Annotated in this window: 100 protein-coding genes and 12 pseudogenes (1 of these 112 cut by a window edge); 52 read left to right on the forward strand and 60 right to left on the reverse strand. The window is 68.4% G+C overall.

Translation table 11 applies throughout. The annotated features are described in order from the left end of the window. On the forward strand, positions 1-744 hold a 744-nt coding region (locus OG972_RS00005; RefSeq protein WP_266977640.1), incomplete at its 5' end, for a helicase associated domain-containing protein. 35 nt (positions 745-779) lie between these two features. On the opposite strand, the gene OG972_RS00010 is transcribed toward OG972_RS00005, so the two are convergent. Beyond that, positions 780-905, reverse strand: a complete 126-nt coding sequence (locus OG972_RS00010; RefSeq protein WP_266977641.1) for a hypothetical protein — start codon at positions 903-905, stop codon at positions 780-782. Between the two features lie 39 nt (positions 906-944). Here OG972_RS00010 and OG972_RS00015 point away from each other — a divergent pair, with 39 nt between their 5' ends. Beyond that, the gene (locus OG972_RS00015) at positions 945-1238 is read left to right on the forward strand and encodes a Tn3 family transposase (RefSeq protein ID WP_266977642.1); all 294 of its coding nucleotides are present in this window, start codon (positions 945-947) and stop codon (positions 1236-1238) included. A 128-nt stretch (positions 1239-1366) separates the two neighbouring features. Here the strand turns inward: OG972_RS00015 and OG972_RS00020 are convergent, their stop codons facing one another. Continuing rightward, a complete protein-coding gene (locus tag OG972_RS00020) occupies positions 1367-1930 on the reverse strand; it encodes a dihydrofolate reductase family protein (RefSeq protein ID WP_266977643.1) in 564 nt (187 codons plus the stop codon). Positions 1931-2315: 385 nt separating this feature from the next. On the opposite strand from OG972_RS00020, the gene OG972_RS00025 reads away from it, so the two are divergent. Then, on the forward strand, positions 2316-2771 hold the full coding sequence (locus tag OG972_RS00025; RefSeq protein WP_266990180.1) for a transposase family protein: 456 nt from the start codon (positions 2316-2318) through the stop codon (positions 2769-2771). Between the two features lie 19 nt (positions 2772-2790). Here the strand turns inward: OG972_RS00025 and OG972_RS00030 are convergent, their stop codons facing one another. Beyond that, entirely contained in the window at positions 2791-3822 is a 1032-nt protein-coding gene (locus OG972_RS00030; protein ID WP_266977644.1) for a hypothetical protein, read from the reverse strand. A 108-nt stretch (positions 3823-3930) separates the two neighbouring features. Between OG972_RS00030 and OG972_RS00035 the strand changes: the two genes are divergently transcribed. Next, complete coding sequence (locus OG972_RS00035; protein WP_266977645.1) at positions 3931-5184, forward strand: ISL3 family transposase; 1254 nt, start codon at positions 3931-3933, stop codon at positions 5182-5184. A gap of 66 nt (positions 5185-5250) precedes the next feature. Here the strand turns inward: OG972_RS00035 and OG972_RS00040 are convergent, their stop codons facing one another. Then, positions 5251-5988, reverse strand: coding sequence for a phosphotransferase family protein (locus OG972_RS00040; protein WP_266977646.1), 738 nt, complete (start codon positions 5986-5988; stop codon positions 5251-5253). Between the two features lie 245 nt (positions 5989-6233). Between OG972_RS00040 and OG972_RS00045 the strand changes: the two genes are divergently transcribed. Next, positions 6234-6497, forward strand: coding sequence for a hypothetical protein (locus tag OG972_RS00045; protein ID WP_266977647.1), 264 nt, complete (start codon positions 6234-6236; stop codon positions 6495-6497). Between the two features lie 98 nt (positions 6498-6595). Here the strand turns inward: OG972_RS00045 and OG972_RS00050 are convergent, their stop codons facing one another. From OG972_RS00050 to OG972_RS00075, 6 genes and pseudogenes are all read right to left on the reverse strand, one after another. After that, positions 6596-9358 (reverse strand): protein kinase, encoded by a 2763-nt coding sequence (locus tag OG972_RS00050; RefSeq protein ID WP_266977648.1) that lies wholly within the window; start codon positions 9356-9358, stop codon positions 6596-6598. Positions 9359-9471: 113 nt separating this feature from the next. After that, complete coding sequence (locus OG972_RS00055) at positions 9472-10197, reverse strand: hypothetical protein (protein WP_266977649.1); 726 nt, start codon at positions 10195-10197, stop codon at positions 9472-9474. Between the two features lie 322 nt (positions 10198-10519). Next, positions 10520-11242: a hypothetical protein gene (locus tag OG972_RS00060; protein ID WP_266977650.1), complete on the reverse strand. Its 723-nt coding sequence runs from the start codon at positions 11240-11242 to the stop codon at positions 10520-10522. 253 nt (positions 11243-11495) lie between these two features. Then, positions 11496-12300 (reverse strand): annotated as a pseudogene (locus OG972_RS00065) (IS256 family transposase); the annotation flags it as partial. An 11-nt stretch (positions 12301-12311) separates the two neighbouring features. After that, complete coding sequence (locus OG972_RS00070; protein WP_266977651.1) at positions 12312-13526, reverse strand: IS110 family transposase; 1215 nt, start codon at positions 13524-13526, stop codon at positions 12312-12314. 218 nt (positions 13527-13744) lie between these two features. Further along, positions 13745-14239, reverse strand: a pseudogene (locus OG972_RS00075) (transposase); the annotation flags it as partial. A gap of 499 nt (positions 14240-14738) precedes the next feature. Between OG972_RS00075 and OG972_RS00080 the strand changes: the two are divergent. The 5 genes from OG972_RS00080 to OG972_RS00100 all read left to right on the forward strand — a co-directional run bounded on the left by OG972_RS00080 (position 14739) and on the right by OG972_RS00100 (position 20624). Continuing rightward, on the forward strand, positions 14739-16004 hold the full coding sequence (locus OG972_RS00080) for a molybdopterin-dependent oxidoreductase (protein ID WP_266990182.1): 1266 nt from the start codon (positions 14739-14741) through the stop codon (positions 16002-16004). A 2-nt stretch (positions 16005-16006) separates the two neighbouring features. After that, on the forward strand, positions 16007-16510 hold the full coding sequence (locus OG972_RS00085) for a hypothetical protein (RefSeq protein WP_266990184.1): 504 nt from the start codon (positions 16007-16009) through the stop codon (positions 16508-16510). Further along, positions 16507-17181 (forward strand): bifunctional 2-polyprenyl-6-hydroxyphenol methylase/3-demethylubiquinol 3-O-methyltransferase UbiG, encoded by a 675-nt coding sequence (locus tag OG972_RS00090; protein ID WP_266977652.1) that lies wholly within the window; start codon positions 16507-16509, stop codon positions 17179-17181. The genes OG972_RS00085 and OG972_RS00090 overlap by 4 nt, the downstream gene beginning before the upstream one ends. A gap of 207 nt (positions 17182-17388) precedes the next feature. Continuing rightward, positions 17389-19287, forward strand: a complete 1899-nt coding sequence (locus OG972_RS00095; RefSeq protein ID WP_266977653.1) for a glycoside hydrolase family 15 protein — start codon at positions 17389-17391, stop codon at positions 19285-19287. Between the two features lie 125 nt (positions 19288-19412). Continuing rightward, positions 19413-20624, forward strand: a complete 1212-nt coding sequence (locus OG972_RS00100; RefSeq protein ID WP_266977654.1) for an IS4 family transposase — start codon at positions 19413-19415, stop codon at positions 20622-20624. A gap of 397 nt (positions 20625-21021) precedes the next feature. Here OG972_RS00100 and OG972_RS00105 read toward each other — a convergent pair whose 3' ends face one another. After that, the gene (locus OG972_RS00105) at positions 21022-21774 is read right to left on the reverse strand and encodes an IS6 family transposase (protein ID WP_266977655.1); all 753 of its coding nucleotides are present in this window, start codon (positions 21772-21774) and stop codon (positions 21022-21024) included. Positions 21775-22187: 413 nt separating this feature from the next. Here OG972_RS00105 and OG972_RS00110 point away from each other — a divergent pair, with 413 nt between their 5' ends. After that, entirely contained in the window at positions 22188-22820 is a 633-nt protein-coding gene (locus OG972_RS00110) for an SMI1/KNR4 family protein (RefSeq protein ID WP_266977656.1), read from the forward strand. A gap of 617 nt (positions 22821-23437) precedes the next feature. On the opposite strand, the gene OG972_RS00115 is transcribed toward OG972_RS00110, so the two are convergent. Next, positions 23438-24394, reverse strand: a complete 957-nt coding sequence (locus tag OG972_RS00115) for a C40 family peptidase (RefSeq protein WP_266977657.1) — start codon at positions 24392-24394, stop codon at positions 23438-23440. A 417-nt stretch (positions 24395-24811) separates the two neighbouring features. Between OG972_RS00115 and OG972_RS00120 the strand changes: the two genes are divergently transcribed. Then, a complete protein-coding gene (locus OG972_RS00120) occupies positions 24812-25459 on the forward strand; it encodes a hypothetical protein (protein ID WP_266977658.1) in 648 nt (215 codons plus the stop codon). A gap of 340 nt (positions 25460-25799) precedes the next feature. Here the strand turns inward: OG972_RS00120 and OG972_RS00125 are convergent, their stop codons facing one another. The 3 genes from OG972_RS00125 to OG972_RS00135 form a co-directional block, all read right to left on the reverse strand. Next, positions 25800-26183 carry a hypothetical protein gene (locus OG972_RS00125; protein ID WP_266977659.1) on the reverse strand — a complete coding sequence of 128 codons (384 nt, stop codon included), beginning with the start codon at positions 26181-26183 and terminating at the stop codon, positions 25800-25802. A 67-nt stretch (positions 26184-26250) separates the two neighbouring features. Then, the gene (locus OG972_RS00130) at positions 26251-26640 is read right to left on the reverse strand and encodes a hypothetical protein (protein ID WP_266977660.1); all 390 of its coding nucleotides are present in this window, start codon (positions 26638-26640) and stop codon (positions 26251-26253) included. After that, the gene (locus OG972_RS00135; RefSeq protein ID WP_266977661.1) at positions 26637-27014 is read right to left on the reverse strand and encodes a hypothetical protein; all 378 of its coding nucleotides are present in this window, start codon (positions 27012-27014) and stop codon (positions 26637-26639) included. The genes OG972_RS00130 and OG972_RS00135 overlap by 4 nt, the downstream gene beginning before the upstream one ends. Before the next feature lie 289 nt (positions 27015-27303). On the opposite strand from OG972_RS00135, the gene OG972_RS00140 reads away from it, so the two are divergent. Beyond that, positions 27304-27753, forward strand: coding sequence for a hypothetical protein (locus OG972_RS00140; protein WP_266977662.1), 450 nt, complete (start codon positions 27304-27306; stop codon positions 27751-27753). A 189-nt stretch (positions 27754-27942) separates the two neighbouring features. On the opposite strand, the gene OG972_RS00145 is transcribed toward OG972_RS00140, so the two are convergent. The 3 genes from OG972_RS00145 to OG972_RS00155 form a co-directional block, all read right to left on the reverse strand. Next, on the reverse strand, positions 27943-28236 hold the full coding sequence (locus tag OG972_RS00145) for a MazG nucleotide pyrophosphohydrolase domain-containing protein (RefSeq protein WP_266977663.1): 294 nt from the start codon (positions 28234-28236) through the stop codon (positions 27943-27945). Positions 28237-28290: 54 nt separating this feature from the next. Next, complete coding sequence (locus OG972_RS00150; protein ID WP_266977664.1) at positions 28291-30195, reverse strand: SMI1/KNR4 family protein; 1905 nt, start codon at positions 30193-30195, stop codon at positions 28291-28293. A 74-nt stretch (positions 30196-30269) separates the two neighbouring features. Continuing rightward, positions 30270-30464, reverse strand: a complete 195-nt coding sequence (locus OG972_RS00155; protein WP_266977665.1) for a hypothetical protein — start codon at positions 30462-30464, stop codon at positions 30270-30272. 491 nt (positions 30465-30955) lie between these two features. Here OG972_RS00155 and OG972_RS00160 point away from each other — a divergent pair, with 491 nt between their 5' ends. Beyond that, complete coding sequence (locus OG972_RS00160) at positions 30956-31126, forward strand: hypothetical protein (RefSeq protein WP_266977666.1); 171 nt, start codon at positions 30956-30958, stop codon at positions 31124-31126. A gap of 244 nt (positions 31127-31370) precedes the next feature. Here the strand turns inward: OG972_RS00160 and OG972_RS00165 are convergent, their stop codons facing one another. The 4 genes from OG972_RS00165 to OG972_RS00180 form a co-directional block, all read right to left on the reverse strand. After that, complete coding sequence (locus tag OG972_RS00165) at positions 31371-32951, reverse strand: CYTH and CHAD domain-containing protein (protein WP_266977667.1); 1581 nt, start codon at positions 32949-32951, stop codon at positions 31371-31373. 138 nt (positions 32952-33089) lie between these two features. Continuing rightward, on the reverse strand, positions 33090-34451 hold the full coding sequence (locus OG972_RS00170; protein ID WP_266977668.1) for a M1 family metallopeptidase: 1362 nt from the start codon (positions 34449-34451) through the stop codon (positions 33090-33092). Continuing rightward, entirely contained in the window at positions 34451-38290 is a 3840-nt protein-coding gene (locus OG972_RS00175; protein WP_266990187.1) for a Pls/PosA family non-ribosomal peptide synthetase, read from the reverse strand. The genes OG972_RS00170 and OG972_RS00175 overlap by 1 nt, the downstream gene beginning before the upstream one ends. A gap of 98 nt (positions 38291-38388) precedes the next feature. Continuing rightward, a complete protein-coding gene (locus OG972_RS00180) occupies positions 38389-38715 on the reverse strand; it encodes a hypothetical protein (RefSeq protein ID WP_266977669.1) in 327 nt (108 codons plus the stop codon). A 389-nt stretch (positions 38716-39104) separates the two neighbouring features. Here OG972_RS00180 and OG972_RS00185 point away from each other — a divergent pair, with 389 nt between their 5' ends. The 3 genes from OG972_RS00185 (at position 39105) to OG972_RS00195 (ending at position 42840) form a co-directional block, all read left to right on the forward strand. Next, on the forward strand, positions 39105-40433 hold the full coding sequence (locus tag OG972_RS00185) for a PQQ-binding-like beta-propeller repeat protein (protein WP_266977670.1): 1329 nt from the start codon (positions 39105-39107) through the stop codon (positions 40431-40433). A 408-nt stretch (positions 40434-40841) separates the two neighbouring features. Further along, a complete protein-coding gene (locus OG972_RS00190) occupies positions 40842-41984 on the forward strand; it encodes an IS701 family transposase (RefSeq protein ID WP_266990190.1) in 1143 nt (380 codons plus the stop codon). 169 nt (positions 41985-42153) lie between these two features. After that, the gene (locus OG972_RS00195; protein ID WP_266977671.1) at positions 42154-42840 is read left to right on the forward strand and encodes a hypothetical protein; all 687 of its coding nucleotides are present in this window, start codon (positions 42154-42156) and stop codon (positions 42838-42840) included. A gap of 130 nt (positions 42841-42970) precedes the next feature. Here the strand turns inward: OG972_RS00195 and OG972_RS00200 are convergent, their stop codons facing one another. The 3 genes from OG972_RS00200 to OG972_RS00210 form a co-directional block, all read right to left on the reverse strand. Then, the gene (locus tag OG972_RS00200; RefSeq protein WP_266977672.1) at positions 42971-43756 is read right to left on the reverse strand and encodes a hypothetical protein; all 786 of its coding nucleotides are present in this window, start codon (positions 43754-43756) and stop codon (positions 42971-42973) included. Then, positions 43753-44583 carry a hypothetical protein gene (locus tag OG972_RS00205; protein WP_266977673.1) on the reverse strand — a complete coding sequence of 277 codons (831 nt, stop codon included), beginning with the start codon at positions 44581-44583 and terminating at the stop codon, positions 43753-43755. Before OG972_RS00205 ends, OG972_RS00200 begins: the two co-directional genes overlap by 4 nt. A gap of 161 nt (positions 44584-44744) precedes the next feature. Continuing rightward, the gene (locus OG972_RS00210) at positions 44745-44951 is read right to left on the reverse strand and encodes a hypothetical protein (RefSeq protein WP_266977674.1); all 207 of its coding nucleotides are present in this window, start codon (positions 44949-44951) and stop codon (positions 44745-44747) included. Positions 44952-45106: 155 nt separating this feature from the next. Here OG972_RS00210 and OG972_RS00215 point away from each other — a divergent pair. Then, positions 45107-45324 (forward strand): annotated as a pseudogene (locus OG972_RS00215) (SARP family transcriptional regulator); the annotation flags it as partial. A gap of 271 nt (positions 45325-45595) precedes the next feature. On the opposite strand, the gene OG972_RS00220 reads toward OG972_RS00215, so the two are convergent. Together OG972_RS00220 and OG972_RS00225 are read right to left on the reverse strand one after the other, a co-directional pair. Further along, positions 45596-46507: a hypothetical protein gene (locus tag OG972_RS00220; RefSeq protein ID WP_266977675.1), complete on the reverse strand. Its 912-nt coding sequence runs from the start codon at positions 46505-46507 to the stop codon at positions 45596-45598. Between the two features lie 610 nt (positions 46508-47117). After that, complete coding sequence (locus OG972_RS00225) at positions 47118-48362, reverse strand: IS110 family transposase (protein WP_266977676.1); 1245 nt, start codon at positions 48360-48362, stop codon at positions 47118-47120. A 433-nt stretch (positions 48363-48795) separates the two neighbouring features. Here OG972_RS00225 and OG972_RS00230 point away from each other — a divergent pair, with 433 nt between their 5' ends. After that, entirely contained in the window at positions 48796-50454 is a 1659-nt protein-coding gene (locus tag OG972_RS00230; RefSeq protein ID WP_266977677.1) for an IS1182 family transposase, read from the forward strand. Between the two features lie 217 nt (positions 50455-50671). Further along, a pseudogene (locus tag OG972_RS00235) lies at positions 50672-51155 on the forward strand (site-specific integrase); the annotation flags it as partial. Between the two features lie 311 nt (positions 51156-51466). On the opposite strand, the gene OG972_RS00240 reads toward OG972_RS00235, so the two are convergent. After that, positions 51467-52678: a Gfo/Idh/MocA family protein gene (locus OG972_RS00240; RefSeq protein WP_266977678.1), complete on the reverse strand. Its 1212-nt coding sequence runs from the start codon at positions 52676-52678 to the stop codon at positions 51467-51469. Between the two features lie 175 nt (positions 52679-52853). Here OG972_RS00240 and OG972_RS00245 point away from each other — a divergent pair, with 175 nt between their 5' ends. After that, positions 52854-53645 carry a helix-turn-helix domain-containing protein gene (locus tag OG972_RS00245; protein ID WP_266977679.1) on the forward strand — a complete coding sequence of 264 codons (792 nt, stop codon included), beginning with the start codon at positions 52854-52856 and terminating at the stop codon, positions 53643-53645. A gap of 151 nt (positions 53646-53796) precedes the next feature. On the opposite strand, the gene OG972_RS00250 is transcribed toward OG972_RS00245, so the two are convergent. Beyond that, entirely contained in the window at positions 53797-53919 is a 123-nt protein-coding gene (locus tag OG972_RS00250; RefSeq protein WP_266977680.1) for a hypothetical protein, read from the reverse strand. Positions 53920-54006: 87 nt separating this feature from the next. On the opposite strand from OG972_RS00250, the gene OG972_RS00255 reads away from it, so the two are divergent. The 4 genes and pseudogenes from OG972_RS00255 to OG972_RS00270 all read left to right on the forward strand — a co-directional run. Further along, complete coding sequence (locus tag OG972_RS00255; protein ID WP_266977681.1) at positions 54007-55173, forward strand: IS630 family transposase; 1167 nt, start codon at positions 54007-54009, stop codon at positions 55171-55173. Positions 55174-55588: 415 nt separating this feature from the next. Continuing rightward, positions 55589-56167: pseudogene (locus OG972_RS00260) on the forward strand (IS5 family transposase); the annotation flags it as partial. A gap of 112 nt (positions 56168-56279) precedes the next feature. Continuing rightward, positions 56280-57557, forward strand: coding sequence for an ISL3 family transposase (locus OG972_RS00265; RefSeq protein WP_266977682.1), 1278 nt, complete (start codon positions 56280-56282; stop codon positions 57555-57557). A 28-nt stretch (positions 57558-57585) separates the two neighbouring features. Further along, a pseudogene (locus OG972_RS00270) lies at positions 57586-57849 on the forward strand (IS5/IS1182 family transposase); the annotation flags it as partial. Between the two features lie 37 nt (positions 57850-57886). Here the strand turns inward: OG972_RS00270 and OG972_RS00275 are convergent. Then, the gene (locus OG972_RS00275; RefSeq protein WP_266977683.1) at positions 57887-59353 is read right to left on the reverse strand and encodes an MmgE/PrpD family protein; all 1467 of its coding nucleotides are present in this window, start codon (positions 59351-59353) and stop codon (positions 57887-57889) included. Between the two features lie 475 nt (positions 59354-59828). On the opposite strand from OG972_RS00275, the gene OG972_RS49500 reads away from it, so the two are divergent. Beyond that, positions 59829-60317 (forward strand): DUF6233 domain-containing protein, encoded by a 489-nt coding sequence (locus tag OG972_RS49500; protein ID WP_353961652.1) that lies wholly within the window; start codon positions 59829-59831, stop codon positions 60315-60317. 193 nt (positions 60318-60510) lie between these two features. Here OG972_RS49500 and OG972_RS00280 read toward each other — a convergent pair whose 3' ends face one another. The 3 genes and pseudogenes from OG972_RS00280 to mobF form a co-directional block, all read right to left on the reverse strand. Then, positions 60511-61857, reverse strand: coding sequence for an endonuclease domain-containing protein (locus OG972_RS00280; protein ID WP_266977684.1), 1347 nt, complete (start codon positions 61855-61857; stop codon positions 60511-60513). A gap of 490 nt (positions 61858-62347) precedes the next feature. Continuing rightward, complete coding sequence (locus OG972_RS00285; RefSeq protein WP_266977685.1) at positions 62348-62755, reverse strand: hypothetical protein; 408 nt, start codon at positions 62753-62755, stop codon at positions 62348-62350. A 428-nt stretch (positions 62756-63183) separates the two neighbouring features. Continuing rightward, positions 63184-64704, reverse strand: a pseudogene (mobF, locus tag OG972_RS00290) (MobF family relaxase); the annotation flags it as partial. Positions 64705-64916: 212 nt separating this feature from the next. On the opposite strand from mobF, the gene OG972_RS00295 reads away from it, so the two are divergent. The 5 genes from OG972_RS00295 to OG972_RS00315 all read left to right on the forward strand — a co-directional run bounded on the left by OG972_RS00295 (position 64917) and on the right by OG972_RS00315 (position 69654). Continuing rightward, positions 64917-65762 (forward strand): polysaccharide deacetylase family protein, encoded by an 846-nt coding sequence (locus tag OG972_RS00295; RefSeq protein WP_266977687.1) that lies wholly within the window; start codon positions 64917-64919, stop codon positions 65760-65762. A 282-nt stretch (positions 65763-66044) separates the two neighbouring features. Next, positions 66045-67130 (forward strand): integrase core domain-containing protein, encoded by a 1086-nt coding sequence (locus OG972_RS00300; RefSeq protein WP_266977688.1) that lies wholly within the window; start codon positions 66045-66047, stop codon positions 67128-67130. A 56-nt stretch (positions 67131-67186) separates the two neighbouring features. Further along, on the forward strand, positions 67187-68017 hold the full coding sequence (locus tag OG972_RS00305) for a helicase associated domain-containing protein (RefSeq protein WP_266990192.1): 831 nt from the start codon (positions 67187-67189) through the stop codon (positions 68015-68017). Between the two features lie 120 nt (positions 68018-68137). Next, positions 68138-69370, forward strand: coding sequence for a PP2C family protein-serine/threonine phosphatase (locus tag OG972_RS00310; RefSeq protein WP_266990194.1), 1233 nt, complete (start codon positions 68138-68140; stop codon positions 69368-69370). Positions 69371-69516: 146 nt separating this feature from the next. Continuing rightward, complete coding sequence (locus tag OG972_RS00315; RefSeq protein ID WP_266977689.1) at positions 69517-69654, forward strand: hypothetical protein; 138 nt, start codon at positions 69517-69519, stop codon at positions 69652-69654. Between the two features lie 367 nt (positions 69655-70021). Here the strand turns inward: OG972_RS00315 and OG972_RS00320 are convergent, their stop codons facing one another. Together OG972_RS00320 and OG972_RS00325 are read right to left on the reverse strand one after the other, a co-directional pair. Continuing rightward, entirely contained in the window at positions 70022-70240 is a 219-nt protein-coding gene (locus OG972_RS00320; protein ID WP_266977690.1) for a hypothetical protein, read from the reverse strand. A gap of 316 nt (positions 70241-70556) precedes the next feature. Further along, positions 70557-71498 (reverse strand): YcxB family protein, encoded by a 942-nt coding sequence (locus OG972_RS00325; RefSeq protein ID WP_266977691.1) that lies wholly within the window; start codon positions 71496-71498, stop codon positions 70557-70559. A gap of 1373 nt (positions 71499-72871) precedes the next feature. Here OG972_RS00325 and OG972_RS00330 point away from each other — a divergent pair. After that, positions 72872-73745 (forward strand): annotated as a pseudogene (locus OG972_RS00330) (helicase associated domain-containing protein); the annotation flags it as partial. 33 nt (positions 73746-73778) lie between these two features. Here the strand turns inward: OG972_RS00330 and OG972_RS00335 are convergent. Then, entirely contained in the window at positions 73779-74903 is a 1125-nt protein-coding gene (locus OG972_RS00335) for a PP2C family protein-serine/threonine phosphatase (RefSeq protein WP_266977692.1), read from the reverse strand. A gap of 374 nt (positions 74904-75277) precedes the next feature. Between OG972_RS00335 and OG972_RS00340 the strand changes: the two genes are divergently transcribed. Next, on the forward strand, positions 75278-75496 hold the full coding sequence (locus OG972_RS00340; protein WP_266977693.1) for a hypothetical protein: 219 nt from the start codon (positions 75278-75280) through the stop codon (positions 75494-75496). A gap of 541 nt (positions 75497-76037) precedes the next feature. Next, positions 76038-76505 (forward strand): SAM-dependent methyltransferase, encoded by a 468-nt coding sequence (locus OG972_RS00345; RefSeq protein WP_266977694.1) that lies wholly within the window; start codon positions 76038-76040, stop codon positions 76503-76505. 344 nt (positions 76506-76849) lie between these two features. Here the strand turns inward: OG972_RS00345 and OG972_RS49170 are convergent, their stop codons facing one another. Genes OG972_RS49170 through OG972_RS00360 form a run of 3 tightly spaced genes read right to left on the reverse strand, consistent with a single transcriptional unit; the run spans position 76850 to position 78236 of the window. Further along, positions 76850-77335, reverse strand: a complete 486-nt coding sequence (locus OG972_RS49170; RefSeq protein ID WP_323135829.1) for a hypothetical protein — start codon at positions 77333-77335, stop codon at positions 76850-76852. Further along, on the reverse strand, positions 77320-77562 hold the full coding sequence (locus OG972_RS00355) for a hypothetical protein (RefSeq protein ID WP_266977695.1): 243 nt from the start codon (positions 77560-77562) through the stop codon (positions 77320-77322). The genes OG972_RS49170 and OG972_RS00355 overlap by 16 nt, the downstream gene beginning before the upstream one ends. Then, positions 77562-78236: a TetR/AcrR family transcriptional regulator gene (locus tag OG972_RS00360; protein ID WP_266977696.1), complete on the reverse strand. Its 675-nt coding sequence runs from the start codon at positions 78234-78236 to the stop codon at positions 77562-77564. The genes OG972_RS00355 and OG972_RS00360 overlap by 1 nt, the downstream gene beginning before the upstream one ends. A gap of 121 nt (positions 78237-78357) precedes the next feature. On the opposite strand from OG972_RS00360, the gene OG972_RS00365 reads away from it, so the two are divergent. After that, positions 78358-78879: a hypothetical protein gene (locus OG972_RS00365; protein WP_266977697.1), complete on the forward strand. Its 522-nt coding sequence runs from the start codon at positions 78358-78360 to the stop codon at positions 78877-78879. Positions 78880-79025: 146 nt separating this feature from the next. On the opposite strand, the gene OG972_RS00370 is transcribed toward OG972_RS00365, so the two are convergent. Continuing rightward, the gene (locus OG972_RS00370) at positions 79026-79157 is read right to left on the reverse strand and encodes a hypothetical protein (protein ID WP_266977698.1); all 132 of its coding nucleotides are present in this window, start codon (positions 79155-79157) and stop codon (positions 79026-79028) included. Between the two features lie 402 nt (positions 79158-79559). Between OG972_RS00370 and OG972_RS00375 the strand changes: the two genes are divergently transcribed. Beyond that, positions 79560-80417: an NAD(P)H-binding protein gene (locus tag OG972_RS00375; RefSeq protein ID WP_266977699.1), complete on the forward strand. Its 858-nt coding sequence runs from the start codon at positions 79560-79562 to the stop codon at positions 80415-80417. Between the two features lie 703 nt (positions 80418-81120). Here the strand turns inward: OG972_RS00375 and OG972_RS00380 are convergent. Then, positions 81121-81666 carry a PP2C family protein-serine/threonine phosphatase gene (locus OG972_RS00380; protein ID WP_266990196.1) on the reverse strand — a complete coding sequence of 182 codons (546 nt, stop codon included), beginning with the start codon at positions 81664-81666 and terminating at the stop codon, positions 81121-81123. Positions 81667-81674: 8 nt separating this feature from the next. Here OG972_RS00380 and OG972_RS00385 point away from each other — a divergent pair. Both OG972_RS00385 and OG972_RS00390 read left to right on the forward strand, forming a co-directional pair. Further along, positions 81675-83159, forward strand: a pseudogene (locus OG972_RS00385) (RHS repeat-associated core domain-containing protein); the annotation flags it as partial. An 89-nt stretch (positions 83160-83248) separates the two neighbouring features. Further along, positions 83249-83755, forward strand: a complete 507-nt coding sequence (locus tag OG972_RS00390; RefSeq protein WP_266977700.1) for a hypothetical protein — start codon at positions 83249-83251, stop codon at positions 83753-83755. On the opposite strand, the gene OG972_RS00395 is transcribed toward OG972_RS00390, so the two are convergent. From OG972_RS00395 to OG972_RS00415, 5 genes are all read right to left on the reverse strand, one after another. Continuing rightward, positions 83752-84966, reverse strand: coding sequence for an IS3 family transposase (locus tag OG972_RS00395; RefSeq protein ID WP_323135830.1), 1215 nt, complete (start codon positions 84964-84966; stop codon positions 83752-83754). The genes OG972_RS00390 and OG972_RS00395 overlap by 4 nt on opposite strands. Beyond that, on the reverse strand, positions 84954-85244 hold the full coding sequence (locus OG972_RS00400; protein ID WP_266977701.1) for a transposase: 291 nt from the start codon (positions 85242-85244) through the stop codon (positions 84954-84956). The genes OG972_RS00395 and OG972_RS00400 overlap by 13 nt, the downstream gene beginning before the upstream one ends. Positions 85245-85324: 80 nt before the next feature. Next, positions 85325-86233 (reverse strand): haloalkane dehalogenase, encoded by a 909-nt coding sequence (locus OG972_RS00405; RefSeq protein ID WP_266990199.1) that lies wholly within the window; start codon positions 86231-86233, stop codon positions 85325-85327. Continuing rightward, entirely contained in the window at positions 86230-86634 is a 405-nt protein-coding gene (locus tag OG972_RS00410; RefSeq protein ID WP_266977702.1) for a pyridoxamine 5'-phosphate oxidase family protein, read from the reverse strand. The genes OG972_RS00405 and OG972_RS00410 overlap by 4 nt, the downstream gene beginning before the upstream one ends. After that, entirely contained in the window at positions 86631-87323 is a 693-nt protein-coding gene (locus tag OG972_RS00415) for an NAD(P)-dependent oxidoreductase (RefSeq protein WP_266977703.1), read from the reverse strand. Before OG972_RS00415 ends, OG972_RS00410 begins: the two co-directional genes overlap by 4 nt. A gap of 76 nt (positions 87324-87399) precedes the next feature. Here OG972_RS00415 and OG972_RS00420 point away from each other — a divergent pair, with 76 nt between their 5' ends. The 3 genes from OG972_RS00420 to OG972_RS00430 all read left to right on the forward strand — a co-directional run bounded on the left by OG972_RS00420 (position 87400) and on the right by OG972_RS00430 (position 89908). Beyond that, a complete protein-coding gene (locus OG972_RS00420; protein ID WP_266977704.1) occupies positions 87400-88056 on the forward strand; it encodes a TetR/AcrR family transcriptional regulator in 657 nt (218 codons plus the stop codon). A gap of 228 nt (positions 88057-88284) precedes the next feature. Then, a complete protein-coding gene (locus tag OG972_RS00425; RefSeq protein WP_266977705.1) occupies positions 88285-88905 on the forward strand; it encodes a hypothetical protein in 621 nt (206 codons plus the stop codon). A gap of 112 nt (positions 88906-89017) precedes the next feature. Beyond that, on the forward strand, positions 89018-89908 hold the full coding sequence (locus tag OG972_RS00430; protein WP_266977706.1) for a TIGR03620 family F420-dependent LLM class oxidoreductase: 891 nt from the start codon (positions 89018-89020) through the stop codon (positions 89906-89908). A gap of 306 nt (positions 89909-90214) precedes the next feature. Here the strand turns inward: OG972_RS00430 and OG972_RS00435 are convergent. Together OG972_RS00435 and OG972_RS00440 are read right to left on the reverse strand one after the other, a co-directional pair. Beyond that, positions 90215-90811, reverse strand: a pseudogene (locus OG972_RS00435) (IS6 family transposase); the annotation flags it as partial. Between the two features lie 103 nt (positions 90812-90914). After that, positions 90915-92111: an RNA-guided endonuclease TnpB family protein gene (locus OG972_RS00440; protein WP_266977707.1), complete on the reverse strand. Its 1197-nt coding sequence runs from the start codon at positions 92109-92111 to the stop codon at positions 90915-90917. Between the two features lie 277 nt (positions 92112-92388). Here OG972_RS00440 and OG972_RS00445 point away from each other — a divergent pair, with 277 nt between their 5' ends. After that, positions 92389-92808, forward strand: a complete 420-nt coding sequence (locus OG972_RS00445; RefSeq protein WP_266977708.1) for a hypothetical protein — start codon at positions 92389-92391, stop codon at positions 92806-92808. Positions 92809-93021: 213 nt separating this feature from the next. Further along, positions 93022-93450 (forward strand): DDE-type integrase/transposase/recombinase, encoded by a 429-nt coding sequence (locus OG972_RS00450; RefSeq protein ID WP_266990200.1) that lies wholly within the window; start codon positions 93022-93024, stop codon positions 93448-93450. Positions 93451-93523: 73 nt separating this feature from the next. Here OG972_RS00450 and OG972_RS00455 read toward each other — a convergent pair. Both OG972_RS00455 and OG972_RS00460 read right to left on the reverse strand, forming a co-directional pair. After that, positions 93524-93829 (reverse strand): annotated as a pseudogene (locus OG972_RS00455) (recombinase family protein); the annotation flags it as partial. 229 nt (positions 93830-94058) lie between these two features. After that, complete coding sequence (locus OG972_RS00460) at positions 94059-94505, reverse strand: DUF1772 domain-containing protein (RefSeq protein ID WP_266977709.1); 447 nt, start codon at positions 94503-94505, stop codon at positions 94059-94061. A 73-nt stretch (positions 94506-94578) separates the two neighbouring features. Between OG972_RS00460 and OG972_RS00465 the strand changes: the two genes are divergently transcribed. Beyond that, complete coding sequence (locus OG972_RS00465) at positions 94579-95172, forward strand: TetR/AcrR family transcriptional regulator (RefSeq protein WP_266977710.1); 594 nt, start codon at positions 94579-94581, stop codon at positions 95170-95172. A gap of 148 nt (positions 95173-95320) precedes the next feature. On the opposite strand, the pseudogene OG972_RS49505 reads toward OG972_RS00465, so the two are convergent. Next, a pseudogene (locus OG972_RS49505) lies at positions 95321-96706 on the reverse strand (Tn3 family transposase); the annotation flags it as partial. A 321-nt stretch (positions 96707-97027) separates the two neighbouring features. Between OG972_RS49505 and OG972_RS00485 the strand changes: the two are divergent. Further along, positions 97028-97795 carry an SDR family NAD(P)-dependent oxidoreductase gene (locus OG972_RS00485; RefSeq protein WP_266977714.1) on the forward strand — a complete coding sequence of 256 codons (768 nt, stop codon included), beginning with the start codon at positions 97028-97030 and terminating at the stop codon, positions 97793-97795. 188 nt (positions 97796-97983) lie between these two features. Here OG972_RS00485 and OG972_RS00490 read toward each other — a convergent pair whose 3' ends face one another. Then, a complete protein-coding gene (locus OG972_RS00490; protein ID WP_266977715.1) occupies positions 97984-99180 on the reverse strand; it encodes an RNA-guided endonuclease TnpB family protein in 1197 nt (398 codons plus the stop codon). A 151-nt stretch (positions 99181-99331) separates the two neighbouring features. On the opposite strand from OG972_RS00490, the gene OG972_RS00495 reads away from it, so the two are divergent. Then, the gene (locus OG972_RS00495) at positions 99332-100789 is read left to right on the forward strand and encodes an NAD(P)/FAD-dependent oxidoreductase (protein WP_266977716.1); all 1458 of its coding nucleotides are present in this window, start codon (positions 99332-99334) and stop codon (positions 100787-100789) included. Positions 100790-100966: 177 nt separating this feature from the next. Here the strand turns inward: OG972_RS00495 and OG972_RS00500 are convergent, their stop codons facing one another. Continuing rightward, complete coding sequence (locus tag OG972_RS00500; RefSeq protein ID WP_266977717.1) at positions 100967-102313, reverse strand: endonuclease domain-containing protein; 1347 nt, start codon at positions 102311-102313, stop codon at positions 100967-100969. A 40-nt stretch (positions 102314-102353) separates the two neighbouring features. On the opposite strand from OG972_RS00500, the gene OG972_RS00505 reads away from it, so the two are divergent. After that, positions 102354-103064 carry an SMI1/KNR4 family protein gene (locus tag OG972_RS00505; RefSeq protein WP_266977718.1) on the forward strand — a complete coding sequence of 237 codons (711 nt, stop codon included), beginning with the start codon at positions 102354-102356 and terminating at the stop codon, positions 103062-103064. A 129-nt stretch (positions 103065-103193) separates the two neighbouring features. Here OG972_RS00505 and OG972_RS00510 read toward each other — a convergent pair whose 3' ends face one another. The 5 genes from OG972_RS00510 to OG972_RS00530 all read right to left on the reverse strand — a co-directional run bounded on the left by OG972_RS00510 (position 103194) and on the right by OG972_RS00530 (position 108506). Then, a complete protein-coding gene (locus tag OG972_RS00510; RefSeq protein ID WP_266977719.1) occupies positions 103194-104447 on the reverse strand; it encodes a hypothetical protein in 1254 nt (417 codons plus the stop codon). A gap of 143 nt (positions 104448-104590) precedes the next feature. Further along, positions 104591-105547: a C40 family peptidase gene (locus OG972_RS00515; RefSeq protein ID WP_266977720.1), complete on the reverse strand. Its 957-nt coding sequence runs from the start codon at positions 105545-105547 to the stop codon at positions 104591-104593. 986 nt (positions 105548-106533) lie between these two features. Beyond that, positions 106534-107085, reverse strand: a complete 552-nt coding sequence (locus OG972_RS00520; protein WP_266977721.1) for a 2'-5' RNA ligase family protein — start codon at positions 107083-107085, stop codon at positions 106534-106536. A 235-nt stretch (positions 107086-107320) separates the two neighbouring features. After that, entirely contained in the window at positions 107321-107815 is a 495-nt protein-coding gene (locus tag OG972_RS00525) for a transposase (RefSeq protein WP_266977722.1), read from the reverse strand. A gap of 103 nt (positions 107816-107918) precedes the next feature. Continuing rightward, positions 107919-108506 (reverse strand): hypothetical protein, encoded by a 588-nt coding sequence (locus OG972_RS00530; protein WP_266977723.1) that lies wholly within the window; start codon positions 108504-108506, stop codon positions 107919-107921. A gap of 460 nt (positions 108507-108966) precedes the next feature. Here OG972_RS00530 and OG972_RS00535 point away from each other — a divergent pair, with 460 nt between their 5' ends. The 5 genes from OG972_RS00535 (at position 108967) to OG972_RS00555 (ending at position 111160) form a co-directional block, all read left to right on the forward strand. Then, positions 108967-109614 carry a hypothetical protein gene (locus OG972_RS00535; RefSeq protein WP_266977658.1) on the forward strand — a complete coding sequence of 216 codons (648 nt, stop codon included), beginning with the start codon at positions 108967-108969 and terminating at the stop codon, positions 109612-109614. A gap of 58 nt (positions 109615-109672) precedes the next feature. After that, positions 109673-109804 carry a hypothetical protein gene (locus tag OG972_RS00540; RefSeq protein WP_266977724.1) on the forward strand — a complete coding sequence of 44 codons (132 nt, stop codon included), beginning with the start codon at positions 109673-109675 and terminating at the stop codon, positions 109802-109804. Between the two features lie 180 nt (positions 109805-109984). Next, positions 109985-110278: a hypothetical protein gene (locus OG972_RS00545; protein ID WP_266977725.1), complete on the forward strand. Its 294-nt coding sequence runs from the start codon at positions 109985-109987 to the stop codon at positions 110276-110278. Positions 110279-110354: 76 nt separating this feature from the next. Beyond that, entirely contained in the window at positions 110355-110477 is a 123-nt protein-coding gene (locus tag OG972_RS00550) for a PmrA (RefSeq protein WP_266977726.1), read from the forward strand. A 167-nt stretch (positions 110478-110644) separates the two neighbouring features. After that, complete coding sequence (locus tag OG972_RS00555) at positions 110645-111160, forward strand: hypothetical protein (RefSeq protein WP_266977727.1); 516 nt, start codon at positions 110645-110647, stop codon at positions 111158-111160. A 60-nt stretch (positions 111161-111220) separates the two neighbouring features. Here the strand turns inward: OG972_RS00555 and OG972_RS00560 are convergent, their stop codons facing one another. After that, positions 111221-111529 (reverse strand): hypothetical protein, encoded by a 309-nt coding sequence (locus OG972_RS00560; protein ID WP_266977728.1) that lies wholly within the window; start codon positions 111527-111529, stop codon positions 111221-111223. Between the two features lie 304 nt (positions 111530-111833). Continuing rightward, positions 111834-113272, reverse strand: partial view of an IS200/IS605 family accessory protein TnpB-related protein gene (locus OG972_RS00565; RefSeq protein ID WP_266977729.1) — the 3' portion only. The gene runs 202 nt beyond the window's last position; the window shows 1439 of its 1641 coding nt (coding positions 203-1641); the start codon falls outside the window, past its right edge; the stop codon is at positions 111834-111836.

Here is a 113272-nt window from a genome sequence, read left to right on the forward strand (position 1 = left end):
GCCGAAGAGCTGGAAGAGCTCGGCATGATCTGGGACACCGCCGACACACAGTTCGCCGAAAACCTCGCCGCCGCCCGCACCTACTACACAGAAGCCCGCACCTTGGCCGCGCCCCGCCACGCGGTCGCCCTGGACAGGCCGGTGGGGCAATGGCTCACCAACCTCCGACGACCCGACGGGCTCGGCAAGGACCCGGAACGGGCGCAGCGGCGGGCCGAGCAACTCGCCGCCATCGACCCGGACTGGAACACCGGGGCACTGGGCTGGACCGTCGACTGGCAACGCCACTGGGTTGGCCTGGGCGCGCTCCTGGAGGCCGGTGCGAGCCTGGACGAGATCGTGCCCGGGGTGACGCATCGTGGCGACGACATCGGACGCTGGCTCACCCGGCAAACCCGCGACTGGGCGCAGCTCAACGAGGAACAGCAACGCCGACTCACAGGACACAGCGTGAAACCGGCTGCACGACCCCAGAAAGCCCCAGCGCGAACCAGTGCAAAGACAGGGGCAGGAAAGGGCGCAGCACGCGGTACAGCAGCCTTCCAACGAGGCGTAGCAGCCCTCGCTCAGTACATCCAACGCGAGGAGAAGACCATCGTCGGAAGAGCCCACGTCGAAGAACTCCCCGACGGCACGACGGTGCGACTGGGTGTGTTTCTGAGCAACCAGAAAACCCGCCGCCATCGACTCACCGACGCCCAGCTCGCAGCCCTCGCCGAACTCGGATACCACTGGGCGCAGTAACAACTGCTGCACCGCGCGCGGCTTCACCAGCCCGGTCAGGCCCATACCCGGTGTTCGTCCGTGAAGTACGGCCACGGCTGCGAGCCGACTGTGCCCTTGCATAGCAGTTGGTCCATGCCCCTCGCCCAGGTCTGCAGGTCGGTCAGTTCCAGCAGAATCATCGGGACCTTCAGCGGGAGATCGAGGAGGGCCTGAACGTGATGGAGTCCTCCAACGGCGCGAACTCCGTGATCGCCTACGGCAAGGACGGGGAGATCGCCTCGAACCGGCGCGACGAGCAGGAGATGTTCGTCCTGTGCCTGCGCATCCTGCAATCGGCCCTGGTCTTCGTGAACACCCTGATGCTCCAGGACATCCTCGGCGAACCGGAGTGGGCGGACCTCCTCACGCCCGCGGACCGGCGCGGCCTGACCCCGTTGTTCTGGTCCCACGTCCGGCCCTACGGCGAGGTGAAACTCAACATGACCAGCAGACTCCCGCTCAGCACGAGCTGACCGGTGTCCGGTTGGGGATCCCTTACATACACGGCCTGTGATCCGGCAGGGGTATCACGATCGCCTCGGAACACAGCGCCGCGAGATCCTTGGGCGCCCGAAGCCCGCGCCGATCCGCCGTCGAGCGCTCAGCGCTTGGTCTCGTACCTGGTCAGGACCACGCCGTCGGGAAACGTCCGGGTCTCCACTAGGGTCAGGTTCACCCAGTTGTCCAGGGCTGTGAAGAACGGCGTGCCGCCGCCCACCAGGACCGGATGGGTGACGATCGCGTACTCGTCGATCAGCCCGGCCCGCATGGCCGCCGCGGCGAGTGTGGCACCGCCGATGTCCATGGGGCCGCCGTCGTCGGCCTTGAGCCTGGTGATCTCGGTAACCGCGTCGCCGGTGACCAGACGGGTGTTCCAGTCGACCGTGCTGGTCGTAGAGGAGAACACCACCTTCGGCATGTCCCGCCAGCGGCCGGCGTACTCGATCACCGCCGGTGTGGCACCCGGCTGCTTGTCGGCGGTCGGCCAGTGGGAGCTCATCGTCTCCCACAGCTTGCGCCCGTACAGCGCCAGGCCCGTCGCGTCCACCCGGTCGGACCACCACTGGAACAGCTCGTCGCTCGGCACGCTCCAGCCGAGGTCGTCGCCGGGCGCGGCGATGTAGCCGTCCAGGCTCATGTTCATGGCAAAGGTCAGTTTCCGCATGGCGTCAGCCTCCCGTGAGTCGGTGTTCGGCGTACAGACCAGCACGGCGCGGAAAAATCATCGGTCAGGCCACACTGCCGCAGTAAATACCGGATTTACTGCGGCGGAGCCCCTACCGTGATCATCGCGCGATCTGCGTGGCGCAGAGGGCGGGCAGGGCGGCGCGGGGCCGCGACCGGTCCCCCGTTCCGGTCGCGGCCCCGCCGCCTCGGGTGCCAAGGTCGGTCACGAGCCGCAGCAGCCGCCCGCCGGGGCCTCACAGTTCGGGTCCGTGGAAGAGATGGTGCTCCGGTTGGAAGAGCTGCTGTTCTCGTCGGTCTAGGACATCGCGGTGCTGTCGGTCGACGTGAGCAATGAGGCGATACGAATAGAGGCCCAGTGCACGATGGCCGGAGCCGACTGCGCTGGGTGCGGGGACTGGTCGGAGCGGGTTCACAGCTCCTATCTGCGGTTTCCCGCTGACGTGCCCAGTGCGGGCAAGCGGGTTCGGCTGTGCCTGCGGGTCCGCCGGTTCGTCTGCGAGAACGCGTTGTGCGAACGGCGGACCTTCGTCGAGCAGATAGCCGGGCTGACCCGACGACACGGCAGGTGGACCGAGCGGCTGCGGTCGACATTGGCCGCGGTCGGCCTCGCGCTCGCCGGTCGGGCCGGCGCCCGCATGGCCAGTGTCTTCGGAGTGGCTTTGTTCACGGGTTTGGGCAGCGGTTGCTCAGCGCTTTGGAAGGCACCCAGACAGTGCCACTGTTCGATGTTCACGAGAGACGACAGCACTCGGCCGCCAGCCACAGCTGCTCCACTCGATCGCCCGAGCCCAGGAGAACGGACTCCCTCAAGTGCATGAGTGGTTATGGCCGAGTGATCTACTGGATGCTCCAGCGGTGCGGGTGGCAGGGATCTTCGGGGCAGGCGAAGATGTTGAGTTCGCCCCAGCGGCCCACGGTGACCTCGGTCGGCTTGGCGTACAGGTGTGTGGGCAAGTCCTTTTCTTCGAGCGGCTTCCAGCTGCCGCTGCCGCCGTCCCATTCCGAGCTGTCGATGGTCAGCAGCAGGTGCATCGGTGTGGCGCAGGCCAGGCAGTTCATGGGGGACGGGTCCGTGGTGTGCCAGGAGGCGAAACCGCCCACGCGCCAGCCGGGTGGGATGGACAGGTCGTACTGGTAGCCCACTGGTGCGGCCGCGTCTTCGTCCTCCGACTGCTCGGCCTCCTCCTCCAGGGCCTCTTCCCAGGCATCGATCCGTGCGCACAGGTCCTCCGGGAGGAGGCCGGCGAACGGGTAGGTGGCCACCTGCTCCGGATGCAGCACGCACGGCTCGGGTACGTAACCCTCGAAGCCGACGACCTGCGGCTGTGGCGGTGAAGTCTGCACCTCGGTGACCTCCCACGACCGGCGCCAGCGCAGGTCGAGCAGCATGCCGTAACGGGTCGGCCCGTGTGCGTCAAAGGGGCACCAGAACACCTGGAGTAGATCGCAGTCGTCCGGTCCGGCCGGCAGATCGGGGATGTCCCTCCGGTGCAGCTGCGCCACGCCGATGAGCGGCAGTGGATCGGTCGCAGCATTTTCTTGAATGCGATGTTTCTGGTCCAGCTCCTCCAGTAGCTGCCGTTCCTCGTTTGTGGGGCCCGGGTTCGATTCACGGAGCCATGCGGAAGCCAGGATCTGCCGCCGCCGGTGGATGTCCGCCGGGCGTCGGCCCCGTGCACGGCTGTGAGGCTCGGTGCACACCGGCCAGGGTTCGTCCACCGGCCACAGCAGCGGGCCGCCCACGGAACTGGCCGCCACATCAGGTCCGCCCGGGCGCGGATGGAGCCGGGTGGTAGTGCCCCGATGGGTAGCCAGCTCCGGGAAAAGCGCCTCGACATCGAGCGGGCGCGGCGGTGTGGTCCTCGACATGCACGTGACCCTAGACAGTCGCCGGCCGCCATGATTCGGCGCCCCCGAAGGCGCCCACCTCTACCAGCGCTGTCGGAACCCGTGAGCATTTCGATTCCCACGTAGGTGTTGGCTGCCTCCCACACCGGTGCACAACTGCTGTCCGGTCTCGCGAACGGAGCCATCGGAGTGTCCGTCAGCCGCAGCACTGTGCTCCGACTGGTCAAGGCCCTGCCCGATCCCGAACCACCAGTGCCGCGAGTGGTCGGCGTCGACGAGTACGCGACGCGCAAGGGCCGCATCTACGGGACCGTGCTGGTCGACGTCGAAACCCGGCGGCCGGTGGACCTGCTGCCCGACCGGGAAGCATCCAGCCTGGCCGCCTGGCTGGCCGAACGCCCCGGCATTGAGGTCGTCTGCCGCGACCGCGCACCGTTCTTCGCGGAAGGAGCCACCGCCGGGGCGCCCCAGGCCGTACAGGTCGCAGACAGATGGCAGTTGTGGCACAACCTGAGCGAGGCCACCGAGCGGTGCGTCGCCCAGCACCGCGGCTGCCTTGGAATCCTGGCTCGTGAGCCACCCGAGTCCGCTGCTGCGGCTGCACCGCCCAAGGAGATGACCGGATCACCATGGCCAACAGGGCACCGGTTCGCCGACCGCATTCGGGACAGGCACGCCACCGTCCACACCCTGCTGAAGGCAGGACACAGCCGACGCTCGATCGGCCGCCAGCTCCACATGACCCACCGCACCGTCAAGCGCCTGGCCGACGCCGCAGCCCCCGAAGATCTCTTCCAGGGGCAGTGGCAAAACCGCCCCACCGTCCTCGATGAGTACAAGCCGTACCTGGATGACCGCTGGAACCAGGGATGCGCCAATGCGTGGGCATTGTGGGAAGAGATTGTCCCGTTCGGCTACAAGGGCAGCTACCAGCGAGTTCGCGCCTACCTGCGGGAGAAGCGCCTATCACCTGGAAAGGTCTCCGCCCGGCCACCGACCCCTCGCACGGTCTCCGGGTGGATTCTGCGGCACCCCGAAAGCCTCACAGAGAGCGAACAGATGCGGCTCAAGGCCGTGCTGGCCCACTGCCCGGAGCTGGACGCCCTCAACGGGCACGTCCGTTCCTTCGCCCGAATGCTCACCGAGCGCGGGGGCGAACGGCTACCGGAGTGGCTCGATGCCGTCCGCAAGGACGACCTGCCCACCATCCACACCCTCGCCGCAGGCATCGACCGCGACCGTGACGCCGTCATCGCCGGCCTCACCCTGCCCTGGAACTCCGGTGTCGTCGAAGGACACGTCAACCGGATCAAGATGCTCAAGCGCCAGATGTTCGGCCGCGCTGGCTTCCAACTTCTCCGCAAACGAGTTCTGCTGTCGTAACGAGAGCGGCAGCCCGTACTCAGCCATATCCAGCTCTTGTTTGTGAGATGACCGGCACCCAGTTGGTCAGCGCAAGGCACGATCCAAATTGACCCGGTGATCGGAGACCCACTGATACGCCTCCTGAACCTCTGTCACTGCCCCAGCGTCACGGAGACGGATCATCGCGAGGTCTCCAGAGTCCGCAGCAGCCTCAATACCGCGCCAGCACCTGTCCTGCCACCACAAGATCACAGAGACGAGATCACGACGGTCCACGAGCTCGTAACTGTCAGCGATCAACCGCAACCGTCGCGCGGCTTCGGAGGCGTCTCCGACACTCGGCCCGAGTCCGAGGTACTGCCAACAAACGTGGGCGACATCATGGATGCGCGCGCCGGGGGCAGCCAGATCCCAGTCGATAAAGGCCACCGGGCGCAAGGCGCCGCCGACAGGTCGATAGACCGTGTTCTTGGGCGCGAGGTCGTTATGACATACGACCTCATGTGATCCGGCCAGTGCGGTGCCTGCCGTCAGGTCGTGGAACTCCCGCACAAGCTGCGTGACCCGCAGCAGACTCTCGTCGGAGTACACGGCCAGCGGCTGCTGCGGTTCCCAGGCCACATGCCCATCGAGGTAGGTGAGGACCTCGCGGCCCTCCTCGTCGATTCCGCGGTAGCGCGGCGCGCCGGGCCAGCCGCAGGCCTCAAACATCTTCAGCAGGTCGCCGATGAACCCCGTACGGGCCGACGCGGGCCGGCGCACCGTGGCGCCGACACGCACCACATGATTGATAAAGCCACCAGGCAAGGACGACTCAGGCATCCCCCTACTGTGCACGATCTTGACCTCGAACTCTCAACACATTCCCCGCTACTCAACGTGCACGCGTCACGGAATGTGTGCCAGAACCACGACTCGCGAACAAAGCCAGCCGTCCGAACTCCACCGTGCTGGGTTCAGTGAAGGCGCCGTTCGCGGTGAACCTCACCGGTATCGCCGGGAACCGGCCGACCCATCTTCCAGCCTGGTATCGCATATCCTCCGCCGCGTCCCACAGCACCGTATGGATGGTTGCTCAAGCGTCCAGTTTCGACGAGGACGGCCGGCCGGTCATGCGCGCCGATCCGGAGATCGTCACCGCGGCGGTTCTGGCCGTGCTGGGTGCGTTCGAGGACTTCGTCCAGACCCTGGGCACGTACCACGGCAAGGATCCGCAGCAGGCGCTGCTGACCATCCGCCGGCGGACCCTCGCAGTTCTCAAGCGTCAACGCAGGTGGCGCAAGCAGGCCGAGGAAGACGCGCGCCTCCTCCTCGACGACGACCACGCTTAACCCGCTCTGACAGGCTGTGCTGCACCCGCGCGCTCCACGGCGCTCCGGCAGGACGGGCACCCGTGCGGACACGTCCGCGGGCGTGGCACGGGTCTATATCACCCCTGGGTAGCGGCGTGGATGGCGCTGCGGATGGCGATGTCGGCATGGCGGTCCTCCGCGAGCTCATGCAGGTGGCGGGCGCCGGCTGGTTGGTCGCGCAGTGCGGCGGCGACGACCGTCGCGGCGTGCCCGGTCAGCGTGCGCATCCACGCCCTGATGTCGTTTTGCGGGTTCCACTGGTCCCAGCGGCCGTCCCAGTCACACATGCCTTGGACGGCCATGTCGAGCAGCTTCCACTGGTTCTTGCGGGCGGCGAGGCGGGCAACATCGAGCAGCCACCGGATGGTCCGGTCCGACTCTTCCGGGCGGGGCCAGTCCCCGCGGTCGCCTGGCGCGTGCGCGGTCAGGGCCCGTACCACGGCGGCCGTCTGGTCGACGTTGGAGAGCAGGGTGGTGCGGACCTTGAGGTGCGTGACGACGTCCAGGTAGAGCTCGTAGTTGTCCGGCTGGTCGGCGGCGAGGGTGAGCAGCTGGACAGCCGCGTTGGTGTTGTCGTTGTTGGCGTCTTCCAGCAGACGGCGGGCGCGGATGATGGGCAGCTCGCTGCGGGAGCCGGTTTCGCGTGCGACGAGGTCGAGGAAGGCGGCGATGTCCTGGGGCCGGTGTGCGGGGTCGTGCTGGGTGACCTGGCGTACGACGCCGTACCAGGGTCCGTGCCGGGGCAGCAGCGGCACGTTGGCCTGGGGCCAGGTCCCGGTGAGGATCCAGCCGATGAGCTGGCCGATGCTGTAGATGTCGCTGGCAGCAGTCGCTTCATGCCCGTTGACGGACAGCTCCGGGGCGGCGAATCCCTCGGTGCCGATGGCGGCATTGGTCAGGACACCGGCGGCGCTGGTCTGCCCGCGGGGGCGACGCGCGATCCCCCAGTCCGCCACGGTCCAGCGGCCTTCCAGCAGCAGGATGTTGGCCGGCTTGATGTCCCGGTGGATCCAGCCGACCTGGTGCGCTGGGGACAGGGCCGTGGCTACGGCGTCCAGCAGGATGCGCAGCTCGCCGGGGGCCTGCAGCTGGGTCCGCCTGCCCTCGACGGTTGCTTCGGCCAGCGGCATGATGAACCATTTGTAGGCGGGGCAGAAGTCGAGGACCGGCATGACGTGCGGGTTGTCCCCCAGGTTCTGGGCCACCTCCACCTCGCGGCGCATGCGGCGCCCGTCCCGGGAGCCTTGGCCGTTGCGTCTCTTGAACGCCACGACGGTGCCCGAGGGCCTGTGTACGGCCCGGAAGACCTCGGCCTGACCTTCCTTGGCCAAGGGCAGCCGCTCAAGCTTGTAGTCGCGCCGCTCGCCCCGTGCCGACAGGCGCACCAGGTCGTAGTTCTGGGCAGCTGAGTGGGCGAGATCCGAGCGTGCCTCCGGCTCCGGGCCGGGCTGGCGGGGTGTATTGATCTGCATCAGGATCGGTCGGGCATGCGCCGGGTTGTTGTCGGGCAGCGAGGCGAGCAGGTAGGCCGGGCCGGCGCCGGGCCTCTGTGCGAGGCCGAAGACCTGACCGAGCCGGACCTCTGCGACCGGTTCGCTGGCCCGGCTGAGAACGTCGGTGCGGTGCACGCCCACGCGGTTCCCGCTCCCGTCGGGCGATGCACTCAGCACCCCGTTCGTGCCTGCGCGCAGCGCGTGGGCCGGGAAAGAAACGGGGGTGGGGATCCAGTCCTCGCGCCGCCCGGCGCCCGTGGTGCGGCCCAGGTCAACGACCGCGCTGTGCCCCGGGGCGGCGAGGAAGAACCGGCGCCCCTCCAGCCAGGTCGCTGAGCACACAGAGGCCTCGAAGGTGATCGGGTAGCGCAACTGGTCCCCGGCCCGGTCACCGACGCGCGTCAGCGCGAGGCTGCCCTGGCCGGCGCCGAAGGTGACGCCCGAGCCGGAGAGCACCCATGCCTCGTGCCGAGGGCCGGGCAGCAGACTCGAGCCCGGCTCGAAACCGCCCGCGACAGCGCTCAGCTGCCCCTGATGCCAGCGCACCACCGCGGAGCCGCACATCACGAGCACGGCACCGTCCTCGCCTATCAGCGGCGTGCCGTGACAGCCGGGCAGGGCCAAGTGCCAGCGGGCACCGCCACGGGCAAGGTCGGTCTCCAGCAGTCCGTCGGGGCAGGTGATCAGGGCCGTGCGGTCGTCGAGCAGCGCCAGCCCCGTCGGGCGGGCCTCCTGTGCCTGCCCGACAAGCAGCACCTCGGCTGCCGCCCCTGCCCACGTCTGCGTCTCTACGGCGAGAGGGAATGCCAGCCGCACGGCCGGAGTCATCGCCCACGTCTCCGCGGCGAGTTCGCCTACGGCCAGCAGCTCGGTCAGCGGCACGCACACCTGCCGCCGTCGGAAGGTGTCGCGGAGCAGTTCGGCCAGTGGACGCAGGCCACAGACAGCGGCGTCCAGGTGTGACAGGTCCAGGATGACGCCAAGAGGCTCTACGGAACCGACCAGTTGCGTGTCGGCAGGCTCCATACCGTCGGCCAGGCGAAGCAGCACCCAGCGGCTGTCGCTCTGGTGAACGTAGCTAGCGATGTCGGCTGCTCTCAGAAACATCTCCAGCCACTGCAGGTCCGCGTTTGGAGGAGCAAAGTTGATCAGGTACTCGCGCCCTTCGAAGTCGAGCGAGACCCCCCATTCGCCGCCGAGATTGACCCGCGCGGCGGCGCCCCCGCCTGGGGGGCACAGCAGTTCGGTCACGATGGTGGCCAACTGTGCGGACTGCTCCTGAAGGGAGAGGGTGTCGTCCTCGCGCCACTGGCCGTACTTCACCAGCACGTTTCGTATGCCTTCCACGGCCCCACTCCCCTGCGCCCGTACGCGGGTGCGCCGACTGATGTGTTCTGTGTTCTCATCGCCCGGGCTGGCGGGAGCGCGGGGGCTTCCGGGCCCGCTGCCCGGTCTGCGTCCTACGGGCGGTGGTGGGCGCGCCAGGTGCGGCACAGTGCGCTGAACTCCTGCTGCCGTTCGGCCAGAAGGTCGTGGGGCCGTTGCAGGTGGCAGTCCAGGATATGTACGCCGTCGGCGAAGGGCTCGAATCCGATGCGCGCCCAGACGCCCGCGAGCTTGGCGGCGGCCTGGCTGCGCTGTTCCTTGGTGAGTTCGCGGCCGTCGGCCGAGCCGGGCTCGCAGGCGACCGCGACACAGTCCTGCGACAGGCGGCGGATGGCCGCGCCCGCCAGGACCGGGCCCAGGCCGAGACCGCGCCACGCGGGTTCCAGGACAACTCGGTCCATGATCAGCAGGTCACCGACCGGGTGGGCAAGTGTCTCTTCAAAGGTGGTGTCCCACTCCCTCGTGCCGACGTTCAGCACCGTCCCGCCGATGTGGGCGACGTCTCCGGTGTAGGAGTCCATCGCCTCGAAGGGATCGTCGGGGCCGTACATCCGCACCCGTACAAAGGACATCCGGCCCACTGAGACATCCTGCACCGCGTCCAGCGCATCCTGATCCATGTCGTTGTACGCAGCCGTGTCCTCGGCCAGGATGCCCGCATCGATCCGGGCGGTCACCGTCCAGACCTCTAGCGTCTCCTCGAACTCGAACGGCTGGATCGGGTGTTCGTGGTGGTAGGCGAGGCTGACGAGCGACGGATCGGCAGGCAGCAGGGAAAGATCGGGAAGCACGGTGGTCACCGTGCCACCGTAGTGCCCACGGGCCTCCGCCCGCCGGGGAACAGTTTCGCTCTTGTCCCATCTGAGATCGACCCGGCAGCCGCCCTTGACCCTGGGCTTCTCCCGGCGCGTGAGGTCGCGGTCTGCTGCGCCTGCACGCCGCGTCATTCGGCCTCGCCTGGCGGGTCAGATGCGCCAGGAGCGAAGGCGGTCACCGGCCGTGAGCCAGCCTCCAGCCCACGGAGCGTCGGTGGCCTTCAGCGCGCGACCGGCGAGCAGACCACCCAGGAACCGGACGATCACAGCGGTACCTTCATCCGGCGGGACTCTTCCGCCTCGCGGACTACGCGTAGTGGGCAGCTCCGGCATAGGACATTCCCAGCGCTGCGGTGAGCTGCTTGATGTCGAGTTCGGCAGCGAGGGTGAGCAGCCGTGTCGAGCGCAGGATGCGGGGCAGCAGGCCGACCGGTGTGAGGCTGTCGCGGATGTGCGCGGCGCCCGCTGGCCCGTGGGTGGTTCTGGTCAGGCGGGTGACCAGGACGTGCGGGTTGTCCGTGCCCAGTGAGGCGCGGTGGGCGAGGCAGCCCTTCAATGCCTTCCATGTCGCCCCGTCGAGTACGAGGTCGACGGAGCGTCCCGGGAAACGCACAGCGTGGCGGGCAGGGGTGAGGTGGTCGAGGGTGAGGAGGCGCAGCTCGGTGGTGGTCGCTGCGTGGAGGAGTGCGGCCAACCCGATGAACGCCTCGTGCGGGTGCATCTCGCCGGGCCCGTTCCAGCGGTGGTAGAGCGTGCGCTGCTCGTCCAGGGTGAGCGTGGCGCCCCTGAAGCCGCGTGGCTGCGGGGCATCGAGGGGCGCGGCCGGGTTGTGCAGAACGGCTCCGGTGCGCTGGGCGTGGGCGAAGAACTGGTGCAGGCCTGCCAGCCAGGAGGCTCTGCGGGCCGCGTTGCTGGCGAGGAACGCCTCCAGGTCCGCCGTGGTCAGGGACGCCCACGTCTGATGGCCTCGGCCTGTGGCGTGCAGGGAGAGGTCCCGGACGGTGTCCAGGCGGATCTCGATGGTCTTCAACTGGTTCGGGCGCAGGCCCAGAGCAGCGGCGCGCTCGCGCTGGGCCAGCAGCGTCTGCGCGAAGCCGCGGACGGCTGGGCGCAGCGGGGCCGGTACGGCTTCGATGCGGCGTTCCTGGCGGGCGGCGGCTGTCGTTTCCTCGACTGCCTTGGGGGCGTCGTGGAGGTGGTGGGCGTGGAAGAAGTCGGTGAGAGGCCGGACGAGCCGGGGATGGGTCTGTAAAGTTAACGGTGGTTCTGGAGTTGTTAGTGGGTCAGCGTCGAGCGGCGGAGAGTCGTCCGTCGAAGGTGATCTCGAAGGCGTTGAGTGCGGCCTTCCATCGCTGTGACCAGCGTTTGCGGCCCTGGCCGGTGGGGTCCAGGCTCATGACGGCCATGTAGACGCATTTGATCGCTGCTGCTCGTTTGGGAAGTGTCCGCGGGCTCGGACGGCCTTGCGGATGCGCGCGTTGACCGACTCGATGGCGTTCGTCGTGCATACAACTCGCCTTATTTCTGTGTCGAATTGGAGGAAAGGCACGAACTCGGCCCAGGCGTTCTCCCACAACCACACGATCGCTGGATACTTCCCGCCCCAGGCGTCACTGAACTCCAGGAAACGTTCCGTGGCGGCGTCCTCGGTCGGGGCCGTGTAGACGGGCTTGAGCGCCTTCGAGATCTTGTCCCAGTCCTGCCGGGCCGCGTAGCGAAACGACGCCCGCAGCAGGTGAACCACACAAGTCTGCGTGATCGCCTGGGGCCAGACCGTCCCGATCGCGTCGGGCAGGCCCTTAAGTCCGTCACAGACGACCATGCAGACGTCTTCGGTGCCGCGATTCTTGATCTCGGTGAGGACTTGGAGCCAGTACTTGGCGCCCTCGCCACCGTCGCCGGCCCAGAGCCCGAGGATCTCGCGGGTGCCCTCGACAGTGACCGCCAAGGCCACATAGATCGGCCTGTTGGCCACCTGGCCGTCCCGCAGCTTCACGTGCACACAGTCGATGAACAAGACGGGGTAAACCGCCCCGAGTCGAGCGGACGGTTCTGCCATTCGTTCATGCCGTCGATCACCTTGATGCTCCTATCGTTGGTCAAGCGGCAGCGAGCCACTCGCGGTAGGTGCTGGCGAAGGCGTCATCGCGGCGAAGGCCCCGCTCGATGTTGGAGATGACGGCGGGCCAGACCCCGAAGTGGTTCGCGGCGGCGGTGAGCGTGATGTTCTTGGCCTGGCGGGCTGGCCTGAGGTCCGCGATCTCGGGGACCTCGACCGTCGTGGTCAGGAGACGGAAGACCTCACGTGCGATCGCGCGCTTGAGGAGCCGGAGGATCTCCTTCTTCGTCCGTCCGGCGTCGGTCTGTCGGGCAACGTAGTCACGGGTGCGCTGATCTCGGCGCATACGGACGAGTGCGATCCGGTGGAGGGCCGCGTTGGCCGCGCGGTCCCCGCCGCGGGAGAGCCGGTGCCGGTTGGTCTTGCCGCTGGAGGCCGGAACCGGGGCGACGCCGCACAAGGCGGCGAAGGACGCCTCCGTGCGCAAGCGGGCGGGATTGTCACCGGCCGTGATCAACAGCTGTGTCGCGGTGTCGGGCCCGATGCCGTAGGCGGCGCGCAGGCCAGGGTTGAGCCGCGTGACCAGGACGTCCAACTCCGAGGTCAGAGCCATGTGTTCGGCGGTCAGGCTCTGGACGCGCCGCGCGAGCGTGCGCAGAGCGGTCAGGACCGGAGCGTGGATGGGATCGCTGCCGATGCGGAGCCGGACCAGGGCGGCGACGCGCATGTCGCCCCGCAGCACCTCGTACTTCGCGCGGATCCCGTCGGGTGCGCAGATCAGGATGTGTCCGATCTGGTTCAGTGCCGCGGTACGGGCCTTGATCGCGGATCGTGCCACGTTGTGCAGTGCCCGGATCCCGGTGACGGTATCGCCCTTGGGGGCGCTGGTGGCCCGGCCGGACACGACCGCCCGAGCGGCGGCGTAGGCGTCGATGGGATCGGACTTGCCGATCCTGCGGCGCTCGGCCTTGTCCGGCCGGTTGACCTCGATCACGGTCAGGCCGGCCTCGCGGGCCGCTCGCGTGAACCCCGAGCCGTAGGAGGATGTGCCTTCCACCCCGACGGAGACGACAGTGCCATGAGCGGCCATGAACGCGATAGCAGCCGTGTATCCAGCGGCCGTTGTGGGGAACTCAGCGTCGGCGAGCTGCCCGCCGCGGTCAGTCACCACGGCGACGTGGATGGTGTCGGCGTGGGAGTCCACTCCGCCGATCACCACGTGTTCGACGACGGCTTCGGTGTCCGTTCCTGTCATGCTGGAGATGCCTTCCTGACCGGAGATGGCTCCGGCCGGGCGGGGCAGACAGGACAGTGATGGGGCCTTTAGCCAGGCTCCTATAAGGTCATGATCCACCCGGCCGGGGCCTCGGGAACGGGCCCCGGCAGCCGGACAGACCAAGGCGAAGACAGCCCAGCAGGACGTCAGTCAGTGATCGAGTCACGACCACCGGGGACCCGGATACCACTATCACTGTCCGTGATCACGAAGATGGTCGTCTTGGAGACTTCGGCTCCATAGACCTCGGCCAGGTGGGCGGAGATCTCCCCGTGAGTCAGGCCCCGGGCCGACAGGGACAGCACCATCTCGTCGACGCCGGTCAGCCGGCGCTGTCGTTTCCGCACGATCTGCGGCTCGAAGCTTCCTTCCCGGTCCCGGGGCACCTCGATCTCGACCGGCCCGACCTCGGTTACCACTGTCTTGGCCCGGGTGCCGTTGCGGGTGTTCCCGGTACCGGCCCTCTCGTGCTTCTCGTGGCCGAGATGATCAGTGATCTCGCCTTCGAGAGCGGACTCAAGGATCTTCTTCGTCAGCTGCTGCAGCAACCCGCCTTGGCCTGTGAGGTTGATCCCGTCGGCCTTGGCTCGGTCCACCAGCTGGCCGATCAACTGGTCATCCAGCACGGCCGGATCCAGCCCGGCCGGCTGTGCTTCTTCCACGGCCTCGGCCGAGACGATCACGTCTGTCATCGGGTGTCACTTCCTGTTCGAAGATCCACCGTTGACCGTGCAGACCCTCCAAGGTTGAAGATCGCCGATCTCTTGCTCTCTGGTGACGTGTCACGTCCTCGGAAGAGTGCGATGGCGTGGCGTACTCCGGCGGTGGCGTCGGGTGGGCTGCATGACCCGGGGCACGGGGGCCTGGGGGACTGCCTGAAGCAGTTGTTCGACCGTTCGGCTGGTGAAAGACACCCGCATGCACCTCAGGCCCGGTCAGCCGGCCTGGCCTGTGTCAGCTTGTGAATGTCTGTCTGTCAGGCATGGGACCGCCCCGTCGTAGGGGCCGCTCAGCGACTGGAGGAGAGGGCCGATGGAAAGTGGCGGACGGCCGTCGGGGCCGGCACCCTCCGGTGGGCCGCAACGTCGGGGATCGGACGGAGAGCGCACGCGGGCGTGGCGTGAGCGCATGGAGGCTGCTCTGGCGGCTACCACCGTGCGTACCCGGGCGACAGCGCGACGCATCGGCCAGATGCCCCCGCCACCGGGTCCGTTCCGTCCCGGGTTCTGGCGTAGTCCGATCCGCGGGCCCTGGCTGACCTCGGTGTTCGGCCTGGTGCTGCTGATCGGCATCCCGCTGCTGTTCGTTACCGGACTGCTCTCCTACGCCTCCTACAACCCCGGGCTGAGCCCCCTCAATGACAAGACTCCCGACAAGGGCGTGCTGGGCTTCTATCTGTTCAGCTGGCCCACGCACCCGTACTGGCTGTACCGGCTGCTCCAGGGCGTGCACGTGACGCTGGGTGTGGTCCTGGTGCCGGTGCTGCTGGCCAAGTTGTGGTCGGTAATCCCGAAGCTGTTCGAATGGCTGCCAGTGCGCTCCGTCGCCCATGGACTGGAGCGGCTCTCCTTGCTGATGCTGGTCGGCGGGGTCATCTTCGAGTTCGTCACCGGCATCCTCAACATCCAGCTCTACTACGTCTTCCCGGGCTCGTTCTACCGCCTGCACTTCTACGGCGCCTGGGTGTTCATCGCCGCCTTCGTCGTCCACGTGGGCCTCAAACTCGCCCGGATGACACGTGCCCTGCGCTCTCGCAGTCTGAGCGCCGAACTGCGCACCGACCTCGCCCACACCCTGCCCGAACCCCCCGACCCCGACGGCCTGGTGGCAGCCGCCCCCACCCCGCCGACGATGAGCCGCCGCGGCGCGGTGGGCATGGTGGGAGCGGGATCGCTACTCCTCCTCGCCGTGACCGCCGGACAGAGCATCGGCGGCCGGCTGCGCGGCACGGCGCTCCTCGCACCGCACAACCGCGATCCGGGCAGGAGCCCGAACGGCTTCCAGATCAACAAGACGGCGGCGGCCGTCGGTGTCACTCCCGCGCTCGTCGGACCGGACTGGCGGCTGGAGGTGCACGGACGCGGAGCGCCACTGGTCTTCACCCGCGAGCAGCTCCTGGCCATGCCGCAGCATGCCGCCGCACTGCCGATCGCCTGTGTGGAGGGATGGTCCACCGACGACCAGCACTGGAGCGGCCTACGGCTGGCCGACCTCGCCGCCATGACCGGCATGTCCGGCGCCGGAAGCGTCCTGGTCGAATCCATCCAACCACCCGGCCCGTTCACCAGAGTGGTGCTGCGGGGCAACCAAATCCACGACCTCCGAGCGCTGCTCGCCCTCCGCGTCAACGGCGCACATCTCTCGCTCGACCACGGATACCCGGCCCGCATCATCGTCCCGGCCAACCCCGGTGTGAACAACACCAAGTGGGTCCACCGGCTCACCTTCAGGGCGTGACCATGGCACGATTCGTCCGCTGGTACGGCTCCGGCCCCCTGCACCTTCTCGTCCTCATCGCCTCGTTCGCCCTCACCGGCTACGCCATGGTGCGCCTGTTCGCCGTCCGGCCGCTGGAGGTGGCGATCTGGTTCGTCGGCGCGGCGATCCTCCACGACCTGATCCTGCTGCCCCTGTACTCGCTCGCCGATCTGTCCGCCCATTCCGTCCTGCGGCACCGTTCGGACGGCATACCGCACGAGCCGTGGATCAACTACCTGCGCGTCCCCGCCTTCCTGGCCGGTCTGCTCCTACTGGTCTGGTTCCCCCTCATCTTCCGACTGGCGGTCCCCTACCCCGGTTACACCGGGTTGTCCTACGACGTCTACCTCGGCCGATGGCTGGCGATCACCGGCGTGCTCTTCGCCGCCTCCGCAGTGGCCTTCACGATGAGGCTTCGCCGCGTCCGGCGGGCCGCCCGCGCCGACGAGGAACGCCCACCGCCCGACCCCGACGGCCCCCCGTGACGACCGAGGAGAACCGACCCGCACGCCGGGACCCCTACGCACTGGCCCTGCGGACCGGCGGCGGGCCGGTGTACCTACGGCTGACGGACGGACGGTGGACCTGGTTGCCGGTGCACCGCTGGTACGCACAACCCACCAGGGCCGACGAAACCCTGCTGGAGCGCTGCGCCAGCCCCGTCCTGGACGTCGGCTGCGGACCGGGCCGGCTGTGCAGTGCACTCCTGCACCAGGGCATCTTCGCCGTCGGTATCGACGTTGCCCCGCGGGCGGTCGCCCGCACCATCGCTCTCGGTGGGACGGCACTGTGCCGGTCGGTGTTCGCCCCCCTTCCTGGTGAGGGAGCCTGGCAGACCCTCCTGCTGGCCGACGGGAACATCGGTATCGGCGGCGACCCCCGGGCCCTGCTCCGACGGTGTACACAGCTCATCGCACCGACGGGTGTCCTGCTCGTCGAGGTCGAGCCGATCGACGTTGCGGAGCGCTGTACCGCATGGGTGGAAGACACCCATGGCCATCGGGGTCCGCCGTTTCCCTGGGCACGTCTCGGCGCTCCAGCGCTCCGCCGCATCGCGCCAGAACTCGGCCTCGGCGTCACCGACGAGTGGCAGGGCGATCACCGGAGCTTCCTTGCACTGAGCCCTCAGTGCACTGCCCGGGGGCGTCCCAACTGATGGGGGATCGGCGATCCGGTTGCGAGGACATCGGCCGGGCTCCGGTGACGACCGACCAGGTGGCCTCGCCGGATCGTGGCACTCCGCCATGACAACAACGGCGGTGGGAGGTCCGGCCCGCCGATGGTGCCGCTTGAGTGAGGTCAGTTCGCTGCGCAGGGAGGCTGTGATGGATCACCGACCGGCACGTGATGTGGGCCTGTCCCGATGGCGGCGGCTCAGACCGTCCTGGCCGAGTCCGGGGCAGACGGGCTGCGGTCGGTGAGCGCGCGACCGATCGGTGACCATGCCCTGCTGTCCGACTGCCGCTCGGCCGCCCTGGTCACCTCCGAGGGCTCGGTGGACTGGCTGTGCCTTCCCCGCTTCGACAGCCCGGCGATCTTCGCCCGGCTCCTCGACGAGGATGCCGGCCACTGGTCCATCCGTCCCGCCGGACCCGCCGACGTCAGCCGCCGCTACGTCGAGGAGACCCTCGTTCTGGAGACGACCTTCCGCGCAACTGGAGGCACGGCAGTTGTACGCGACGCGCTCGCCCTGGGACGGCGCGAGCGCGGACACGCACTCGGCGAGGCTTCCCCCGGAATTCTGCTGCGTCAGGTCACCTGCACCGAAGGACAGGTGACCCTCGACATCGTCTATGCGCCACGCCCGGAGTTCGGGCTGATCCACCCGCTCCTCTCACCGGTCCGGGGCGGGCTCGCCGCGTACGGGGGCGCCCACGTGCTCCTGTTGTCCAGCCCCGTCGACCTGACCGTGAGCGGTTCCACCGCGCACGGCCGGTTCACACTGCGGGCATCGGACCGCCTCGGCTTCGCATTGCATGTTGGGCCGGCGTGGGAAAGCGAGCCGGTGCGCTGGCGGGCGGGGCGTATCCGGCGGCGCCTGAACGACACCGCCGAAGGCTGGCGCTCGTGGTCCCGGCTCCACCGCGGCTACGTCGGCCCCTGGCAGGACGAGGTGGCACACAGCGGACGCGTGCTGCGGGCACTGACCTTCGCCCCCACGGGAGCCATCGTCGCCGCGGCCACCACCTCACTGCCCGAACGCCCCGGCGGCACACGCAACTGGGACTACCGCTACACCTGGGTCCGCGACGCGAGCTTCACCCTCCAAGCACTCTCCACCGCCGCCTGCGAGAAGGAGAAGGACAAGTTCTTCGGCTTCCTCGCCCGCGCCGCGGCAACCCAGCTCCACCGCGGCGTGAACCTGCAGATCATGTACGGCATCGGTGGTGAACGCGACCTCAGCGAGCGGCTGCTGCCCCACCTGGCCGGCTGGCGCGACAGCACCCCCGTGCGAACCGGCAACGACGCCTGGCGCCAACGCCAGCTCGACGTCTACGGCGAACTTCTTGACGCCGCCCACGAGACCCTCCCACCCGGAGAGCACCTGGACCCACCCACCCGCGCCCTCCTGGTCCAGGCAGCCGACACGGCCGCCCGTCGCTGGACCGAGCCCGACCAGGGCATCTGGGAGAGACGCGGACCGAGTAGACACTTCCTGCACTCGAAACTGATGTGCTGGGTCGCCCTGGACCGCGCCATCGCCATGGCCCCCGCCCTCCGGGCCGACGAACGCGTCCCCCATTGGCGGCATGAGCGGGACAACATCCGTCAAGCCATCGAAGAGCGCGGCTGGAACCCCCGTTCGAGTACCTTCACCCAGGTGTTCGACAGTGACGAGCTGGACGCCTCGGCGCTGATGCTGCCCATCGTCGGCTTCCTGTCTCCGCACGACCCCCGCGTCCAGTCCACCGTGCTGGCCGTCGCCACCCACCTCACCGACCGCAACGGCCTGGTCCGCCGCTACCTCGGCGACGAGATCGAGGAAGCGGAAGGAGCCTTCCTGCTGTGCACCTTCTGGCTCGCCCACGCTCTCGCCCTGACCGGTCATGTCGTCCGTGCACGGCAGGTGTTCCAGACCGCCCTCGCACACGCCAACGATGTCGGCCTGCTCGCCGAGGAGACCGACCCGGCCACGGGAGAGGCCCTCGGCAACTTCCCTCAAGCCTTCAGCCACATCGGACTCATCAACGCCGCCCGCGCCATCCGCGATGCCGGACAGCAACCCGCACCGCAAGGAACCGAACACTGGTCCCCTGCATGAATCGACGACTGCCGCGTGTACGCCGTCAGGGGGGCGGACCAGCGCGGATGACTCATCCTGCGCGCCCGTCTCCCTAGCTAGCCCCAATACCGTTCAGTTAAGTGCTTCTGGGTTATTGTGGGTGGATGCCGCGTTCTGGTTGGGTGAAGCCGTCTTCTGATGTCCGCTTGTCGGATTTGGTGTCTGTGGGGTTGCTGACGCGGGTGTTTCCCGCGGATGTGGTTGACGCGGTGATCGAGGAGGCGGGGCGTACTGAGCGGCGTCACCGGTCCTTGCCCGCGCGGGTGATGGCGTACTTCTCGATGGGGATGGCGCTGTATTCGGATGGCTCCTACGAGGATGTGTTCGCGCAGCTCACGGATGGGCTGTCGTGGGCGTCGGGGTGGTCGGAGTCGTTCACGCCGCCCTCGAAGTCGGCGATCTTCCAGGCCAGGGCTCGTCTGGGGTTCGAGCCGGTGCGGGATCTCTTCGCGCGGGTTGCGCGTCCGCTGGCGGGGCCGGACACGCCGGGGTCGTGGCTGGCCGGGCGTCGTCTGGTGGCGATCGACGGGACGTGCCTGGACGTGGCAGACACGGCAGCCAACGCAGAATTCTTCGGGCGGCCGGCTTCCGGCCGGGGGGAGCAGTCCGCGTTTCCGCAGGCCCGCCTGGTGGCATTGGCGGAATGCGGCACTCATGCCGTCTTCGACGCTGTCACCGGCCCGTGCAGCGTGTCGGAGATCGAGTTGTCCCGGCAGCTCGTCGATCGGCTGGAGTCGGGCCAACTGGTCCTGGCCGACCGGGGCTTCTACGGGTTCCGTCTGTGGCAGCAGGCCGCCGCCACGGGCGCGGATCTTCTCTGGCGAGTGAAAACGAACCTGCGGCCCCGGCATCTGGAAACCCTGGCCGATGGGTCCTGGCTGGCCCGGATCGTCCCGACGTCGGGCACGAACCGGGCCACGACGGAGCCGCTCACAGTCAGAGTGATCGACTACACGGTCGATGACGGCCGGGACAACCCCGAGGAATACCGGCTGCTGACCACGATCCTCGACCCGGCCGACGTCGGCGCCGAGGACCTCGCAGCCGTCTATGCCCAACGATGGGAGATCGAGACAACCTTCGACGAACTGAAAACCCATCAACGCGGACCCCGCGCGGTACTGCGCTCGAAAGCCCCCGACCTTGTCCAGCAAGAAATCTGGGGACACCTGTGCTGCCACTACGCCATCCGCACCCTGATGGCCGACACCGCCGCGCACACCGGCCAGGACCCCGACAGAGTCTCCTTCGTCAAAGCCCTCCGCATCGCCCGCCGTTCAGTCGCGCAGGGCGCATTTTCCCCCTCCGGGCACTGACACGGCCGACGCAGCATGGCGTCACGCCATCCGATGGCTCACCCAACACCTCAACCCACCCCGCCGAAAACGCTCACACCCGCGAGTCGTCAAACGCAAGGTCCTGAAATGGGCCGCGAAACGCTCCCACCACGCACACTGGCCCCAGCCCAAACACAGCCCCCACATCACCATCCGAGTCCACTAACTGAACGGTATTGTAGCTAGCCCCAGGCCCCGCAGACAAGCAGGCCACCGGCCCACCGACGCCGAGAATGAGACCGTCGAACGACCGACGGGGCTGACGTGGCCGCTCCCTGATGGCACTACGAATCGGCCGGAGGGCTTTGTCAGGTTGAGCGAGTGCTCGAGGGTGTGAGCCGGTTCGACGCGTTTCGGCTTCGGTGGTGACAGCGGCTCAGGCTACGGCGGGCAGGCTGGCGACGCCGGTGATCTGGTCCCAGATCGCGAAGCGGATGATCATCTCGGCGCGGTAGTTCGGGGCGGTGAGGAGGTGACGGCGGGGTCGGAAGTGGGGTGAGATGCCGCTGAACGCGGCCAGGAACCGTTGTGCGGCACCCACCGATCGGAAGCCTTTCATCGCGCGCTCGCGTTGCCTCGTCGGCTGGTGGGAGTTCTCGGCCCGGTTGTTCAGGCCCTTGTGCGAGCGGTGTTCGACCGACGGCATCTCGTGGCGGTGGGCGGCGCCGTAGGAGCGGAGCTTGTCGGTGACGATCACCCGGGGCACCGACCGGGTCTTCTTCATCAGCTTCCGGAAGAAACGCCTGGCCGCGGCCTCGTCCCGCCGGTTCTGCAGCAGGATGTCGAGCACGTTCCCGTGCTGGTCCACGGCCCGCCACAGGTACCGCTGCACGCCGTTGATTTTGACGAACACCTCGTCCAAGTGCCACTTGTCACCAGGCCCCGGACGGCGCCGACGTAGAGCAGCGGCATAAGCCGGGCCGAACCGGCGCGTCCACTGGTGGACTGTCTCGTGGCTGACCTCGATGCCGCGCTCGAGCATCAGCTCCTCGATGTCGCGCAGGCTCAGGTTGAAGCGGTGGTACAACCACACACAGTGGGAGATGACCTCCGGAGGGAAGCGGAAACCCCGGTACGACGGCGTCACCACGGACAGCCCCTCCAGCGATTCGACCAGACGGATGATCATGCCGCCTGAGAAGGCCACCACTCAACCTGACAACGCCCTCCGCAGAGCTGTGCGCCGCTGCCGGGTCCGGCCCCCGTCCCATCACCACTCCCTTGTCTCGTAAGTACCAAGGGAGCTTAAAGGCCATTGATCTGTGCATGAGTACTGTTCTCCAGCACCGTGTGGCCGAGTTCGAATACTCGGTGCCAGGATCTGCCTAAGGACGTGTCATCTGCGCTGCGTGTTCATGTAGGTTCCGTTTTCACCTGTCATCCGGCTGCCTCCTGACCTGCGGATATGGATTGTTATCCGGGTGAGTTGTCGTGCGTTGCGTCCGCGTGTTCTGTCGCTTTCTTCGGAGCTTGGGGCGTGGCCGTCCGACCAGCCTTGGGTGGCTGAGGCGCGGTGTCGGCAGTTGGTGGTAGTCGTAGGGCGTGAACGACGCGATCTCGGATGCGATAGCCCTGTTGCAGGCGGCCTTCCCTGCTGAGGTCCGGCGGCAGCCTCTGGGCTGGCAGGCACTTCACTCCTGGGAGGAGCGGCATGGAGTGGTGTTGCCCGAGCCGTACCGCACCTTCGTGGCCGAGATTGCGAACGGTGCGGATGTCGGTCCGCCCGAAGAGGGGGGTCTGCTGCCGCTGGGGGAGAAGCCGACCGGCTGGGCTGGATGGAAGCCAGTGGACTGGCGCAGTCCCGAGCCGTTCGACGGCACCGCCGCCCGCAGGCCCGCCCTTCCGTTCCCGCTCAAGGAGGAAACAGAGTGGGAGTACGAGTACTACGACGACGCGCTCCACTCCCACGTGCAACACCAGGCATACCAGTGGGGTTCCGTGCTGCTCGGTCGCGATGACCCCGGCCCGTACTGCACCGCTGCCTTCTGGACACTGGTGGTGGCTGGCCCCCAGCGCGGCCAGATCTGGCACCTCAACGACGCGGGGGCAGGTCCCTATGCCCCGAATCGGCACTATGTGCGATTACTTGACGAGTTCGTCCTGTCGCCGCCGGGCGGCTTCCTGGAGTGGGTGAGGGACTGGCACACAGGGCAGGGCTGGTGGCGCGCCGAGTAGCCGTTGTGATGGGGCGTCCGGCGGACGCCCAGTCTCAAGCTCAGCCGGCTGACGCGCTGGGTGTCCCGACGCCGACAGCTCGAACCCCGCGACGAGGGCCGATCGACTGACTGTGCCTTGACCGGCGGGTATGGGTGGTTGTCCGAGGGAGTTGTCGGCGGTCGGAGCGGTGGGTGTGCTCGCTCGCTTCCGGACTTCGTGGACCGCGGCCTTTTGGCCCTCGGGAGTGAGGGCGTAGTAGGTGATGCGGCGGCCGGGGCCGCGGCCTGGGGTTGCTCGTTGGCGCCAGGAGTCGTCGTCTTCGAGGCGGGCGGTGAGCCAGCCGACCTGTTCGAGCTGGCGCAGTCGGGTGGAGATGGATCCGTTGTTGATTCCGGTTCGGTCGCTGATCTGGGCGCCGTAGAACTCTTGGTCGGGGTTGTTCAGGAGATGGCGCAGGAGGATGAGCGCCTCCGCGCGGACCCGGATTAGGGCAAACCAAACGAAAGGCTGGACCTCGAACCCCGCCCGTGACCACGGTCCCGTCCGAACCGCGACCGCCACGAAGACCGGTCGGATGACAAGTTGACGACAAGTCACGTGGACACCGCCATCTTCAGCCGGAAACTACAGTTCATTTACGGGTGTATGTGGCGGTAGGTGACGACTTTGCCGCGGTCGGGCAGAGGTGCGATGGTGACGGTGCTGCCGGGCCGAGGGGCGTGGATGACCTTGCCGTTGCCGATGTACAGCCCCACATGGCCGCCGCCGTAGGACAGGACGAGGTCACCGGGCACCAAGCGCGCCCGGCTCGTGGCGGTCCCGGCGTGGATCTGGCCCCAGGTGGTGCGCGGCAGCTTCACCCCAGCCGCTTGCCAGGCCCGCATCACCAGGCCGGAGCAGTCGAAGCCGCGCGGTCCGGTACCGCCCCAGATGTAGGGCTTACCCAGCTGTGCTCGGGCGTAGGTGATGACGGCGTTCGGCGCGGACTTCACCCGGGACTTCACAGCGGGCTTCTGCGTGGTCGTCGGCGGGGTGGCCGTCGACTGCCGTGCGGCGTCCGGGGAACCCGGTATGCCGGCGACGCGCAGCTGGTTGCCGGCGTAGATCAGCGTCGACGATCCCAGGCCGTTGAGCCGCTGCAGGGCCTTGATGGTCGTGCCGTGCGTGCGGGCCAGTGCCCAGAGCGTGTCACCGGGCCGCACAGTGACCTTCCTGACGCCTGCGGGCTTGGCCTCGGCGGTGCCCGGCCCGGCGGGCTTCTGGGTCGGGCCGGACGTCGGTACCTTGGGCGCGGGCTCGGGCGTGGCCGGTGATTTTGGCTGGAGGGTGACCGCCGGCCGGTCGGCCGAGGGCGCTCCCGACGGGCCGTGCACGCCCAGCAGCGCGCCCCCCAGCAACGAAAGCACGAACGCCGCGACCAGACCCACCACGACCCACCGCCAATCCCCGCTTTGAGTACGGATGTTGGCCGCACTGTGGCTGCGCGGTCTGCGGTGAGATGTCGGCGCCGACCGCGACGCCTGGGGTGGCTGGTGCTCCTTTGTCTTCTCCGGCGTCTGCCGCAGGGGCTTGAGCAAGGTCTGCTGTGCCATCACAACCTCCTTCGAAGGGCCGGGATTTCGCGGCCTGGAAGGAGGCTGTTCCGCTGTGTCGGTGTCCCGCTAGATCTTCGGGCGTCCGGGACAGTCCCGGCCTGTCCACGCTCCGCGGCACCTTGGTGAAAGGGCGGCGTCTCACCCCTGGACACCGCCTGTGACCTGCATAGACGACTCGGGACTGTCCCGGACGCCGTAATGCGTTGCCCACCGCTGACCCCACCCGGCACGCTCTTGCCATCGACCGGCCCACCCGGACAACGCCATACGTCGATAGCGCATCCGGGTCCGCCGCGTCTTCTCTCGCCATCTGCCGGTGTCGACGACCGGGCGAGCAGCCGTCCACACGGCCCACCCCCAGGCACCAGCCCAGGGGTGCCACATCACCGACTCATTCCTTGAGGGAGCATCCGCATGTCTGCTGTCAAAAACCGCAAGGCTCGGCCACTGATCATCGCCGTACTCGCCGGTGGTCTGGTTGCCGGCGTCGTCACTGGCACCTCCATCACCGACGTATTCACCGCCGCCTCCGAACAGGGCGGCGCCGCCGACCAGGTCGCCCTCGCCGGTACGAATGCGAAGAGCGGGGACGTGTGCGCGCCCGTCGACCGTGTGACGCCCATCCTGATCCGCGAGGGCTGGGACAGCGCCCCCGAGAAGATCACCTGGCGTAACGGCGCCTCCGCCCAGCAGCAGCACCAGTTCACCTTCACCCAGACCTACTCCGCCCGCGGCATGCTCACCGGCAAACTGCCCTCCCTTCCCAGCGTGCGGGGCAAGGCAAGGGCGCAAATCAACAAGAAGAACAAGCAGAACAATCAGGAGAGCTCCATGTTGGGCTTTGAGCTCGAACTGTCCGCCAGTATCAGCAACGCCGAGACCATCACCTACACCGTCCCCGCCCGCAGCATGTTCGTCGCCAAGCGCGGTATCTGGAAGCAGACCTGGGCCATCAAGCGCTACCAGCGGTGGTCCAACTGCCAGGAACGCTGGACCCACGTCGGCAACTACACCGGCGTCGGAAGCATGAACTACACATCCTCAAAGAAGCTCTACCGCTGAACCCATCGGCAACAACCTCTCCCGGCCCGCACACGCGTCCCGCACGGCACATCGCTCCGTGCGGGACGCCACCGGCTCCCAGGTATGCCTCGCCCGCAGCAGGGTGACAAGCTTCCTGGACTCCGGATAAGTGAGGTGAGGTTTATCCGGACTCCAGAGCGGACGGCCCGCACAGAAGCCGCAATCCGCTACAGGACGGCTGGCCGCTTCCAGGATGTCCGCCCCGAATCCTGCCGAATCGTCACACCGTAATACCTCCTAAAACCGGCGCTCCGGGAAGCTGTCCTATCTCCGTCCCCGTCGTGGTCTGGCCGTGCCCGTGAGGCAGGCACAGGTGTAGTCAGCCCCAGTCGCCGTTGATCCACGCGAGCAGGCGGGCGCGCTTCTTGTAGGAGCAAGGAGCGTAGACAGCGCCGGACGTGACGTACGTTTCGGACCCGCCCCGCAGGTCGTACCCGTAGTCGCTGGGGCCGTATTCGCCGTCGCGGTAGCCGTCCATGTCGTCGGCCCAGTCGAGGAGACCGAAGTCGAGGTTGAGGTTCTCGAGGTACCGGGCGGGGTCGGCCGGTTCTACCGGTGCGGGACGACCGTCCGCCCCGGCGGTGAGCCGGTCTTCGAGGCAGCCGTCGGAGCGCACCGGCTGGCCCAGCCACCACCCGGCCAGGAACACGGCGTACAAAGTGGTGGCGGCGCCGAGGCGGCGCAGGGTTATCCAGGCAGGCATCCGGGGAGTGTCGCACGACACTAGGCCGGCGCCCGCGTCGGCGGACACCCCGGGCCACACCGCCTCTCTACCGCCAGTGGCCCTCGAACCACGCTCGCATGCGGGGGCGTTCGCTCGTGTCGTTGGTGCAGGCGACGGCGTAGGAGACGACCGTCTGGGACAGCCTGTCGTCGGCGCCCCCACGCGGGTTGTAGGGGGTTTTGTAGGCCGGGTCCGGCGTCGGGTCGAGCGGGAGGGGGGACTTCGAGTCGTACCGTGACGGGTACGCCGTCGGCGTCGGAGTGGGTGTGGGGGATGGTTCGGTTTCGTACTCCTCGGCGATCCGGTCGAGGGCGGCCTGGTCGACGTGGCATTCGGGGGTGACGGGCTGACCCAGGTACCAGCCCGCAACGAATACGCCGTAGATCGCGGCGGCGGCGCCGAGGCGGCGCGGGGTGACCCAGCGGGGGGTGTTCACCGGCGGCCCCGTTCCAGAACACAGACGGCGCCCCGTAGCGCCTGGACAGCGGCTTCGGCGTCCTTGGCCCGGCTGTCACGGATGAACCGGCAGGCGGTCGAGAGCGACTCCTCCCGCATGGCGGCCTCATTCCCCATGGTCGCGGAATAGCCGGTGCACACGCCGGGCAACGGGTCCCCGGTCATGGACTGGTTCCCGGTGCCGTGGCGGGGGCCGACCGAGTGCTCGACGACGATGTTGTCCGGGTCCGCGCTGCCGCTCTGGTCGGCGGCGAGGGTGAACCCGGCGCCGAACGCGGCGGCGGTGAAGGCCGCCCCGATTCCGAGGGCGGCGCGGAGGCTAACCCGGCGCATGTCGGGCGGTGTTGTGCTCATGCCGAAGGACCCTACCCGCAGGTGTAGACCTATCTGCCGGTATGTGTGTCCCTCGACATGCGGCCGGCGCGGGTGTCGCGGGGAACAGGCCGCGCGAGGCTGAACGGCAGGCGTTCGCGCTGAGCACGATTACGGAGGCGATGGCAGGCGCGGGCCGAGTCGAGGAAGCCGTAGCTCTACTGGATCGGACCGTGGAGCTGACCCGCACCATCACCAACCCTGCGGATCAGGCGTTCGTACTCAGCACGGGCGTCGTAACTTCCGTACTGCCGGTGCGTTGGGGCCCCTCATGCGACGGATCATCTGTCTGGCCGCCGGGGCGGCCGCTCTGCTCGTATCCACTCCCCCGCCGGTGCTCGCGGCGCAGCCCGCCGCTGCGGCCCGGATGGTGGACACCCACCGCTGCACACCGCGGCGCGACTACTGCATCGTGCTGCGGTACGACACCTCCTCCCGACGAGTGCCGCTGATCATCGCCCACAAGGTCTCCGGACGGGTAGGACATATTTACTGGACCTACTGGGCCCGGTGGTCGTACAAGAGACCGGGACACGGCGCGAAGGCCAACAGGTGGAAGCGGTCCTCGTGGACGGGCGACAACGGGCGGGCGCCCGGCGTCGCGGTGGAAACCCTGTGGAGGCACCGCGGCCGGTCCGGCGGACCGAAGATGCCCAAAGAGACCATGATGTGCATTCAGTTCAAGGGATCGGATCACAAAGCCTGCTACCGCCTCGGCTGACTGGTCTGGAGGCCGCGTTCCGCCTTGGCGTCAGCAGCAGCCGCGTCGTGCCGGATCGGCCGGAGTATTCAGCCGGGCGGCAGCAGAGCTGGGCTTGTACGTTCGGCGTTGAGTGCTCTGACAGGACTGCACTAGCCCCTGGCCCCGCGGCTCATCACCCAGACGCGGGATCAGGGGCCCGGCTGGGGCTCACCCTGGGCGTAGAGCATGGGTCGTCCCTCGCGCGGTGATCGACTGGTCGAGTCCGTCCATCGTGCGCAGGAACGCGGCGTTCAGATCGACGTTGTACCGGTGCGCGAGGATCAGCACGGACCACAAGCAGTCCGCGAGTTCGTGCTCCAGAGCGGGACGGCCGCCCGGCATGTCACGGGCGCCTTCCTGTGCCATGACGATCTTTGCCAGATCGCCGACGTCCCCGACGAAGCCGAGCATGAACTCCTCGCGCGTCCACACCCGGCCACGTTCCCTCACTGGGCTGGTCACCGGGGATGTCAGTGGGGCAGTGGCGGCGCGGAAGGGGTACGGGTGCTTTGTCCGTCAGCGTGCGGCATCCCAGTTCATGCTGATCACGGCGTAGGTCTCCCCGTTTCCCGGCGGCCGCGTCCATGAGCGGGTGGTGAACGTGTGCAGCCGTCCGTTCGTGATCGCGTGGCGCGGCAGGTGGACACCGAACTCGCCGGTCACGGCCTCCAGCAGCGACCGTTCCGCCTCGGTGTCCTCCTCCCGGGAGCCGAAGAACCGGTCCGGGTCCAGTGCCGGTGGTATCTGTCCGGTTCGGTGTGTCTCTCCGTCCGCGTACGTGAAGGCGTACTGCTCGGTACCGTCCTGCGCTACGGAAAGGTGGAAGAACGGTTCCCCGCGCCAGGTCCTCAGACCGCTCCACACGACCACTGCGCGGGTGCCCGCGCTGGCGGCCGCGGCCGGGGAGACTAACCGCTGCGGGTCGAAATGCGCAGGGTCGCTGTCGAAGGCGAAGCTCCAACGGGTGCCGGCCTGTCCGACCGCCATGAGGGCTTTGTCGTCGTAGGACGAGAACTCCCTCTGTCCGCGGAGCAATCGGTGGCGCGCTTCGTGGGAAGTCATGGGATCGTCCAGCGCTGCTTCGTTCCCGTCCGCGAGGCGTCCGGGCAGGTCCTCCGGCTCTACACCTTCGACCAGGACGAACCGGTAGGACGTGAGGTTGTCGAGGGCGTCCGGGGCCGCGAGCCACGCCAGGTTGTCCGGGTCGAGGCCAGCCGGCTGGCTCGGTGCCTCACCCGCCTGTCCGCCCCTGGGGGTGGACAGCAGCTCGCGGCCCCGTTCCGGGGTCAGCAGGGGGCCGAGCAGGGGGTCTGCCACCCACCCCAGCGGCGCCAGGTGGTCGGGGCCCAGCGGCTGCCATACCGGCAGAGCGTCCATCAGCGTCCGCCATGCCCCGTCGGTGTCGCCCCACCGCGCCAGCTCCCGTGCCCGTTCGACCGCTTCCCCGAACGGTCCGGCCGCCGTGTACCGATACGTGCCGTTGCGCACCTGCTCCAGCGTCGCGTAGGCCAGCGACACCACGTCGTCACCGGCTCCCCGGTGGAACATCAGCGTGGAGTCGTCCCTGTACGAGTGCGCCGCGTGCTCGGCGACCAGCGCTGGCAGCAGCTCGGGCGCATACCGCGGGTCGGTCACCACGTCCTCGAAGTACACCATGTAGGTCTGTCCGACCAGACGGCGTATCTGGTCACCCAGCCCGACGGCCCGCGGCCTGCCGTACTCCTTCGCCTCGTCCAGCGCGTGCCCAGCCCGTTCCCAGCCGCCGCGCAGCGCCTCCAGTCGGGCCTGCTCCACCAGGGCGTCCAGCTCTCGCGTCGTGTCGTTGGCGAACTCCGACTCCCCGTCGGCCCGGCGTGCCCGCAGGCTGTGGAACTCCCGGAACATGTCCCGCATGAACTCACGAAAGTTTGCGTACCGCGCGGGCGGTGCGGCCCGCCAGCTCGCCCACGTGTAGACGGCCCACTCGCCCTCCTCGTCCGCGTCCTCGGGATCCATGAGCACGCGGGTGGCGTCGGACTCCACTTCGAGCTGCAGCCCGCGCCGCCAGATGTCCGCATCCCGCCGCTCGTCGGGTCCGGCGTCCTCGTCCAAGTACTCCTCGAACATGTCCGCGAGCCCCGACTCGTTGTTGTGCCAGCGCGCGTCCGTGGCCCCAGCCAACAGCCAGACGAACCCGCCGGCGTGCTGCCACCCGTCGCTGACCTTGAGAAACTCCCGGTACGACGGGGGCATCCGTCGGCCGAGGCGCTCCTCCATGGCTGCGATCCGCTCCTCGGACGCGGGCGGGAACCCCAACCACCGAACCCGCCGGGCGGCTTTATCCTCCTCACTCTGCGTCTCATCATCGGGCAGGGAATCCGACCACTCCCCGCTCCATCTGAGCAGGAACGGCCGCCAGTCGAACGCTGTCGTATTCGTCATGCGTCCGCATGCTGCCATCCGCCGCTGACACTGCCCTGTAATGCCTGGCGGCATGGGGCGGCTACCGACACTGCTCATGGCCAACCCGATGACGTTCTCGCGTCCCACGACACCTGGACGGTCGAGCCGAAGGCTTGGAGACGGCCCCGCCGTACCTCCGTCACTACCGAGACCGCGAACTGCATCACGACCGGCACATGGATGCCCGTGGTGAAGAGGACGAGGGTGCCGTCGCCGTAGCCGTGATAGCCGTTCCGCCGGTTAGTCACTTCGCGCGGGAGTCGCCCCACCGTGGTCCACCCGGCGCCCGTAGACGTCCCGGCGGCGCCGTGCCTGGCGGAGGTGTCCAGCAGGCAGGACGAATACGCGGCCTTGCGCCCCCGGGCTCCCGTCGGACACCAAGCGCTGCTTGGTATCCCTGGCCATCACGGTCAGGGATGCCGGCCGGTGGCCGGTCCGGAGTTCTGCCGAGAAACCGGAGCCGGAGCGCCGGTCGTACAGTACGCCCGCCCTTTGCAAGTCGGTATGCGAACGGAGTGTCCATCCGCGGTGGAAGTCGTTGTGCACGACTTCGCGCACAGGCCCCCGTCCTCTGTGCGAAGTCTGAGGGCCCGCCCCCGGAAAGCGCCGCCGACAGGGACGGGCCCTCACCCCTTCTGGTGGACGAGGAATCGGCGATACTTCGGGGGGCCTGGGCCCGCGCGGCCGGGTCGGAGGAACGTCACTGGCCCGGAGTGCGGAAACAGGGGAACAGGAGCGCATGATCTACGGACACCACCGCGCCAAGGGCGCTCCCGCCTTGGGAGCCCTTCCCGGGGAGGAAGGCCCCTTCGGCCGTCGGCCCGCTCCGGTCGAGGACGACGGCACCGATGCGGGCGTCCAGGGGCCGACCACCATGGTGCCCTCTCCCCGGGACGGGAGTGGGTGGTGACGCTGTGGCGGCAGGTCCTGGCCGCACTCAATGATGACACCCTGGACGACACCGAACGTGAAGGGCTTGTGGCCTGCGGCGCCGCCCTGCGCGAAATCGGTCGTCATGGGTAGCCCGGACGGCCTGGGCGGCGTCGGACCGGACGTGACCACGACGATGCGGCTCACGCGCGTCATCGGCGGACAACGCAGCGGGAGCGAAACGGTTCCCCGCCGCGAACTGGGGCCGATCACCCCTGGCTCTCTCAGCGCGCGAGACGTTTTCTGAGTTTGGGGCGGGAGGCCAGCTGCCAGGCAGCGGGCAGCTTTCGCTCGGCGTCAACGGCCCGGTCGTGCTCAGCGTGGTGCAGGAGTCCGTAGGTGAAGGAACTCTCACCCGCGAGGGTGGCCTGCGTGGCAAGGTCGCAAAGGGTGTTACGGGCGACCACGCTGTCCTGGTGTTCGCCGAGCAGCTCCTGCAATGCCTTCATCTGGACTCGGAACTTCTTGGCGGGCTTGCCCAGAGCTGGCTGCACTGCTTCAGCGGCGTAGCGGGTTCGCTTTGCCGCCTTGCGGGCCTTGTGAAGCTGAAGGTCTCGCTCGGTTCCCGGTGGAGTTGTCCGGGTGGGCTGGATCCGGTTGGCGAGTCGCTGCCAGTCCCGCAATACATCCTTGGGCAAGGCGGCGGTGGCGGGTTTGTCGGAGCCAGGAAGCAGGGGTGGTTGTGCGAGCAGTGCGTCCAGGGCCTGTAGTAGTGCGAGGTAGCGGGGGCCGTTGAGGACGGTCATCAGGCCTGATCGGGTGTCTGTGCGCTGCGCGTCGGACCAGGTGCCCACTCGGGTGGGGACCGGTCCGACGATCAGTGGTTCCGGGAGCTCATCGATCCGCTCGTGCAGTCGGGCGGTGAGGACTTCGCGGTCGCGGTCCACGCCCAGTTTTGCGCCGAGCCATTTGAGTTCGTCGGCGAGCGGTTCGGTGGCCTTGCGGTCCAGTACGGTGCGGAAGGTTTTTAGGGCGCTGCGCAGGCGGCGGGCGGATACTCGCATCTGGTGGACTGCGTCGGGTTGGTTGCGTCGAACTGCGATGTCGAGGTTGGTGATGCGGGCCGTGTGTTCGGTCAGGTATCCGAGAACGACGTCGGCTGCGGAAGGTCGCTTGGTTTTTCTCTTCTTCGTTCCGTGCGGTGTGTGAGTGGGGCGTGTTGGCTGTGCGGACAGCCGGGCCGGCAGTCGGTTTCCCAGGGCACGGGCGAGTTTGGATGCCGATCTGCTGCGCTGCATGCCAGCGGCGGTCAGGTGGTGCTCGACGGTGTCGAGAAAAGGGAGCGATCCCTCGATGAGTTCGACTTCGGTCTCGGACCATTCCATGGAGGCGGCCACCTCGGGCGTGGCGGGGTCGATGGGGTGGGCTGTGACGTTGTCGTAGGAGACCTCGGCGAGTGCTCCGCCTTCCGCGTCCAGCAGGCGTCGGACATCGCGTACGTTCACGATGCGGACCACGGGGAGCAGTGACTGGTCGCGTGTGCGGGCGCGTACCAGGGAGGCCAGCGTGCCCGGCACGGCTGTCTCGTCGGTTAGGGGCGCGCGGATTTCCTCGCGGGTGTCTGGTCCGGAGGGGAGCTTGAGGTGCCACCCGGCGTCGCTGCCGCCTGTGCGTCGGCGAAGTGTGATGCCGTGTGTGCTCAGCTGTAGGTCAGGGGTGTCGTAGTAGGTGGCGTCCAAGATCTCGGTGCGCTCTTCCACCTGGGTTACGCCCTTGATGTCGTTCAGTGGGGGCAGCGGTTGCGCGTCCAATGAGGCTTCGTACTTGCGCTCGATCTCTTGTGTTGCATCTGTCCTGGTCTTCATGTCCAACAGCCTGCTCCGTGCCGCGGAATCCGGCACCAGGCGATACGCCGAAGGGAGAGCTGGTCGATGGGCGATGAGGCCGGTCTGGGCCAGGGCCGCAGGGACGGTCACAACTCCGTCTTCGGGTGATGGGGCGCCTCAGCCTTGCCAGTTAGCGGAGTGGGGCAGTTCCGGCAGCTGGGTGTCGTGGAGCCACGTCGTGAAGAGCTCGTCCAGTGGCTTGAGGGTGTGCCGTTGCGCTGTGGCTATGAACGCTTCCGTCGTCACTGTGCGGTGTCGATAGGTGGCGGTCCATTCCTGGAGCATGGCGAAGAATGCGGTGCTGCCGAGCGTCGTGCGCAGTGCGTGCAGTGCGAGTGCCCCGCGCAGGTAGATCCGGTCATCGAACATCTGCCGTACACCGGGGTCGGCGACCCGCAGATCCCGAGGGTGTTCCGCGAGGCTTGCGTGTGCCTGGGTCGCCAGGTCGGCGGCCCGCCTGCCGCCGGAGGACTCCGACCACAGCCATTCGGAGTAGCAGGCGAAGCCCTCGTTGAGCCAGATATGGCGCCAGGCGGCGAGGGTCAGGCTGTTGCCGAACCACTGGTGTGCCAGTTCGTGGGCCACGAGTCGCTCGAAGCTGCGATGCCCGTCGACATGGTTGGCTCCGAAGATGGACAGCCCTTGGGCCTCAACGGGGACTTCCAGATCCTCGTCGACGACGACTACGGCGTACCGGTCGAAGGGGTACGGGCCGAAGAAGTGCTCGAAAGTCGTCATCATCTGGGAGTGGCGGGCGAAGTCCCACCGGAACCGTGTGAGCAACCTGGCGGGTACTGCCGCTGTCTGCGGTATCGGGGCGGGGGCGAGTTCGACTGTCTCGAAGTGGCCGATCAGCGCGGTGGCCAGGTAGCTCGCCATGGGCGTCGGCTGCTCGTACACCCAGGTCGTGGTGCTGGAGTGTGTGGTGCGGGAGTGCAGATTGCCGTTGGCGAGCACCGTGTAGGGCGATGGCGCGGTCACCGAGATCCGGTAGGTTGCCTTATCCGCGGGGTGGTCGTTGCAGGGGAACCAGGAGGGCGCGCCGATCGGCTGTCCGGCGACCAGTGCACCGTCGTCCAATTCCTCCCAGCCCAGGTCGCCCCAGTGGCTGCGGATCGGCCGGGGGTTACCGACGTAGTGCACCTCCACGGTGAACGGTCTGCCAGCGCGCAGCGCTCGGGCGGGCCAGATCCGCAGCTTGCCCGCCCGGTGGGTGTACCGGGCGGCCCGGATGCCGTCCACCTTGACCCGGTCGAGCCGGAAGGCGCCAAGATCGAGAGTGAAGTCGGTGAGTGCCTGCTCGGCGACCGCAGCGAGCACCGCCCGTCCGGACAGTCGTCCGGAGTCTGGCCGGTAGCGCAGTTCCAGGTCGTAGTGCGTGGTCCGGTAACCGCCGTTGCCGTGCCCGGACAGATAAGAGTCCGCAGATGTGGCCGCTCCGGACGAGGGGCGAAGCGTGCTGCGGTTGCGCTCGGCCATTACTCTTCGAGGCTTCTTTCCCTGGGCCAGGTGGCGATCGGATTACCGAGCCAGTGGGTACCGGAAGGCACGGCTTCACCGCGCATCACCAGTGATGCCGGTCCCACCGTGGTGTGGGACCCTACATCGGCGCCGGGCAGCACGATGGTGTGCGGACCCAGGGTAGCGCCCTCCTGAAGAACCACCTCGCCCATGCGCATGATCCGGTCGTGGAACAGGTGCGTCTGGAGCACGCAACCGCGGTTGACGCTCGCAGCGTCCCCGATCCGCACCAGGTCGGCCTCGGGCAGCCAGCGGGTCTCGCACCACACGCCGCGCCCGATGCGGGCTCCGAGGCAGCGCAGCCACAGGTTCATCAGCGGGGTGCCTCCGATCGCTCCGACGAGCCACGGAACGGCGAGTACCTCCACGAAGGCGTCGGCCAGCTCGTTGCGCCACACGAACGCGCTCCACAGCGGCCGCTCCATGACCTGGAAGTGGCCGACGAGCAGCCATTTCGCCGTCGCCGCGACCGCGCAGGCCAGCACGCCTGCGGTGAACAGCAGCAGTCCGCCGCCCAGCGCTGCCGCTGCGAACCCCAGCCGCACTGCCAGGACTTCGAAGGCGGCAAGCACGAGCACCGTGAGCGCGACGGTGCACATGACCGGCACGAGCCTGCACAGTTCCACGCCGGCTCTGGCCAGCACCAGGCGGCGTGGCGGCTCGAAGGTACGGCTCGGGTCGCTCTTTTCGGCAGTGCGCCGAAGCTTCATCGGTGGCATACCGAGATAGGAACTGCCCGCCTTGGCGCGCTTGGGGGCGGCGGACAGCACGCCCACCAGGCCTCGGTTGGGTACCGAGCGTCCCGGTGCGGCCATGGCCGAGTTGCCGAGGAACGCGTGCTTGCCGATGCGTGCGGCCGCGATGCGCAGCCAGCCGCCGCCCAGTTCGTAGGAACCGACCATGGTGTCGTCGGCGAGAAACGCACCGTCGCCGATCCGCGTCATGGTCGGCAGTGCCAGCACCGTCGATGCCTCCACTCGGCGTCCGACCCGCATACCCAGTGCGCGCAGCCATGCCGGGGTGAGCAGGCTCGCGTACAGGGGGAAAAGGCCGACCCTGGCCGCGTCCATCAGCCGTTCGGTGCCCCAGGCCTGCCAGCCGATGCGACTGTGAACGGGGTGACTTCCTTCCCGCAGGCCGAAGCTGAGCAGGCGCACGCCCGTCAGCAGCAGGAGCGCGTAGCACATCAGTGAGCTGATCGCGGCGAGCGGCACCGAGAGCAGTGCGCGGCCCAGCGCGGCTGTCGGGTCGGCCTGTCCGCGCATGAACAGGCCGGTCACCATCAGCCCGGGCAGCGCAGCCAGCGGGGGCAGCACCGTCAGTGCCGTTGACGTCAGCGCGTAGGCAAGAGCCCATCGCCTGCTGTGCGGGGGACGGGCCCGCCGCGGGTGCGGCGTCTTGCCAGTGGGGCGGGCCGGTACACCCGCCCAGCGTTGGCCGGCGGGCACCACACCGGCCACCGCGCTGCCCGGCGCCAGGCTTGCCCGCTTGCCGATCCTGGCCCCGGGAAGAAGAACGCTGCGAGATCCGATGGTCGCCCCCGAACCGATACGGATACGGCCGATGTGCAGCACGTCTCCGTCCAGCCAGTGGCCGCACAGGTCCACCTCCGGCTCGATCGCGCAGCCCCCGCCCAGTTCGAGGAAGCCGGTCACCGGTGGCAGTGCGTGCAGGTCGGCATCCGCACCGACCTGGGCCCCCAGCGCTTTGGCGTACCAGGTCAGCCAGATGCCGGTCAGGTGGGTCGCACCGCTGAGCACCGCCAGACGCTCAGCGGTCCACAGCCGCAGGTGCACACCGCCGCCGCGAGGATAGGTGCCCGGGCGAAGCCCGTGCAGCAGCAGCCGCGCACCTGACGCCGCGATCCCCAGCCGACCTGCAGTGCTTGCAAACAACACCCAGCCCATGGCCACCCACCACCAGGAGACGGCGGGTGCCCAGGGGAAGGAACCGAGCCAGTGAAGTGCGTTTCCGACTGCCGCCAGTGCCACGACCCAGGGCAACGCGGCCACGGTAAGCAGCGGCACCATCAGCAACGTCTGGGCGAGCGCGGCACGGCGCGGCGTGGGCTGCACCTGCCGCGCGGGATGGCGACCGCTTTCCAGCTCGTCCAATCGCGCGGCCAGGGCGCTCAGCGTCGGGTACTGGTAGACGTCAGTGACGGAGCAGTTCGAGAAGCGCCTGCGGATCTGGGACACCAGGTGCGCGACAGCAAGACTGCTGCCCCCGCAGCAGAAGAAATCCGCGTCCGCGCTCTGCACCGGGCTGCCGAGGATCTCGCTCCACTGCGTGGCGAGCCATCCTTCGGTACCCGCAAAATCCGGGATCGGCGCGCCCCTGTCAGTCCCGGGCAGGGGCCAGGGCAGTGCGACACGGTCGATCTTCCCTGAGGTGCGGGTCGGCAAGGTGTCCACCACGGCCAGCAGCGGGACCAGGGCCGGCGGCAGAATCCGCCGAAGTCGCGCCAGTGCCCGCGCCGTGTCGAACGGCTCGTCCGGCGCGTCCGGATCCAATGCGCTGACCAGGTACCCGATCAGCAGAGGGGCGCCGCTCGCCGAGGTGCGCACGGCCGCCGCAGCACCGGCCACGTTCGGCAGTGCCCGCAGGGCCGCGTCCACCTCGCCGAGCTCGATCCGTCGCCCGCCCAGCTTGATTTGCTCATCCGCCCGGTCGATGAACAGCAGCCCTGCTGCTTCGGCCCTGACCAGGTCCCCACTGCGGTAGGCCCGTGGCCAGCCCAGTGATGCCAACGGCGCGTACTTTTCCGCGTCCCGGGCCGGATCGAGGTAGCGGGCCAGCCCGACCCCGCCGATCACCAGCTCACCGACCTCGCCCATCCCCACAACCTCGCCGCGGGAGTCCACCACCGCGAGGTCCCACCCCGCCAGCGGCAGCCCGATACGCACCGGGCCGTCTGCGGTGAGCCGGGCAGCACAGGCGACGACGGTGGCCTCGGTGGGACCGTAGGTGTTCCACACCTCACGCCCCGCGACAGCGAGCCGGGCCGCGAGTTCAGGCGGGCACGCCTCACCCCCAAGAATGAGCAACCGCACCCCGCGCAATGCCTCGGCCGGCCACAGCGTAGCCAGCGTCGGAACTGTGGACACCACGGTGATTCGCTGCTGCACCAGCCAAGCACCCAGGTCAGGCCCGGTACGCACGAGCGACCGCGGCGCGGGGACCAGACAGGCTCCGTGCCGCCACGCCAGCCACATCTCCTCGCACGAGGCATCAAACGCCACCGACAGTCCAGCCAGCACCCGGTCGCCAGGGCCCAGCGGCTCCTCCACAGCGAACAACTGTGCCTCGGCGTCGACGAACGCCGCCGCAGACCGGTGGGTGACCGCCACTCCCTTCGGCTTCCCAGTGGACCCGGACGTGAAGATGATCCAGGCATCGTCGTCGGGCCTCGGGCATCCCGCCACACCGCTCGCCCCCGCGCGTAGCGTCAGCTCGCCTCCCGCACCGATGACCGCTGCGACCCGGGCCTCGGAGAAGACCAACTCGGCCCGCTCATCCGGATCCTCCGCATCCACCGGCACATAGGCCGCCCCGGCAGCCAGCGCCCCCAGGATCGACACATACAGCTCCACACTCCCCGAGGGCATCCGCACCCCGACCCGGCCACCCACACCGATGCCCGCACGCCGAAGCCGCCCCGACATCGCGCCCACCTCGGTCAGCAAATCCCGATAGCTCAGCGCCGTGGTCCCATCATCGACCGCCAGCGCATCGGGGTACCGGCGAGTGGTTGCCTCCAACACGTCCAACAACGTCCGGGAAGGAGCCGCTCCCATACCAGCCGTGAACACCGCCGGCGGCGCGACCGCCACCGCACCCTCGTCCAACAGCACGTCGACCAACGCCCCAGATCCCTCCGTCCGCCCCATCGGGCTCAGACACCAAAATCCACAGGCGAATCAACGACGGGAATCAGTGTGATCGCTCCGTACAGAGTTCCCTCACCGTCCGGCCCCAACGAATAGGTAAGCAGGCCTGCGCTGGCCAGCCGGCGCAAACAGATATGCACCTCTGCCTCGGGAACCCGGAGCGCGGCGGCAGCACTCCGCAGTGGCAGATCGACGTTGTGGGCGGGGACTGGCCGCACAGGATAATACGTGGCCAGCTCTGCGAGAAGCCCGACCAACCCATTCCTCTGCGGCACCTCACGCGCCTTGTTGACCCAGTCAAGCACCCAGTCATCAGACACCACAGTCTCCACCAGATCACCTCGTCCACGATCAGCCCTTGCGACCTATCCGCTCATAGTGCACATTCCGGAACACTCCAGCTCGACGGTTGCTCTACCTGGCTCAGCAGCCTGCCCTGAGCCCCGATCCACCGACTGATGTCCGTGGATGGCGCGCTCAGCGCCACCCCTGACCCGCGTTGCGGGCACGCTGGCGGGACGGCGCCATTGCCCGCCGGCGAGGCGGTCATCGACAACCTCCTGCGCCTGACCCGCCTCGCCGCCGCAGCGATCCGCAGCATAGGGCGACTGGGATACGGCTGATCCGCCCCCTCGTGGCTACGAGGTCATCACGAAGGAGGCGGGAGAGTGGTGAGCAGGTTTGCGGGCGTTCTACCGTGAGGGCGGATCCGGGGGGCGCGATGAGGCATCTGTGGCGGCGAGGGTTACTGGCCGTGGTGGTGGGGCTGCTGGTGGCGGGCTGTTTCGCCCCACTGCCGCCGATGTTCGGCGACGGTGAGGCGGTGCCCGAGGAGGCCTCTCGTGTTCCGATGCCGGTGCGGCCGGGCCCCGATGGCACCTGGGCGCTGAACGCCCCCGCGGCGGGGCTGCTTGGCCAGGGGCGCACGCTGGTCCGCCGGGATGGCACAGAGAACGAGGGCTGGCGGCTGGCATTGCCGGCCGAGTTCACGTTGACCTCGCACCAGCCCGGCGCGGCGCACTCCGCGCTCGTCCGTGGTGACCGGGTGGTGCTGGTCGGCGGCAGGGACGGCCGCCGTGGGCCGAGTGCGATCGCCGGGCTCGACCCGGAGCGGGGGCTCGTGACCTGGCGGCATGCCTTGCCGCCAGGCAGCCAGGTTTTCCCGTTCGAGAACAGCTTCGAGGTGCTGACGGCGGTCTGCCGCCCCGGATCCTGCCGCCTGACCGGCTGGAACGCCTGGTCGGGTGAGCGCCAGTGGACGCGCGCGGTGTCCAGGGCGGTACGGGTCGTGGACGCCTGCCGGGCCGACGAGCTTGCCACCGCCGACGGCCGCCGTGGGGACGGCTGTGGGGCCTATCTGGTCACCCCCGACCGTGTCGGCACCGTCGACCCGGACGACGGCGGGCTGCACTGGCAGGCGGGGCTGCGGCCGCCCGACGGCACCGTCGACCGAATCATCAAGGCCAACGACCGGGTCATCATGGCTACCGCACCGGCCAAGGGCAGCTGCCGCGCCACCATCCTCGCCAGCGGGGTGACATCCGGTGACGGGGACCGCGGCTGGCGGTACAGCTTCGTCTGGGACCAGCCTCAGGCTCCGCGCGACGCGCGCACCGGATGCCGCTGGGACCGCACTCTTCCGCTGACCGGCGGCTTCCGCATGGTGCTGCCTGACGCCAAAGGCGCCCTGGTCGTCAATCCTTACTTCGGCACCCTGCGCCCCTCCCGGCGACTGGCCCCCGGCGAGTACCTGGTCACCGACGGCACCATGAACGAGATCATCCGCGCGCCCGGCCGCCCGGACCGGCTCCTGGATGCCGGCGCCGACCAGCTGGTCCGCCCCCACGGGCTGAGCCCCGCGGCGCGGTCCGTCACCCGCAACTTCTGGCAGGACGGTCGCCGCCTGCTCCTGCTGGACTACCGGGGCAATACCCTCTGGAGCGGCACATCGGACTGCCAGGCGTTCCGGCACGACAAAGGCATCGGCGGCCCGCTCACCTACTGCGACGGCAACGACCTGGTGACCCTGCGTCCCGTGCACAAAGACTGACAGCCCCGTACGACCGGGCGGCAGGCACCGGTTGGTGGCCGACCAGGTGGGCAGGGCCGCGCCAGCCAGGTGGCCTGTCGCACATCCGCCCCACGAACGCGGGTTGCGAAGCAGACGGCCTTAAGACGTAACCCATCCACCGCGGTCACAGGCCAAAAGCGGATTGGCCCGGGCCTTGCGAGCAGTCCCGTCCACAGGATTTGACAATTACTCAGAGAAAGACCTTGTCCGAGCTTGTGGACATCGCGCGGCGCGTGATCAGCGAGTACGGCGACGACGACCTGCTGGCCCTGGTCGGCGCACTAGTACTGCAACCGCATCTGCCGTGACAGGTGCTGGATTGGCTCGTTGTTCCGACTGTGCGATGAATCGTTGACGGTTGAGCAGGTCGAGTCGTGGTCCGAGGGGATAGCCGGGTTCCATGCCCGGTTCGCCCATCGTTTCGGCAGGTCGGAGCCCCGCGAGCGGGCGTCGGACTACCTGAACGGGTTGCTCGCGCCGCTTGAGAAAAAGAACGGGTGGACGCTGTCGGAGCAGGCCGGGCAGTTGCGCCCCGACGGCGTCCAGCGCCTGCTCAACCACTCCGACTGGGACGAGAACGCGGTCCGCGACGATGTGCGGGACTTCGTCGTGGAGACCATCGGTGCCAAGGATGCGGTGCTGATCGGCGACGACACCGGCTTCCTGAAGAAGGGCACCAAGTCCGCCGGCGTCCAGCGGCAGTACACCGGCACAGCTGGCCGCACGGAGAACAGCCAGATCGGAACATTCCTGGCCTACGCCTCCGCCAGGGGGCGGGCGTTGATCGACCGCGAGCTCTACATCCCTGTCTCCTGGACGGATGACCGTGACCGCTGCCGCGCGGCCGGGATCGACGACGAGGTCCCCTTCGCGACCAAGAACGAGCACTTCAAGTGGATGCTGCAACGCGCCATCGACGCGGGTGTCCCGTTCGCGTGGGTCACCGCTGACGAGGCATACGGGCAGGTCAAGCACCTGCGAGTGTGGCTGGAGAAACGTCGGGTCGCGCACGTGCTGGCCACGAAGGTCAACGACACCGTGATCACCGCGCGCGGGGCGGACGCGCGGGTGGACCAGCTGGTCGCCGCGCTGCCCCGCCAGCGGTGGAAACGGATCTCCGGCGGGGCCGGCGCGCACGGTGAGCGGATTTACGACTGGGCGCGTGTCGCGATCCGCCCGTACTGGGAGAACGGCTTCGGACACTGGGTACTGGCCCGACGCAGCGTCAGCGACCCGAGCGAGATCGCCCACTACGTCTGCTACGGCCCAGTCACCTCCCGACTGAAAGACCTGGTCAAAGTGGCTGCCGCGAGGTGGGCGGTAGAGGAGTGCTTCCAGACCGCGAAGGGAGAGTGCGGTCTGGACCACTACCAGGTACGGCTCTACCGGGCCTGGTACCGCCACATCACCCTGGTCATGGCCGCCCTCGCCTACCTGACCGCCATCCGCGCCGCAGAAGCCACAAAAGGGGCACTCTCGACGACGAGCAGGACCTCATACCCCTCAGCGTCCCGGAGATCCGCCGGTTGATGGGCCACATCGCCGTCACGCGCCACTGCCACACCAACGAACACCATCTGCACTGGTCACGCTTCCGACGACGCAGCCAGGCCCGAGCCCGCCGCTCCCACTACAAACGCCGAGGCCACATTCTCCAGATGCGGTTGCAGTACTAGGCGCTCGCGGCGTTGACGGGGAAATGAAGAACCTCATCTTCGCTGCCGATGGCCCCAAGCCGCAGATCGTGCTGCCGGACTCCATCAGCAACACCATCCGCATCGTCAAGAACGAGCAGTACTGCCTGGTGTACGACCAGCCGTTGGAGGACCGCGGATTGAGCTGGTCGGATTTGGTTACATGGTGGGTTTGCCAGCACCCCGAGCACGCGGATGACCCAATGAGCGCCCGCGTCTCACTGCGGGAGCGGCTGCGACGGTCGCTGAGCGACAACAGTGCCGAGCTCCTGGTGTTCGACACCTACACCGAGCTCGGCTTCGACCTCCCGGCGCTCATCCCCCAGGTCTACCTCCACTACGACCCGTACAGCCTGACCGAGCTGGACGGTGTCAGCCGCCTTACCCGCCAGCGGATGGATTTCCTGCTGCTGATGAATCAGCGCGCCCGGGCGGTCATCGAGGTCGACGGCATCCAGCACTACGCTCGGCAGGTCGACACGCCGACGATGCTGCAGCCTGGCACCGTCTGGCTGGCTGATTCCGCGCGCTACGCCCCAATGGTGGCGGAGGACCGCCAACTCACCCTGCAAGGCTACGAGGTCTACCGCATCGGCGGTCACGAGCTACGCAACCACGCAGCCGGGAAAGCGATGCTCACCGATTTCTTCCAACGCCTTCTGAGCCGCCACGGCCACAACGGCTCGGACTGACCACCGAACCCAAGTCGCACCCCGGCGGGGCAAAATCGGTGATCAGGGGTCGCGGCCCCCTAGCTGGTCGGGGGAGCTCTGGCGGGAAGGGAACAGGTCGTCACACGGCCGCTCGGGACATCGTGCTGGGTCAGAACCACGTGACCCAGGCGGTCACCGCGGCTGCCGTCACAAGGGCGGCCGAGGCGGTCCCCACGACCAACATCCACGGGAAGGTCCGCTGCGCCGTTCCGTCGATCTCGGCACGTGCTGATCCGCGTCGGTGCGCGACTGCAACGGGCGCCGTGACGGTCACGGAGGAGTTGTCGCCTGTGACGATGTTGATGTTCTGGAGTGCCTGAGCGACCTGGTCCGGTGTCGGGTCCTGCTGGCCGTGAGGCATGGCGGCCCGCAGTTCCCCGACCAGCTGGACCAGCCGAGTACGGACCTGGTCCAGGACCCCCTCCATGGCCGACGGGTGCACAGCCCAGTACAGCCTGAGCACCTGCCGGGGAGAGTTCTGGCTCATGAATACGGCTACTTCGGCAGCCATGGCTGGAGCGAGCTGCACCGTCTGACCTGGCTGCCGGGCGATGAGCGACTCGATCTGGCCGGCTCCCTGCCCGAGGCGGAGTACGTCGCCCAGGCTCTCCCGGGCGAAGTCCGGCAGGTCGAACATGCTGACCGGCTGTTCCCGGAACTGGAACATCCCCGTGAGGCCGTCCATCACCAAGGGTGCCGAGATCCTGCGGTAGTCGGGGATCGGCACGTCCGTACCCTCGTAGCCCTGGAGCTCCCGCAGCGCCCAGGTACGTAGCGGTTCGGAATGAGCATGCCCGCCCAGAGCGATCACCTGGCGCAGGATTGGGGCGAGCGGGCGGCTCTCGTTGAGGACGTCGTCCTCCAGTCGATCCAGACGGCTGCGGCGGAGTCTCACTTCGCCACGATCACGGTGGCAATGACGCCCGCGATCGCCGCCACTGCCGCGACGGCGGTCCAGATGACCGAGGTTCGGTGCCACCAAGGCTGAGGAGTCGCGGGCGCGGGTTCGTTGACGTTGGCGCTCGCGGTGGCGCCGCGGTCCGCCTTTGCGTTCGGCGCGGTGATGTGGAAGGTGGAGTTGTTCCCTCCCGTGATGTTGAGGGCCTGCTGCGCGGCCGAGTCGATCTGGTTGGGGTCGGGGTTCTGCTGGCCGGCGGGCATAGCTGCCCTCACTTCCGCGACGAATTGGGTCAGACGGGTTCTGATGTGATCGAGGACGCCCTCGATGCTCGGTTTGGCGATTGCCCAGTACAGAGACGTGACGTCGGTGAACTCCTGGCCGATCTGCTGCTGCCGTGTCATCTCCAGGGCATACTCGGTTGATCCAGGTGGGCTGAGATGCACCCTCCTGTCGCTGATTGCAATCAGAGCTTCGAGCTCCCGGACCCCATGCCGGATCGGTGCGCTCTCCCCGATGCCGCGCTCACGAGCGCTCCGGGGCAGCCGGTGAACACTGATCCGCTGGGTGTTGCTCTGGTTGCTATAACCCGGCAGGTTGACAACGAACTCCGCTTCAAGCGGTGCCAGCACCTTCCGGTACGAGGGCAGCTCATCGGCCGCCGCGTACCCCTCCAGTTCCTTCAGCGCCCAGGCGCGCAGTTCCTCGTGGTGGGCGTAACCAGCCAGCAAGAGGCACTGCCGGAGGGCAGAGGCGAGAGAGGCAGTGTCGTCCAGGACGGCGCGCTCAAGCTGCTCCAGGCCCCGAACGTCGGAGGTCGTCACGGCGTCCAGTCTGCCCTGCCCCACTGACAACCCCGGTCACCTTCGTCATGCCGGGCCCCGGGGATGGCTGACCTTCCCAGGGCCCGTGGTGCCCGAGGCAGGTCAGATCCCTCCGGCCGCCGTGGCGGTGAGCCAGTCGGCGGCTTCGGCGTCGGTCAGGCTCAGCACTTGCGTGGGGTGGGCGGTGCCGCCCTGTACAACGTGGACACGGCCCGGGTGCGCGCGGTCCTTGGGGGCGGGGCCAGCCATCGGGCGGGCCTGCGCCAGGTGCCGGTGGCGACCCGCCCCAGGATGACGGTGGCGAACTGCTCGCGGCCTTCCGGTCCGAGGATGTCGGCGGTGGGGTGGCCGTCGAAGAGCACGTGCATGCGAGCCCGGCGACCCCGGCGCCCCGGGCCTGGAGAGCCTGCTGGCGGAGGTGAACAAGCTGGAGCGGGTGCGGCGCCTGGAGTTGCCCGGAGACCTGTTCCCGGACGTGTCGGAGAAGCTGGTGGACGTCTGGCGGCCGCGGGGCTCGAAGTCCTGGGCGCGCCCCCTCGTGCTGCTCGCCCAGGGCCGGGTCGAGGAGGCCCGTGCCGCCCTCGCCGCGGTGCCCGAACCACCGCATGACCACAGCAGGAGGCGCTGCGGTGCCTGACCCGCGCCGCCATACGCCTCGGCGAGCGCGAAATCGCCGCATGCGCCGAGGCTGCCCTGCGCGATGCTCATGCAGAACACGCCTTCGTCGCCTACGGCATCTGATCAACCATCACGAAACCGGACGCAAGGGAACAACGTTGGGGCCGTGCTCCACAACGGATTTGGGCTGGCGTGGCGCTGGGACCACCCGCGTCTCCAGGGTCCGGCTATCGGATAGCCCCAGCGGTCCGGCGTCCAGCCTGCTGGGTACGTTTCCGTGTACCCAGCAGGGTACTTTCCCGCGAACGCCGACACCGGGCGTCCCGCTGTCGGCAAGACGGTCAAAAGCGAACTCACGATCACCGCATATCAAACGGCCGGAGGACTCAGTAGCCTACGGCGCGAGCAGCTCCGCCTGGAGCTGCGGAGCTAGGTACTTCAGTGGAATAGCAGTGTCGACCAGCGAGGCGCCGCTACTTCCAGTGTTCTGGAGGGCCTGGAGGGAGATCACGTCACCGGCGTTCAGCTGAACAATCGTGGACACCTGCTGCTGCCCGCCTTCGGCGAGCTCACGGTCATGGGCGACGGTATTGCCATTGATCATGATGTAAAGGGTCTGATCGGCCGACGTCCCCGGATTCAAAAGGCTCCAGAGAATCTGCCCCTTGAGGAGGTAGCGGCCAGCGGTGTGGACCACCAGAGTCGAAGACGACGAATCAAACATCGCGTCAGTGTCGTACTCAGCGCCACTGAACTTGATCTGGGTGAGGGTGTTGTCCGGGATGACCTGGTTGACTTCGGCAAAAAGACTCGCGCCAGCATGAACCGTGGTCCCGGTGGCTCCCGTAGCGCCAGTGGCGCCTGGCAAGCCTTGCGCTCCCGTAGCACCGGTCGGCCCGGTGACGCCCGGTGCGCCCGTCCCGGTAGCGCCAGTGGCACCGGTCGGCCCCGTAGGCCCCATAGGACCCGCCGGACCCGCAGGGCCAGTGGCACCTGGGACGCCCTGACAGTCGCCGCCCTGACGGCCGTAGTTCAGCCGGTGCTCGAAGGATGTCATGTCGGCCAGCTTGGACTGCGGCTTGTGCGGCTTGTGCGGCTTGTGCGGCTTGTGCGGCTTGCAATCCTCGCCGCCATGCCCCGAGCGGCTAGCAAATCCGACACCGGCGGCACTTGCCGCAGCCATCGCCGGGCCGGCGACACCTGCCACCAGGACCAGCGCGAATGAAGCGAGCGCGCCGCCTACCATCCACTTGTCTCGCCGGGGCAGCGGGCCGAGATGCGACCCTGTCCTACGCTCAGGACTCATCTACTTGCTCCTCGTTCAGCGGTTTGGGGATGATGTGAAAACCCGAGGGCGAGCTTGACCCCTGCGTGGCCGATAAATAGTGATACCGGGCCCGGGCTGGGCCGATTAGTCAACTAATCGGCCCAGCCCGGGCGCCGGATGGAGCAACTGCCATCCACCAATAAGCCCTTGGGGAGAGCGGCCCATTGGGCACCGTTCCCAGCCACTCCCGACTGGCCCAGCTCGGTGGAGGAGATCCGAGAGACGTTCGGCGGGTGCTGCTGGATCAGAGCCGGTTCAGATCCCAAGTCCCGCCCTGCCCGGCGTGACAAACCCCTGCATGAGTACGGTGCGGCCCTTGAGGCTCTGCTTGTCGTCCTGCACGAGCACGGCGCAGCGCCAAGGCGCGGGTGGCATCGGCTTCGCCATGTCGCTGGGCGCGGGGTCGCTGGGTGCGATCTCTCGATTTCGTGTCAGTACGCGACCTGCGCCTATACAGCCCAGTGACAGTACCGACACCCCTCGATCTCTCAGCTTGACTCTGACGCGTAAATAACCGCAGGTGGGTGGTATTTCGGGCACGACGGTGATCCCAGCGGGGCCGTTCCCGCCGGGTTTCGTTCCGGTTGGTTCATCCGGTGGCCTCCATGGGGTCGAGGGTGACCCGGTAGCCGAGTTCGTTGAGGCGGGTTACGGCCCGGCGTGCGGCGCGTTCGGGGTCGCGTCGGGTGAAGTAGTCGCCGCCGAGCTCGTGGTAGGGCACGTTGTCGGTGAGCATGTGCCAGATCGCGGTGATGATCGAGTGCTCGACGGCGATGAGTGCCTTCATCGGTCCACGGCGGGCGGTCAGCCGCTTGTAACGCGCCTGGAGGTAGGAGCCCTTGGTGCGTGCGGCGCCGAACGCGGCCATCCCCAGCGCACCCTTGGGATGGGCGTTTCCGGGGCGGACCCGGGTGCTCCTGACCTTGCCGGCCGATTCGTGGTGTCCAGGACACAGTCCGGCCCAGGAGGCGAGGTTCTTGGCCGAGGCGAACCGGGCCATGTCACCGCCCGTCTCGGCCACGATCACCTCGGCCACTGCCCTGTTCACCCCCGGGATCGTGTCCAGCAGGTCCAGTACCGGCCGAAAAGGGGCCATCGCCTCCTCGACGCGCACGGTCAGCTGCTTGATCGCGGAGGTCAGCTGGTCGTACTGGTCGAGGTAGAGGCGGGTCAGGAAGGCATGGTGCTCGCGGAAGCGGCCGGTCAGCGCCTGGCCCAGCTCGGGAATCTTGCTGCGCATCCGGCGCTTGGCGAGGTCGGCCAGGACCTGCGGGTCGCGCTGGCCGTCGATCAGGGCCTGGAGCATGGCACGGCTGGAGACGCCCATGAGGTCGGAGACGACGGCGGACAGCTTGATGCCGGCGTCCTCCAGGAGCTTCTCCAGTCGCTGCACGACCTGAGCCCGCTCATGGGTCAGCTGGGTGCGGGCTCGCGTAAGGTCCCGCAGCTCGCGGACCGGCTGCGGGGGGACGAACGAGGCCCGTACCAGGCCGTGGGAGCCGAGCTGGGCCAGCCAGGCCGCATCCGAGACGTCGGTCTTGCGGCCGGGCAGATTCTTCACCTGCCGGGCGTTGACCAGGACGACGTTCAGCTCTTCGGCCAGCAGGTAGTAGAAGGGCTTCCAGTAGTCGCCGGTCGCCTCGATCACCACCAGGGTGACCTCGGCGCCGAGGAGGTGTTCGCGCAGGTCGAGGATGGCGTTGGTGGTGGCGCCGAAGGTCGTGGTCTGGTTCGTGAAGGTTCCCTTGCGGCGGGGGCTGGGGGTGCGTACGCACACCTTGGCGTCCCTCTTGCTGATGTCGATGCCGGCGCAGCGTTCGTGCAGGACGTCCATGGCCTCGGCTCCGTTCCCGTTCGGTTCCTCGGATGCGTGGCGCCGCTCCGGGAGGGCCAAGGCAGTGCGAAGAGTCTGACGCGCGTGCTCGTGGCAACACTCCACGGTTCCCGTGGGCGGCCCTCAGTACCATGCTGTCGTGCGAGCTCGAAGGCATCACAGAGTCATCGGTCTCGTCCGGAACGAACAGTTCCACGATCCATACGCGAACGTCTCCAGGGCAGGGCGGACAAGCGATCTGCAGGCGTACGACGGCGCATTTACTGTGCCCCCGGCGCACGGCGAAGCCGCGCTGGATTGCTGTCGGGGATCTTGGTGTTTCCCGGTGCGCGAGCATGATCGGCGGGCATGCTCGTGGCTGTTTCGTAGACCGATACAGCTGCCGAGGTGTCCGTTGTCGCTCCGTCCCCGTTCGGGTGAGCAGGTCCCGTCTTTGACCGCGCAGATCGCACGGGCGAGCAATCCGGCCGGCACGACGGCGATGTGGGTCAGAGACCGGCTGGACGGGCTGTGGTGCGACGAGGACTTCGCGGGCTGGTACCCGCGCGACGGGCGTCCCGGGCTCTCGCCCGCCCAACTGGCCACCGTCTGCGTGCTGCAGTTCCTGCTCGGCCTGTCGGACCGGCAGGCAGCCGAAGCGGTCCGCTGCCGGATCGATTTCAAGTACGCCCTGACCATGGAGCTGGACGATCCCGGCTTCCACCACAGCGTACTGGCCGACTTCCGCGAGCGCCTCGCCCAGGACGACCGTGCCGACCGTCTCCTGGATCTGGCGCTCGCCCGCCTGAAGGAGGCCGGCCTCGTACGCGAGCGCACCGCCCAACGCACCGACTCCACCCACGTCCTGGCCACGGTGCGCGACCTGACCCGGCTGGAACTGGTCACCGAGGCGGTCCGTGCCGCGCTTGAAGAAGTGGCCCGCACAGCCGGGCATCTGCTGATCGGCCTGGTCGACGAGGACTGGGGGCGCCGCTACGGCCGTCCGGTCCGCCTGGGCAAGAACCCCACCCGGCCCAAGACCAGGATCCTCGCCGCCGGCAACGACGCCTGCCGACTGCTGGGACACCTCCACCGGGACGTGGTCAGCTACCGGCCCGGCCCACAAGCCGAAGCCCTGCGGCAGATCGTGGTGCAGCACTACTACCGCGACGCGGCAGGCCGTCTGAGCTGGCGCACCGCCGACGACAACGGGCTGCCGCCCTCCTCCTCGGCGATCGTCTCTCCCTACGACACCACGGCGCGCTACGTGCGGCACGGGCACATCATCCGCTGGAAGGGCTTCGCCGCCCATCTCACCGAGACGTGTGCCTCTGACAGCGTCAACGTGATCACGGACGTGGCCACCACGTCGGCCGCCACCAACGACAGCCAGGCCCTGCCCGGCATCCACAGCCGCCTGGCTCGTCGCGGGCTGCTGCCCGCCGAGCACCTGGTCGACGGCGGCTACACCTCCCTGGTCCACCTGGAACGAGCCGCGCGCGAACACCAGGTCACCGTCACCGGGCCACTGCCGGGCAACCCCACCCGCCAGCACCGCAGGAACGAGGGCTTCGACCGGGACGACTTCCACATCGACTTCGAGCGCCGACAAGTCACCTGCCCCCAGGGCCAGGTCAGCGCGGGCTGGCACGGCCCCTACCCGACCTCCTCGCCCACCGCGGCACCCCTGATCGTGGCCCGGTTCACCAAGAGCCAGTGCCAGCCGTGTCCGGACCGCCCCCGGTGCACCAGCTCCCGCGAGAGCGCCCGCAACGTGGGCTTTCCTCCGCGAGAACTCCGCGACCTGCAAGTCCGCGTCCGCACCGAGCAGCAGACATCCGAATGGAAGGCCCGTTACGCGGTCCGCTCCGGAGTGGAGGGCACCATCAACGAGTTCGCCCACGGACACGGCATGCGCCATTGCCGCTACCGAGGACAGCCCAAAGCCCACCTGCAACACGTACTCACGGCCATCGCCGTGAACATCGAACGACTCAGCGCCCGGTCAGCGACGGAGGAAACCTCTTCACCGAGACCGCCGACCGCCTTCCAGACCTTCCTGGACCAGCAGGCGATTCCCCGATCGAAGTCCTGGCGCACCCTCGGCACCTGACCTCGCCCTTCCAAGATCCCCGGCAGAGTCAAGCTTAGTGGTCCGTTCCCGAAGTCCTTCGGGGGTTGACTTCGGATCCGGCGTTGTGCGTGGTGGTTTCTCAGATCTCGGAGTCGGCGAGGTGGAGCTGGCACGCGCAGTCGAGGGCGTCTACGGGGGTGCCAGTGAAGCCACCGGTGGGCAGCAGGGTGTCTTCGTATCGGGTGGGCAGGCGCATGCACTCGACAGCCTGAACGTGGTCGTGCTCCGCGAGCACCGCGAGCGTCAGCTCAAGGAGAAGGAAAAGTGGGGCCCGGGCCTGGCAGGACACCGGCAAGGTGTTCACACGGGAGGACGGATTCCGGCTCCACCCCGAGACCGTCTCGGAGACCTTCCGCTGCATCTTCGCGCGGACCGACCTTCCGCCCATCACCCTGCGGGACCTGCGGCACGTCTCCGCGACCCTCGCCCACGGCGGTGGTGGCGACCTCCCCACGATCAAGGAGACGCTGCGGCACTCCACGATCACGCTGACGTTGGACACGTATACGAGCCTGCAGCCTGAGGTCGACAGAGCCGCAGCTGAAGCTGCCGCCAACCTGGTGCCACGTGCCCGTAAGGCCGCCCTCCGTAGCGGCTGCTGCCGGACCGTCCGCGTCACGCACGAGGCCGGGAACGATGGAGCGCCCCGACCGGCTGAAACCGGTCGAGGCGCTCCGTAGCAGGTCAGATGGGGATCCCCTGCCTGCCAGCAGTGGGCCGTGTGGGACTCGAACCCACAACCAACGGAAAGGTCCCGACCGGATCCTGCCGGGACTTCCGTTGATTGAGCCGCCCATCCAGAAACACCTGGTCAGAGGTCGATCTCTTGACGACCGGTCCAGGCCGAGGTGCCTCGTGCCGGCACGTCCGCTCACGCATCGCTCACGCGCGGGAGGTCTTCTGACCTGGGCATCCGCCTCGTTGATCTCAGCTCAGCGGGCCTGCCCCGGACGGACCTCGGCATCGGCCGATCGGCCATGTGCCTGCAAGATCAATCATCCAGCCGGCCTGCGCCCGGAGCGTTACCGAAGTTGGGTATCTCCAGTCGGTTGCCTCCTTGCAGGGCGGATTGGTGAGCGATGATCCCGGGCAGGGTGTAGCGGGCCGCGGTCCAGGCATTGACCGGGGGCAGTGTCCCGGTAGTAACGGCCGTCACAAAGTCGTCGGCAAGGAACTGGTGGCTGCCCTCGTGGCCGTTGGGGGCGTGGGCGAACTGGTGAGGGAGCCGGGAGCGGTCGTGGACCGGTGCCGTGCCGGAGGCGAAGGCGTCGCGCAAGGCGGGGGCGAGATGGGCCAGTGAGGGGTCGTCCGGGGCGAGCGTGGGCCTCGGGTGCAGGTGGTCGGTGACGTCTTCGACGCCTTTCTTGTCCTGCCAGAGGCTGACGGTCGCGAGCTGTTCGAAGCTGCCTTCGGTTCCGAAGAAGCGGAACCTGGATTCCCGGATGTGGGAGGGGTATCCGACCCTGCGGAACTCGTTGATCCGGAACGAGCCGCCGTCGGCTACTTCGAACAGTGCGGTGGCGTTGGAGATGTCGTTGTCGAACTGGCTGATCTCGCGGTCGAACACTCCGTCCTTGCGGTCGTCGACGACACCGATCGCGCTGACGCTCGTGGCGTGGGTCTGCCAGGCTCCCAGGACCCCGCCGATGGAGTGGGTCGGGTACAGCAGCGGCGGATAGCTCGCGATGGCCTTCCAGTTCTCGCCGCCGCTGTACTGGTATGCGTCGTAGAAGCCGAGGTCCATGTCGTGGATGTAGTCGCCCTCAGCGTGGAACAGCCGGCCGAAGGCGCCCTTGGCGACCTGCTCGCGGGCGTAGACGGTTGCCGGGTTGTAGTGGCTGGTCTCGCCCATCATGTACGTCAGCCCGGTCTCCCGGACCGCTTCGATGATGGCCGCGATCTCCTGTTCGGACACGGCCATCGGCACAGCCGAGTACACGTGCTTGCCTGTGCGTAGTGCCTGGACGGCGAGCGATCCGTGCGTCCAGCGCTGAGTGAAGATCGCGACTGCGTCGATGTCCGAGTCGAGCATTGCCTCGTACGACGGAAGGGTCCCGGCGAGGTCGTAGTCGGCGGCCAGGCGTGCGGCTCGCTCCGGCAACAGGTCGGTTGCCACGATGTCGCCCACGCCAGGGTGCAGTCGCCAGAGCTTGGCGAACGACCCGGCGAACTGGCCGGCTCCGACGATACCCAGAGAGAACACAGAAGACTCCTTACCCGCGGACTACTCGCGCGGCATCACAGAGTGACCCGGCACCCGACGGCTGCCGGTCAGACACAGAATGCGACGATAGGCGCCTAGGAACCGTGAAGTCTTCATCGATGAGAGCGGGAATTTCTTGGATCCTCAGGTCGAACCGTCGGGACCCATCGGCTGGATGGGCCAACCCCTGCTGATGGACGCCGCCCATCAGCACGACGACGTGGAGATCAACCTCGTGGCCGAGGGCGGCACGATGCTCTATCTGTTCGGCGGCGTGCCGGTCGAGGTCGGCCCCGGCAGTGTGGCCGCGTTCTGGGCCGCCGTGCCCCACCAGCTCGTCGCGAACTCGGCGACCCGTGTCCACTGGGTCCACGTGCCATTTGCGGCTTTCCTGCGCTGGGGACTGCCTGACTCGCTGGTCAGCCGTCTACTGTCCGGCACGCCAATGGTCTCCTCGCCATCGGCTGCAGTGGCGACCGATCCGGCGACCTTCGCCCAGTGGGCCATCGACCTGGCCAGCGGCCAGGCCGAACGACACCGGATCGCCATGCTCGAACTCGAGGCCCGGGTTCGCCGCCTTGCCTTGGCCACGCTCGGGGAACCGGTACGCCAGTTCACCGGAGGCGACCCTGCGCTGCGCCAGGTCGTCGCCATGGTGCGACACATCGCCGAACACTTCCGTGAACCACTCCCTGTTGCCGAGATCGCCGCGGCAGCAGGGCTGCACCCGACCTACGCGATGACTCAGTTCCGTAAGGTCGTGCGCACCACAGTGGGTGACTACGTCATGCGCTGCCGTCTGGCCGAAGCCCGACGGCTGCTCGTCACCACCGATCTGCCGATCGGCCATGTGGCTTCGGCATCCGGTTTCGGATCGGTCAGCCGGTTCTACAGCGCCTTCTCCAACGAGTGCGGCGGACCACCGGCCAGATTCCGGCGCGAGCACCTGAACAGTGCGCTGGGATGAGCCACCCCTGGCCACTGTGATGCTCAGCCCCGTCGACCACGTGCTCCGTACGGCGGGACAGCGCTGATCTGCGGAATACAGCAGTTCCAGCTCAGCGAACCGTTGCCTTCATTGTCGCGGCGGCCTGCGGCGCGTCAGCGGGTCGGGCGGATCATTGGGCGAACGCCCCACGGTGGCGGACGTGCAGCCTCATCAGCTGCGGCCAGGTGGTGCGGGCGTGTTCGCCAAGGCGTTGCTCGAGCGAGAGCCTGGTGGGCTCCGGAGGTGTGGGCATGACGGCCATCCTGCCCGAGGGGCCGGGGACCGGACACGGCAGGCTACGGCCTGTTGTGATCCACTTCTGCCGATCGGCCTGCCTGCTGTGCCTGTTGCCGCCGCCTGCCCGATAGTTCTGCGCGCCGCTGAGCGCGAGCGACTGAAGAAGATGGCCTACGGCCACAAGACCGAGCACCGGCTGCGGATGCGCGCGCAGGTGGTACTGCACGCCGCACGTGGACGCTCCAACGCGCGCATCGCCCGTGAGACGGGGCTGCATCTGGACACGGTCCGCTGCTGGCGCGGCCGGTTCGCCGAGCACGGTCTGGCCGGTCTGTCCGACCGCGAGCGGTCGGGGCGGCCGCCGTCGTTCACCGCATTGCAGGTGGCCCAGGTCAAGGCCCTGGCCTGCCGGCTGCCCGCCGAGAGCGGCGTGCCGCTGGCGCGCTGGTCGTGCCCGGAACTGGCCCGCGAGGTCGTCGCCCGGGCGATCGCCTGCTCGGTCTCTGCCTCCACCGTGCGCCGCTGGCTGGCCGACGACGCGCTCAAGCCCTGGCAGCACCGCTCCTGGATCTTCATCACCGACCCCGACTTCCGGATCAAGGCCGAGCGGGTGCTCGGCTTGTATGCCCGCACCTGGCAGGGCGTTCAGCTCGGCGAGGACGAGTACGTCATCAGTGCCGACGAGAAGACCTCCATCCAGGCCCGCTGCCGCTGCCACCCCACCCTCGCCCCCGGCCAGGCCCGCGCGATGCGCGTCAACCACACCTACGGACGCGGCGGCGCCCTGGCCTACCTCGCCGCCTACGACGTCCACGCCGCGAAAGTGTTCGGCCGCACCGAGCCACGCACCGGCATCGACCCGTTCATGAACCTGGTCACCCAGGTCATGACCACCGAGCCCTATGCCAGCGCCCAGCGCGTGTTCTGGATCGTGGACAACGGCTCCTCCCACCGCGGCAAGAAGGCCGCCGACCGCCTGGCCGCAGCCTTCCCGAACGCGGTGATGGTCCACACCCCCGTGCACGCTTCGTGGTTGAACCAGGTGGAGATCTACTTCTCCGTCGTGCAGCGCAAGGTCGTCTCGCCCAACGACTTCACCGACCTCACCCAGGTCACCGACCGGCTCCGATCATTCGAAGACCGCTACAACGCCACAGCACAGCCGTTCCAGTGGAAGTTCACCACTTCCGACCTGGACGATCTGCTGGCCAGGCTCGACCGGTACACCACCGATCACCACGAAGAATCCTCCGCCGAGCCAGCTACGTGATCAACCCCCGAAGGACTTCGGGAGCCGACCACTTAGTGGGCATTTGATGTTGATTCGCGATGGGTATTTTGACCCGTTTTACCGTATTCATCGCCAACATGCACAGCCTGAAATGCCTGGAAGCTCCGCACTGGCGGGAATCTTCCGCCCCATTTCTAAACCAGACGGAATCCAGTGCCGAGAAGCGAATCAAACGGGCGCACAGGTCGGCACCCGGAAGGCCGTGAAGGCGCGCGTAAGGTGCGAATCAACCCGAAGATTGTTGGCCGCAGGAGCGACTTAGCGCCACAAGCCATCCCTAAACGCCCTCTTAGAGGGCGGTATGTGACGTGATGTCGTATCTGTCGTCACTGGAACGTGTGGGACCACAGCATCCGCGCTGACCAGAGGGCCCGGCCGTGCTGGAGTGTCCCCCGTGAGCGACCGCCGGCCCTACAAGAGCGACTTGTCCGACGAGCGCTGGGCCCTGATCGAGCCCGTGATCACCGCTTGGAAGGCTCGGCACCGCTCGGTCAGCGGCCACCAGGGCAACTACGACATGCGGGAGATCGTCAACGCCCTGCTGTACCAGTCCCGCGCCGGTTGCCAGTGGGACTACCTCCCCCACGACCTGCCGCCCGCCGGCGCGGTGAAGTACTACTTCTACAAGTGGCGCGACGACGGCACCGACCAGACCATCCACGACCTGCTGCGCTGGCAGGTGCGGGAGAAGAGGGGCCGGTTAGCCGACCCCAGCCTGGTGGTGCTCGACACCCAGAGCCTGCATGCCGCCGCCGGAGTCCCGGCCGACACCACGGGGCGGGATGCGAACAAGAAGGTGCCGGGGCGCAAGCGGGGACTGGCTTTTGACGTGCTGGGCCTGGTGATCGCGGTGGTGGTGCTGGCCGCCTCCGTCCACGACAACGCCGTCGGTACCGCGCTGCTGGACAGGGTGGTTGCCGGGACCCAGCCGGGCGCCGTGAAGAAAGCGCTGGCGGACCAGGGGTTCAAAAACGGCTCTCCTGTCGCTTCCGTGGGTCGTTGACCAGGGCTGATACGCAGAACACGCCGTACCCGGGGTACGTTTCGACTGCTGAAGGTACGAAACGAATAAACCTGGATACGGCGTGCAAAGTAAGAGGATATGGGTTCGGTTGCTCGGTGTCGAAAAGACGCTGATCGAGCAGGTCGAGGCCGAGGAGGCAGACCCCGAGGGCGGTGTCGGTGGTGAGCTGGTGATCGTGGCGCATGTCCGACCGGCGAAGGGCCACAGGGAGCGGTGCGGGATCTGTCGGCGCAAGGTGGCGAAGTACGACGCTGGTGAGGGACGCCGCCGCTGGCGGGCCCTGGACCTGGGCGTCATCCAGGCATTCCTCGAGGCCGACGCGCCCCGGGTCTCCTGCCCCGAGCACGGCATAGTCGTCGCCTCGGTTCCCTGGGCGAGGCACGGCGCCGGACATACCCTGGCGTTCGACGCGCAGGTGGCCTGGCTGGCGACCTGCTGTTCCAAGACGTCCGTCACCCAGCTCATGCGGACCGGTTGGCGCACGGTGGGCAACATCGTCGCCCGGGTCTGGGCGGACGTCGAGAAGTCGGTGGACCTGTTCGCCGGGCTACGACGGATCGGTATTGACGAGATCAGCTACAAGAAGCGCCACAAGTACCTGACCGTCGTGGTGGATCACGACTCCGGGCGTCTGGTCTGGGCTGAGGCCGGCCGGGACAAGGCCACCCTGCGTAAGTTCTTCGACGCCCTGGGGAACGAGCGCGCCACGAAGCTCACCCACGTGTCCGCGGATGCGGCCGACTGGATCTCCACGGTGGTCGCCGAGCGCTGCCCGCAGGCGGTACGGGTGATGGACCCGTTTCACGTCGTTCAGTGGACCACCGACGCCCTGGACGTCGTGCGCCGTCAGGTGTGGAACGCCGAGCGCGGAGGCAAGGGCAGATCCACCCGAGGCTCGAAGTCCCTGAAGAAGGCCCGCTTCGCGCTGTGGAAGAACCCCGAGGACCTCACGGCCGGGCAGCGGGCCCAACTGCTCTTCATCGCCAAGGCTCACCCGCTGCTCCACCGGGCGTACTTGCTCAAGGAAGGTCTGCGCACCGCCCTCAAACAGGGCCCCGACACCACCGAGGCGCTGTGGGACTGGGTGCTCTGGGCCCGCCGCTCACGAATAGCCGCCTTCGTCGAGCTGCAGCGCAGCATCGTCAGACACTTCGACGCCATCACCGCCGCCGCCGAGCACGGGCTGAGCAACGGCCTGGTCGAGTCCATGAACACCAAAATCCGACTGATCACCCGCATCGCCTTCGGCTTCAAGGACCCCAAGTCCCTCATCGCCCTCGCGATGCTCAGCCTCGGCGGCCACCGACCCCAGCTACCAGGCCGTCAACTCACGAACTGACCACCCACGGAAGCGACAGGAGAGCCTCAAAAACACCGTCCAGGACCACGGGGCGAAGGCGGGCATCGAGGTCGAAGTAGTGAAGCGCAACCCCGGCGACACCGGGTTCGTGCCGCAGCCCAGGAGATGGGTGGTGGAGCAGACGAACGGGGTCTTGATGCTGCACCGGAGGCTGGTGCGCGACTACGAGCATCGGCCCGCCTCGGCCGAGTCGAGGGTGTACTGGGCCATAAGCGACCGGATGTCGAGGATGCTGACCAGGTCATCCGCCCCCACATGGCGCGGCGCATGACCGGCGGGGAGCTGACCTTGGGGGCGGTGACGCCCTCTCAGTCCAGGGCGGGCCGCACGGCGGGAGTGAGCAGGGCGGTCAGCTGGGAGATGTCGTCGAGGGCTTCGAGGCCGAGGACGGCGTTCTCGATGGCGGCCTGGCGGCCCGGGGAGACCACGGAGTGAGTCAGGCTGCGGTACTTGTCGACGATCTCCGCGTTGGTCAGGAAGCGGTCGCCGGTGCCGCGGGGGTGCCGGACGACCGCTTCGCAGACCCCGCCGTCTTTCAGGGTCAGACGCAACCGTGTAGTGAGCCTTTCATCGACCGGGAGCCGGTCGTACGTCTGTTCGTGGCGTGTTTCCGTGCGGTCGATCAGGTTCCACACGTCGTCGCGGTTGATCCGCTTCTCGGCGAACTGGTCGATGAGCACGTCCCCGTCGATGAGCGCCACCGCCACCGTGTAGGCCACGTTCATCTGGACGCCGATCGGCTCGAGCGGCCGGACCGCCCGCCATCCTCCATGTCCATAGGCGGCTTCCGGCAGGTCGATCTCGATCCGTTCGACCTGGTCGGCCGTCAGCTTGTGCTCCGACCGCAGGTGGAGGGCAGCGTCGATGGCGGCGTGCAGCAGGCCCATGGCGGCGTACGCCTTCACCGCGATGCGCTCGGTCTCCCAGACCACGCCCAGGCCCGCGGTGATCTGCCCGGCGTCGGGGCGGTGCCCCTCTCCGAAGGTGGACAGGAAGCCGCCGTACTCACGCTCGAAGACCCGCTTGATGCCGACGTAGCCCGATGCCGCGAGCGCGGCTGCGGTCAGGCCGTTGCGCGCGGCGAAGCCGTGCTGCATCCGCTTGACCATCGACTCGAACTGCGCCGACATCAGGCCGCACGACTGGGTGGCAGCCATCCCCAAGGCGTCCTCGAATGCGGCGGCGTCCAGCCCATAGAGCGTCCCAGCAGACACCGCGGCGCTGTGGGTACCGAAGACCACCCCCGAATGCCAGCCACGGGAGATCATCTCCAGGCCCCCCAGGGCCAGGCCCACCCGTGGCCCCGTCTCATAGCCGAGGATCGCGCCGAGCAGGAAGCGGGACCCTGACACCTCACCGACGTGCGGGACCGCCGCGAGCATGGCCGGCACGACCAGCGCATTGCTGTGCAACGGAGCGAGCGGGTGGTAGTCGTCGAGTTCGAAACCCTGGATGAAGCTGGAGTTGAGCATCGCCGCCGACGGCGCGCTGGTCGTGCGGGCTCCCCAACCGATCAGCGCGGCGCTCCCGGCGTTGTCCAGCGCGGTGACCCCCTCGACACCTTTGCGGGAGACAGGGAGCCTGGCTCCGACCAGGGCACAGGCGATACCGTCGAGCAGCAGGTGCTTGGCGCGCTCGCGCACGGAAGGCGGCACCTCGCCCAGCGAGGTGCCGGCAAGCCAGGTGGCCAGCCGGCCGGTGGGACCTGCGGGGTCCGTGGGGTCGCCGCCAGCGTTGTCGGCCACCCTATCGGGCTTGGGTCCGGAGATACTCATGGGATTTCTGACTCCTGCCGTTTCCAGTGTGGTCCTGCGTTCGTCGTTGCTGGCGGTCGCTCATAGTGCCGCAGTGGAAGGCCCTCACATCGGCAGCCCTGCTCACCTGTCGCCTGATTCACTGAGACGCCCGAGTGGATCGCTCTCACCTGCGCCTTCGGCCTCGGCGCCCAGTCGATTGCCGCAGGCCGACTGACACCGCGTCCCACCTGGCGAGTTCCGTCAGGCACTCGTAGCCAGCGAATCATCAACCGAACATCAGCCGACATATCGCCCTCTGAGTGTGACTGCCAGGTAGGCAATCGGGATGGTCGTCCTGGCCCACGTCGTCACAGCGCCGCGCAGCAGGCAAATCATGCGCACCTGACGACCGATCACGACTCGGCATGATGGCAGCACACAATGTTGCGGACAGGACAGGAAGTAGAGGGTGACCGTGGAGCAGAGAAAGGACGATCACGGTGCGGCGCCGATCATGGTCACGCTGCCGGGCGGTCATGAGATCCGGGCACGGCTTCATGCCCGACGCCAGACGAAGGACGGCTGGCAATACCAGGTGGGAGTCCTCATATGGCAGGACGCCGCCGATGGTGGTGTGGAACCGGTCGAGCACCGAGCCTGGGTGAGCTCGGCACACGCACGCCCCGTCCGTGGCATCTCCTACGAACACGTGCCCACCCGCCGTGCGTCCCAGACAGGCAGTATTCCGCCGCGCAAAGGCCAGCCAGCCTGGACAGTCCAGCACCTGCCTCACCGCCCCGGCCACCCAGGCGCCACCCTCATCCACGTCATCGGCTGCACACCCAGCGCCCAGACGCTCGACCGGGAACAAGCACTCACCACGCTCCACCAGCCCCGCGCAGCGGCATGTAGAGAATGCGGAGCAGCCGGATCCCTCACCGACCACAAAGAGCCCCCCGGCCAAGAGACACAGGCACCGACGCCCCCACGCGACCCAGGCTGAGCCGCCAACTACCCACGACCAACGAGAAGGGAAACCCTGAATGCCGAGCAACACGACGCGGACGCATACCGAGAAGAGCCCGCCCGTCGGCCGCCACCAGAACAACACGGTGAACGCGCGGACGGCGTCAGGCAATGCTCCCGGCAGGACTCGAACCTGCGGCCAGACGCTTTAGAAGGCGCCCGCTGTTTGCTCAGAACAGCGCCAGGCCCTCACTGCTGGTGTCCGCGATGACCGGCCGGAACCGGGTGGGGAGGCCGTCCAGGCGGTCGGGTCCGGCCGCGGCGGCAACGGCAGGAGCGGTCTCGGCCAGCCAGGTACCAAACCGCTCGGCAGCTTCGCGGTAAGGGACTCGCGCCAGGACACGGTGCTCGCCGGAGGGGCAGAAGTCGACGGCGACAGTGAGCAGGCAGGAACGGGGCGCGTTCTGGCTGCCCGTCCAAGACACGCGCAGCGCGCCGCAGGGTTTGCGTGCGCGGGAGCCGCGGGGGTCGCGGTGGGTCGGGCGCAGTGACCGGCAGGCTATGTGGGCGGTCCATGCAGCGAGGTGTGGCAGTGGGAGGGTGGTGCGGGTGCGGCAGCCGGGGCAGCGGTGCCAGTGGTGGAGCCAGTCGGCCGCGTGGGTGTGGAAGAGGCGTGTGTAGTGGTTGGCCACGCGGATGTCGTTGCTGTACAGGTGGTCGGGGCGTTCTTGTGTGTTGCAGGAGTGGCAGACGGGGGCGCGGACGTAGCCGTGTTCGTGACAGTGGTCGAGTACGGCGGCGGGTGCGGTGCGACAGATGGCGCAAGTCCATCCAGCCACCTTGCGGGAGGTGCCGGGTTTCCTGCTGAGTACCGAGTACAAGTGGCCTTGCAGTTCCTCGTTGTACGGGCGCAGTGGGGTGGTTGGGCAGTGGGGGCTCGTCGTCTGCCGACCGTCGGCGGCTCGGGCCTGCCGGTGGTGGGAGGGCGACTCGGTGACGGTTGCGCTTTTCTGGCGGGTCCGTGCGGCTTGCAGCCACTGCGTTTCGGTGTGCTCGGCCGCATCCAGCAGTCTGACCACGGCGCGCGGCAGCCACCATGTCCGCGCCGTGTGGCCGCGGGATTGTTCCACGAGTATCCGCCGCCAGTCGATTCCCGCCAGATGGTGCGGCCGGCCGCCTTCAGGCTGTGCTGCCCGCTCGGGGTCGCCCAACTCCTGCAGTTCCCGGGTGATGCGCTGGCGCCATCGCAGCGGCGTCTTCTCGTTCTGCTTCTGCGCGCTACGGAACGGACCGATGCGGACCAGGTCCTGACGGTCCATCTCAACCGCGTTCAGTTCCGCTGCCGCCCGGCGCACCTCAATCTCCGGAACACTCCACTGGCCGCCGCTTGCCTTCACCGTCGCCACCACACGGCTACCGAGCAGGACGTAGCCCGCCTGGGCATTGGCAGGAGAGCAGGTGAACGCCGCAGAAGCCGTCGGCACAGCTCTGCCGGCCGTCAAGCCGGCCCACAGAGCGTCCGCAGCGCCCAGAGTGATCAGGCCGCCCGCACGGCCCGGGATGACACGCTCTGACATACCGACAGGCTAACGGCCGGTCTCCGCAGCGCCGCCCGCATCGCCTCCGCATCTGTGGCCTCGACGACCGCGCACGACCCCAGACCCACTCCGGCATTGGCGCCCGGGACCAGGTTCGAGGCCGCCGCCCACCGCCAGGCCGCAACAGGCACCTTCAGCCGGCCCGCTACCTGGTACCCGTCGTACGCCTCGATTTCCTTGTCATGTCGAGACACACCGCCGGCCTTCGGGGCTGGGCAAGCCTGCCGCACGGTGAGCTTGCCCAGGGTCCTCTTGGGCTTGCCCGGCACTCGTGACCGGTCATATGTCCGCGGCCGTGACCGGTGACCAACTGTGTGACCGATCCGGTCGCACCCATCGGCCAAACCGCACGTCAGCGGTGTGACCGATCCGTGCAACCCGGGTGTCCGGACCGGCCAGCCGATCAGCAGCCAGCTCCCCGGCCCAACGGAACTCCGGCGCCCCCACCCGTGCAGTGCCCGGGTGCCAGCTACTCAGTGGTGCGGTCGGGATCGGGAAGCTCCGGCGGGAAGTGCCGCTCCAGGATCTGCGCCCAGCGGTGCAGGACGACGAAGCCGTCTGTGTCGGCCTGCGCCTGGACCAGCTCGCTCAGGGCGTCGGCCAGGGGCTGGGCGGCGGTGTCGGCGGGTATCACGACGGCGGCCTTCCTGAGCCGCTCGTGCGCGGCGGGAAAGACGCCCCGGGCCCATGCGTCCTGTTCTCGGACCCGCTTGCTTCCCTCCTCCATGTTGATCTGCGTGATCGCCAGGGCCGGGCAGTCGGGGGTGTGCCAGGTCTCGCTGATCCCGCCGCCGGTCTTCACGTACGCGATGCGGGTGTTGTCGGGGCCCGGCAGGGCGAAGCAGTCGGTGCAGTCGACGCGTTCCGGCTCGGTCATCGCGGAGCTCCCTTCGAGTGGAGGCCGAGCCTGCCATCCCGATCAACCGGCGACCAGGGATTTCCTCCGCCGCAACCCGTCGGCCCCGGGGCTCGAAGCACACCTCTTTCCCTCGGCTATCGCTTGGGAAAGAGGTGTCCGCGCACGGGACCGGCTTGCCCACAAGGGGTGACCTGCAAAAATGGGCGGTGTCCGATTTGGGGGGTCCACACCTGCGGCAGTACCTCCGGTCCCCCGCTGAAAGCAACCGTCCAGCCCACTGTCCAGCCGCCCTTGGGTGCAACCCCCTACCCGCCGCACGGCACCGCTCCGTCAGGGCCGGGCAAGCCCCTGGAAGTTCAGTCAGCCCGGATCGCGGGCGCAGCCTCCATGCTCTCCAGTCGTTCGAAGTCGTCGTGGAAGTAGAACGCCTCCAGTGGCCACACGGTGCGCTGCGCGGCGGCCTCGAACACCCGCCGGGTCTGCTCCACCGCGGCAACGTCGGTCGCCTGCTCCTGGTCCCGACCGACCTTCCGGTCCGCACGGTCCGGCCGCAGGCGCGACGTCGGGGCGGCGGGCAGGGCGACGGTGTGCGGCAGGGCGCGGGAGCTCAGGCGGTCCGCGCGGCGCACGGCGTGGACCCGGGCGGTCAGGGCGCCGGCGGCGAGGCGGGCCCGCTCGTACGGGGGCGCGGACCGGTTACGGGTCAGCGGGCGCAGCACGGCCTGGTCCTCGGTGTCGCGCGGGTACAGCGCGCGGAGGTCGGCGGTCATCATCCTGCGGCCGGCCGGGCGGGTGTAGTCGTCGATGGCCGCCTGCACGATCTGTTCGTCCAGGCCGGGCTGGTGGGGTCGGCCGCGCAGGACGTAGGCGAGGTGGCGGCGGGCTTCGGCGAGCAGGTGCCGGCGCTTGAACGCGCCGCGCATCACGTACACCACGGCGACGGTGTCAACGGCGGCCAGGGCGACGTCGACAGCCGGCCGCACCCGCGCCCACACCGCCGCGGCTGCCGCCCGCGCCCGCTCCGCCAGCCGGTAGACGGTGCAGGCGCCGAACGCCCGGATCGCCGAATCTCGCCATCGTTCGCGCAGCTCGGACAGCGACCGCGCCTCCTTGCGCTTCGGCGGGCGCGTCCGGTCGGCGGCCTGCTGGTCCAGCGCGTAGGCGGCCCGCTCCCCCGGCGGGTGACCCTGTGTCTCTTCGTAGTTGGCCATGAGGACGGGCAGCGCGTCCGCGATCTGCTGACGGCGGGTCGACTGCCAGCCGATCAGCCGCTGGTCGATGCCCGCGATTTCCATGACCGGTCTTCTGCCGGGCGTCACCTCGCGCGGCTCCCACGCCCACCCGAGCCGGGCGGAGACCTCCTCCATGAAGGTCAGGGTGTAAAGCGTGCCGGCCGCCACGATGTTGTCGAGGAGGTCGTCGGTGGACACGTTCCCCCACTTCCCGTCCGGCCGCCGCGCCTTGATCGAAACTACGGCGTGGTCATGGAGCAGCGGCTTTCCGGCTCTCGACTCGTAGTGCCGGAAGACCGCGATGATCAGCCCGTCCTTCACCGGGGCGCGGTGCTTGCCGCCGCTCCCCCAGCGGATCTGCGCGACCGACTCCTCCAGCCGCGCCAGAGTCTTGTCCCGGGCGATGTCCTGGCACAACTCCAGCACCCGGCGGGTCTCGTCATCAACCAGCGCCCACGCGGACTGAGCAGTTGAGGGCGCCCGGAACACCAGGTCCATCGCGAGCCACGGCGACTCGATGTGCGGCCCCTTGATGTGCTCGATGGGCCGCCCCAGCACCGTCGCCCGCCGCGCCTTCACCGGATCGTCACCCGCTTCCAGGAGCTCCGCCTCGATCCGGTCGGCATCCGGGTGCCGGCCTTCCCCCAGGAGCAGTTCGGCCTGCCGCTCGGTCATCTCGTCCCCAGCCGTGAGACCGAGCGCGGCAAGTCCCCGCCCCGTCCAGAACCCGGGCGGCCGCGTAGTCGGTGGTGGGGGTGTGGTCGGCCGCCTGCAGGGCCTGGTGCAGGGCGGCGGGCAGGTGGGGACGGTGGCAGACCAAATGGCCGGGCCTTCGTTCGTCAACCCGGTGAACCCCATTCACGTCACATCGACCCGCGGGAACCCGGCGGCCACGTCCTCCGTCAAGCAGGACGCCATAGAAGATGTGTTCGGGACTTGGGGTTCTCGTGGACAAGAAAATCGCGGGGCTGGCGCTCACCGGCGTTCTCCTCATATCGGGCTGTTCGTCGCGCGTCCAGGCGGCAGGGCCTGCCGCTTCGAACTCCGTTCGTCCGCCGGCGGCGTCCCCCCGGGCGGGCGGCAATGCGCCCGTCGCGGACGCCGCGCACGAGGCCGCGGCCTTCCGCGCCTGGGGCCTCAAGCCACTTGCCGCGCCGCCCGCCCCTCCGAAGGTCAAGCCGGTAAAGCGCCGGGCGGGCGAACCGGTGCCGGTCATCAGCGACATACCCACCAGGGACAAGGTCGTCTTCATCACCTTCGACGACGGCGCCGAGAAGGACCCCGGGTTCGTGAAAATGATGCGCGAACTGAAGGTCCCCTTCACGATGTTCCTGACCGACTCGGCCATCAGCGCCGACTACGGCTACTTCAAGCCACTGCAACAGTTCGGGAACACGATTCAGAACCACACGCTGTCCCATCCCGATCTGCGTACCAAGGGCGCTGCCGCGCAGCGCGAGGAGATCTGCGGCCAGCAGACCAGGCTCGGCAAGGAGTACGGAACCATCCCGCGTCTGTTGCGGCCGCCCTACGGCAACTGGAACGAGAACACCCGCATCGCCGCGGGGCAGTGCGGAGTCGAGGTGATCGTGCTGTGGCGCGAGTCCATGCAGATCACCAACATGCAGTACCAGCGTGCCGACAAGAAGCTCCACCCCGGCGACATCATCCTGGCCCACTTCCGTGGGCCCGAAGAGCTCAAGGGCCACTCGATGACCGAGATGACGGCAAACATGCTGCGCCACATCCAGGAGCAGGGCTTTGCGGTGGCGCGCCTGGAGGACTACCTCTGACGCGCGGACGGGTCGGTTCCAAGGTCATCGACGTACCGTGGCCTTCGGTTTGCCGGCCCCAAGGCGCGCACCGAAGGTGCACTGGGTCGCTGACCTGCGGTCCGGATCGGATATCAGTGGTCTCATTCCGAAGTCGTCACCCCGTCATTGATGCGCACGGGCTCGGGGTCTGGCACGTGAGAGCCCCATCCTGTCCCGCTCGAAAATACGATTTAGCGGCTGTGGCCTGCACGTTTGCTGATCCTGGCGACAAGGCCTCGACTGGCCTGCGACGATCTGCGGATGTCGCTGTCGGTCGTCGCCACGCTCGTCCGGAATCTGATCACCGTGCCCGCTGCCGTACTGCGCAGCCGTATGGCCAAAGATGCGGAAGTTCTCGCGCTCCGGCATGAGAACGCGGTGCTGCGCCGGCAGATCGCCCGGGTCTGCTCCGAGCCCGCCGACCGGATCTGGCTCGCCGCACTCTCCCGGCTGATCCCGCGCGAACGCCGGCGCCAGGTCTTCGCGGTCACCCCCACCACACTGCTGGCCTGGCACCGTCAACTCCTCGCCCGCAAGTGGGCGTTCACCCAACGCCGCCGCCCCGGCCGACCCTCCACCGCGCCCGCAGTCAAGCAGCTCATTCTGCGCCTGGCCCGCGAGAACAGCACCTGGGGCCACCGCCGGATTCAGGGCGAACTCGCCCGCCTGGGCTACGCGATCGCCCCGTCCACAGTCTGGGAGATCCTGCATGCCGCCGGCATCGACCCCGCCCCGCAGCGCTCCGGGCCGACCTGGCACCGGTTCCTCACCGCCCAGGCCCACGGCATCATCGCCGCCGACTTCCTCCACCTCGACACCGTGTCACTCAAGCGCCTCTACGCCCTGGTCGTCATCGAGCACGGCACCCGGCGCCTCCACCTCGCCGGCGTCACCGCCCATCCCACCGCGCAATGGACCGTCCAGCAGGCCAGGAACCTCGCCGTGATCCTGGACCGCCGCATCGACTCGCTGCGTTTCCTCCTCCGGGACCGGGACAGCAAGTACACCCGTGCCTTCGACGCCGTCTTCGAGGCCGACGGCGTGGAGATTCTGCTCAGCCCACCACGGGCACCCAAAGCGAACGCGATCTGCGAGCGGGTCGTGGGCACCCTCCGCCGCGAGCTCCTCGACCGCATGCTGATCTACAACGAGGCCCACGCCGTGAAAGTGCTGACCGAGTACATCCAGCACTACAACGGACACCGTCCCCACCAATCCCGCCAGCAGCTACCCCCGGACAGCGACCAACCGTCCAACCCGGCCGCCATCACCGACCTCCAGGCCCACCGGATCCGGCGACAACCCATCCTCGGAGGATTGATCAACCAGTATCACCGCGCCGCCTGACCAAACGACACCACCGCAGCTCACAGCACCGAATCGTATTTTCGAGCGGGACAGGCCTGGACGTTCCGTACGACCACCAGGAAGGCGCCTACCCATTGGGCAGGTGGCTGTCCGATCAGAGAAGGGCTTACCGGGCCGGAACCATGCCCAGCACCCGGGCCGACGAGCTCGAAGAACTCGGCATGATCTGGGACACCGCCGACACGGCATTCACCGAAAACCTCGCCGCCGCCCGCGCCTACCACGCACAGGCCCGCACCCTGGCCGCACCCCGCCACGCCACCGCCCTCGACAAACCGGTCGGGCAATGGCTCACCAACCTCCGACGCCCCAGCGGACTCGGCAAAGACCCCGAACGGGCGCAGCGGCGGGCCGAGCAGCTCGCCGCCATCGACCCCGACTGGAACCCCGGGGCACTGGGCTGGACCGTCGACTGGCAGCGCCACTACACCGGCCTCGCCGCGCTCCTCGCGGGCGGTGCCGGCCTCGAGGAGATCGTGCCCGGAGTGACCCATCGCGGCGACGACATCGGACGCTGGCTCACCCGGCAGGTACGCGACTGGACACGCCTCAACCCCGAACAGCAACACCGCCTGAACGAACTCGGCGTGAAACCGGCTGCACAGCCCCACAAGGCCCCAGCGCGAGCCAACGCGAAGGCTGGGGCAGCGAAAGGGTCCGACGCGTTCACACGGGGCGTAGCAGCCCTCGCCCAGTACATCGCGCGAGAGGGGAAGACCGTGGTCGGAAGGCAGCACGTGGAAGTCCTCCCCGACGGCACCACCGTACGCCTGGGCATCTTCCTCACCAACCAGAAAACCCGACGCCACCGACTCACCGACCACCAACTCGCCGCCCTCGCCAACCTCGGACTGGAATGGGCATAGTGACGGGCGGGGCAGTGAAGCCGGACACGTCATACCGACCGGCAACCGGGCGACCTGCCCGGAGCGCCGCTGGTGCTTATCGTGAATGCACATGATCGACATGGCGTCGTAGGCAGGGGCATCGTGAACGCATCCGGGATCGACTACGAGGCGGTATTCCAGGCCCTGCCGAGCCCGGTGGCCCTGTTCACTACGGACCTGGTGTATGCCGACGTCAATGAGGCGTTCCTGCGCAGCATGGGGCGTACCCGTGACCAGGTGGTAGGCCGCCAACTGTCTGATGCCTTCCCCGACGACCCCAAGAACCCCGCCGTAACCGGCATGCGCAAGCTGCAGGCATCGCTGCAGTGGGTGGCTGCCACCGGGAAGCGCGACGCCATGACGCTGCACCGCTACGACGTGGAGTACCCTGACCGGCCCGGGATGTGGGAGGAGCGGTACTGGAGCCCGGTCAACGTCCCCGTCATCGGCCCGGACGGGCAGGTGGCGCTGCTGCTGCACCGGGAGGAGGACATCACCGAGCTGATCCGCACCCTCCCCGGCCGAGGCAGCGGTGACCGGCCGACGGTACTGGAAGCCGAGCTGTACACCCGGGCCGGGGAACTGCAAGGGGTCAACGAACGGCTGCGCGAGGCCCACGCCCACGAACACGAAGTCGCCCTGATCCTGCAAGAGGCGATGCTGCCCGCCCCCGGGCCTGTGAGGCACCACCGCGCAGCAGTGCGCTACCGCCCGGCAGCCGGGGCCCTGAACGTCTGCGGGGACTGGTACGACCTCGTCGAACTGCCTGACGACCGCATCGCGGTGGCCGTCGGCGACGTCGTCGGCTGCGGCCTGGCCGCCGCCTGCGTCATGGGCCAGCTGCGCAGCGCCCTCAGCGCCGCTTCCCGCGTCGCCGACGGCCCCGCCCAGGCCCTGGAAGCCCTCGGCCTGTACGCCCGCTCGGTCGACGGCGCGGAATCGACAACGGCCGTCCTGGCCGTCATCGACAGCACCAACCGCACCATCGCCTACAGCAGCGCCGGCCACCTTCCACCAGCCCTGCTGCACCCCGACGGCACCGTGGACTTCCTCGACCAGGCCACCGACCCCCCACTCGGCGCCCGCCCCGAACACCTCCCCAGCCCGCAGGCCGAAACCACGTTCACCGAGGGGGCCACCCTTGTGCTGTACACCGACGGGCTGGTCGAACGCCGCAGCGAGGACATCGACGCCGGCCTGACCCGGCTTGCCGACTCCCTCACACGCAACCAGGCCACCGACCCCGAAGCCCTCGCCGACGCGCTCCTGGCCGACCTGACCCCACCTGCCGGTGCCACCGACGACACCGCCCTGGTCGTCCTACGCCTGTGACAGAGGGGCGGCCAATGCTCTGGAGCGGGCGCTCGCGATGCGGAGCAGCACCCCACTGACACGACAGTGGTACGGCGCCCGGTCGACGAGATGGTCACGGCCAGCGAGAAGCTGGGCCAGACCACTCTCGAACTCGCCCCGGCTACTTGTCCGACCAGGAAGCCGCCGACACCGTCCTCGCCCAGTACGCCGACGACATCGGCTGCGACGTGGAAACCATCCTCGCCACACGCCGCTACGCCCTCACCGGCGACCGCCGCGCCCTGGAAGGCACCTGGATCTGACACTCGCACCGCGGTGCGGGGCGGCTACGTGCGGCGCAGGCGGGCCAGGATCCCGTTGGTCTCGGCGGCCTCCGCAGCCGTGATCGCCCGTTCCGCCGTGGGCGGCTGCTGGCTGTCCGTGCTTGTGCGGCAGACCGTGCACGGGCCGCCCGGGGCCACCGGTGCGCCCCAGGCATCACCTGGAGCGCATTGAGGTGGGCTTCTCGGAGCAGCCGAAACGCCCTTTGGTGGGTCGAATAGCCAGTGAAGGCTCCCAGCAGTGAACTACCGAACGCGACCGAACTAATCGGGCGGCCGTCTCTCAACTTGATGGTCAGGCCGTCGTGCACGGTCACTTCCTCGACATCGGTCCAAGCGACGGTCGAGGTCACGAGAAGTTCGTGATCGACACATGGTCGTCAGTGCTGCGGATGGCAGAATCCCATCCAAGCGCCCAGAGGAAGACGGTCAGACCGGCGACCTCGAACGCCGCCGCTGGCTCCTCGTCCAGCGGACCTATGATCAAAACCGCACACACGTAGAACGCGATCCCCGCAGCGACGGGAAGCCACACGTACGCGGGTCGCCGAATCACCTTGGCCTGCAACCAGAACCACCCCCAAACAGCAGATCCTTTCCGCTGGTGGACACGGGGTCAAGATCACGCAAGGTGAGTCGGGCGACGGCAACGCTGCATTTCAGGCTCGGATATTTCGTCCCTACAGTTTCTGCCCGAGACAATAAGCGTCACCACCGAGTCGCTCCTCTCAGGTTCGACGTGAGGCTTGGGTTCTGGAATGAGGTGACTGCACGCTTCTGCGTGTGGCAGCTGATCTTGTACCTGATGACCTGCGGGAACGCGTGGCTCCGTTGCTCCCTCCTCGCCCACCGCTAGGTAGAGCCGCTGCGACAGCTGGACTGCCTCAGAAGTCGTAGCAGGCGTAGGCGCCGTCGGGCCCGCGGGCGATTCTGTCCGAGCCCCAGCAGTGGAGCATTGGCCCAACGCGGTACAGGGCGGCGCCACCGGCCAGCAGGACGAGGACGGCGAGCACGGCGGTCACGATCCGCATGGCCGTCATCCGCCGTACGAGCCACCAGGCCCCGGCGACCGCGAGCGTCCCCAGCACCAGCATGACGGCCGATATCGGGGCGGTGTTGTTCTGGATCCCGGGAAAGCGATCCGGGTGCGCGGCGTGTTGGACGGCGGCGAAGGCGAAGAAGAACAGCAGCAGCCCCAGCAGCAACAGTCCGACGGAGCTGACCCCGCGGCCGACGGCCCGGCCCCGGCTCTGCGGGCCGCCGGGCCCCTCGACGGCGTCCGCGCGCACGAGCCGACGGTCGAGGACCGCCCGCAGCCGGTCCACGTCCTCCGGGTCCGCCACGGCCCGCTTGGGCAGGACGACGACGCCGACGGCGGACTTGTCGGCGCTGAGAAGCACGAACAGCTCCGGGGTCTCGGCGTAGCGCGGGTAGAGGTGCCAGTCGAGGGTGGCCGAGCTGTGCGCGGTGGTGAGCCGGATCCCGGTGTCGTCGACCGTCCCGCGGATGTCCCCCTGCCGTTCGGCGAGCCGGTGGAGCTGGCGCGCCTGCAGCCACGGCACCGCAGTCATGAAGACGGCGAATACCACCAGCCCCGCATACAGCGGCCACGGTGTGTCACGGCGGCCGGAACCGGCCGCCGACAGCAGGGCACCGACGGCCGCGACCGCCACCGTCCAGACCAGCGCCCGGCGCTGAAAGCGTCCCGCGCCGGTGCTCCTCGCACGTGCCCGCAGCGCGGACGCCAAGTCGCCGACGGACGGCCGGTAGGCCAGCTCCACCGATCTCTCCGCGACCGCGTCCGTCGTTTCCCGGCCCTCGGCCATGTCCCCTCCCCGGTTCAATGATCAACCGGATCGTAGAGGCTTCCTCAACCGCTGCGGCGATGGACAACCCGAACCGTCCACCCGCTATCCCGATCGGCACCAACATGACCCGGCGATTCGTCAAAAACGTCGGCGCAACATCGGCAACCACTGTCAGCAGCAGACACCCAGCCGCCCCCATCTCAGCCAGCGCTATCAACACCCCACACCACTGACACATCCACGCCGAAAAATCACTGACAAACCAGCACACATCATCACGGTCAGCAGCGCGGAACGCAGCTGCGGCAGAGCCGGCTTCACCGCGACCAGCGCGCAACGAACCGGGACACGGCGCGGCAGCAGGCACAGCGCCTGCTGGAGAGCGACCGTCTTTCCCGTGGCCCGGATCCCCGTAGAGACACATGATCCCTCGCGCGGCGACCGTGTGCGCGAGGGCCTCGGTCACTGTGCCGAGCTGGCGGGTCGACACGAGGTGCGCGCCCGGCACGTACAGACGGACGCCATCACCCAGCGCCGCAGGCCGGATCGCGGGGGCGGTATCCGTCGCGTCGGCCTGTTCCATGCCGGACACGGGCAGGGCCTGACCGGTCTCATCGACCGTTCCCGGCAGAGCGAGCTCGGCCAGGGCCCGGTCGTAGCGGTCGGGATCGATATGTCCTTTCCCGGGGCGCGTGCTCTGAAAGACTCGGCCCGCCCGGCGTTGTTCGCGTACCGGCCGGTGCATGGTCGCCAGCGAAGGCAGCGGGCCGGGCAGAACGGATTCGTCACCTGCTTTGGACAACTGCCGGCGCAACTCGGAGACGTTCCCGTCCAGCTCTTCGAGTCGGGCCCACAGCGTGTCGTCCAGCATGAACCCTCCGCGCCGGTAGACCGGCTCGGTCTGGCCCTTACGAGCCCTCGCGAGCCAACGCCAGGCCGTCCGTAGTGACACTCCGGCTGTCTCGGCCACGATCCTGACGTGCACCGATTCCAACGCGCCGGCCTCGTCCAACGCGAGAAGCCGGCGTACCACCACCTGCCGCACCAGCCCCTTGTCCTGCGATAGCGACGCGAGCGACATGGCACGGGCGGCAGCACGTCCCGCACCCGAACGCTCCCTCGGGCAGGGGGGTCACAGACAACGACGGCTGAGCAGTCATGCCCACCAGCACACCCCGGCGCTCCCATACCGTGCACAGGAATGAGCATCCACACGTCAGCCACCGACCAGCTGTGCTACACGGAATGCGCAGCACATGACAGCCACTTAGTCACTCCATGACAGCCAAGATCCACGGGTACCAGGCTAGAAAAGGACAGCTCAGCACGCTGTTCCCCGCATCAGGCCAGGTGACACCCAACCCGCTGACACCACCCCACCCACTCACAACGACGTAGAGACCGAGGTCGGCGTCACGAAGGATTTCCCGCTGGGCAGGTGGGTGCACCAGCAGAGGAAGGCGCTGCGGGCCGGGGAGCTGGAGGAACGGCGCAAGACCCTGCTCGACTTGCCGGAGGCCGGGATGGTGTGGGAGCCCGGCGAGGAAGCCGGGGAGAACAAGCTCGCCGCACTCCGGTCCTACCGGCGGGCCACCGGGCACCTCGCACCCCGCCAGGACGCAGTGTGGGGCGAGGGCGAGGCGATGGTGCCCATCGGGCAGCACATGGCCAACCTCCGCAGGAAGGGAGCGAAGAACGGCCTGGGCAAGGACCCGGAGCGGGCCGCCGTGCGCGCGGCGCAGCTCACAGCGATCGACCCGGGATGGGACTGCCCGTGGCCGCTCGACTGGCAGCGGCACTACCGCGTCCTCGCGGACCTGGTCGACGCCGACGGCAGCCTGCCCGAGATCCAGCCCGGCGTGCTGATGGACGGCGACAACATCGACAAGTGGCTTCAGCGGCAAAAGCAGCCGGGCACCTGGGCGCAGCTGTCCGCCGAGCAGCAGGACCGGCTGTCCCGGCTGGGCGTCACGCCGCTTGAGACCCCGTCTCCCGCCCCGGCGGCCACCCCGTCGACGAAGGGGCCCGAGCAAGACGCAGCAGGCATTCCAGCGCGGCCTGGCCGCCCTCGCGCAGTCGGTGGAGCGGGAAGGCTCGAACCGGGCAGTACCGCGCGGGCACGGTGAACAGATCGCGGTCGACGGCGAGACGGAGCCGGTGGTCGTGAAGCTGGGCGTGTGGGTCTCGAACACCAAGTCGAGGCGGGACAAGCTCACCCAGGAACAGCGGGCAGCGCTCGCTGAACTCGGCGTGGAATGGGCCTGAAACCACCCGCCGGGGGTCGCCCGGTTCTTGGGTTCAGCGGCCTGGGGGCGGGGGCGGGGGCGAGCCACTGAGGTGGTGCTGGTGGTGACCACTGGGATGGGGTGTGAGGTGCGGCCGGTGGGACGGGGTGCGTTCGATGACCAGGAGGGCTGCGTCGTCGGCGGGGTGGCCGCCGATGTGGGTGAGCAGATCGCGGTGGATGTGGTGCAGCAGAGTATCGGGGCTGCTGGTGGGGAAGGAGGCGACTCGTTCGGCGAGCGGGTAGAACGCTCCGGACGGCGAGCGGGCTTCGATGACACCGTCGGTGTAGAGGACGAGCATGTCACCGCCTTTGAAGGTGAACGGGTCGACGCGGTCGTCCTCGTTCGGTCGTTCGCACACGCCCAGCGGAGGCAGGGGCTGTGGGGCATACAGGACCGTGACCCGCTGATCGTGCACCAGCAGAGGCGGGCAATGTCCGCAGTTGATCATCTCGGCGGCCGACGGGGCGTCGTCGGGGATCTCCAGGACGAGGCAGGTGATGAAGTGCTCGCCGGCGTCGTGCTCGGTGTCCGCCACGTCCTCCAGGTTCCGGGAGACGCTCTCTCCGAGGGCAGCTACCAGCCCGGGGAGGGTGGCACACCGGTGAGCGCCCTCACGGAATGCCCCCAGCACCAGCGAGGCCTCACCGATGGCGGCCAGCCCGTGGCCCCGGACATCGCCGATGACCACCCGGGTCGCGGCATGCGCGGCGCGGGCGAACGCAAACAGATCACCCCCGATCTCGACCTCGTCCTGCGCGGACATATACAGCCATGCCACCTGCAACGACCCGATCCGGCGTGGCGGAGGCCGCAGCAGAACCCGCTGAGCCGCCTCCGCCACAGAGCGCGCCAGGCTCAGCGCCCGCTCGCGCCGCTCCCGCACAAACCGCATGAAAACCACCAAGGCGGAGAGCACGGTCAGCGCGATGATCTGCGCCATGCGGTTGGGCGTGGTCAGTCCACCGACGAAGACAACGATGAACACCTGGGCCGCCACTGCCAGGGCCCCGGCGAGAGCGGTGAGCCGTGTCCCGGCGAGGGAAGCGGTCAGAGCGGGCGCGACGACCAGCAGCGGGCCCAGCTGGACATCGGGCCCGCTGTAGATATCCAGCACGGTGATCGTCACAATCAGCACGAACGGGATCGCCACCAGACCACGGCCTGATGGCGGCTCCAGGAGGTGATCCCGCAAACGTCGCACACCCATATACCCCTTATGCTCCATCGATAGCGCACCCCCGGCCAGCCGACGAGCACGGGTCGGGTCTTCTCCCAGCCTTCCTGCGGCGGCCTCATTCTGTCCGTCCGCTGGCCCTGCCGTGACTTCCGATTACGGAAGTACGGCTCCAGCACGCGCCCAGTCGAAGAGAATGGGTACGTCCAGCCTTCGGTCCTGGTCCAAGGGGAGGGGGCCAGTCCGGGTCGATCTCGGCGAGCTGGCGGATCCGCTGGGCCGTCAGCCGCGTCAGCTTGGCTGCTTCCAGGCGGTCGGGTATCTGTGCGGCTGAGGTGGATCAACCCGCCCAGTCGATCGAGGTCCGTTTCGGAACGTCCCGGGCCGGGGCCGTCGACGTCGCGCTCTACCGCGTCGCCGACGTCGACGCTCTGCCCACCACGCGCACCGAGGTCGACTGGAAGCAGCCGCGCAGCGTCGGCAAAGGCCGACCCCCGAGCCCTCCTTCGTCCGGCACCGAAGGCGGCACCGGTCTGAACCGGCGATCACCGTAACGCGGCGCAGCGGCACGATCACGCCTCTGCCCGGGAGGGGTCGAATGAGGAGGGACCTCTCTCCTGCAGAGAGGTGTCGCCGCGCGAAACCGGCTTGCCCACGGGGTCTGACCTGCGGAAACACGCGGTCCCGGAAAGGGGGGTTCACACCTCCGGCAGTACCTCCGGTGCAACCTTGGGTACGCCTGTGCAGACAACGGTGCGGACAACTGTCGGTGCAACCCCCCAGCAGTGCCGGAACGGCTTCCGTGCCCACGCGTGAGCGGGCTTGCCCAGTGAGCCTTTTCCAACCTCCCACGTCACAAACAGCGCTCCCTGCCCCGCCGGCTACGGCGTGGCCGCCTCCCGCAGGCGTAGTTGAGGTGTCAGGGCCCGGCTGGAGGAGCTGGGCGCCACGCTCGTAGAACCCCGCTGGCTCGGCTCCGGAATGCCCCACCGGGTGATCTGCGCCAAGGGCCACCTCGGCGCCGACCAGGCCGCACTGCACCTCGCGGCCATCCTCATCTGGGCACGACGCTGACCAAAGAGATAGAACCTTGCCATGCCAAGCTTCGAGGTCACACCGATAGGTACAGTCCGGAACAACCGAACGGACGTCCAGCACACGGACAACTGGGGTGCCGTCCGCAGCACGATCACCATCGACGAGCGCTTCGGCGAGACGTGCCTCCAGGGTCTGGAGGGCTTCTCCCACGTGGAGATCCTCTTCATCTTCGACCAGTTCCCGGAACACGACGACTACCGCGAACCCCGCCCCTACCGCGGCCGCTCCGACCTCCCGCCCGTTGGTGTCTTCGCCGGCCGCGGCCCCCGCAGACCGAACCGCATCGGGGCAACGTGCTGCGCCATCGAATCCGTCCACGGCCGCGAACTGACAGTGGTGGGCCTCGACGCGGTCTCCGGCACCCCGGTCATCGACCTGAAGCCGACGATGGCGGAGTTCCGCCCGGTGAACATCAAGCAGCCCGAATGGGTCAGCCGCCTGATGTCGGAGTACTTCCAGCCGTAAACGGCCCCCCGTGACCCAACGCTTGCGCTCACCACCTGATGGCTCTGTTCACGTCGCAGAGCAGCGTTTCGACAGCAGTTCGGGAGGCAGTGCCCGCGCCGGATGCTCACGACTTCGGGCAGCAGCTCGGTGGTGACCCGCGGGACGCCAACTGCCGCCCGTCCGGAGCCCGGGGCAAAAGCGCTGGCTACGGGCGTAGGTGGCAGCCGCCATCGCACCGTTGCCGGGCGCGGGCGGGTGCCTCCCGTTCTCGGGTTCTGGCTCCAACGTGGTCTGGGCCCACGCGGTGGGCTTCCTCGCCGAGCAGCTCCGTGGCACCTGTCCCTTCAGCTACGGCAGCACCGTCAACTTCGGTGAGCGAATCGTGCCCGAGTCGGAGATGACGGCAGTGCCACTTCGGCGCGGGCGCGGTGGTGGATCCGCTGGGCGGCGGGTGTGGCCGAACTGCGGGGCGATTTGGGGGCCCAGGCCGGGGTGAGGGTGCGGTTCGCGAGCGGCATCGGCTTGTCCGGGTTCAGCGGGTCGCCAGGGATGCAGTGGTCGCGGATGGCGGCCGCGGTGATGGCGGCGGCTTCGAGGACCCGCCGGGTCTGATCCACCGTGGCGACGTCGGTCGCCTGCTCCTGGTCCCGGCCGGCCTTCCGGTTCGCGCGGTCCGGCCGCAGTTGCGGCGTCGAGCTCGCGGGCACGGCGACGGTGTGCGGCAGGGACCGGGAGCCCAGACGCCGCGAGCGGCGTTCCGCGCGGACCTGGGTGGTCAGGGCTCCGGCGGCGAGGCGGGCCCGCTCGTAGCGGGACTTCGATCGGGCGCGGGTCAGCGGGCGCACCACGGCCTGGTCCTCGGTGTCGCGCGGGTACAGCGCTCGTAGGGCGCCTGCAAATGGGCCTGGGCGATCTCGGAGTTCTCGACAGCGGCGATCTGCCCCAGTTCGGTTGCCAGGGAGTCGATGTGCGCTCGGAAGGCCGCGAGCTCGGGCGCGTACCGCTGTCGGATGCCCACCAGCCGGGAGACGGGTACGGCGGCGATCCTCTCGGGACGGATCCCCGCGCGGAGCACTATGAGGTGAGTCGCTTCTCCAGCCCGTCGAGGAGGGCTTGGAGGCCGCGCTCGAAGGTCTGATCGGGAGCGGCGGCGTAGTCGGTCGCTGCTGGGGTCTCGAGGCGGGCTCGCAGGCGCGGGTAACGCGCGGCGATCTCCTGGGCCTTGGTGATGGCGTTGTGGAACTCCTCTTCGGCGGTGCTGTGGTCCGCGTTGAGCTTCCGGGTGAGTGAGGCGGTCGCTGCGGCGCCTGCCGCGTTCCCGAGGACGTAGGTGAAGACGGCGGCGGCGGCTTGGTCGGCCTCGGCGCCGCGGAAGCCGGCGACCTCGTAAACGGCGAGGCTGTGGTCGTCATGGCGGGCCTTGTTCTCCCCGTAGAGCAGGTGTGCGGTGAAGGCCTGCACCAGCCAGGGGTGGCGGGTGAACATCGCGAACAGCTCGGTCGCCATGGCGGTGGCTGCGGTGCGCCATTCAACCGCAGCCAGGTCGGGCAGCTCCAGCTCCCCCCACACTCGGTCGGTGGCCAGCAGCACGAGGTTGTCCTTGTTCTTGACATGCCAGTACACGGCGGTGGCGGCGGAGTCGAGTCGCCTGCCCAGTGCGCGCATGTTCAGTCCCTCGAGGCCCTCGGTGTCCAGGAGCTCGATGGCGGTGCGGACGATCTGGTCCGTCGTCAGGGTGTCACGTGGCATTCCCTCACTGTACTCAGCGCCTTGCACTTAGTTCAAGAAGGCTCTTGCACACTGTTCAAGTCGTCGGTTACCTTCATCGCGTCGGGCAATTGAACTAAGTAAAAGTTTGAAGGAGAGACTCATGAACACGCTTGCCGCCGTCATGCAGCTGCTGGTCGCTATCGCGTTCATCAGCATCCCGGTGGTCCGCCACCGCTTCGGCCCCGCCGCCAAGGCCGCCGCAGTGGCCGAGCTCCGCCGCCAGAACGTCCGCCCCGAGGTACTGGAGGAGAACAAGCTTCGCTTCGACGCCGGAGGCCACGAGACCGCGGCCCCGGCAACCGTAGCCGCAGTGATGATCGGCACCGCTGCCCTGAACTTCGTCGGCGCCGCTCCGGCTCAGCCGCCGACCTGGGTCTTTTCTTCGCTGGTCCTGCTGATGAACGCGGGAATCGTCTACAGCAACCTCACTGCGGTGAAGTCCGTGGAGGCCGCGTTCCGCCGCAAGGGCGACCCGGAGGTCGCTCGTGTCGAGGTCGCGCCGTTCCTCCAGGCCGCCGAGGACGCCTTTCCCCGCTGGGTGCGCGCGCAGACCTACCTCCGCAACACGGTGGTCTTCGCCGGCTCCGCCATCGCCCTAATCGCCGTCGCCCTCGGCTACTGAGTTTCGCCGCGTGATGTCGCTGGAGCGCGCGCCCTGACCTGCAGCGAAAAGCAACCGCAACGCGACTTCACGCGAAGATCATCAGTAACAACGACGGTGCCTCCCAAACTCGGTTCCGGCCCAGATCTCGGGGCGGTCGCGGAGGGTCACCGAAGCAGGATCATCTTGCGGAGCAGTTCGAATCCGGCTCGTCCGTAGAGTTGCCTTTTGACCTTCTTGATGCGGTTCACGGCGCCTTCGGTGCCGCCGGAGCCCCAGTGCAGGGTGAGTCCGGCCATCACGGCGTCGAGGTCGCTGAGCAGGTGGAGTGCGAAGTTGGTCAGGCCGAGCAGCTGGCTGACGTCGACGCGAGGTTCCCCCGAGATACGAGGAGTGCTGACAGCGAGTCAGATGGATCTCGTGAGAGGAGATCTGACGATGCCTGCCCCCAGGAAAAACCCGTTGAAGTGCCAAGCCCGACCGGACCGAGCGCGTCTACTGATTCCCAATGTGGTTGTCTGGCTATCCACACGAGAACGGGAGTCGTTTGTCGACGGCTTCGGGAGTCACCTCCCATCCTCCCTTCATGATCAATGTCAATGAGTTCGGGAGTCACTGCGCCCTCATGGCAGTTCCTGTCGCCGCTTCTGGCCCGAGCCTTGCGGACAGAAACTGACCGCAAGGCTCCCTACGGTCGTGCCATGACACAGACGCAGAAGATTCTTGTCACCGGCGCCACCGGAACCGTCGGCCGCCAGGTCGTCGCCGAACTGCTCGCCCGCGGCCACGCGGTCCGCGCCCTCACCCGGGATGCGGCCAGAGCCGCCCTCCCGGTCGGCGTCGAGGTGGTCCAGGGCGATCTGACCGAACCTGACAGCCTGATCCCGGCCTTGGACGGCGTCACCGGCCTCCACCTGATCACCTTCGGCGGGGCCTACTTCGCCCCGCTTGAGACCGGCCCGCGGATCCTGGAGCTGGCCCGCGCGGCCGGCGTACGCCGGGTCACCGTGCTTCATGGCGGCGGACCGTCCCGGCTGGAGGACGCCGTGCGTGCCGACGACGGTGTGGACTGGACCGTACTCATGCCGGTCGAGTTCATGGCCAACTCCCTGGCGTGGGCGGACGGGATCGCGGCCTCGGGCGAAGTCCGCGAGCCGTTCGTCTCCCGGCTCAGCGCCATGGTCCACGAGGGCGACATCGGCGCCGTCGCCGCGGTCGCGCTGACCGAGGAGGGCCACGGGGGTCAGGAGTACGTGATCACCGGCCCCGCGCTGCTGACCGTCGGCGACAAGGTGGCGACGATCGCTGCCGCCCGCGGCCGGGAGATCGCCCTGGTGGAGCTGACAGAGGAGCAGGCCGTCGCGCAATGGCGGGCGGCGGGCCACCCGGAGGACGTAATCGGCTTCCTGATCGAGGCGTACAGGAACACCCCGGAGGTGGGCCGTACGGTCGTCGACACCGTCGAGAAGGTCACTGGCCACCCTGCCCGCACTTTCGCCCATTGGGCTGCGGAACACGCGGACGCCTTCACGGCAACAGCCCCCGTGGTCACCGCATAGCCCCCCGCGTAGCACGTGGGACGGACGCGGAAGGATCCGCATCACAAGTGACGACCGCGTCCGGCCCCGCTCGACGAAGCCGGGTGACTCCCCCGCTCGTGAACATCGGCTACTCGCGTGAGCGTGCGACTCCCAATCTCATGTCGAAACGACGTCGCTACTCCCGTACATAGCCACTCGCTCTGCCGCCCGGACAGGGTTGACCATCACGTGCCGCCAGCACCCTCACTCCCTGACGCCATGCTCGGCAGTGGAAGCCGCCCCCGTGACCGTCCAGATTGCCATGCCCCACAGACAGAGCGCAGAGACGAGACCCACTACGAGGCGAACGGACTTGTCCGGGCCGATCGTGAGCCACACGGCCATGCTCGGACCGCAATCAACAGCGCCGCCGACACCCGCAGCCGGGGCTGCCCGAACACCGCTGCGAGCGGGAGGAAGTGGCGACGAGCTTTCAGCGGTCGAAGGACTCACCCGGCTCAGATCATCCCGAAGCTCAGCAACCTCTGATCCACAGGTATTGACGATTGCTCGGCATCTGCATACGGGGTCTTCCAAACTGAGGCTCTGGGTGGCTGGGGCCGGATGGTCCTTCCGCGGCCGGCGTCGCTGAGTCATCGAGAACACGCCGCCCAGCGAATGAGCGCGAGCAGTGGTCTTGCAGTGGGGTCTGTACAGAAGGTGTGTGAGGACGCGGGCGCCGTCAGGTGCGTCGGATGACCAGCACGGCCACGTCGTCGAGGTGGTCCACCGCGGCTGCGGCGTCGAGGATGCGGTCGGCGGTCTCCTCGGCGTTCAGTCCCCCGTGGAGGGCCACGCCGGCCAGCGTTCCGGCTCGCTCCAGTCCGGCTTCCAACGTGAGGCCCGGTCCTTCGACCACGCCGTCGGTGACCATGACCAGCGCACTGCCCTCGTCCAGGGCGAAGGTCTCCTCGCGGTACTCGGTGCCGGGCACGACTCCCAGGACCGGCCCGCCAGGCAGCTCGCGGATGCTGTGGCTGCCGTCCCCGCGCGCGCACAGCACCGGCACATGGCCCGCGCTGGTGCCGGTGACCCGTCCGTCGTGCGGATCAATATGCAGGACGGTGCAGCTGGCGAATCGCGCGGGGTCCATCGTGACGAGCAGCTCGTTGGTGCGCGTCAGCACGGTTGCGGGATCCGGTTCCTGGGCGGCGATCGCGCGCATGGACAAGCGCACCTGTCCCATGAAGGCAGCGGCGTCCACATCGTGCCCCTGAACGTCGCCGATCTCCCGCCGAGCCGCGCGGTCTGGCCACGAAGACGACCGACTCCGTCGCCGGCGTCTTCCAGGCCACCTACGACGCCGACGGCCAGGTCAAGACCGAGAAGCTGCCCGGCGGCTACACCCTCACCGTCACCAAGGAGACCACCGGCAGCACGCTGCAGCGGACCTACACCCGCGACAGCGACGGCACGGTCGTCTACTCCGACACGGTCACCGAGTCCATCCACGGCCAGGTCACCTCGCACGACGGCTGGTCCGACCAGACCTACGGATACGACGCGATCGGCCGCCTGGTCACCGTTAAGGACACCGCGGACACCGTTTGCGAGCGTCGCAACTACACCTTCGACGTGCGCACCAACCGCAAGTCCCGCACCAACACGGCAGCGGCCCCTGGCCTCGACTGCACCGCCACGGGAGGCACCACCACCAGCCACACCTACGACAGCGCCGACCGGCTCGTCGACACCGGCTACACCTACGACGCGCTCGGCCGCACCACGGCCCTGCCCGGTAGCACCATCGGCTACTACGCCAACGACCTGGCGTACCAGCAGGTCTCCGGCGGGAAGCGCCAGACCTGGCAGCTCGACGCCGACCTGCGCTTCCGCTCCTGGAAGGTCGAGACCGGCAGCGGCAGCACCTGGACCCAGACGGAGTCCAAGCTCAACCACTACGCGAGCGACGGTGACAGCCCCCGCTGGATCGTCGAGGACACCGCCGCCGGCGTCCTCACCCGCAATGTCGCCTCGGCGAGCGGCGACCTCGCCGCGACCACCAGCAAGACCGGCGACACCGTCCTGCACCTCACCACCATCCACGGCGACGTCGCCCTCCAGCTCCCGCTGGACACCAGCAAGGCGCCGGTCGCCCTGGACAGCGACGAGTACGGCAACCCCCGTGCAGGCCAGGCAGCCACCCGCTACAACTGGCTCGGTGCCAAGCAGCGCTCCACCGAGACCCTCACCGGCCTCACCCTCATGGGCGCCCGCCTCTACAACCCGAACACCGGACGCTTCCTCTCCATCGACCCGGTATACGGCGGCGGAGACAACCGGTACGGCTACCCCGGCGACCCCGTCAACCAGTTCGACCTCGACGGCAAGAGCTGGTGGAGCAAGGTAAAGCGAGCCGCCAAGAAGGTCGGACGTGTCGCCTGGAAGTACAAGTGGGACATCGCCCTCACCGCCGCCGGATTCATCCCCGGCGTCGGCGCCGTCGCATGGGGAGTACGCGCCTACCGCGCCTACCGCGTGGTGCGGGCGGCACGCACGGCACGCCACGCCGCACGGGCCTACCGCGGCGCACGCCATGCAGCACGCGGCAACAGCTACCGCAGGGCGGCGGGCTGCGCGATCGGCTGGGGTGGTGGCGGTGCCATGTTCGGTCTGTGGCACAAGCCGTCCAACTCCAACTACCAGCGAGGTCTGTCCGTATTCAGCGCCGGCATAGGCGTGGGGCTCTACGCTCGGCACGGCCGGTGCGGACCTAGGTAACTCCGCCCCTCCCAGGAAACTGTGGGCGCCGTCAGCCCGACGGCGCCCACAGGGCCCAACTCTTCCCCACCCACGAGAGGTCCATACCGATGCCCAAGGGGCCCCGCTGCAGGACAGCCAATCGTCTGGCTGTCTCGGCCACTGTTCTCTGGATCCTGTACGCCCTGACTGCAGGCAGAGCCGTCGCGACGGGAACGAACAGCTTGGCTGGACTCCTCGGCGAAATCCCGCTCCTGGGCTGGATTCTCACCCTCACCTACGCACTGTTCGTACCCTTCGCCACACGCCGTGGTGGCTTCACCTTGATCCGCGAGGGAGAAGACATCCGGCCAAGCGGCTGGGTCTCAAGGGCACTGTCGCTGGTGATCATTCTTGCCACTCAGCTGGCGGTCGTCCTCCTCACCGGAGTACTGCTGGGAGAGCGAACCTGGAATGAGCGCCTCTCTTCCTTTGCCGACTTCCTTTCCTCGCCTCTCTTCATCATTCCGGCGGCGGCGACATTGGTGTACTGCGTCTTCTCGCCTCTCGTGTGGCCGTCAACATATGCGCTTCGCATTAACAGGGGGCAAAGCAAGAGGACTCGGTCACACAGTTAGCCGGCACACGCAGCACCGTCTCCTGCACCATGGCCACGGCTTCCGGAATCGGCACCTGACGCTTCGCGCGCGGACGGCGCGAGGGGGAGGCATGGACTGTTGGACGATCGACAGAGGCTCTCGATGCGCGAAGCGCGTTGTCGACGTGGCACGCGCTGTCCGGCGCCTTGAGGTTCCTGAGTGTCAATCCCCCCGTTTCGTGGAGACCTTACTGTGCAGCCAGTGCGCAACCCGCCAGGCAATCCGGACGACAACCAGATTGTCAATCCCCTTGGATCGTGGAGTCCTTCCCATGCAGCCAACCCCACGGTGAGGCCGGCCCAGTACTCGCGTTCGCAGTCGATCGGAATCTTGAAGTCGCACACGCTGTGTAGTCGGAGGGTGTTGTAGAAGCCGGTGATCCAGGTGGCGATTCTGATCCTGGCCTCGGCGCGGGTGCGGAACGTGTGCCGGTGGACGTACTCGACCTTGAGGACGCTGTTGAACGCCTCGCTGACGGCGCTGTCGAAGCACGGCCCCGCTCGCCCCATAGACCTCGTGATTCCCAGCCTGCGGCAGGCGCGGGTGAACTTTCGCGAGCCGTACTCCGACCCGCGATCCGAATGGAAGATCACGCCGCGGACGTCGCCGCCTCGGGTGGCCGCGGCCATGTGCAGTGCCGCGATGACCAGGCCGGCGTCGTGACGCTCGCCCATCGCGTATCCGAGCAGGCGCCGGGAGAACAGGTCGATGACCGTGGCGAGGTAGAGCTTGCCCTCCTCGGTGACGATCTCCGTCATGCCGCCGCACCGGACGAGATCGGGCGCCTCGGCGGTGAAGTCCCGCTTCACGAAGTCCGGCGCGGCCGCCCGCTTCCCCGGCCGGGTCAGACCTCGCCGACGCCTCACCACCCTTGCCACCAGGCCGAGTTCGGCCATCAGCTTGGCGACGGTGTTCACCGAGACACGCCAACCCCGTCGGATCAGCAGGACGAAGATCTTCGGAGATCCGTAGGTGCCACCGGACTCGCTGAAGATCTCCGTGATCTCGTCGGCCAGCCGCTGCCTGCGCAGCTCACGAGCGGTGGGCCGCCTCTCACGCCACTTGCAGAACCACGGCTCGCTCACGCCCAGGGCGCGGCACGAGACGGTGTGCGGGATGCCGTGCTCGGTCCTGTTGCCGCTGATCACCCCGGCCACAGCGGCCGGGTCCGCCACGGCTACTTCACCCACAGGACCATGCAGCGTTTGAGGACATCACGCTCCATCCCCAGTTCCTTGTTCTCCCTCTTCGACGCCGCGTTCTCCGCCGTCAGCCGCGCGATCAACGCGTCCCTGTCCTCGACGGTCGCCCTCCCGGCCCGCTTCGCCCGCGAGACCCAGCTCGCCAGCGTCGTCTCATTTATCCCCAGGTCCTCCGCGACCTCGGGGACCGACTTCCCGGTCTCCGTCACGATGCGTACCGCCCCCTCACGAAACTCCGCCGTGAACACTCGACGCTTCTCCGCCATGACAACCAACACCCCCTGCTGTCACGGACTCCACGCTACGAGGGGAACCTCACGGTCGGCACCGCCGTGATCGAGGACGCCTACTGGCGTGCCAGCCCGTGGCGGTCGGCCCAGGCGTTGATCGCCGCGGCCAGCTCCTCGGGGCGGTCCTCCGGGGAGTGGTGGCCGGCCAGGCCGTGGGGGGAGACCTCCAGGCCCGCGATGTTCTCCTCGCACCAGGCCACGGTCCCCTGGTCGGTCATCGCGCCCGGTCCCGGCTCGAACGCGGCGAGCAGTTTGGGGACTTCGGGGCTGGCGGCCAGCCAGGCGTCGTACTGCTCGATGCGGGCCACGACGTCGGCGGGCTCGGCGTCCAGCGGCATCATGCGCGTCCATGCCAGTACCGGGCGGCGGCTGTGCGGGGTCGGGAAGGGGCGGCGATAGACCTCCAGGTCGGCAGGGTCGAGCGGGGTGGCGAGTGTGTCCGGGAGCCCCTCGATGAACAACGACTTCTCAAGGATCATCTCCTCGCCCACCCCGGGGGTGCGTAGAAGGGTGAACAACTTCCGCCCGGCTACCGGAAATTCGTCGTCGACCAGCGGCTTGATGATGGTCTCGGTGAAGGCGAGGCCGCGGACGGTGCCCGGAAGGCGGGCGGCGCGGTCGAAGGCGAGCGCGCCGCCCCAGTCGTGGCCGACGAGGACGGCCTCGGTAAGGCCGAGGGCGTCGAACCACGCGTCGAGGTAGCGGGCGTGGTCGTCGAAGGAGTAGGCGAGGTCGGGCTTGCCGGAGTCGCCCATGCCGATGAGGTCGGGGGCCAGAAGGCGGCGGCCGGGCGCGGCCACCCCCGGCAGGACGTTCCGCCACAGGTGGGAGGAGGTGGGGTTGCCGTGGAGGAAGACGAAGGGCAGCCCGTCGGGGTCGCCGGACTCGCGGTAGTAGAGGGCGGAGTCGAGGACGGGGAGGGTGGGCATGGCGGTGTCACTTCGCTTTCGATACGGGGGATTCAGAGGTTGAGGCTCAGGACGCGGTCGACGGCGATCTCGACGACGACCAGGTCCAGCGGGGCGGGCGGGTCCGCGCGGTAGCGGACGGTGTAGCGGCGGACCGCCTCGGCCAGGCGCGCGGGGGCATCGGTGACGGCGGCCCGGCCTTCGAGTGTGATCCAGCGGAAGCCGTCCGCCTGACAGAGCGCGACACGGGCCGCCGGGCCGCCCGCCTCCACGTTCCGGGCCTTGCGGGCCCCCATCCGGGTGGTCACCCGGACCAGGCCGGTGGCCGCGTCGAAGGTGAAGCGGACGGGGGTGACGTGCGGGGTGCCGTCGGGGCGGAGGGTGGTGAGGGTGGCCGTGTGCGGGAGGGTGAGGAACGCTCGTGCGGCGACCGGGAGTTGGAAGGTCGGGCGGCTCACTTCTTCTTCACGCCCTCGTCCCAGATCAGCTTGGCGATGTTCGGCTTCACAGCCGTGGTGATGACGCCCATGGCCGTACGGACATACCGCCGCTCCGCCAATTCGCGCAGCATGCTCGCGGCGAGGTCGGCACGGGCGGTGAAGACGCCGTCGGCGCTGGTCTCGGCGGTGTGGTAGTCCGTGACGACGGGGTGCTCGAAGAGGCCCGAGGGCCGGACGAAGGTCCAGTCGAGGCCCGTCTGACGGATCACGGCCTCCATGCGGCGCATGTCCTCGTGGAGGGTGCGGCCGAGACGTCGGTTCACCAGAGGGTCGAGCACATGATTGAAGAAGTGCGCGCCGGTAGGGCGCCAGTTCGGGTCGGCGATGCTGGAGCTGACGGCGAGCAGCCGCTTGATGCCGTGGCGGGCCATGGCCCCGGTGATGACGGTGGCGCTCGCCGAGTACGTGGTGATGGTCTCCTTGCTGAAGCGCGCGCCCAGCGCGGAGAGCACGGCGTCCGTCCCGCCGATCGCGGCATCGACAGCCGCCGGGTCGGTGGCGTCGGCGACGGCCACGGCAAGGCCGGGCCGCGCGGGCAGGGAGCCGGGTCTGCGGGTCACGGCGACGACCTCGTGGCCGGCGGCCAAGGCCTGGTCGGTGAGGCGGCGGCCGGTCGGTCCGTTGGCACCGAAGACTGCGATACGCATGATGTCGGGTCATCCCTTCGTATGGTTCCCGGAACGCCCTTGACTGTGCTGCTCACCAAACGCAGGCTCAACGCTGATGAATAACGCCGCCCCTGCCCCCACCCGCACCCGAGGCCGCCCCCGCGGCAACCCGCCGACCCGCGAGTCGATCGTCTCGGCGGCCCGTTCGCTGTTCCTGGAGCACGGCTACCGGAGCACCACCCTGCGCGCGGTGGCCGGGGCCGCCGGGGTCGACCCGGCGCTGATCGCGTACCACTTCGGCTCGAAGAAGGGCCTGTTCGCGGACGTGATGCAGTTCCAGTGCGCCAATGCGCTGGCGGTGGACGACGTCCTCGGCGGCGACCCGGCCACCCTCCCCGACCGCCTGATCGACGCGGTGACCGACCTGTGGGAGGACGCCGACTTCCAGCAGCTCACCGCCCAGGGCGACGAGGCCGCCGAGGTGATCCGCGAATACCTGGAACGCGAGCTGCTGGCCCGGCTTGTTGAATTTCTCGGCGGCCGGGACGCGACCGCCCGCGCCACGGCCGTGGTGACGATCCTCGGCGGCCTCATCTACACCCGCTACCTCAACCCCCTCCCCACCCCCGCCGCCCTCACTCCGTCCGAGATCCGTCACAGCCTCACCCCGGCGCTGCGCGCGGCACTGGCCCCGAGGCCGCGCGCGGCGGCGCCCACCAGAGCCGACCGTCAGGGCTCGCCGGCCTCGGGCGGAGGCGCCGTTCGGCCCTGACCACCTCAGCGCCTCCAGTGCGGCGTAGCCCGAAGACCGGGGCATCTTCCGGGAATCCCGGTGAACCCCAGCGGTGCCCGCGCCCGGTGTGCTGACCGGCCAGGATCAATCGCACCGGGATTTCCTGCACCTCAACCACTCACGCCCGGGGTGCGGGTGCCAGCATGACCGGCACCCGCCCCCGGGCGGCACCCCATCCGCACAATCCTGAACGCCGAATGGAGCAGCATGTCCTACGACGGGGCGTTCCTGTGGGGCCCGGCGAACTTCACCGGACGGCCGCCTGCCCGGCTGGTGGTGGAGGGCGTCGTCGTGGGCGTCGTGACGGCCGGTCTGGTCGCGGGTGCCGCGGTGACGGGTGTGCTGACCGGTTCCGACACGGTGGGCTCGGTGGTCGGAGCCGTCGTGGCCCTGGCCTCCGCCGGGTATCTCTTCTCGACGAACGCGGGACGAGTCCTGGTCGGTGCGGTCGCCCTGCTCGGCGGGGCCCTCGCCTGGTGGATACCGGGCCAGACCGCGCAGGCCGTCCTGGCGGCGCGCGGCGAGAGCCGTACGGTGGTGGTGACCGAAGTCCACGTCCACCGCTACGAAGGACGGAACTACGTCAAGAACTCGTGCTCGGTACGTCTCCCTGACGGCACCCCGGTCCCGACCGAAGCCGGGCGCAGCTGCGGCGCCGACGCCCGCCCGGGCCAGCACATCACGATGGTCTTCGACCCGGAGGACGCCGTCCCCCCGACCGACCGCATCCTTCCCGCCTCCGCCGCAGCAGCCCTCGCGGGGCCGGCGGCGGCGAGTTTGGCGCTCGCGGCACTGTGCTGCGTCGCGGTGATCCGGTCCCAGCCGTGAGAGGGGAGCGAAGCACGCGAGGCAACAGGGCTACACGCGCGATTGCTGTACCCGTACGGATGAGTCCCCGCCCAGCCGGGAATAGCGGGCACGGGTCGCTGTTGATCACACCATGACTTCTGAGACGCGCGAGGCATTCGGACGGGTCGGCATCTGGAGCAGTGCCCTGCACGGGGCGCGGGCGGACGACGCGGGCAAGGGGGCGATCGCGGAGGCGGCCGCCGAGCTCGAAGAGCTGGGGTACGGCACTCTCTGGATCGGGGGCAGTCCCTCGCCCGACGACGCCGCGGCTGTCGTCGCCGCCACCCGCACAGTCACCGTGGCCACCGGCATCCTGAGCATCTGGGACCACACCGCCGAGGAGGTGGCGGCGCGGATCGCGGCGATCGACACGAGCACGCGCGGGCGATTCGTCCTCGGCCTGGGCGTCAGCCATGGCCCGATGGTGCCGCAGTACGCGAAGCCGTACAGCGCAATGGTCGCCTACCTCGACGCACTCGACGCCGCCACCCCGCCCGTGCATTCCGGACGTCGGGTCCTGGCGGCGCTCGGCCCGAAGATGCTGAAGCTCGCGACCGGCCGGGCACTGGGCGCACACCCCTATCTCGTCACCACCGAGCACACCGTGGAGGCACGCGAGGCGCTCGGCCCCGACGCGCTGCTCGCCCCGGAGCTGTCGGTAGTACTCGACACCGACCTCGACCGGGCCCGCACCACTGCGCGGAACATGCTGGGGATGTACCTCCGACTGCCCAACTACACCGACAACCTGCTGCGCCTGGGGTTCGCGGAGAGCGACTTCGAGGGCGGCGGCAGCGTCCGTCTCCTCGACGCCCTCTTCGCCCTGGGCGACGCCGAGCGCGTGAGGGCCCGGACGCGGGAGTACCTCGACGCCGGCGCCGACCACGTCGCGCTCCAGGTACTCACCGCTGACGAGGGCGGCGCCGGCCTGCCGCGGGCCGAATGGCGTGAGCTGGCCGGGGCCTTCGCCGATGAACTGTAGAGGGCCTGCGGTCCTGCCTCGCCGCCGCCGATACCTGGTGCTGGACCAGCCCTGGCCCTCCATGCTGCGTGGCATCTGAAGCGACGAGGAGCGCTACTTACTGGGAGGGCGCTGTCACGTTGTTGGGTGTGTACGTGCCTGACGGGGCGTCGGGGCATGGTGGGCCCCCGGTCCGGGCCCGTGTTCAGGCCGTGGTGGGCCGGCCGACAGCGCCGGTGATCTCGTCCCAGATGGCGAAGCGGTGGCGGATTTCGGCTCGGTAGTCGTGTGCGGTCATCAGGTGGCGGCGGGGTCGGAAGTGGGCGAGATCCCGCTGAACGCGGACAGGAACCGTTGGGCCCCACCTACGGAGCGGAAGCCCTTCATCGCCCGTTCACGCTGCCAGGTTGGCTGGTGGCTGTTCTCCGCCCGGTTGTTCAGACCCTTGTGCGAGCGGTGCTCCACCGAGGGCATGACCTCACGGTGAGCCGCGCCGTAGGAGCGCAACTTGTCGGTGACGACCGCCCGGGGCATTGTGCGGGTCGTCTTCAGCAGTCTGCGGAAAAACCACCGGGCCGCGGCAGTGTCCCGGCGGTTCTGCACGAGGATGTCCAGGACATCGCCATCCTGATCCACGGCCCGCCACAGGTACTTCCGCTCACCGTTGACCTTGATGAAGACCTCGCCCAGATGCCACTTGTCGCCGGGCCGGGGCTGCCGGCGGCGCAGCGCGCTGGCGTAGCACTGCCCGAACTTGGCACACCAGCGGCGGACCGTCTCATGCGAGACGACGACACCGCGCTCGAGCATCAGCTCCTCCACCTCACGGAAGGACAGCGGAAACCGGAAGTACAGCCACACACAGTGGGAGATCACCTCGACCGGGTACCGATGGCCCTTGTACGACGGCGACACGTCCCCCACGGACAACCCTCTCCAGCATGATCAACCCGAAGATCATCCCACTCAGCCAGCCAACGTGACAGCGCCCCCTTTTGACGCTCTCCCTCCTGAAGGAGGGAGATTCTTACGGCTCGCGCCGTGAGACTTCCTGTTTCATCGCCGACTGCCCGCCCGGAGTTCTCCGTTGAGGTCTTACACCGGCTCCACAGGCCGACACCGCCCGTCCGGCGGCCAGCAGGTTGCGTGCGGCGTTCACGTCCCGGTCGTGGGTCGTGCCGCAGGCGCACGTCCAGGTGCGGACGTGCAGCGGCATCTTGTCCTGCAAGGTGCCGCAGACGGAGCACAGCTTGGACGAGGGGAAGAAGCGGTCGACCGCGATCACTTCCCGCCCGTGCCACTGGGCTTTGTACTCCAGCAGGCTGCGGAACTCGGCCCATGCCGCGTCGCTGATGGCGCGGGCCACGCTCCGGTTCCTGACCATGTTTCGCACGGTCAGGTCCTCGATCACGATCGTTTGGTTTTCACGAACGAGCCGAGTGGTCAGCTTGTGCAGGCCGTCACGGCGCCGGTCGGCGATCCGGGCGTGGATCTTCGCGACCTTCAGCCGGGCCTTCCTGCGGTTGGCGCCGTCACCCCTGGCCTTGCGCGCAAGGGTGCGTTGGGCCTTCGCGAGCCGGGCACGGTCCGTGCGCTCATGCCTCGGGTTGGCGATCTTCTCACCGGTGGAGAGCGTCAGGAGGTGGTTCAGACCGACATCGACACCGACCGCCGCATCCGTGGCGGGGAGCGGCTTGACGGTGGGGTCGTCGCACAGCATGGAGACGAACCAGCGACCGGCGCTGTCCTGGGAGACCGTCACAGTGGACGGCTTCGCCCCCTTTGGGAGCGGGCGCGACCACACGATGGCCAGCGGCTCGGCCATCTTCGCCAGAGTCAGCCTGCGCTCCCGGAAGCGGAAACCGCTGGTGGTGTACTCGGCGGACTTGCGGGACTTCTTGCGGGACTTGAAGCGCGGGTACTTGGCCCGCTTGCTGAAGAAGTTGGTGAACGCGCTCTGCAAGTGCCGCAGCGTCTGCTGCAACGGCACCGACGACACGTCGTTGAGGAAGGCCAGTTCCTCAGTTTTCTTCCACGCCGTCAGCAGGGCCGAGGTCTGGCTGTAGTTGACCCGCTGCTGCCGCGTCCACGCCTCCGTGCGGGCCGCAAGCGCCAGGTTGTAGACCTTCCGCACGCATCCGAACGTGCGCGACAGCTCAGCTGCCTGCGCATCCGTCGGATAGAAGCGGTACTTGAACGCCCGCTTCACGTGGTTCGTGGTCACGCTCACAAATTAATGCGACCGCATGTAAAGATCAAACCTGCGGGTCAGAGCACTGTGATCCGCCCTGGCGGCGAATCGCAGCCCTTGCCCTGCTCCGCAGGAGTCCGTTTCCTCTCCGCCCCGAAGGGCGGAGTATCCACGGAGGAATCAGATGAACTCACGCCACCGGCGTCGACCCAAAATAGGGGCTTCTCGCCGATCGCAAACCTGATCGACCAGAGCCGACTTCTCAGGGAGGATCCCATCAGCACTCACCTATGACGCTGAGGAGACCCCTGTGATCACGCAAGGAGTACTGGTCACAGGCCGGTGTAGTGCCTGCGGAGGCACGACGACCTGCGATGTCGGTCAGTTCTTCGACCGCGGCATGCTTCGGTGGGGCACCGAGGGGCGCTGCGCGGATTGCTTGAATGCGTGGTGCGAGGAAGACGACGGTCCCGTTACGCCCGAGAACATTCGACAGGCTCTGCTGCAAGCTCACGGGCCGGCGCGGCTTCGTCTGTCTGCAGACGCGCCGAACCTCGTTCCCGTGCTGCAGGCCCTCCGCGACGCACAGGAACTATCCCTGGGCGAAGCACGAGCGCAGGCCACGCAACTCGCCGAGACCGGTCTCATCGGCACGCTCGTCGAGATGGAGATCCTAGCCATTCACCTTCGGAGACGCGCCGTCTCGGTGACCGTCGAATCAGCTGAGTAGCCCCGTCCTGGCAGCATCCTGCGCGGCTTGACACCGGTCGCGCCGGTCTTGGGATTGCCCGTGCTGCCCTTTATCCCCTGGTCCTCGCCGCGAGCCGAGCCCGGAGGCGGTGTGTTCTGGAAGACGCCGGAGATCGTCGCGTGGGCGAAAGGCCGGGCGTTCACCTACATCCCCACCGACGAGGGCCGGCTGTATCTGGCGACCTGACTGGACCTGGCCACCCGCGAGATCGTCGGCTACTCGATGGCCGATCACCACCGCGCCTCCCTGGTTGTCGACGCGCTGACGATGGCCGCCGGACGTGGCCGACTCCAGCCCAGCTGCATCGCACATTCCGATCGCGGATCGGAGTACACCTCTGACGAACTCCGCCGAGAAATACGCAGGTTGGGACTGCGGCAGAGCATGGACCGAACCGGCTCGTGCTATGACAATGCCGCCGCCGAGAGCTTCTTCGCACTGCTCAAAGAGGAGATCGGCACCCGCCACTGGCCCGACCGGACCACTGCCCGCGCGGAGATCCTCACCTTCATCGAGACCTTCTACAACCGCAGACGACTGCGGAAGCATCCGGCCTGGGGATACCTCACCCCGCTGGAAATCCGACAGCGACACGAGCAAGAACACGCCCTCGCAGCGTAAGCAACGAGTGTCCAGCATCACGGGGAAAGTTCAGGTCTCCGGGTGTGAGTAGTTGAGGTACAGGAAATCCCGGTGAGAACGCGCCGTCGTGGATGCGCGGGGCGACCTGGTCGTGGTGAAGGACCTCGAGCACGTCGAGGATGTGCCTGGTGCCGCGTGCGAGGCGGAACATCTCGGAGATGTGCACGACGTCGCCCGGCCGCGCGTAGGTGAGCAGTTCGCCGAACTTTGGGCGATCCAGCGGATGAAGGCGGCTGGAGGTGCCGGCCTCCTCCTCGAACGTCACCGGGTCCTCGATCCCGGCCTCGGCGAGGACGAGGTTCTGACGGTCGGTCGACTGCTGGTCGGTCGACACCCGCTTGTAGACCAGATTGGCCATGCCGCTCCCCGTTCTGGTGGTCGCATTCGACCTAGCTGTCAGCAAACCCTGTCATCGGCCGCCATCGGATCTGATTGGATCTGCGCCGCCAACAGGCCCCGAAAAGTCCGGGTTCATTGGACGCGTGCCCTCCCTGTCGTCAAACGATCGTTCGGGCGCTTCCCCAGAGCGGTGAGTGTCGAGCAGGGACTGCACGATGGCACCACCTGCGCGGTCTCGGCCCGCGGGCTCAGGCGAGGGCGGCGGCCAGCAGGGCGAAGGCGGCGATGATGACGGCGACGCGGACGTAGTGGAAGCGGTCCCAGCGGTTCATCTGCTCCTTCCAGTCCTCGGGCCGGTTCTCGGGGGTCCACGTCTTGCCCCGGTTGTTGATCGGGACGAGCAGCAGGAGCGACATGATCACGCTCAAGATCAGCAGCGCGGCGGCAATGACGACGAGGCCGGCGCCGTGGTGATGCCATCCGGCGATGGCCCAGACCGCGCTCAGGACGAGCGAGCCGATGTACCAGAACGGCATCACGGCGCCGAGCATCCGGCCCCCGTGGGCGCGGCCGAGTTGGCCACTGTCGCCGGGGAGTCCGTTGAGGATCGGGTTGATGACGAAGGCGACGGAGAACTCCACCCCCACCATCAGGCCGACGACCACGGTGGTGAAGACCTCGAGTGCGTTGAGCATGATGACCCTCCCGGATCTAGTGTTGCTAGCTGACGAGGCAACGCTAGTTCTACTGCCGCTCGATTGTCTAGTGGTGCTAGGATCGAACCATGTCGGTACAGGACGCAAGCAGCGCGAACGGGCGGACCGCGAGCGCCTCATCGTGGCGACGGCCCGCGAACTCGCCGAGCAGCAGGGCTGGGACGCGGTCACCACCCGCCGGCTCGCCGAGCGCATCGAATACAGCCAGCCCGTCCTCTACAGCCATTTCCGCGGCAAGCGCGAGATCATCGGCGCCGTCGCCCTCGAGGGCGCCGCCGAGATGGCCGCGGCGCTGCGGGCCGCGACCTCCGCCGCGGACGGCCCTCGCACCCGGGTCACCGCCCTCGCCCGCACCTACCTCGACTTCGCCGAGCGCAACCCGGCGGTCTACGACGCCATGTTCCAGCTCGACGGCGGCCTGGCGTTCGCGAACGAGGACACCCCGGAGCCGCTGAAGGACGCCTTCGCCGCCCTGCTGGAAAGCCTCGGCGAGGTCGCCGGGGACGGCGTCCACCCGGCACTGTTCACCGAGGTGTTCTGGGCGGCCCTGCACGGGCTGGCCACCCTGACCAGGGCGGGACGGCTGCCGCCGGAGGACACCGAGCGGAGGGTGGAGCTGCTGGTGGACCGGCTCGCCGTGGTCTGACACACCGTCCCGGCGGGCGGCCGACACGGGTGCTCGGCTCCTCCCCCAGGTCACTCACCTCACGTACCGGATCACATCGTCCTAGGCTGCCCCTGGAGTCAGGACGGTGATCCCGGGTTCTCGCTCAGCTCTTGCCGGTCGTCTCGGTTCATTCGGCCTCGGTCTCGTCCTCGTCGAGACCGCCCGCACGCGGGTCGCGCAGTGGGCGCAGGCCGCCGTCGATCGGGGTGGAGGCGCGGAAGCTGTATCGGCCGAGCACGTTGAGGTTCGCGTGCTTGAGCGGGGAGACATGGGCGACGTCCTCGTCCAGGACGTCGTGCTCGCGCTCGTCGGCGGGCAGCGCCCGCAACTCCTCGACGGCGGCGTCCAGATAGCGGGTCGTCCAGAGCACGGCGGCATTCAGCACCAGACCGAGAGCGCCGAGCTGGTCCTCCTGCCCCTCCCGGTACGCCTGCATGATCTGCCCGCGCTTGCCGTGGCAGATGTCCCGGGCGAGCTTGTGACGGGACTCCTGCACGGTGAGCTGCCGGTTCACCTGCCGGCGGTAAGTGTCGTCCACCGGGTCGACCACGCGCACCGCAGCCCGTCCACCGAGGCGAGCAGGCCCTCACCCCAGTGCTGGACGATCGGCACCCGTCCCTGGGCCTCGATCAGGGCCGCGTTCGCCGCGGCGATGGTGCCGGCGCGTAGGTAGTACTGATCAACGTGCACCAGTCGGCCCCGGCTCAGCGCCTCGTCCTCGGGGTCGATAACCGGGGTCAGGCCGATGTTGCATGCCTCCGAGGCCACAAGTAGCGCCACCAGGGAGATCTTCAGGTTCTCCATGCGGGTGCGGCCGTCCCCGAGGTGCACGAACGCATCCAGGAACCCGGTCCAGGCATCGACCTCGAACAACAGGTCCGGCAGGTCGGTCTTCGGCAGCATCGCCGCGGTCGTCTTGCGCAGCCAACGCAGCGACTTGCTCTCGCCGACGGCGCCGAGCCGGTCCACGTTCAGCTTCAGCCGGCCGTTGGGCTGGACCTCGAAGCTCAGCTTCGCGTCCTGCCCGGCCTCATCCAGCCCGCTCGGCCATCAGCTGCCAGGACGCATCCAGCGCCCGCGCTCGGCCCGCGAGGTGTTCCTCGACCGGCTCGTCCAGGCTGAGCCCGTGCAGGACGTTCTCGGCGACGGCCTCCCACTGCTTGCCGTCCAGCAGCCTGGCCCGCGGATCTGACCAGCGGTTCGAGGGGGAGGCGAACACGTCTCGCAGGTTCAGCGCCCGGTACAGCTGCTCCAGCACGCACACCACGTACGCGTCCCGGTCCACCGCGCCTTCTGGCAGCTCGGGATTGGAGTACACCGCCTGCCGCCACACCGGCGGCACCAGCTTGCCGTCGATCTCGCGTGGCAGCAGCGGCTTGACCTTCACCTTCCGCCGCGCGATCTCGGGCAGCCGCTTCACCGCCTCCGGGACGCGCTTGCCGCCGGAGGCCGCCCCCAGCGCGGGCGACTCCCCCAGCAGGGACAGGAACGGGCGGACGGTGTTGTTGCTCAAGCCCCGACGAGGAGTACGAGTGGACGGCCCGGCGACCGTGCCGTCCCTCCCGTCCGAAGCCACGGTTCGCCTCCCGTCCGCGTGACCGCCTTCGGGTCGTCAGTCTGTCCAGGCCGCCGTCCGTGGGCCATACGAGCCGTCAAATGCCGCCGTTCGATGGATACGGCGGTCGGGTCCGATGTGGCTGTCTTCCGGCTGGGACACCTTCCTTGTGGCGGTACCGGGGGGATACGCCTCTGCCCGAAGAGGAACCCGGTGTCGTGCGGGTTCCGAACTACTTGCCAGTCATTCACCTGTGTGGTTGCAGGAAGGACCCTCGACGTGTCTGGTCCCATCGTCCTCATCACGGGCGCGCTCACCGGTATCGGCCGTGCCACCGCCGTCGCTTACGCACGTCAAGGCGCGAACCTTGTGGTCTCCGGCCGCCACGAGGACGTGGGCGAGCAGTTTGCCGGGGAGCTGGCCGGCCTCGGCGCCCCGGCGGAGTTCGTGCGTGCCGACGTCCGTTTCGACGCCGATGTGAAGGACCTCGTCAACCGTGCGGTCGCGCGGTTCGGGCGGATCGATGTCGCTGTCAACAACGCCGGCACCGAGGGAACACCCGGCCCTGTCACCGAGGTGACCGACGAGAGTTACCAGGCCACCTTCGATACCAACGTCAAGGGAACGCTGCTGTGCCTGAAGCACGAGTTCCGGGTCATGAGGGAACAGGGCGGCGGCAGCATCGTCAACGTCAGCTCCACCTTTGGCGTGATGGGTTATCCCGGGGCGGCCTTGTACGTCGGGAGCAAGCACGCCGTCGTCGGCATCACCAAGGCGGCCGCACTCGAAGGCGCCGCTCACGGTATCCGGGTCAATGCGGTCGCGCCCGGCTACACCCGGACCGCTATGTACGAGCGGTTCACCGGCGACGACACGGCGCGTGACGCGGTCGATTCGGTGCTGCCCATGCACCGGGCAGGCACCCCGGAGGAGATCGCCGAGGCCGTCCAGTTCCTGGGTTCGGACAAGGCGAGCTACGTCACCGGGCACATCTTCCTGGTCGACGGCGGTCTCATGGCGGGCGGGCCCCTGTTCCCGAGCTCGTGAACCCGAGGCCGGTCACGGCGTGCGTGCGGCCATAAGGGGCACGGATGGCCGCTGTTGGTGACTCCTACGGCCAAGGTATGACGGCCGTGCGCGCACCGCGCGGTTACATGAGTCGGGGATGCGGCCCCGTCAGCCCCGATCACGCGCGAGGAAGCATTGACGCTCTCCCTCCTGAAGGAGGGAGATTCTTACGGCTCGCGCCGTGAGACTTCCTGTTTCATCGCCGACTGCCCGCCCGGAGTTCTCCGTTGAGGTCTTACACCGGCTCCACAGGCCGACACCGCCCGTCCGGCGGCCAGCAGGTTGCGTGCGGCGTTCACGTCCCGGTCGTGGGTCGTGCCGCAGGCGCACGTCCAGGTGCGGACGTGCAGCGGCATCTTGTCCTGCAAGGTGCCGCAGACGGAGCACAGCTTGGAGGAGGGGAAGAAGCGGTCGACCGCGATCACTTCCCGCCCGTGCCACTGGGCTTTGTACTCCAGCAGGCTGCGGAACTCGGCCCATGCCGCGTCGCTGATGGCGCGGGCCACGCTCCGGTTCCTGACCATGTTTCGCACGGTCAGGTCCTCGATCACGATCGTTTGGTTCTCACGAACGAGCCGAGTGGTCAGCTTGTGCAGGCCGTCACGGCGCCGGTCGGCGATCCGGGCGTGGATCTTCGCGACCTTCAGCCGGGCCTTCCTGCGGTTGGCGCCGTCACCCCTGGCCTTGCGCGCAAGGGTGCGTTGGGCCTTCGCGAGCCGGGCACGGTCCGTGCGCTCATGCCTCGGGTTAGCGATCTTCTCACCGGTGGAGAGCGTCAGGAGGTGGTTCAGACCGACATCGACACCGACCGCCGCATCCGTGGCGGGGAGCGGCTTGACGGTGGGGTCGTCGCACAGCATGGAGACGAACCAGCGACCGGCGCTGTCCTGGGAGACCGTCACAGTGGACGGCTTCGCCCCCTTTGGGAGCGGGCGCGACCACACGATGGCCAGCGGCTCGGCCATCTTCGCCAGAGTCAGCCTGCGCTCCCGGAAGCGGAAACCGCTGGTGGTGTACTCGGCGGACTTGCGGGACTTCTTGCGGGACTTGAAGCGCGGGTACTTGGCCCGCTTGCTGAAGAAGTTGGTGAACGCGCTCTGCAAGTGCCGCAGCGTCTGCTGCAACGGCACCGACGACACGTCGTTGAGGAAGGCCAGTTCCTCAGTTTTCTTCCACGCCGTCAGCAGGGCCGAGGTCTGGCTGTAGTTGACCCGCTCCTGCCGCGTCCACGCCTCCGTGCGGGCCGCAAGCGCCAGGTTGTAGACCTTCCGCACGCATCCGAACGTGCGCGACAGCTCAGCTGCCTGCGCATCCGTCGGATAGAAGCGGTACTTGAACGCCCGCTTCACGTGGTTCGTGGTCACGCTCACAAATTAATGCGACCGCATGTAAAGATCAAACCTGCGGGTCAGAGCACTGTGATCCGCCCTGGCGGCGAATCGCAGCCCTTGCCCTGCTCCGCAGGAGTCCGTTTCCTCTCCGCCCCGAAGGGCGGAGTATCCACGGAGGAATCAGATGAGCGATGTACGCGAGAACCAGGAGAGCAGCGCCTACGACGTGGTCGTGCTGGGCGCCGGGCCGGTCGGCCAGAACGTCGCCGACCGCGCCCGCGCCGCCGGCCTCACCGTGGCCGTCGTGGAGCGTGAACTGGTCGGCGGCGAGTGCTCCTACTGGGCCTGCGTCCCCAGCAAGGCCCTGCTGCGGCCGGTCATCGCGGTCGCCGACGCCCGCCGGGTGGACGGCGCCCGGCAGGCCGTCACCGGCCAGCTCGACACCGAACGGGTCTTCGCCCGCCGCGACCGCTACGTCACCGACTGGGACGACACCGGACAGGCCGAGGCGGTCAAGTCCAGCGGCGCCGACCTCTTCCGCGGCCACGGCCGGATCGACGGCCCCCGCCGCGTCACGGTCACCAGGGACGACGGCGCACGCCTCACCCTCACCGCACGCCACGCGGTGGCCATCGCTACCGGCAGCAGGCCGGCGCTGCCCGACATCCCCGGCATCCAGGAGGCCCGGCCCTGGACGAACCGGCACGGCACCGATTCCAGCACCGTGCCCGGCCGGCTCGTCATCGTCGGGGGCGGCGGAGTCGGCGTCGAGATGGCCACCCTCTGGCAGGGTCTCGGCTCCCAGGTCACCCTGCTCGCCCGCCGCCGCCTGATCCCGCGCATGGAACCCTTCGCGGGCGAGCTCGTCGCACGCAGTCTCACTGAGGCGGGCGCGGACGTGCGGATCGGCACCCAGGTGACCGCCGTGCGCCGCCCAGACCCCACCGGGCCCGTCACTCTCACCCTCGACGACGGCAGCGACCTGCAGGCCGACGAGGTCATGTTCGCCACCGGCCGCACCCCCGGCACCGACGACATCGGCCTGGACACGGTCGGCCTCACCCCAGGCACGTGGCTGGAGGCGGACACCACCTGCCTGGCCCGCGGGGTCGACGGCGCATGGCTGTACGCCGTCGGCGACGTCAACCACCGGACTCTGCTCACCCACCAGGGCAAGTACCAAGGGCGGACCGCCGGCGACGCCATCGCCGCCCGCGCCGCAGACCTCCCCGTGGACGACGGCCCGTGGGGAGACCACGCCACCACCGCCGACCAGCACGCCGTGCCCCAGGTCTTCTTCACCGACCCCGAGGCGGCCGCCGTGGGCCTGACCGCCGAGCAGGCGGCCCAGGCCGGCCGCCGCATCAAGACCGTCGACCTCGACTTCAACGCTGCCCAGGGCGCCAACCTCTACGCCGACAACTACCGTGGCCACGCGCGGATGGTGGTCGACCTAGACCGGGAAGTCCTGCTCGGGGTGACCTTCGTTGGCCCCGGAGTCAGCGAGCTGCTGCACTCGGCGACCGTCGCGGTCGCCGGCGAGGTCCCGCTCAAGCGGCTCAGGCACGCGGTCGCCTGCTTCCCGACCGTCAGCGAGATCTGGCTCTTCCTCCTCGCCGCCTACCACCGCGACCGCACCTGAGATCCGCCTCTCGACGCTGGATTCCGTCTGGTTTGGCAATGGGGCGGAAGGTTCCCAACCGCGCGGAGCTTCCACACATTTCAGGCTGTGCACGTTGCCGATGAATACGGCAAATTAGGCAAAATACCCATCGTGAATCAACATCAAACGCCCACTTGGAAGGCGCCCGCTGTTTGCTCAGAACAGCGCCAGGCCCTCACTGCTGGTGTCCGCGATGACTGGCCGGAACCGGGTGGGGAGGCCGTCCAGGCGGTCGGGTCCGGCCTCAGCCGCCACGGCAGGGGCGGTCTCGGCCAGCCAGGTGCCAAACCTCTCGGCGGCTTCGCGGTAGGGGACTTGCGCCAGGACACGGTGCTCGCCGGAGGGACACAAGTCGACGGCGACAGTGAGCAGGCAGGAACCGGGCGCATTGTGACTGCCGGTCCAGGACACGCGCAGCGCGCCGCAGGGTTTGCGTGCGCGGGAGCCGCGGGGGTCGCGGTGGGTCGGGCGCAGTGACCGGCAGGCTATGTGGGCGGTCCATGCAGCGAGGTGTGGCAGTGGGAGGGTGGTGCGGGTGCGGCAGCCGGGGCAGCGGTGCCAGTGGTGGAGCCAGTCGGCCGCGTGGGTGTGGAAGAGGCGTGTGTAGTGGTTGGCCACGCGGATGTCGTTGCTGTACAGGTGGTCGGGGCGTTCTTGTGTGTTGCAGGAGTGGCAGACGGGGGCGCGGACGTAGCCGTGTTCGTGGCAGTGGTCGAGTACGGCGGCGGGTGCGGTGCGACAGATGGCGCAAGTCCACTCAGCCACCTTGCGGGAGGTGCCGGGTTTCCTGCTGAGTACCGAGTACAAGTGGCCTTGCAGTTCCTCGTTGTACGGGCGCAGTGGGGTGGTTGGGCAGTGGGGGCTCGTCGTCTGCCGACCGTCGGCGGCTCGGGCCTGCCGGTGGTGGGAGGGCGACTCGGTGACGGTTGCGCTTTTCTGGCGGGTCCGTGCGGCTTGCAGCCACTGCGTTTCGGTGTGCTCGGCCGCATCCAGCAGTCTGACCACGGCGCGCGGCAGCCACCATGTCCGCGCCGTGTGGCCGCGGGATTGTTCCACGAGTATCCGCCGCCAGTCGATTCCCGCCAGATGGTGCGGCCGGCCGCCTTCAGGCTGTGCTGCCCGCTCGGGGTCGCCCAACTCCTGCAGTTCCCGGGTGATGCGCTGGCGCCATCGCAGCGGCGTCTTCTCGTTCTGCTTCTGCGCGCTACGGAACGGACCGATGCGGACCAGGTCCTGACGGTCCATCTCAACCGCGTTCAGTTCCGCTGCCGCCCGGCGCACCTCAATCTCCGGAACACTCCACTGGCCGCCGCTTGCCTTCACCGTCGCCACCACACGGCCGCCGAGCAGGACGTACCCCGCCCTGGCATTGGCAGGAGAGCAGGTGAACGCCGCAGAAGCCGCCGGCACAGCACTGTCGGTCGTCAAGCCGGCCCACAGAGCGTCCGCGGCGCCCAGAGTGATCAGGCCGCCCCTACGGCCCGGGATGAAACGCTCTGACATACCCACAGGCTAACGGCCGGCACCGACATACTGATAGTCGGTGATCGACACGCTGCTGGAGCAGACGGCGGTGACGTACTCGGTCTCCAGGTCGGTGACGACGCCGGCCTGCCGCCGAGGACCGAGCCGGTCACACACCATCGAGGACTTCTTGACCGACTACCTGCTTGCCGTCATGGCGATGCTCGGCCCGGCCCAGAACCGCTTTGCGGACCCCGCTGCTTGGGACCGTCTCCACGCGGACCTCGGCATACAACTGCCGCCCGACTACCGGGTCCTGGTTGACGCCTACGCCCCGATCCGACTCAATAGCCACCTGTACCTCCATCATCCGGCGACTACGCGATGGAACTTGGGCCAGGAGATCCGAGAAAGCATCCAAGCATGGTCCGAGGTGCCGTGGGATGAGCTCGATCTCGACGCGGACGAGGACCCGCGCCAGCTCTTCGGACTCGACGAGTTGAGCTTCGGCACCCGCAACGGACTGTGGCCGATCGCGAGCACCGACCGAGGAGAGACAATCTTCCTCATCGCTGCCACCAGTGTCCCCAGGCTCTTGGTGAGCTACGACGAAACCTGGGCAGAGCACCGCATGAGCTTCGCCGAATGGCTCTACCGCTATCTCATCGGCGAAGACATGACCGGTCCCAACAGCGCAGCCTTCTACCCAGGCCCCGTGCAAATGCGACACCTGCCGATGTCCGCCGACGAACGCCCCGAGCCTTGGTACGGCCCAGACCGCGGCATGTGAGAAGCCAACCGCGCTGGCAGGAGCGGCGACCCAAACGAGATGACCTCTAACAAAGGCGGTCGGCCGTCGTTACCGACGGGCCACTTTGGCAGCTGGTCACCCGGTCATCACTGGCTCCTGCCAGCCGTCTCAGCTTGCGGTGAAGGTGAATGCCTGGTCGGAGGTTCCGGTGCAGGAAATCTGCACCGCCTCGGCGCCATCGGCGACCGGGGGGAGGAACCCGATGCACAGGCCGCTGTGGAGTGGCCGGATCCGGAAGCCGCCAGCGGATGCCTCCAGGCGGAACTTCTGGCTGTCGCTGTCCGCGCAGTCCCTCGGGGCGAGCAGGGCGCCGGAAGAGGCGCCGTCAACGGCGAGGCACCCGAGGCCCTTGCCTGGGTCGGGGTTGTACCACTGGATGCGGTAGGTCTGCCCGCCCAGCTTCTCGAGTGTGACGCGGGGCAGGGGGGAGTCGGCGCAGGAGTGCTGGACGGCGATCTCGCGGTCGGTGCGCCCGTTGCGTTCGCGGCCCTCGGTCAGGCACCGCGAGGGGGCAGAGGCGGGATGGATGCTGGTCAACCCTGCGGCCGGCATCTGGACGGAGACAACCGTCCGCGTGGGAGTGGGGTCGGAGCTGGGGATCGCTTCTTCCTGCTCGACCGGCGAGGCGGCAGGCTCGGCGGTGGCCGAACGGCTGACGGTGGGCGAGGAACTGGGCTGCTTCGACTCCGCATCTGTGCTGGGCGTGGTACTCGAGAAAGGGGCGCTGGTAGGCGCGCTGTCCGCGCGGTTGCCGTCGGAGCCGTTGTCGTGCGGCCAGAACGACAGCGCCAGTATTCCGGCAACGGTGAGGGCGGCGATCGCGACCTGAGGGGTGTGTCGTCGCCAGTTCGCCTGAGCGCGCGGGGGTCTGGCACTGTCGCCGGCCGGATGCGAGTTTGCTCCGTCTGCCGGGCCGGAGTCCGGTTCACCGGCGGGGCCGGTGTCCGGGGCCTGCTCCTCGTCAAAGGCTTCCTCGTCGACGGTGTCCTTGGGATCCTGCGGTGTCTCCTGGGGAGTGTCCTCGCCTGCTCGGGCGGCAGTGGTCTGCGGAGCGTCCTCGGGAACGGGCGGTGGTGTCGCGGTGTCGGATATGGACAGGCGTCGGCGGGCCTCGAGCCAGGCGGACACCGTGTCGTCGTCGCCGCCACAGGCTCGTACGTAGGCGGCCAGGAGTTCCTCACGGGGCAGTTCGTCGCGGCCGAGGGCGGCGGAGATCGTCGCGCGGGGCAGGACGTCGCCGGCGTCGGTGGCGTTGCGCTCCAGCTGCCGGTAGCTCAGGTCCGTCCAGCGGCGTAACTGCCGCATCAGTTCGATGAACTCCGCAGAGCTGTGCGCCGCTGCCGGGTCCGGCCCCCGTCCCATCACCACTCCCTTGTCTCGTGAGTACCAAGGGAGCTTAGAGGCCATTGATCTGTGCATGAGTACTGTTCTCCACCGTGTGGCCGAGTTCGAATACTCGGTGCCAGGATCTGCCTGAGGGCGTGTCATCTGCGCCGCGTGTCCGTTTACGGGTGTATGTGGCGGTAGGCGACGACTTTGCCGCGGTCGGGCAGAGGGGCGATGGTGACGGTGCTGCCGGGCCGAGGGGCGTGGATGACCTTGCCGTTGCCGATGTACAGCCCCACATGGCCGCCGCCGTAGGACAGGACGAGGTCACCGGGCACCAAGCGCGCCCGGCTCGTGGCGGTCCCGGCGTGGATCTGGCCCCAAGTGGTGCGCGGCAGCTTCACCCCAGCCGCTTGCCAGGCCCGCATCACCAGGCCGGAGCAGTCGAAGCCGCGCGGTCCGGTACCGCCCCAGATGTAGGGCTTACCCAGCTGTGCTCGGGCGTAGGTGATGACGGCGTTCGGCGCGGACTTCACCCGGGACTTCACAGCGGGCTTCTGCGTGGTCGTCGGCGGGGTGGCCGTCGACTGCCGTGCGGCGTCCGGGGAACCCGGTATGCCGGCGACGCGCAGCTGGTTGCCGGCGTAGATCAGCGTCGACGATCCCAGGCCGTTGAGCCGCTGCAGGGCCTTGATGGTCGTGCCGTGCGTGCGGGCCAGTGCCCAGAGCGTGTCACCGGGCCGCACAGTGACCTTCCTGACGCCTGCGGGCTTGGCCTCGGCGGTGCCCGGCCCGGCGGGCTTCTGGGTCGGGCCGGACGTCGGTACCTTGGGCGCGGGCTCGGGCGTGGCCGGTGATTTTGGCTGGAGGGTGACCGCCGGCCGGTCGGCCGAGGGCGCTCCCGACGGGCCGTGCACGCCCAGCAGCGCACCTCCCAGCAACGAAAGCACGAACGCCGCGACCAGACCCACCACGACCCACCGCCAATCCCCGCTCCGAGTACGGCCGTTGCCCGCACTGTGGCTGCGCGGTCTGCGGTGAGATGCCGGCGCCGACCGCGACGCCTTATGTGGCTGGTGCTCCTTCGTCTTCTCCGGCGTCTGCCGCAGGGGCTTGAGCAAGGTCTGCTGTGCCATCACAACCTCCTTCGAAGGGCCGGGATTTCGCGGCCTGGAAGGAGGCTGTTCCGCTGTGTCGGTGTCCCGCTAGATCTTCGGGCGTCCGGGACAGTCCCGGCCTGTCCACACCCCGCGGCACTTTGGTGAATGGGCTGATGAGGATCTCTGAAAAGGGCCAGTGCTGCTCTTCGTCCCCCAGGCGGTTGTTGCAGGGCTGCCTGCCCCACGGCGGTCCAGCACAGCGCAGTCTCAGGGTTCTGGCATGCCTTTCTCTGATGCTGTGAAGCGATCCCCGTCTGGGGGTAATCGCGTCGCTGCCACGACAGCGCACACGACGGCGGCGGCTCGCCACGGCTACTGGAGCCGGTCTCGTCGTGATCGCCGGCGGCACATGGCTTCTGCTGGGCACTGGGCCCAAACCGGGCGACCACGCACCGATGGCCATATGCGCCGTCGACAGCAATACCCTGCGCACCGACGTGGACGCTGAGGGCCCCTGGACGAGATCCACGACCAAGACCGCGACGGCACCAGCTCGGTGGTCTTCCAGAGAGACGATCATCGGACCACTGTCAGCGTCGACGATGCCCGCGGGTTTTGGCAGAGGCTGCGCGGCGCACCGGAGGAGGACCCGCGACCTGAGCAGTGACCGGACCAGCACCATCCGTATGAAGCACTCGACGTTCGTGCACGGGGTGCGGGCCACTGACACCGATCACGACGGCCGCGCCGAGCTCCAAGTCTTCCAGTCTGGCTCTGTTCACGGGTTGTGAAGTCAGTTGTTCACAGGTTTGGGAGGCGCCCAGATCCACGGTCGGGTGATGTTCACGAGTTTTGAAGTCACCAGGGTTCTTGCCAGGGCAGCATCGGGATGCTCCTGGTGAAAGGTCCTGGTCATGCCGCAGATGTCGAAGGTCGAGCTGTACGCGCCGAGCACGCTGCAGCCAGCTGACTGGCCCCCCTGCTGGTCCGCTGCCCCAAGGGGCAGCTGACCAGCCCAAGCCTCATGACCTGGTGCATTCTCCGAGTGTGAACGACGCCCGTTCTTGCCACTTCACGCCGTCGTGCACTATGAGTTCAACCGACGCGACGTGAGACGTGAACGGGAGCCTGCCTGCGAGGTCGGCCTCGATCTCCTCCAGGACGGCGTCTTCCTGACCTTGAGCGGTGGTCAGGTGCGGCACGATCTTGGCAAACCGGCCGCCATACGGCGGAGCCTCAGGCCAACGATCAGCGATCGCCTCCGTGAGCTGCCGCAACTGCGTGTCAGGCTCGGGGACGAGATACAGCACTTCCGGGAGCCGTCCACACCTCTCGAACCGCAGGTCAAAGGCCTGGTGGCCGCCCAGCACGTCCGCGAGAGCGGAGTAGACGAGCGCATCTATTCGGCTTTCATCGAGGAACGGGAAGAGCACGGTGACGTGGGCTGGAACCCCGGCCTGGGCTGAGGGGTCGAGCCGTTCACGCCACCCGCGGACGGCCGGCTCTGCCTCCGGGATCCGGACGATGAGCCCCGTCTGGCCCGCCTGAAACGTACTGGTGCTGTCATCTGCCATGACTTCGCATGGTGTCACCTCTGCCGCAGACAGCACGGCTCCTTTTTCGCTGAATGATCACGTCGATCTGCGAAGCAGGTCGACGAGCGGGACGACCAAGACGCTGCCGTTATTTCCCGTCAACTTCTCGGCCGTAGACGACCGAGCTTGTTGGCTCGGTCGTCTACGCCTTGTCGCGCTCCCGACTGCCCCCTACGACAGGGCGGTCACGGGTCGCATCTACCAGCCAGGGAGGTCAAGCCCTTTGTGGTACGGGTCCGTTGCCGAGAACCCACGCCGAGCGTGCGCGGTTGCGCACGGTGACCCCGGCGACGTGATCGGCGGGGCCGGCGAGCCCGCACCGACGACAGGAGAAGGCGTCCCGGGTGGGACGGTTGTGTCTCGCTGTGTGTCCGCAACGCGGACACATCTGCGAGGTGTAGCGGGCGTCCACCGCGATCACCGGTACTCCGGCCCGCCGGGCCTTGTACCGGAGATGTTCTTCGAGCTGGTGGAACGGCCAGGAGGAGAGCGTGGCCCGCCGGTCGCGGGAAGGCCGTACCCGGTCACGGATGCCGCTCAGTTCTTCGAGGGCGATCCCGCGTCCGGTGCGTTGCGCGACGGCCACGATCTCCTTGCTGATCCTGTGGTTGATGTGCGCGGCGTGCCGGGACTCGCGCTTGACCCGCCGCTTGGCGCGCCGGGTGGCGGAGCGGGTCCGCTTCGCCTGGAGTTCGGCGCGCTTGAGCACCGGGTGAGGAATTTCAGGGCTCTGGCCGCAGTTCCGTGAATCCGCAGGTCGGGATCCAGGGAACGCCGCATGCGCCGGAATCTCGCCGCAGGAAGGGGTCAGGCTAGAAAGGAGGTTGCCAGCCGCCCCAGTGCGTCTTGTAGCCGGGCGGGGGCCAGGATCCCTTTTCACCTGGTTGGGGCCACAGGCGGCCCACCCATTCACACTCCGGGATCGCGCCTTCCCAGTCGTCGGTGCACCGGTCGGCCCAGGTCCGGCCCACCATAACCGGCCGGGTCACCACGCCGCTGGCGGCCTCCTGCACCCGCACCACCAGACCGAGCCCGTTGACTCCAGGGTTCCCCCGCGGACCGTAGGACACATCGAGCACCCCACACCCGTGAGCGTGCAAGAGGAACCGTTCCAGATCGGCTGGGACGCAGGCGGTCAACTCCCGCCCCCAGAGCGTCACCTGGGGGCCGTGGATCGCGTCGCCCGCGACGCAGAACAACCGGCCGTCGACGAAGTAGGCGTACACGGCAGGCTCCGCACGCCCCGTGCCGAACTCCACGCCGACGGTCTCCTGAAACGAGGGGTCAGCCTGGAACCGACGCAGCTCGGTCATGCCCGGCAGCACTGCAGCGACCTCAGCGATACGCATGCCGAAACACAGCGGCCCGACGCCTTCCAGAGGCATCAGCTCCCAGTCCAACCGCGCCGGCCCCTTCGCGGCACCCCGAAGCTCTGCTGCCGCCATCTCTCCACCTGTCCCCGTCCACGCACCGAGCCGCGCCGATTCCCGGCGCTCAGCATCACCCTGGCATTACACCAAGCTCAAGATCGTTCACTGAACTCCGGGCAGAGCCAATTTCAGAGAGCCTCATCAGGGCGGCGTCTCACCCCTGGACACCGCCTGTGACCTGCATAGACGACTCGGGACTGTCCCGGACGCCGTAATGCGTTGCCCACCGCTGACCCCACCCGGCACGCTCTTGCCATCGACCGGCCCACCCGGACAACGCCATACGTCGATAGCGCATCCGGGTCCGCCGCGTCTTCTCTCGCCATCTGCCGGTGTCGACGACCGGGCGAGCAGCCGTCCACACGGCCCACCCCCAGGCACCAGCCCAGGGGTGCCACATCACCGACTCATTCCTTGAGGGAGCATCCGCATGTCTGCTGTCAAAAACCGCAAGGCTCGGCCACTGATCATCGCCGTACTCGCCGGTGGTCTGGTTGCCGGCGTCGTCACTGGCACCTCCATCACCGACGTATTCACCGCCGCCTCCGAACAGGGCGGCGCCGCCGACCAGGTCGCCCTCGCCGGTACGAATGCGAAGAGCGGGGACGTGTGCGCGCCCGTCGACCGTGTGACGCCCATCCTGATCCGCGAGGGCTGGGACAGCGCCCCCGAGAAGATCACCTGGCGTAACGGCGCCTCCGCCCAGCAGCAGCACCAGTTCACCTTCACCCAGACCTACTCCGCCCGCGGCATGCTCACCGGCAAACTGCCCTCCCTTCCCAGCGTGCGGGGCAAGGCGAGGGCGCAAATCAACAAGAAGAACAAGCAGAACAATCAGGAGAGCTCCATGTTGGGCTTTGAGCTCGAGCTGTCCGCCAGTATCAGCAACGCCGAGACCATCACCTACACCGTCCCCGCCCGCAGCATGTTCGTCGCCAAGCGCGGTATCTGGAAGCAGACCTGGGCCATCAAGCGCTACCAGCGGTGGTCCAACTGCCAGGAGCGCTGGACCCACGTCGGCAACTACACCGGCGTCGGAAGCATGAACTACACATCCTCAAAGAAGCTCTACCGCTGAACCCATCGGCAACAGCCTCTCCCGGCCCGCACACGCGTCCCGCACGGCACATCGCTCCGTGCGGGACGCCACCGGCTCCCAGGTATGCCTCGCACCGGCCATCGGCGCGCGGGAAGCGGCCCTGGCGGTACTCGGTACGACCGCCATGCTCGTCCATCCCGTGACGCTCAGTGACTCCTCTCCCACCTGAAGGTGGGGGCTTCTCGCTATGTCGTCTCGTTCTCGACGATGAAGACGGTCGTGATGCCGGGCGGGGATACGATGAACTCATCGACGCGGACGGCCAGTTCACTGAACCCGGCGACAGGGGTATCGCCGAGGAGACGGAATCTGGCGTAGGCGGGTTTGGCTAGAGGTGCTGTGCCTGAATGTGGGGGACCCGTACCCGCAGGACAAGCGCGGCAAGATCACATCCAAAGGCGGGGCGACCGAGTGGATCCACTGGCAGTCCGGCACCGCCCAGCTGCTGCCCCGCCTGATCGCCGGCCGCACCCGCGGCCCACTGTTCCTCACCGACCGCAAGGCCCGGGCCGGTACCGTGACGCTGAACGTGTGCCCGCAGACCGAACGCGCCCGGCTGTCCTACCGGCGGGCGGAGGAGATCTTCGAGGAGAGCACCCGGCTACTGGCCAACCCCTCTCTCCTCACCCGAGGACATCGATGAGCTGGAGGGCTGGACGCTGCACCGGCTCCGGCACTCCGCGCTCACCCATGACGCCGAGCGCGGCACTTCCACCCCGATGCTGCTGGCCCGCTCCCGCCATGCCTCCGTCCGCTCCCTGGAGCGGTACGCCCGCCCCGGCGTCGACGCGGTCGCCGCGCACGTCGCCGCGTCTGACCCCGCCGCCCGCCGTCGGGGTTGATCACAGCGGCCTACGGAACGTTTCCGGAGTATTCCTGCGGCCTGGCAATGCCTCAAATCATGCGGTTCGGTGACATCATGAGTAATGAATTCCGCGTCATGACGGTCGTCCGACCAGGCGACACCTGAGCCTCTTCCTGCCTGTCAGCACGGGAAGGCGGTGAGCACGTGAGCGACACCGAGCAGGAGCCCACTGCGTCCGAAGGAACAGAGGCGGAGACCACCCCCGAGGAGTCACCGGCCACGACTGAGGCCGGCCCTGCAGAGGGCGAAGAGCCGACCCCCGAGGCGGCGGAGACGCAAGTAGAGGAACCGGCCCCCACTGCGGCCGGGGAGACCGGGGCCGAAGAACCGGCCCCCACCGCGGCCGAGGAGACCGGGGCCGAAGAACCCGCGACCCCCGCTGCCGAGGAGACCGGGACCGAAGAACCGGCCCCCACCGCGGCCGAGGAGACCGAGGCTGAAAAACCCGCGACCCCCGCTGCCGAGGAGACCGGGACCGAAGAACCGGCCCCCACCGCGGCCGAGGAGACCGAGGCTGAAAAACCCGCGACCCCCGCTGCCGAGGAGACCGGGACCGAAGAACCGGCCCCCACCGCGGCCGAGGAGACCGAGGCTGAAGAACCCGCGACCCCCACCGCGGCCGAGGAGACCGAGGCTGAAAAACCCGCGACAGAGGAGTAGGAGAAATGCTGTGCGCGACGGTCGTCGCGCACAGCCACGACGGCAGTCTCGGAACGCCCTTCAAGCGGACTCGCCGGCATCCAGCTCGCTGCCCGTACGCACCAGCCACGCATCCCGCCGCGCGAGGGGCAGAAGTCCGGATGCCTGCAGCACCGCCGGTGCCACCGCGGACGGGTCCACGCTGGCCACCCACCGGAAGCGGGCCACCATCATCATGTCGTCGACGCTCTCCCGCACGAACCCGTCCACGATGCCAAGACCGTCCGGGCATTCCCGCAGCACCACATCGCCCGGCTCCGCATCATCCGCGATCTGCTGGTAGTCCGCCGAGTCGGGGCAACCCGAGAACTCGTACGCCCAGTGGCCCATGCCTGCCATCCTGCCGGGAACACCGAGCACCCCACTGATCAGGCACGAAGGCGGTGGAGTGGATCCGCCCGAAGGGATCTGAGGCATTGCTGATCACACAAGTCCGCGGCCCGGGGGCCTGGAGCCGTCCGCGCAGCTGCAGCAACTGGTCGTCGTCCCCACGGGCAAGCGCCTCTCCGAGCTGGACCGGCTGTGCCGCTCGCCGCGCGACATCTCCGCGCGCGGGGTGGGCAAGGCGCTGGAACGCTACGAGTCGCTGCGCGCCTTCGGCGGTCACGCCTGGAACCTGGACGCGATACCGTTCCTAAACAGTGTCCAGGAGTGAGCCTTGTACCCACGTCCCGGAACTGCGCGCATCCCGAACGGTTTTGGATGCGCTGGTCCCCCGCGTTCTCGTTGTCCCTGTCCGGCGACGCGCATCGTGTGCACGCTCCGCGACGGGGCGGCGGGTTTCCTCACGCCCTCGGTCACCATGATCGGCCTGGAGGGTCCGATGCCCAGCACCATCACTCTGGTGATGCTGGGGCGGTGCCGTCCGTCGCCGGATCGGGTGCCCGAGGGCGCGTCTGCCAATGGCCACCGAGGCGGCGTCATGGCGAGTCATGCTGCGAGTCTTGCTGATCAGGGGCTTGCGCCAGTGCTGGTCGCCCCACATCGAGGTGTATGCCGGGTCGACGGCGACGATCGCGATGCCGTGTTCGGCGGCCATGGAGACGATGCGGGCCTTGAGCTTGCCGGTAGGCATACCGGAGATGAGTTGCCGGAACCGCTTCTTGCGGCCGTGCTTCTCGCGGGTCTTCTCGGCGGCGAAGTCCAGGTTTTCGATGCCGATCGCCTGCGCGCCGGTCTGCTTGGTCCAGTGCAGGAGGCGGGTGAGGGCGTGCCGGATCTGGGCGTCGCGGTGGTCGGCGGTGCCGGACAGGTCGTAGTGGAAGCGGCGCGGGTCGCCGACCGGGTTGCCGTGCCGGTCGAGCCGGTAGGCGGCGAAGTGGTCGGCGTTCGTGTCGACGCCGACCATGCCCTCGGCGCGGGCGGTGGCCGGCGGCATCGTCTGCACGGCGGGCCTGGTCCACGAAGCGGTCAGGTACCAGCGGCCCCGCTCAACGTGGTAGTGGATGCGGTAGGCGACGGCACGGTTGGCCTCGGTGCGGTCGCGCCACTCGTCCCCACGGTGCGCGAACGCGACCTTGGAGGCAAGAACGTACCGGCCATGCTTACTGTTGGCCAGGTGGGCGAGCGGGGCGGGCATCTTGATCGACACTTCGCCGTCAGGGGTGACGCGGATCGTCTCGTTCCCGAAGCGTTTTCCGGACTCGCCGTCTGCGGCGAGGAACCAGCGCTCAGCCTCCCAACGCTGACGCCACTCGCGCTCGGTGAGCTGCGCGGCCTGAAGGTTGTGCCGGTTCTTGAGCAGCCGCCGGCCGCCGCGAACGACACGGACGTGTCCGGTCTTCCAGTCGTCGCGGGCCACGTCGAGGCGGTGTTCCAGGGTGGCCAGGCGGCGGGACTTGTGGAACCACTCGCCCTTGGACCGGTACCCGCCCGGCGCCCGCTTGCTGCCTTTCTCCCCGATCGGGAGGGACAGGCGGTGTCGCAGCGTGCGGATACCGGCCTCAAGGTTGTGGACATGGGCGAGCAGGCAGCGTCGGGCCAGGCCGTACTGGTCGTGCGTGGCCTTCGTGATCGCACCCGCGATGCGCGACGACGACTGCTCGGTCAGGTCACGCTTGCGGGATGCCCACG

The sequence above is a fragment of the Streptomyces sp. NBC_01669 genome (assembly GCF_026339735.1).
Taxonomy (GTDB): domain Bacteria; phylum Actinomycetota; class Actinomycetes; order Streptomycetales; family Streptomycetaceae; genus Streptomyces; species Streptomyces yanii.

What these genes read in the sequence shown, in the direction of transcription:
- OG972_RS00010 (WP_266977641.1), bottom strand. Translation starts at nt 905, where the DNA reads ATGATTCTGCTGGAACTGACCGACCTGCAGACCTGGGCGAGGGGCATG.
- OG972_RS00015 (WP_266977642.1), top strand. Translation starts at nt 945, where the DNA reads ATGGAGTCCTCCAACGGCGCGAACTCCGTGATCGCCTACGGCAAGGAC.
- OG972_RS00020 (WP_266977643.1), bottom strand. Translation starts at nt 1,930, where the DNA reads ATGCGGAAACTGACCTTTGCCATGAACATGAGCCTGGACGGCTACATC.
- OG972_RS00025 (WP_266990180.1), top strand. Translation starts at nt 2,316, where the DNA reads ATGGCCGGAGCCGACTGCGCTGGGTGCGGGGACTGGTCGGAGCGGGTT.
- OG972_RS00030 (WP_266977644.1), bottom strand. Translation starts at nt 3,822, where the DNA reads ATGTCGAGGACCACACCGCCGCGCCCGCTCGATGTCGAGGCGCTTTTC.
- OG972_RS00040 (WP_266977646.1), bottom strand. Translation starts at nt 5,988, where the DNA reads ATGCCTGAGTCGTCCTTGCCTGGTGGCTTTATCAATCATGTGGTGCGT.
- OG972_RS00045 (WP_266977647.1), top strand. Translation starts at nt 6,234, where the DNA reads ATGGTTGCTCAAGCGTCCAGTTTCGACGAGGACGGCCGGCCGGTCATG.
- OG972_RS00070 (WP_266977651.1), bottom strand. Translation starts at nt 13,526, where the DNA reads ATGACAGGAACGGACACCGAAGCCGTCGTCGAACACGTGGTGATCGGC.
- OG972_RS00080 (WP_266990182.1), top strand. Translation starts at nt 14,739, where the DNA reads ATGCCCCCGCCACCGGGTCCGTTCCGTCCCGGGTTCTGGCGTAGTCCG.
- OG972_RS00085 (WP_266990184.1), top strand. Translation starts at nt 16,007, where the DNA reads ATGGCACGATTCGTCCGCTGGTACGGCTCCGGCCCCCTGCACCTTCTC.
- OG972_RS00095 (WP_266977653.1), top strand. Translation starts at nt 17,389, where the DNA reads ATGGCGGCGGCTCAGACCGTCCTGGCCGAGTCCGGGGCAGACGGGCTG.
- OG972_RS00100 (WP_266977654.1), top strand. Translation starts at nt 19,413, where the DNA reads ATGCCGCGTTCTGGTTGGGTGAAGCCGTCTTCTGATGTCCGCTTGTCG.
- OG972_RS00105 (WP_266977655.1), bottom strand. Translation starts at nt 21,774, where the DNA reads ATGATCATCCGTCTGGTCGAATCGCTGGAGGGGCTGTCCGTGGTGACG.
- OG972_RS00115 (WP_266977657.1), bottom strand. Translation starts at nt 24,394, where the DNA reads ATGGCACAGCAGACCTTGCTCAAGCCCCTGCGGCAGACGCCGGAGAAG.
- OG972_RS00120 (WP_266977658.1), top strand. Translation starts at nt 24,812, where the DNA reads ATGTCTGCTGTCAAAAACCGCAAGGCTCGGCCACTGATCATCGCCGTA.
- OG972_RS00125 (WP_266977659.1), bottom strand. Translation starts at nt 26,183, where the DNA reads ATGCCTGCCTGGATAACCCTGCGCCGCCTCGGCGCCGCCACCACTTTG.
- OG972_RS00135 (WP_266977661.1), bottom strand. Translation starts at nt 27,014, where the DNA reads ATGAGCACAACACCGCCCGACATGCGCCGGGTTAGCCTCCGCGCCGCC.
- OG972_RS00140 (WP_266977662.1), top strand. Translation starts at nt 27,304, where the DNA reads ATGCGACGGATCATCTGTCTGGCCGCCGGGGCGGCCGCTCTGCTCGTA.
- OG972_RS00150 (WP_266977664.1), bottom strand. Translation starts at nt 30,195, where the DNA reads ATGACGAATACGACAGCGTTCGACTGGCGGCCGTTCCTGCTCAGATGG.
- OG972_RS00160 (WP_266977666.1), top strand. Translation starts at nt 30,956, where the DNA reads ATGATCTACGGACACCACCGCGCCAAGGGCGCTCCCGCCTTGGGAGCC.
- OG972_RS00165 (WP_266977667.1), bottom strand. Translation starts at nt 32,951, where the DNA reads ATGAAGACCAGGACAGATGCAACACAAGAGATCGAGCGCAAGTACGAA.
- OG972_RS00170 (WP_266977668.1), bottom strand. Translation starts at nt 34,451, where the DNA reads ATGGCCGAGCGCAACCGCAGCACGCTTCGCCCCTCGTCCGGAGCGGCC.
- OG972_RS00175 (WP_266990187.1), bottom strand. Translation starts at nt 38,290, where the DNA reads ATGGGAGCGGCTCCTTCCCGGACGTTGTTGGACGTGTTGGAGGCAACC.
- OG972_RS00185 (WP_266977670.1), top strand. Translation starts at nt 39,105, where the DNA reads ATGAGGCATCTGTGGCGGCGAGGGTTACTGGCCGTGGTGGTGGGGCTG.
- OG972_RS00195 (WP_266977671.1), top strand. Translation starts at nt 42,154, where the DNA reads ATGAAGAACCTCATCTTCGCTGCCGATGGCCCCAAGCCGCAGATCGTG.
- OG972_RS00210 (WP_266977674.1), bottom strand. Translation starts at nt 44,951, where the DNA reads ATGCACGTGCTCTTCGACGGCCACCCCACCGCCGACATCCTCGGACCG.
- OG972_RS00220 (WP_266977675.1), bottom strand. Translation starts at nt 46,507, where the DNA reads ATGAGTCCTGAGCGTAGGACAGGGTCGCATCTCGGCCCGCTGCCCCGG.
- OG972_RS00225 (WP_266977676.1), bottom strand. Translation starts at nt 48,362, where the DNA reads ATGGACGTCCTGCACGAACGCTGCGCCGGCATCGACATCAGCAAGAGG.
- OG972_RS00245 (WP_266977679.1), top strand. Translation starts at nt 52,854, where the DNA reads ATGGGCCAACCCCTGCTGATGGACGCCGCCCATCAGCACGACGACGTG.
- OG972_RS00250 (WP_266977680.1), bottom strand. Translation starts at nt 53,919, where the DNA reads ATGCCCACACCTCCGGAGCCCACCAGGCTCTCGCTCGAGCAACGCCTT.
- OG972_RS00275 (WP_266977683.1), bottom strand. Translation starts at nt 59,353, where the DNA reads ATGAGTATCTCCGGACCCAAGCCCGATAGGGTGGCCGACAACGCTGGC.
- OG972_RS49500 (WP_353961652.1), top strand. Translation starts at nt 59,829, where the DNA reads ATGGTCACGCTGCCGGGCGGTCATGAGATCCGGGCACGGCTTCATGCC.
- OG972_RS00280 (WP_266977684.1), bottom strand. Translation starts at nt 61,857, where the DNA reads ATGTCAGAGCGTGTCATCCCGGGCCGTGCGGGCGGCCTGATCACTCTG.
- OG972_RS00285 (WP_266977685.1), bottom strand. Translation starts at nt 62,755, where the DNA reads ATGACCGAGCCGGAACGCGTCGACTGCACCGACTGCTTCGCCCTGCCG.
- OG972_RS00300 (WP_266977688.1), top strand. Translation starts at nt 66,045, where the DNA reads ATGTCGCTGTCGGTCGTCGCCACGCTCGTCCGGAATCTGATCACCGTG.
- OG972_RS00325 (WP_266977691.1), bottom strand. Translation starts at nt 71,498, where the DNA reads ATGGCCGAGGGCCGGGAAACGACGGACGCGGTCGCGGAGAGATCGGTG.
- OG972_RS00345 (WP_266977694.1), top strand. Translation starts at nt 76,038, where the DNA reads ATGCCAAGCTTCGAGGTCACACCGATAGGTACAGTCCGGAACAACCGA.
- OG972_RS00360 (WP_266977696.1), bottom strand. Translation starts at nt 78,236, where the DNA reads ATGCCACGTGACACCCTGACGACGGACCAGATCGTCCGCACCGCCATC.
- OG972_RS00365 (WP_266977697.1), top strand. Translation starts at nt 78,358, where the DNA reads ATGAACACGCTTGCCGCCGTCATGCAGCTGCTGGTCGCTATCGCGTTC.
- OG972_RS00370 (WP_266977698.1), bottom strand. Translation starts at nt 79,157, where the DNA reads ATGGCCGGACTCACCCTGCACTGGGGCTCCGGCGGCACCGAAGGCGCC.
- OG972_RS00375 (WP_266977699.1), top strand. Translation starts at nt 79,560, where the DNA reads ATGACACAGACGCAGAAGATTCTTGTCACCGGCGCCACCGGAACCGTC.
- OG972_RS00390 (WP_266977700.1), top strand. Translation starts at nt 83,249, where the DNA reads ATGCCCAAGGGGCCCCGCTGCAGGACAGCCAATCGTCTGGCTGTCTCG.
- OG972_RS00400 (WP_266977701.1), bottom strand. Translation starts at nt 85,244, where the DNA reads ATGGCGGAGAAGCGTCGAGTGTTCACGGCGGAGTTTCGTGAGGGGGCG.
- OG972_RS00415 (WP_266977703.1), bottom strand. Translation starts at nt 87,323, where the DNA reads ATGCGTATCGCAGTCTTCGGTGCCAACGGACCGACCGGCCGCCGCCTC.
- OG972_RS00420 (WP_266977704.1), top strand. Translation starts at nt 87,400, where the DNA reads ATGAATAACGCCGCCCCTGCCCCCACCCGCACCCGAGGCCGCCCCCGC.
- OG972_RS00425 (WP_266977705.1), top strand. Translation starts at nt 88,285, where the DNA reads ATGTCCTACGACGGGGCGTTCCTGTGGGGCCCGGCGAACTTCACCGGA.
- OG972_RS00430 (WP_266977706.1), top strand. Translation starts at nt 89,018, where the DNA reads ATGACTTCTGAGACGCGCGAGGCATTCGGACGGGTCGGCATCTGGAGC.
- OG972_RS00460 (WP_266977709.1), bottom strand. Translation starts at nt 94,505, where the DNA reads ATGCTCAACGCACTCGAGGTCTTCACCACCGTGGTCGTCGGCCTGATG.
- OG972_RS00495 (WP_266977716.1), top strand. Translation starts at nt 99,332, where the DNA reads ATGAGCGATGTACGCGAGAACCAGGAGAGCAGCGCCTACGACGTGGTC.
- OG972_RS00500 (WP_266977717.1), bottom strand. Translation starts at nt 102,313, where the DNA reads ATGTCAGAGCGTTTCATCCCGGGCCGTAGGGGCGGCCTGATCACTCTG.
- OG972_RS00510 (WP_266977719.1), bottom strand. Translation starts at nt 104,447, where the DNA reads ATGGGACGGGGGCCGGACCCGGCAGCGGCGCACAGCTCTGCGGAGTTC.
- OG972_RS00515 (WP_266977720.1), bottom strand. Translation starts at nt 105,547, where the DNA reads ATGGCACAGCAGACCTTGCTCAAGCCCCTGCGGCAGACGCCGGAGAAG.
- OG972_RS00520 (WP_266977721.1), bottom strand. Translation starts at nt 107,085, where the DNA reads ATGGCAGATGACAGCACCAGTACGTTTCAGGCGGGCCAGACGGGGCTC.
- OG972_RS00535 (WP_266977658.1), top strand. Translation starts at nt 108,967, where the DNA reads ATGTCTGCTGTCAAAAACCGCAAGGCTCGGCCACTGATCATCGCCGTA.
- OG972_RS00550 (WP_266977726.1), top strand. Translation starts at nt 110,355, where the DNA reads ATGCTGCTGGCCCGCTCCCGCCATGCCTCCGTCCGCTCCCTGGAGCGG.
- OG972_RS00560 (WP_266977728.1), bottom strand. Translation starts at nt 111,529, where the DNA reads ATGGGCCACTGGGCGTACGAGTTCTCGGGTTGCCCCGACTCGGCGGAC.